111 protein-coding genes, 6 tRNA genes and 1 rRNA gene (1 of these 118 running past the window's edge) are annotated in these 115,343 nt (G+C 40.0%); 57 read left to right on the top strand and 61 right to left on the bottom strand.

Going from position 1 to position 115,343, the window contains the following annotated elements; genetic code table 11:
* The 4 genes in view from cyoE to PMAN_RS14965 are tightly spaced (at most 22 nt apart) and all read right to left on the bottom strand, a layout consistent with a single transcriptional unit that may run on beyond the window.
* A protein-coding gene (cyoE, locus tag PMAN_RS14980) for a heme o synthase (RefSeq protein WP_006793782.1) crosses the window boundary here: on the bottom strand, positions 1-490 show its 5' portion. Its footprint begins 440 nt before the window's first position; the window shows 490 of its 930 coding nt (coding positions 1-490); the start codon lies at positions 488-490; its stop codon lies off the left edge, out of view.
* Between the two features lie 12 nt (positions 491-502).
* Positions 503-1,492, bottom strand: coding sequence for a COX15/CtaA family protein (locus PMAN_RS14975; RefSeq protein ID WP_010557761.1), 990 nt, complete (start codon positions 1,490-1,492; stop codon positions 503-505).
* A gap of 22 nt (positions 1,493-1,514) precedes the next feature.
* Entirely contained in the window at positions 1,515-2,009 is a 495-nt protein-coding gene (locus PMAN_RS14970) for a hypothetical protein (protein WP_010557762.1), read from the bottom strand.
* The gene (locus PMAN_RS14965; protein WP_010557763.1) at positions 1,999-2,739 is read right to left on the bottom strand and encodes an SURF1 family protein; all 741 of its coding nucleotides are present in this window, start codon (positions 2,737-2,739) and stop codon (positions 1,999-2,001) included. The genes PMAN_RS14970 and PMAN_RS14965 overlap by 11 nt, the downstream gene beginning before the upstream one ends.
* 14 nt (positions 2,740-2,753) lie before the next feature.
* On the opposite strand from PMAN_RS14965, the gene PMAN_RS19235 reads away from it, so the two are divergent.
* The gene (locus PMAN_RS19235) at positions 2,754-3,065 is read left to right on the top strand and encodes a DUF2909 domain-containing protein (protein WP_074210162.1); all 312 of its coding nucleotides are present in this window, start codon (positions 2,754-2,756) and stop codon (positions 3,063-3,065) included.
* Here the strand turns inward: PMAN_RS19235 and PMAN_RS14955 are convergent.
* From PMAN_RS14955 to lexA, 5 genes are all read right to left on the bottom strand, one after another.
* Positions 2,965-3,840 carry a cytochrome c oxidase subunit 3 gene (locus PMAN_RS14955; RefSeq protein ID WP_010557764.1) on the bottom strand — a complete coding sequence of 292 codons (876 nt, stop codon included), beginning with the start codon at positions 3,838-3,840 and terminating at the stop codon, positions 2,965-2,967. The genes PMAN_RS19235 and PMAN_RS14955 overlap by 101 nt on opposite strands.
* Positions 3,841-3,875: 35 nt before the next feature.
* Positions 3,876-4,406 (bottom strand): cytochrome c oxidase assembly protein, encoded by a 531-nt coding sequence (locus PMAN_RS14950; RefSeq protein ID WP_010557765.1) that lies wholly within the window; start codon positions 4,404-4,406, stop codon positions 3,876-3,878.
* Positions 4,406-5,998 carry a cytochrome c oxidase subunit I gene (gene ctaD / locus PMAN_RS14945; RefSeq protein WP_006793775.1) on the bottom strand — a complete coding sequence of 531 codons (1,593 nt, stop codon included), beginning with the start codon at positions 5,996-5,998 and terminating at the stop codon, positions 4,406-4,408. The genes PMAN_RS14950 and ctaD overlap by 1 nt, the downstream gene beginning before the upstream one ends.
* Positions 5,998-7,140 (bottom strand): cytochrome c oxidase subunit II, encoded by a 1,143-nt coding sequence (gene coxB / locus PMAN_RS14940; protein WP_010557766.1) that lies wholly within the window; start codon positions 7,138-7,140, stop codon positions 5,998-6,000. Before coxB ends, ctaD begins: the two co-directional genes overlap by 1 nt.
* 416 nt (positions 7,141-7,556) lie before the next feature.
* Positions 7,557-8,174, bottom strand: a complete 618-nt coding sequence (gene lexA, locus PMAN_RS14935) for a transcriptional repressor LexA (RefSeq protein ID WP_006793773.1) — start codon at positions 8,172-8,174, stop codon at positions 7,557-7,559.
* 176 nt (positions 8,175-8,350) lie between these two features.
* Between lexA and PMAN_RS14930 the strand changes: the two genes are divergently transcribed.
* Positions 8,351-8,794 carry a PaaI family thioesterase gene (locus PMAN_RS14930; protein WP_010557767.1) on the top strand — a complete coding sequence of 148 codons (444 nt, stop codon included), beginning with the start codon at positions 8,351-8,353 and terminating at the stop codon, positions 8,792-8,794.
* A 1-nt stretch (position 8,795) separates the two neighbouring features.
* Here PMAN_RS14930 and PMAN_RS14925 read toward each other — a convergent pair whose 3' ends face one another.
* Entirely contained in the window at positions 8,796-9,176 is a 381-nt protein-coding gene (locus PMAN_RS14925) for a hypothetical protein (RefSeq protein WP_006793771.1), read from the bottom strand.
* 246 nt (positions 9,177-9,422) lie between these two features.
* Between PMAN_RS14925 and PMAN_RS14920 the strand changes: the two genes are divergently transcribed.
* From PMAN_RS14920 to PMAN_RS14905, 4 genes are all read left to right on the top strand, one after another.
* Complete coding sequence (locus PMAN_RS14920; protein WP_010557768.1) at positions 9,423-10,121, top strand: membrane protein; 699 nt, start codon at positions 9,423-9,425, stop codon at positions 10,119-10,121.
* A gap of 62 nt (positions 10,122-10,183) precedes the next feature.
* Positions 10,184-10,837, top strand: coding sequence for an endonuclease (locus PMAN_RS14915; RefSeq protein ID WP_033019623.1), 654 nt, complete (start codon positions 10,184-10,186; stop codon positions 10,835-10,837).
* Positions 10,838-10,983: 146 nt separating this feature from the next.
* The gene (locus PMAN_RS14910) at positions 10,984-12,600 is read left to right on the top strand and encodes a S41 family peptidase (RefSeq protein WP_010557769.1); all 1,617 of its coding nucleotides are present in this window, start codon (positions 10,984-10,986) and stop codon (positions 12,598-12,600) included.
* A complete protein-coding gene (locus PMAN_RS14905; RefSeq protein ID WP_010557770.1) occupies positions 12,600-12,971 on the top strand; it encodes a hypothetical protein in 372 nt (123 codons plus the stop codon). The genes PMAN_RS14910 and PMAN_RS14905 overlap by 1 nt, the downstream gene beginning before the upstream one ends.
* Positions 12,972-13,079: 108 nt before the next feature.
* Here PMAN_RS14905 and PMAN_RS14900 read toward each other — a convergent pair whose 3' ends face one another.
* The gene (locus PMAN_RS14900; protein ID WP_006793766.1) at positions 13,080-13,973 is read right to left on the bottom strand and encodes a LysR family transcriptional regulator; all 894 of its coding nucleotides are present in this window, start codon (positions 13,971-13,973) and stop codon (positions 13,080-13,082) included.
* 119 nt (positions 13,974-14,092) lie between these two features.
* Between PMAN_RS14900 and PMAN_RS14895 the strand changes: the two genes are divergently transcribed.
* Positions 14,093-14,659, top strand: coding sequence for an NADPH-dependent FMN reductase (locus PMAN_RS14895; protein ID WP_010557771.1), 567 nt, complete (start codon positions 14,093-14,095; stop codon positions 14,657-14,659).
* A gap of 11 nt (positions 14,660-14,670) precedes the next feature.
* Here PMAN_RS14895 and PMAN_RS14890 read toward each other — a convergent pair whose 3' ends face one another.
* Positions 14,671-15,117: a tellurite resistance TerB family protein gene (locus PMAN_RS14890; protein ID WP_008129052.1), complete on the bottom strand. Its 447-nt coding sequence runs from the start codon at positions 15,115-15,117 to the stop codon at positions 14,671-14,673.
* A 96-nt stretch (positions 15,118-15,213) separates the two neighbouring features.
* On the opposite strand from PMAN_RS14890, the gene PMAN_RS14885 reads away from it, so the two are divergent.
* Positions 15,214-15,576: a hypothetical protein gene (locus tag PMAN_RS14885; protein ID WP_010557772.1), complete on the top strand. Its 363-nt coding sequence runs from the start codon at positions 15,214-15,216 to the stop codon at positions 15,574-15,576.
* Positions 15,577-15,581: 5 nt separating this feature from the next.
* Here the strand turns inward: PMAN_RS14885 and PMAN_RS14880 are convergent, their stop codons facing one another.
* Both PMAN_RS14880 and PMAN_RS14875 read right to left on the bottom strand, forming a co-directional pair.
* Positions 15,582-16,175, bottom strand: a complete 594-nt coding sequence (locus tag PMAN_RS14880; protein WP_010557773.1) for a hypothetical protein — start codon at positions 16,173-16,175, stop codon at positions 15,582-15,584.
* 43 nt (positions 16,176-16,218) lie between these two features.
* A complete protein-coding gene (locus PMAN_RS14875; RefSeq protein WP_010557774.1) occupies positions 16,219-17,205 on the bottom strand; it encodes an SRPBCC family protein in 987 nt (328 codons plus the stop codon).
* A gap of 416 nt (positions 17,206-17,621) precedes the next feature.
* Here PMAN_RS14875 and PMAN_RS14870 point away from each other — a divergent pair, with 416 nt between their 5' ends.
* Entirely contained in the window at positions 17,622-19,130 is a 1,509-nt protein-coding gene (locus tag PMAN_RS14870) for a DUF3360 family protein (protein ID WP_033035400.1), read from the top strand.
* An 82-nt stretch (positions 19,131-19,212) separates the two neighbouring features.
* Here the strand turns inward: PMAN_RS14870 and leuD are convergent, their stop codons facing one another.
* The 11 genes from leuD to fabR all read right to left on the bottom strand — a co-directional run bounded on the left by leuD (position 19,213) and on the right by fabR (position 31,096).
* Positions 19,213-19,812: a 3-isopropylmalate dehydratase small subunit gene (gene leuD / locus PMAN_RS14865; protein WP_004589386.1), complete on the bottom strand. Its 600-nt coding sequence runs from the start codon at positions 19,810-19,812 to the stop codon at positions 19,213-19,215.
* Entirely contained in the window at positions 19,812-21,212 is a 1,401-nt protein-coding gene (gene leuC / locus PMAN_RS14860; protein ID WP_010557776.1) for a 3-isopropylmalate dehydratase large subunit, read from the bottom strand. Before leuC ends, leuD begins: the two co-directional genes overlap by 1 nt.
* 54 nt (positions 21,213-21,266) lie before the next feature.
* Positions 21,267-22,343, bottom strand: coding sequence for a 3-isopropylmalate dehydrogenase (gene leuB / locus PMAN_RS14855; protein WP_006793757.1), 1,077 nt, complete (start codon positions 22,341-22,343; stop codon positions 21,267-21,269).
* Complete coding sequence (leuA, locus tag PMAN_RS14850) at positions 22,340-23,893, bottom strand: 2-isopropylmalate synthase (RefSeq protein ID WP_010557777.1); 1,554 nt, start codon at positions 23,891-23,893, stop codon at positions 22,340-22,342. Before leuA ends, leuB begins: the two co-directional genes overlap by 4 nt.
* A gap of 591 nt (positions 23,894-24,484) precedes the next feature.
* Entirely contained in the window at positions 24,485-25,558 is a 1,074-nt protein-coding gene (locus tag PMAN_RS14845) for a WD40 repeat domain-containing protein (RefSeq protein ID WP_010557778.1), read from the bottom strand.
* A 98-nt stretch (positions 25,559-25,656) separates the two neighbouring features.
* Positions 25,657-26,178, bottom strand: a complete 522-nt coding sequence (locus tag PMAN_RS14840; protein ID WP_010557779.1) for a DUF2931 family protein — start codon at positions 26,176-26,178, stop codon at positions 25,657-25,659.
* A gap of 102 nt (positions 26,179-26,280) precedes the next feature.
* Positions 26,281-26,799, bottom strand: a complete 519-nt coding sequence (locus tag PMAN_RS14835; protein ID WP_010557780.1) for a DUF2931 family protein — start codon at positions 26,797-26,799, stop codon at positions 26,281-26,283.
* Entirely contained in the window at positions 26,784-28,490 is a 1,707-nt protein-coding gene (locus PMAN_RS14830; RefSeq protein WP_010557781.1) for a T6SS phospholipase effector Tle1-like catalytic domain-containing protein, read from the bottom strand. The genes PMAN_RS14835 and PMAN_RS14830 overlap by 16 nt, the downstream gene beginning before the upstream one ends.
* A gap of 3 nt (positions 28,491-28,493) precedes the next feature.
* On the bottom strand, positions 28,494-29,150 hold the full coding sequence (locus PMAN_RS14825; protein WP_010557782.1) for a PGRP and LysM peptidoglycan-binding domain-containing protein: 657 nt from the start codon (positions 29,148-29,150) through the stop codon (positions 28,494-28,496).
* Positions 29,151-29,159: 9 nt separating this feature from the next.
* Entirely contained in the window at positions 29,160-30,353 is a 1,194-nt protein-coding gene (locus tag PMAN_RS14820) for a hypothetical protein (protein ID WP_010557783.1), read from the bottom strand.
* 125 nt (positions 30,354-30,478) lie between these two features.
* Positions 30,479-31,096 (bottom strand): HTH-type transcriptional repressor FabR, encoded by a 618-nt coding sequence (gene fabR / locus PMAN_RS14815; protein ID WP_010557784.1) that lies wholly within the window; start codon positions 31,094-31,096, stop codon positions 30,479-30,481.
* Positions 31,097-31,222: 126 nt separating this feature from the next.
* Here fabR and PMAN_RS14810 point away from each other — a divergent pair, with 126 nt between their 5' ends.
* Positions 31,223-32,356: an acyl-CoA desaturase gene (locus tag PMAN_RS14810; protein ID WP_006793749.1), complete on the top strand. Its 1,134-nt coding sequence runs from the start codon at positions 31,223-31,225 to the stop codon at positions 32,354-32,356.
* A 13-nt stretch (positions 32,357-32,369) separates the two neighbouring features.
* Positions 32,370-33,800: a Si-specific NAD(P)(+) transhydrogenase gene (gene sthA / locus PMAN_RS14805; protein WP_010557785.1), complete on the top strand. Its 1,431-nt coding sequence runs from the start codon at positions 32,370-32,372 to the stop codon at positions 33,798-33,800.
* A gap of 73 nt (positions 33,801-33,873) precedes the next feature.
* On the opposite strand, the gene hemE is transcribed toward sthA, so the two are convergent.
* A complete protein-coding gene (gene hemE / locus PMAN_RS14800) occupies positions 33,874-34,938 on the bottom strand; it encodes a uroporphyrinogen decarboxylase (protein ID WP_008126752.1) in 1,065 nt (354 codons plus the stop codon).
* Positions 34,939-35,461: 523 nt separating this feature from the next.
* On the opposite strand from hemE, the gene PMAN_RS14795 reads away from it, so the two are divergent.
* Positions 35,462-35,932: an Rsd/AlgQ family anti-sigma factor gene (locus tag PMAN_RS14795; protein ID WP_008126754.1), complete on the top strand. Its 471-nt coding sequence runs from the start codon at positions 35,462-35,464 to the stop codon at positions 35,930-35,932.
* Between the two features lie 71 nt (positions 35,933-36,003).
* Here the strand turns inward: PMAN_RS14795 and fkpA are convergent, their stop codons facing one another.
* Entirely contained in the window at positions 36,004-36,750 is a 747-nt protein-coding gene (gene fkpA / locus PMAN_RS14790) for an FKBP-type peptidyl-prolyl cis-trans isomerase (protein WP_008126756.1), read from the bottom strand.
* 216 nt (positions 36,751-36,966) lie between these two features.
* Between fkpA and PMAN_RS14785 the strand changes: the two genes are divergently transcribed.
* Positions 36,967-37,965, top strand: a complete 999-nt coding sequence (locus tag PMAN_RS14785) for a WD40 repeat domain-containing protein (protein WP_008126758.1) — start codon at positions 36,967-36,969, stop codon at positions 37,963-37,965.
* Positions 37,952-38,167, top strand: a complete 216-nt coding sequence (locus tag PMAN_RS14780) for a SlyX family protein (protein WP_006793743.1) — start codon at positions 37,952-37,954, stop codon at positions 38,165-38,167. Before PMAN_RS14785 ends, PMAN_RS14780 begins: the two co-directional genes overlap by 14 nt.
* 30 nt (positions 38,168-38,197) lie before the next feature.
* On the opposite strand, the gene PMAN_RS14775 is transcribed toward PMAN_RS14780, so the two are convergent.
* Entirely contained in the window at positions 38,198-38,401 is a 204-nt protein-coding gene (locus tag PMAN_RS14775) for a YheV family putative zinc ribbon protein (RefSeq protein WP_010557786.1), read from the bottom strand.
* Positions 38,402-38,533: 132 nt separating this feature from the next.
* On the opposite strand from PMAN_RS14775, the gene PMAN_RS14770 reads away from it, so the two are divergent.
* The 5 genes from PMAN_RS14770 to PMAN_RS14750 all read left to right on the top strand — a co-directional run bounded on the left by PMAN_RS14770 (position 38,534) and on the right by PMAN_RS14750 (position 44,076).
* Entirely contained in the window at positions 38,534-40,456 is a 1,923-nt protein-coding gene (locus tag PMAN_RS14770) for an ATP-binding cassette domain-containing protein (protein WP_010557787.1), read from the top strand.
* Positions 40,440-40,862 carry a TIGR02444 family protein gene (locus tag PMAN_RS14765; protein WP_010557788.1) on the top strand — a complete coding sequence of 141 codons (423 nt, stop codon included), beginning with the start codon at positions 40,440-40,442 and terminating at the stop codon, positions 40,860-40,862. The genes PMAN_RS14770 and PMAN_RS14765 overlap by 17 nt, the downstream gene beginning before the upstream one ends.
* Positions 40,863-41,571: 709 nt before the next feature.
* On the top strand, positions 41,572-42,561 hold the full coding sequence (locus PMAN_RS14760) for a hydrolase (protein ID WP_010557789.1): 990 nt from the start codon (positions 41,572-41,574) through the stop codon (positions 42,559-42,561).
* Positions 42,561-42,815 (top strand): YheU family protein, encoded by a 255-nt coding sequence (locus tag PMAN_RS14755; protein WP_010557790.1) that lies wholly within the window; start codon positions 42,561-42,563, stop codon positions 42,813-42,815. Before PMAN_RS14760 ends, PMAN_RS14755 begins: the two co-directional genes overlap by 1 nt.
* Before the next feature lie 64 nt (positions 42,816-42,879).
* The gene (locus PMAN_RS14750; protein ID WP_010557791.1) at positions 42,880-44,076 is read left to right on the top strand and encodes a dipeptidase; all 1,197 of its coding nucleotides are present in this window, start codon (positions 42,880-42,882) and stop codon (positions 44,074-44,076) included.
* Positions 44,077-44,401: 325 nt separating this feature from the next.
* Here the strand turns inward: PMAN_RS14750 and tuf are convergent, their stop codons facing one another.
* From tuf to murB, 8 genes are all read right to left on the bottom strand, one after another.
* Positions 44,402-45,586 (bottom strand): elongation factor Tu, encoded by a 1,185-nt coding sequence (tuf, locus tag PMAN_RS14745; protein ID WP_006791257.1) that lies wholly within the window; start codon positions 45,584-45,586, stop codon positions 44,402-44,404.
* Positions 45,587-45,714: 128 nt separating this feature from the next.
* Positions 45,715-45,790 (bottom strand) — tRNA-Thr (locus PMAN_RS14740).
* Positions 45,791-45,801: 11 nt separating this feature from the next.
* Positions 45,802-45,876, bottom strand: a tRNA-Gly gene (locus PMAN_RS14735).
* Between the two features lie 45 nt (positions 45,877-45,921).
* Positions 45,922-46,010, bottom strand: a tRNA-Tyr gene (locus PMAN_RS14730).
* A 40-nt stretch (positions 46,011-46,050) separates the two neighbouring features.
* Positions 46,051-46,126: transfer RNA gene (locus tag PMAN_RS14725), tRNA-Thr, on the bottom strand.
* Between the two features lie 126 nt (positions 46,127-46,252).
* Positions 46,253-46,963, bottom strand: a complete 711-nt coding sequence (locus tag PMAN_RS14720; RefSeq protein ID WP_010558062.1) for a type III pantothenate kinase — start codon at positions 46,961-46,963, stop codon at positions 46,253-46,255.
* Positions 46,960-47,964, bottom strand: coding sequence for a bifunctional biotin--[acetyl-CoA-carboxylase] ligase/biotin operon repressor BirA (birA, locus tag PMAN_RS14715; protein ID WP_010558063.1), 1,005 nt, complete (start codon positions 47,962-47,964; stop codon positions 46,960-46,962). The genes PMAN_RS14720 and birA overlap by 4 nt, the downstream gene beginning before the upstream one ends.
* Positions 47,961-48,971 carry a UDP-N-acetylmuramate dehydrogenase gene (murB, locus tag PMAN_RS14710; RefSeq protein ID WP_010558064.1) on the bottom strand — a complete coding sequence of 337 codons (1,011 nt, stop codon included), beginning with the start codon at positions 48,969-48,971 and terminating at the stop codon, positions 47,961-47,963. The genes birA and murB overlap by 4 nt, the downstream gene beginning before the upstream one ends.
* 142 nt (positions 48,972-49,113) lie before the next feature.
* Here murB and PMAN_RS14705 point away from each other — a divergent pair, with 142 nt between their 5' ends.
* A complete protein-coding gene (locus PMAN_RS14705) occupies positions 49,114-50,955 on the top strand; it encodes a M1 family metallopeptidase (protein ID WP_010558065.1) in 1,842 nt (613 codons plus the stop codon).
* 67 nt (positions 50,956-51,022) lie between these two features.
* On the opposite strand, the gene PMAN_RS14700 is transcribed toward PMAN_RS14705, so the two are convergent.
* Positions 51,023-51,625, bottom strand: coding sequence for a DUF2057 domain-containing protein (locus tag PMAN_RS14700; RefSeq protein WP_006793874.1), 603 nt, complete (start codon positions 51,623-51,625; stop codon positions 51,023-51,025).
* 92 nt (positions 51,626-51,717) lie between these two features.
* On the opposite strand from PMAN_RS14700, the gene PMAN_RS14695 reads away from it, so the two are divergent.
* The 3 genes from PMAN_RS14695 (at position 51,718) to PMAN_RS14685 (ending at position 55,221) form a co-directional block, all read left to right on the top strand.
* Entirely contained in the window at positions 51,718-52,089 is a 372-nt protein-coding gene (locus tag PMAN_RS14695) for a histidine triad nucleotide-binding protein (RefSeq protein WP_006793873.1), read from the top strand.
* A gap of 196 nt (positions 52,090-52,285) precedes the next feature.
* On the top strand, positions 52,286-52,942 hold the full coding sequence (locus PMAN_RS14690) for a helix-turn-helix transcriptional regulator (protein ID WP_008132268.1): 657 nt from the start codon (positions 52,286-52,288) through the stop codon (positions 52,940-52,942).
* A 122-nt stretch (positions 52,943-53,064) separates the two neighbouring features.
* Positions 53,065-55,221 (top strand): ATP-binding protein, encoded by a 2,157-nt coding sequence (locus PMAN_RS14685; protein WP_010558066.1) that lies wholly within the window; start codon positions 53,065-53,067, stop codon positions 55,219-55,221.
* A gap of 28 nt (positions 55,222-55,249) precedes the next feature.
* Here PMAN_RS14685 and PMAN_RS14680 read toward each other — a convergent pair whose 3' ends face one another.
* From PMAN_RS14680 to PMAN_RS14660, 5 genes are all read right to left on the bottom strand, one after another.
* Entirely contained in the window at positions 55,250-56,665 is a 1,416-nt protein-coding gene (locus tag PMAN_RS14680) for a mannose-1-phosphate guanylyltransferase/mannose-6-phosphate isomerase (protein ID WP_010558067.1), read from the bottom strand.
* A 76-nt stretch (positions 56,666-56,741) separates the two neighbouring features.
* Positions 56,742-57,515, bottom strand: a complete 774-nt coding sequence (locus PMAN_RS14675) for an amidohydrolase (RefSeq protein WP_010558068.1) — start codon at positions 57,513-57,515, stop codon at positions 56,742-56,744.
* Entirely contained in the window at positions 57,503-58,645 is a 1,143-nt protein-coding gene (locus tag PMAN_RS14670; protein ID WP_010558069.1) for a methionine aminotransferase, read from the bottom strand. The genes PMAN_RS14675 and PMAN_RS14670 overlap by 13 nt, the downstream gene beginning before the upstream one ends.
* 70 nt (positions 58,646-58,715) lie before the next feature.
* Positions 58,716-60,197 (bottom strand): FMN-binding glutamate synthase family protein, encoded by a 1,482-nt coding sequence (locus tag PMAN_RS14665; protein WP_033035688.1) that lies wholly within the window; start codon positions 60,195-60,197, stop codon positions 58,716-58,718.
* 87 nt (positions 60,198-60,284) lie between these two features.
* Positions 60,285-62,066: a DUF885 domain-containing protein gene (locus PMAN_RS14660; protein ID WP_033035678.1), complete on the bottom strand. Its 1,782-nt coding sequence runs from the start codon at positions 62,064-62,066 to the stop codon at positions 60,285-60,287.
* Positions 62,067-62,597: 531 nt separating this feature from the next.
* Here PMAN_RS14660 and PMAN_RS14655 point away from each other — a divergent pair.
* The 14 genes from PMAN_RS14655 to mdoH all read left to right on the top strand — a co-directional run bounded on the left by PMAN_RS14655 (position 62,598) and on the right by mdoH (position 78,993).
* On the top strand, positions 62,598-63,584 hold the full coding sequence (locus PMAN_RS14655) for a GGDEF domain-containing protein (RefSeq protein ID WP_006793865.1): 987 nt from the start codon (positions 62,598-62,600) through the stop codon (positions 63,582-63,584).
* An 83-nt stretch (positions 63,585-63,667) separates the two neighbouring features.
* Positions 63,668-64,423, top strand: a complete 756-nt coding sequence (gene ubiE / locus PMAN_RS14650) for a bifunctional demethylmenaquinone methyltransferase/2-methoxy-6-polyprenyl-1,4-benzoquinol methylase UbiE (protein WP_006793864.1) — start codon at positions 63,668-63,670, stop codon at positions 64,421-64,423.
* Positions 64,424-64,434: 11 nt separating this feature from the next.
* On the top strand, positions 64,435-65,109 hold the full coding sequence (locus PMAN_RS14645) for a ubiquinone biosynthesis accessory factor UbiJ (RefSeq protein ID WP_010558072.1): 675 nt from the start codon (positions 64,435-64,437) through the stop codon (positions 65,107-65,109).
* A 9-nt stretch (positions 65,110-65,118) separates the two neighbouring features.
* Positions 65,119-66,720: a ubiquinone biosynthesis regulatory protein kinase UbiB gene (gene ubiB / locus PMAN_RS14640; RefSeq protein WP_010558073.1), complete on the top strand. Its 1,602-nt coding sequence runs from the start codon at positions 65,119-65,121 to the stop codon at positions 66,718-66,720.
* Between the two features lie 80 nt (positions 66,721-66,800).
* A complete protein-coding gene (gene tatA / locus PMAN_RS14635) occupies positions 66,801-67,040 on the top strand; it encodes a Sec-independent protein translocase subunit TatA (protein ID WP_033035675.1) in 240 nt (79 codons plus the stop codon).
* A 5-nt stretch (positions 67,041-67,045) separates the two neighbouring features.
* Entirely contained in the window at positions 67,046-67,378 is a 333-nt protein-coding gene (gene tatB / locus PMAN_RS14630; RefSeq protein WP_010558075.1) for a Sec-independent protein translocase protein TatB, read from the top strand.
* Positions 67,379-67,426: 48 nt separating this feature from the next.
* Positions 67,427-68,167 carry a twin-arginine translocase subunit TatC gene (gene tatC, locus PMAN_RS14625; RefSeq protein ID WP_010558076.1) on the top strand — a complete coding sequence of 247 codons (741 nt, stop codon included), beginning with the start codon at positions 67,427-67,429 and terminating at the stop codon, positions 68,165-68,167.
* 1 nt (position 68,168) lies between these two features.
* Positions 68,169-68,669, top strand: coding sequence for a hypothetical protein (locus PMAN_RS14620; protein ID WP_006793858.1), 501 nt, complete (start codon positions 68,169-68,171; stop codon positions 68,667-68,669).
* Positions 68,669-69,454 carry a TatD family hydrolase gene (locus PMAN_RS14615; protein WP_010558077.1) on the top strand — a complete coding sequence of 262 codons (786 nt, stop codon included), beginning with the start codon at positions 68,669-68,671 and terminating at the stop codon, positions 69,452-69,454. Before PMAN_RS14620 ends, PMAN_RS14615 begins: the two co-directional genes overlap by 1 nt.
* Positions 69,454-71,307, top strand: coding sequence for a sensor domain-containing diguanylate cyclase (locus tag PMAN_RS14610; RefSeq protein WP_010558078.1), 1,854 nt, complete (start codon positions 69,454-69,456; stop codon positions 71,305-71,307). Before PMAN_RS14615 ends, PMAN_RS14610 begins: the two co-directional genes overlap by 1 nt.
* A gap of 12 nt (positions 71,308-71,319) precedes the next feature.
* Positions 71,320-72,330, top strand: a complete 1,011-nt coding sequence (hemB, locus tag PMAN_RS14605) for a porphobilinogen synthase (RefSeq protein WP_010558079.1) — start codon at positions 71,320-71,322, stop codon at positions 72,328-72,330.
* A 130-nt stretch (positions 72,331-72,460) separates the two neighbouring features.
* Positions 72,461-75,187: an ExeM/NucH family extracellular endonuclease gene (locus tag PMAN_RS14600; protein WP_010558080.1), complete on the top strand. Its 2,727-nt coding sequence runs from the start codon at positions 72,461-72,463 to the stop codon at positions 75,185-75,187.
* 253 nt (positions 75,188-75,440) lie between these two features.
* Positions 75,441-77,060 carry an OpgD/OpgG family glucan biosynthesis protein gene (locus PMAN_RS14595; RefSeq protein ID WP_010558081.1) on the top strand — a complete coding sequence of 540 codons (1,620 nt, stop codon included), beginning with the start codon at positions 75,441-75,443 and terminating at the stop codon, positions 77,058-77,060.
* Positions 77,032-78,993, top strand: coding sequence for a glucans biosynthesis glucosyltransferase MdoH (gene mdoH, locus PMAN_RS14590; RefSeq protein WP_010558082.1), 1,962 nt, complete (start codon positions 77,032-77,034; stop codon positions 78,991-78,993). The genes PMAN_RS14595 and mdoH overlap by 29 nt, the downstream gene beginning before the upstream one ends.
* Before the next feature lie 147 nt (positions 78,994-79,140).
* Here the strand turns inward: mdoH and fusA are convergent, their stop codons facing one another.
* The gene (gene fusA / locus PMAN_RS14585) at positions 79,141-81,225 is read right to left on the bottom strand and encodes an elongation factor G (protein WP_010558083.1); all 2,085 of its coding nucleotides are present in this window, start codon (positions 81,223-81,225) and stop codon (positions 79,141-79,143) included.
* A gap of 503 nt (positions 81,226-81,728) precedes the next feature.
* On the opposite strand from fusA, the gene PMAN_RS14580 reads away from it, so the two are divergent.
* Positions 81,729-84,707, top strand: coding sequence for a DUF3857 domain-containing transglutaminase family protein (locus PMAN_RS14580; RefSeq protein ID WP_010558084.1), 2,979 nt, complete (start codon positions 81,729-81,731; stop codon positions 84,705-84,707).
* Between the two features lie 375 nt (positions 84,708-85,082).
* Here PMAN_RS14580 and ylqF read toward each other — a convergent pair whose 3' ends face one another.
* Positions 85,083-86,027 carry a ribosome biogenesis GTPase YlqF gene (ylqF, locus tag PMAN_RS14575; RefSeq protein ID WP_010558085.1) on the bottom strand — a complete coding sequence of 315 codons (945 nt, stop codon included), beginning with the start codon at positions 86,025-86,027 and terminating at the stop codon, positions 85,083-85,085.
* 91 nt (positions 86,028-86,118) lie between these two features.
* Here ylqF and PMAN_RS14570 point away from each other — a divergent pair, with 91 nt between their 5' ends.
* Entirely contained in the window at positions 86,119-86,655 is a 537-nt protein-coding gene (locus PMAN_RS14570; protein ID WP_033025232.1) for a YaeQ family protein, read from the top strand.
* 22 nt (positions 86,656-86,677) lie between these two features.
* The gene (locus PMAN_RS14565; protein WP_010558086.1) at positions 86,678-87,283 is read left to right on the top strand and encodes a PGAP1-like alpha/beta domain-containing protein; all 606 of its coding nucleotides are present in this window, start codon (positions 86,678-86,680) and stop codon (positions 87,281-87,283) included.
* On the opposite strand, the gene PMAN_RS14560 is transcribed toward PMAN_RS14565, so the two are convergent.
* Positions 87,280-87,489: a hypothetical protein gene (locus PMAN_RS14560; RefSeq protein WP_010558087.1), complete on the bottom strand. Its 210-nt coding sequence runs from the start codon at positions 87,487-87,489 to the stop codon at positions 87,280-87,282. The genes PMAN_RS14565 and PMAN_RS14560 overlap by 4 nt on opposite strands.
* A 322-nt stretch (positions 87,490-87,811) precedes the next feature.
* Between PMAN_RS14560 and PMAN_RS14555 the strand changes: the two genes are divergently transcribed.
* Positions 87,812-88,285, top strand: coding sequence for a Dps family protein (locus tag PMAN_RS14555; RefSeq protein ID WP_010558088.1), 474 nt, complete (start codon positions 87,812-87,814; stop codon positions 88,283-88,285).
* Between the two features lie 70 nt (positions 88,286-88,355).
* On the opposite strand, the gene PMAN_RS14550 is transcribed toward PMAN_RS14555, so the two are convergent.
* The 3 genes from PMAN_RS14550 to PMAN_RS14540 all read right to left on the bottom strand — a co-directional run bounded on the left by PMAN_RS14550 (position 88,356) and on the right by PMAN_RS14540 (position 91,988).
* Positions 88,356-90,431 carry a S9 family peptidase gene (locus PMAN_RS14550; RefSeq protein WP_010558089.1) on the bottom strand — a complete coding sequence of 692 codons (2,076 nt, stop codon included), beginning with the start codon at positions 90,429-90,431 and terminating at the stop codon, positions 88,356-88,358.
* Between the two features lie 144 nt (positions 90,432-90,575).
* The gene (locus PMAN_RS14545) at positions 90,576-91,139 is read right to left on the bottom strand and encodes a hypothetical protein (protein WP_010558090.1); all 564 of its coding nucleotides are present in this window, start codon (positions 91,137-91,139) and stop codon (positions 90,576-90,578) included.
* 192 nt (positions 91,140-91,331) lie between these two features.
* On the bottom strand, positions 91,332-91,988 hold the full coding sequence (locus PMAN_RS14540; protein ID WP_033035686.1) for a cytochrome b/b6 domain-containing protein: 657 nt from the start codon (positions 91,986-91,988) through the stop codon (positions 91,332-91,334).
* A 98-nt stretch (positions 91,989-92,086) separates the two neighbouring features.
* Here PMAN_RS14540 and PMAN_RS14535 point away from each other — a divergent pair, with 98 nt between their 5' ends.
* The 3 genes from PMAN_RS14535 (at position 92,087) to PMAN_RS14525 (ending at position 93,803) form a co-directional block, all read left to right on the top strand.
* On the top strand, positions 92,087-92,791 hold the full coding sequence (locus PMAN_RS14535; protein WP_010558092.1) for an AzlC family ABC transporter permease: 705 nt from the start codon (positions 92,087-92,089) through the stop codon (positions 92,789-92,791).
* Positions 92,788-93,087, top strand: a complete 300-nt coding sequence (locus PMAN_RS14530; RefSeq protein ID WP_010558093.1) for an AzlD domain-containing protein — start codon at positions 92,788-92,790, stop codon at positions 93,085-93,087. The genes PMAN_RS14535 and PMAN_RS14530 overlap by 4 nt, the downstream gene beginning before the upstream one ends.
* 218 nt (positions 93,088-93,305) lie before the next feature.
* On the top strand, positions 93,306-93,803 hold the full coding sequence (locus tag PMAN_RS14525) for a glutathione peroxidase (protein ID WP_010558094.1): 498 nt from the start codon (positions 93,306-93,308) through the stop codon (positions 93,801-93,803).
* Positions 93,804-93,917: 114 nt separating this feature from the next.
* Here PMAN_RS14525 and PMAN_RS14520 read toward each other — a convergent pair whose 3' ends face one another.
* Positions 93,918-94,103 carry a PA3496 family putative envelope integrity protein gene (locus PMAN_RS14520; protein WP_010558095.1) on the bottom strand — a complete coding sequence of 62 codons (186 nt, stop codon included), beginning with the start codon at positions 94,101-94,103 and terminating at the stop codon, positions 93,918-93,920.
* 381 nt (positions 94,104-94,484) lie between these two features.
* Between PMAN_RS14520 and PMAN_RS14515 the strand changes: the two genes are divergently transcribed.
* From PMAN_RS14515 to PMAN_RS14495, 5 genes are all read left to right on the top strand, one after another.
* Positions 94,485-95,282: a YggN family protein gene (locus PMAN_RS14515; protein WP_006793837.1), complete on the top strand. Its 798-nt coding sequence runs from the start codon at positions 94,485-94,487 to the stop codon at positions 95,280-95,282.
* 866 nt (positions 95,283-96,148) lie between these two features.
* Complete coding sequence (locus tag PMAN_RS14510; protein ID WP_008128321.1) at positions 96,149-96,289, top strand: hypothetical protein; 141 nt, start codon at positions 96,149-96,151, stop codon at positions 96,287-96,289.
* Positions 96,290-96,506: 217 nt separating this feature from the next.
* A tRNA-Ser gene (locus PMAN_RS14505) sits at positions 96,507-96,597 on the top strand.
* Between the two features lie 49 nt (positions 96,598-96,646).
* Positions 96,647-96,739: transfer RNA gene (locus PMAN_RS14500), tRNA-Ser, on the top strand.
* Positions 96,740-96,863: 124 nt separating this feature from the next.
* Positions 96,864-97,352: an RNA-binding protein gene (locus tag PMAN_RS14495; RefSeq protein ID WP_010558096.1), complete on the top strand. Its 489-nt coding sequence runs from the start codon at positions 96,864-96,866 to the stop codon at positions 97,350-97,352.
* On the opposite strand, the gene PMAN_RS14490 is transcribed toward PMAN_RS14495, so the two are convergent.
* On the bottom strand, positions 97,336-98,460 hold the full coding sequence (locus tag PMAN_RS14490) for an aminotransferase class V-fold PLP-dependent enzyme (RefSeq protein ID WP_010558097.1): 1,125 nt from the start codon (positions 98,458-98,460) through the stop codon (positions 97,336-97,338). The two genes, PMAN_RS14495 and PMAN_RS14490, sit on opposite strands and share 17 nt — an antisense overlap.
* Position 98,461: 1 nt before the next feature.
* Positions 98,462-99,631: a PrnB family protein gene (locus tag PMAN_RS14485; protein ID WP_010558098.1), complete on the bottom strand. Its 1,170-nt coding sequence runs from the start codon at positions 99,629-99,631 to the stop codon at positions 98,462-98,464.
* Between the two features lie 127 nt (positions 99,632-99,758).
* On the opposite strand from PMAN_RS14485, the gene PMAN_RS14480 reads away from it, so the two are divergent.
* The 3 genes from PMAN_RS14480 to PMAN_RS14470 all read left to right on the top strand — a co-directional run bounded on the left by PMAN_RS14480 (position 99,759) and on the right by PMAN_RS14470 (position 104,359).
* Positions 99,759-100,214, top strand: a complete 456-nt coding sequence (locus PMAN_RS14480) for an Lrp/AsnC family transcriptional regulator (RefSeq protein WP_008128312.1) — start codon at positions 99,759-99,761, stop codon at positions 100,212-100,214.
* A gap of 72 nt (positions 100,215-100,286) precedes the next feature.
* Positions 100,287-102,998, top strand: coding sequence for an ATP-binding protein (locus PMAN_RS14475; RefSeq protein WP_010558099.1), 2,712 nt, complete (start codon positions 100,287-100,289; stop codon positions 102,996-102,998).
* 221 nt (positions 102,999-103,219) lie between these two features.
* Complete coding sequence (locus PMAN_RS14470; RefSeq protein ID WP_010558100.1) at positions 103,220-104,359, top strand: GNAT family N-acetyltransferase; 1,140 nt, start codon at positions 103,220-103,222, stop codon at positions 104,357-104,359.
* Here PMAN_RS14470 and PMAN_RS14465 read toward each other — a convergent pair.
* A complete protein-coding gene (locus PMAN_RS14465; protein ID WP_010558101.1) occupies positions 104,336-104,926 on the bottom strand; it encodes a DUF938 domain-containing protein in 591 nt (196 codons plus the stop codon). The genes PMAN_RS14470 and PMAN_RS14465 overlap by 24 nt on opposite strands.
* A 196-nt stretch (positions 104,927-105,122) precedes the next feature.
* Between PMAN_RS14465 and PMAN_RS14460 the strand changes: the two genes are divergently transcribed.
* The 5 genes from PMAN_RS14460 to PMAN_RS14440 all read left to right on the top strand — a co-directional run bounded on the left by PMAN_RS14460 (position 105,123) and on the right by PMAN_RS14440 (position 108,188).
* Positions 105,123-105,308 carry a hypothetical protein gene (locus PMAN_RS14460; protein ID WP_010558102.1) on the top strand — a complete coding sequence of 62 codons (186 nt, stop codon included), beginning with the start codon at positions 105,123-105,125 and terminating at the stop codon, positions 105,306-105,308.
* Positions 105,309-105,402: 94 nt separating this feature from the next.
* Positions 105,403-105,768: a hypothetical protein gene (locus PMAN_RS14455; RefSeq protein WP_242032469.1), complete on the top strand. Its 366-nt coding sequence runs from the start codon at positions 105,403-105,405 to the stop codon at positions 105,766-105,768.
* Between the two features lie 11 nt (positions 105,769-105,779).
* Positions 105,780-107,153: a class II fumarate hydratase gene (locus tag PMAN_RS14450; RefSeq protein WP_010558103.1), complete on the top strand. Its 1,374-nt coding sequence runs from the start codon at positions 105,780-105,782 to the stop codon at positions 107,151-107,153.
* Between the two features lie 113 nt (positions 107,154-107,266).
* Entirely contained in the window at positions 107,267-107,773 is a 507-nt protein-coding gene (locus tag PMAN_RS14445) for a hypothetical protein (protein ID WP_010558104.1), read from the top strand.
* Between the two features lie 10 nt (positions 107,774-107,783).
* Positions 107,784-108,188, top strand: a complete 405-nt coding sequence (locus PMAN_RS14440; RefSeq protein WP_006793824.1) for a hypothetical protein — start codon at positions 107,784-107,786, stop codon at positions 108,186-108,188.
* Positions 108,189-108,217: 29 nt separating this feature from the next.
* Here PMAN_RS14440 and PMAN_RS14435 read toward each other — a convergent pair whose 3' ends face one another.
* From PMAN_RS14435 to rrf, 9 genes are all read right to left on the bottom strand, one after another.
* The gene (locus tag PMAN_RS14435; RefSeq protein WP_006793823.1) at positions 108,218-108,406 is read right to left on the bottom strand and encodes a hypothetical protein; all 189 of its coding nucleotides are present in this window, start codon (positions 108,404-108,406) and stop codon (positions 108,218-108,220) included.
* Positions 108,407-108,595: 189 nt separating this feature from the next.
* The gene (locus tag PMAN_RS14430) at positions 108,596-108,916 is read right to left on the bottom strand and encodes a hypothetical protein (RefSeq protein WP_006793821.1); all 321 of its coding nucleotides are present in this window, start codon (positions 108,914-108,916) and stop codon (positions 108,596-108,598) included.
* Positions 108,913-109,551: a DUF4178 domain-containing protein gene (locus PMAN_RS14425; RefSeq protein WP_006793820.1), complete on the bottom strand. Its 639-nt coding sequence runs from the start codon at positions 109,549-109,551 to the stop codon at positions 108,913-108,915. The genes PMAN_RS14430 and PMAN_RS14425 overlap by 4 nt, the downstream gene beginning before the upstream one ends.
* Positions 109,552-109,624: 73 nt before the next feature.
* On the bottom strand, positions 109,625-110,317 hold the full coding sequence (locus PMAN_RS14420) for a PspA/IM30 family protein (RefSeq protein ID WP_006793819.1): 693 nt from the start codon (positions 110,315-110,317) through the stop codon (positions 109,625-109,627).
* Between the two features lie 24 nt (positions 110,318-110,341).
* On the bottom strand, positions 110,342-110,755 hold the full coding sequence (locus tag PMAN_RS14415) for a YjfI family protein (protein ID WP_006793818.1): 414 nt from the start codon (positions 110,753-110,755) through the stop codon (positions 110,342-110,344).
* A gap of 80 nt (positions 110,756-110,835) precedes the next feature.
* Positions 110,836-112,557 (bottom strand): polyamine aminopropyltransferase, encoded by a 1,722-nt coding sequence (locus PMAN_RS14410; RefSeq protein ID WP_010558105.1) that lies wholly within the window; start codon positions 112,555-112,557, stop codon positions 110,836-110,838.
* 3 nt (positions 112,558-112,560) lie between these two features.
* On the bottom strand, positions 112,561-113,460 hold the full coding sequence (locus tag PMAN_RS14405) for a DUF350 domain-containing protein (RefSeq protein WP_008128289.1): 900 nt from the start codon (positions 113,458-113,460) through the stop codon (positions 112,561-112,563).
* A 25-nt stretch (positions 113,461-113,485) separates the two neighbouring features.
* On the bottom strand, positions 113,486-114,418 hold the full coding sequence (locus PMAN_RS14400; protein ID WP_006793815.1) for a CHAD domain-containing protein: 933 nt from the start codon (positions 114,416-114,418) through the stop codon (positions 113,486-113,488).
* Positions 114,419-115,037: 619 nt separating this feature from the next.
* Positions 115,038-115,152: ribosomal RNA gene (gene rrf, locus PMAN_RS14395) — 5S ribosomal RNA — on the bottom strand.
* Between the last annotated feature and the right edge of the window lie 191 nt (positions 115,153-115,343).

Genomic DNA, 115,343 nt, shown 5'->3' with positions numbered 1-115,343 from the left:
GTCCGCCTATTACTATATTTTGAGGTGTCGCGCGTTTTAAAAATGACGTATAAATAAAGGCATAACCCACTAATGCAAATAACGTTAATATTGCTGTAAGCGTATTAGCCCACACCATAAGCATGATAAAACCAGCGATACCAATGCTTGCCGCAAACGTTAATGCATGAGTTTTACTTAAACGCCCTTTAGCAACAGGGCGATGGCGCGTTCTTGCCATTTTAGAGTCTATTTCGCTATCTACTACATGGTTAATAACGGCAGCGGCAGCAGACAACAGACCTATTCCTAATAGACTAATCATCTGAACGCCTATTCCACGTCCTACATCCGGGGCTAATGCTAATCCAACCCAGGCTGTTAAAACCAACATCGCCACCACTTTAAATTTACTGATGGCTAAGTAATCTTGTAATAGATCGTAAGCACGCAAGCTAAGTGATTGAGTATGTGCAGGCTGTATTGTTTTTTTGTTTATTGTTAGTGCCATTATATTTCTCCTTTATGTGCGTGATTTTAGGTAATAACACAACCTAACCATACTTAATAACAGTATGGCAGCCATTAGGTTATGCGCCAGTGCAACACCCAACGGAAAGTGCCAATGTACCAAAATGAGTCCTAAGCTAATTTGGCAAAATAAAGTAACCAATACTGCTATTACACAGCTTTTAATTTTTTGAGAGTAAGCGTGACTGTAAATTTTCCACATAATAAGCGCCAAAACTATGCAGGTTACTAATGCCCAAATACGGTGTAATAAGTGAATAGACATTCTTGCTTGTTGTGAAAGCACACCAAACTCGTAGTTGCTGTGCTCAAGCGGTAACTGAAAAACACTCCTCAGTGAAAAAGGCTGAGCGTAATCACACAAAGGTAAACCATTACAGTGTGGTGCTGCGTAATTAGCCGCAAGCCAGCCGCCAAGCGCTATTTGTAAAATCAGCACAAAAAGAGCAATCAAACTTATTCCATAATACCGCTTAGCCCCCGCATCTCCGCCCATAATGGGTTTTGCTGTTAACCTTAAATACAGCAATGTAATTAGCGATAAAATACTAAAACCACCCAATAAATGCCCCATCACAATAAGTGGTTGCAGATTCATAGTGACAGTCCACATACCTAAGGCAGCTTGAAACACAACAAGTAATAGTAATAAAGATGTGAGCTTTAATGGTGTAGTTGGAAATTGACGCTTTAAAAAAGCAACAATAAACAGCGCTAAAATCATCAATCCTAAGGTGCCCGCAAAATACCTATGAATCATTTCTTTCCAGGCTTTTGCTTTTTCAAACACCATATCAGGGTAGCTTTGTGTTGCTAAAGCAATATCAGCTTCATGTTTAGGAACCGTTAAAAAGCCATAACATCCGGGCCAATCTGGGCAACCTAGCCCTGCATCACTCAAACGAGTGTATGCACCTAGTGCAACAACAACTAAAGCAAAAAGTCCGGTCAATAAAACCCAATTCTTATAATTTTTGTACATCTTTTACCTCACACTAAACGGATTAGCTTGAACGAGAATAATTAAGTAGTTTTTTTAAATCCTTCAATAGCCCTTTTTGAACTAAGCGGTTTTCTTGAGGCTTTGCTTTGTATGGGTACTCAAGTACCACAAGCCCCATATGATCAATTAAATACAAACTTGCGGGGGTCAAGCTTGCTTGCTGAGCCATTTTTTTCCATGGTAAGTCTGCTTGTGAAGGACTCCCCATAACAGCCATATCTACCTTTCCTTGATTTTTACCAAGCGCTATATACAAATTATTAAGCGCCTCAAGTTGCTCGTTACATGACGCACTGCACTCACTCGAATAATTAAGCGCTATAGTCCATAGTTTAGGATTATTTTGTTGCCAGTTTTCTAGTTTTATCTCTTCATTTAGAAATTCACCGTGATTTGTAACCGCACTAGGTAACCAATCGAATTTGAGCGCGCTATAGGCTAAAAACAAAGGGATAGCACAACAGGTTACAAACAATAAAAGGGGTTTATTTTTCATTTTTATTCCTTTTTTTACTCGCAAAAATGGCTACAACAACACATGCAAAGGCGATTAAAAACCACTGCACCGCATAGGCGTTATGTTTTTGTGGGCTCATTACAACCGCTGCGTAATGCGGTATCGCAATTTCATCACCCTCACCTTGGCGGTAAGCCATAAAGTTAACCAATGGGAAATTAGTGTGTGATTGTATAAAGCTTAAGTCGATTGATTGAATGCGTTTGGGCAAATCACCACTCGAGGTCTTATCTTCTAGGGTAAAACTACTGAGGTTATTCTCTTTAATTTGTGCTTTGACCGTAAACTCACCTTGGGGCATAACTACCGCAGGTAAAATATCCCGTGATAGCGGAGCTCTCACCCAACCTAAATTAACCAATACTGCACGCATATCATTATTTGGTTTTAACAGGACGAGTAGGTCGTAACCCACTTGTCCGTTATATACTTGATTATCTAACAACCAGTAATGTTCGCTTAAAAGTGTCCCTTTAAGCTCGACTAGTACACCGGTTTTATTCCACTGCTTTGGTAAATTTAGCAACTGCGACCAACTCATAACACCATGAGTTTGTATTTGAGCAATAGCAGTGAGCTGTTGCTGTTTTTTTTCACCTCGTTCTAATTGCCAAAAACCTAGGCGCACACATACCAGTACGACAACCACAACCATACAAATTGTGATTATTGAACTAAGCTTTTGTTTGTGCCTTAAAACTACTTGCATAAAGGGTCAACTCAGTGATTATTAAAATTATTATTGTACTGTTACTAATGTTTATACTTTTTAACTTATTTAGAGCGCTATTTATTATGGTGTCTGGGAAAACAAACGGGCGACCTATGTCTCACTTTTTAGGGCGCCGAGTGTTGTTTTCGGTTGTTGTATTAGTGGTTGCAATCGCAGCAGTTAAGCTCGGTTATATAAAGGCAAATAGCTCGCCCATAAACGTTACAGCACATATACAAACACAAATAAACACAGCCATACCACATCAACAAAATGCCAATACCAAGCAGCAGCTTGAAACGCAAAGTGCTTTTCTTTGGTAAAATGACCTTTTAATATTCGTATTAAAATGACAAATAAAAGTATGGCTCCGAGTGTGACATGCATGCCATGAAAGCCTGTAAGCAAAAAGAATGTATTACCGTACACACCGGCATCTAATGTTAAATTTAAGTCATTGTATGCATGAACGTATTCCTCTACTTGCAATGCTAAAAAGCACACGCCTAATAACACCGTAAGTCCTAAAAACACTTTCAGTGGTTTACGTTTGTTGTTTTCCATTGCAACATGAGCAAAATGTAACGTGACCGATGAAGCGATTAAAATTAACGTATTGATCAATGGTAGGCCTTGCCACCCCATAGCTTGGGTTGTGTCACCGGAAGGTGTAACAACCAAAGGCCACATAGCTTCAAAGGTAGGCCACAACACTTCATTAGTCATAGCATTGTTACCCGCGCCCCCCAACCAGGGCACCGAAATCATACGTGCATAAAATAACGCACCAAAAAAGGCCATAAAAAACATAACCTCAGAAAAAATGAACCAGCTCATGCCTTGTCGAAAAGAACGATCCATTTGTGCTGAGTACAACCCTTGGCCTGACTCGTGAATAACATTTTTAAACCAGCCAAATAACATATATAAAAGAACGGCTATACCGGCATAAAGTAAATAAACACCGTTCCCCCCTTCCTTGCCAACTTCCATAACTGTTAAGCCTGCGCCTACGGCGATAAAAAACAACGCAACCGCTCCTACAATGGGCCACGGGCTTTGCTCTGGTACGTAATAATGCTCATGTTCTTGATTCATTTTACTTGCTCCTAGTTTCGCACTAGTGTTTGTTGCTAGTTATTACTGGCAACTAGTTGCTCACTAATATCAAATACGGTGTAAGACAAAGTTAGCTCTTCAACATCACTTGGAAGCGCTGTATCAACATAAAAAAGCAATTTAAATTCGAGCTCTTCCCCCGCTTTTAGGGGTTGTTGATCAAAGCAAAAGCAGGCCATTTTATGTAAATATTTTGCCGCTTTGCCTGGTGAAACAGACGGTACTGCCTGCATAACTTTATCGAGTTCACTACTATTTTTTGCGCTAAAAACGACTTCTCGCATTTCTCCGGGTTTCACAACCACACTGTACTCTTTTGATTTCACCTCAAAAGGTGCACCGCTTTGTGCATGAGTTGTAAAACTCACGCTAACGTCCCTTGTTTGCTCAATCACGCTACTTTGCTGCGCTTGCTCTAACGATGGCTTACCATTTAGCCCGGTTAAGTCACAAAACACGTCGTATAACGGCACTAAGGCAAACGCAAACGCAAACATACCTATGCTGATAATAATCAAGCGTTTAAGGAGCGGTGCGTGGGTCATTATTTAATTTCCGGTGGTGTTGAAAAGGTATGGTAAGGCGCAGGGGATTCAACTTCCCACTCTAACCCTTCAGCGCCATCCCACACTTTTGCAGGGACTTTTTCGCCGCCTCTTGCACATTTAAAAACAACCACTACAAACAACAGCTGAGATAAACCAAATGCAAAACCACCAATACTTATAATTGCGTTGAAGTCTGCAAATTGCAGTGCATAATCAGGAATACGACGAGGCATACCAGCCAAACCCACAAAATGCATTGGAAAAAACAGCACATTTACACTGACTAACGACAACCAAAAATGCCACTTAGCCAGCGTGATATTAAACATATTGCCAGTCCATTTTGGCAGCCAGTAATAAGCACCGGCCATGATTGAAAATACCGCCCCTGTCACTAACACATAATGAAAATGAGCCACTACAAAATAAGTGTCGTGGTATTGAAAATCAGCGGGAGTAATAGCAAGCATCAACCCTGAAAAACCACCTAATGTGAACAGTACTATAAAAGCAATACTGAACATCATAGGGACTTCAAAGCTAATAGAACCGCGCCACATGGTGGCTACCCAATTAAATACTTTCACGCCAGTAGGTACCGATATCAGCATTGTGGAGTACATAAAAAATAGCTCTGCAGCTACCGGCATACCGGTGGTAAACATGTGATGCGCCCACACAATAAAGCTTAACAATGCTATAGATGACGTTGCATAAACCATAGATGCATAGCCAAATAGCTTTTTGCGCGAAAAAGTAGGCACTATGGTTGAAATGATACCAAACGCTGGCAAAATCATGATGTAAACTTCGGGGTGACCAAAAAACCAAAATATATGCTGGAACATCACCGGATCGCCACCGCCGGCTGCATCAAAAAAGCTAGTCGCAAAATATTTATCGGTTAAAACCATGGTCACCGCCCCTGCCAAAACGGGCATAACAGCAATGAGTAAAAATGCCGTTATTAGCCATGTCCATACAAACAGGGGGAGTTTCATCCACGTCATGCCAGGTGCACGCAAATTAACTATAGTCACAACCACATTAATAGCACCCATAATTGAGCTAATACCCATAATGTGCACCGCAAATACAAACAAGGCAGTATTGTCGTTACTGTATGTGGTTGAAAGCGGAGCATAGAAGGTCCAGCCAAAAGCAGGACCTCCTCCAGGCATAAATAAAGAAGCAAGCAAAATTAAGAATGCGAAAGGTAAAATCCAAAAGCTCCAGTTATTCATTCTAGGTAATGCCATATCTGGCGCACCTATCATTAACGGTATCATCCAATTGGCTAATCCCGTAAAGGCAGGCATAACGGCGCCAAACACCATTATTAAACCGTGAACTGTAGTCATTTGATTAAAAAAGTGGGGATCGACCAACTGCAACCCTGGCTGAAATAATTCGGCCCTGATCACCATAGCCATGGCGCCACCAATTAAAAACATGGTCAACGAAAATATTAAATATAAACTGCCAATATCTTTATGATTTGTTGTATAAAGCCAGCGCTTGAAGCCTTTAGCTGGATGATGAGCATGATGCGCTTCATTGGCGTTTGGTTGTTCTGCTATGCTACTCATTAGTTAGCCTCCACGTCGGCATCAAGTGCTGCTTGAATCTCACTAGGCTGAATAACATCACCGGTATCGTTACCCCATGCATTTCGCTTGTAAGTAATAACCGCAGCCAATTGTTTTATAGATAACTGCTTGGCAAATGATTGCATTGCCGTACCTGGGCTCCCATGAATAAGTATGTCTATATGACCTTTGATATCGCCAAGTACAATTGGGCTGCCTTTTAGAGCCGGAAATACGCCCGGTAGCCCTAACCCCGTAGGTTGATGACATGCTGCACAACTTGCCATGTATACTTGAGCACCCAGCTCCATTAGCTCTTCTTTAGGTAATGTTTGATCAAGTAAAGCGGCATCAGCTAAAGCTGCTTGTTGCTTAGCTTTTTTAGCATCGGCCAACCATACTTTAAAGTCAGCCTCAGATTTGGCCTCTACCACAACGGGCATAAACCCGTGATCTTTACCGCACAGCTCAGCACACTGACCTCGGTAAATACCTTCTTCGTTTATGTTGGTCCATGTTTCGTTAATAAAGCCTGGATTGGCGTCTTTTTTAACGGCAAAGTCTGGTACCCACCAAGAGTGGATAACATCATCTGAGGTCATTAAAAAACGAATTTTTTGATTAATTGGCAGTACGAGGGGTTTGTCTACCTCAAGTAGATAATTTGGGTTTTTATCAGCTAAATTAGTTATTTCATCCTGAGGAGTTGCAAGCATTGAGTAAAACTCTACATCTTCTCCCATGTATTCATAATGCCATTTCCACTGTGAACCTGTAACTTTAATTGTTAAGTCGGCTTTACTGGCATCTTCCATCGCTATTAACGTTTTTGTAGCTGGCACTGCCATAGCAATTAAAATAACAAATGGAATGGCGGTCCAAAGAATTTCTACTTTGGTGCTTTCGTGGAATTGAGCGGGAACCGCTCCTTTAGATTTGCGATGATGAATGAGTGCCCAAAGCATAATGGCAAACACTATTATCCCAATCACACAACATATAAAAAATATGGTCATGTGTAATTCGTAAACATTTTCACTTATATCTGTAACGCCTTTACGCATATTAAATTGGCTATTTGCCAAGGCTAACTGCGGAAAAACACACAATATAAGCCACAAGGTACAACTAAGTTTACCCATGTGACGACTCCTTTGATGCTGTTGCTAGTGCAAAGCGAAGAGGCATACGGCTTAAACGCCAATTCGTTATTTTTATTTTTTTATTAATGCCGTTTTATTTATAAAAATTGGCATTCACTGCGCTAGCAAAAGTTAATTGTGTGTGCTCAAAACTTAAAAGCGATGAGTATTGCCAGCGTCAGCTTATTAACAATTAGTTAATATTTAACCACCATGCAAGTTTTTTGTATTAAAAACAAACAATAAATATATAAAAAGTAGAGAGTTGGCTTAGTTGAACGTAGAAGAAAATGGCTCAAATCGAGAGGTGGTAAGGGCTAAGGATGAAATGAAAGAGTGTGAATAAAAAACAAACAAAATTTTAAAAATAAAAAAAGCGCACCAAAAAAGTGCGCTTTTTATAAAATAAGAAAGAACTACATCCAGTCCGCGTTACGAATTACACCCACTGCCAAGCCTTCAATGTTGAACGACTCAGTTTCAAGATCGACCTTAATTGGTGCAAACTCGTCATTTTCGGCATGAAGCAACACCTGACGACCCGCTTTTTCAATGCGTTTTACGGTTACATCGTCATCAACACGGGCAACCACAACTTGACCATTTTCAGCCACTTGTGTTTTATGCACAGCAAGTAAATCGCCATCCATAATGCCTATATCTTTCATACTCATACCGTTTACGCGCAGTAAAAAGTCGGCAGCTGGTTTAAACATTAATGGGTCAATTTTACAGTGGCTTTCAACATGTTCTTGCGCCAAAATAGGGGAACCTGCCGCAACTCGGCCAATAAGCGGTAAACCTAATTGTTCTGGCTCCTCTTCTTCAACAAGTTGAATTCCACGGCTTGCGCCAGGTTTCATTTTAATCACCCCTTTTTTGGCAAGGGCTTTTAAATGTTCCTCAGCGGCATTTGCACTTTTAAACCCTAACGTTTGTGCTATTTCGGCACGTGTAGGCGGCATACCAGTGTCTTTAATAAACACTTTAATTAATTCGAGTATTTGAGCTTGGCGTTTAGTTAATGGGCGCATACAACTGGTTTTCCATACAGTACATTTAACTGTGAGTATATACAGTTAAATAAAAATCGCAAATTTAAATTATCCGTTCAAATAGCTAAATTACTTCCTTACGTGTACATTTTAGAGGCTTTCTAAAATAGCCTATAAAAATAGTAACTTGCTACAATAAATTTAAGGAAATCTATATGAGTATTTGGTATCAACCCATTACATTAGCATTGTGTAAACAATTGGACGAAGGCATTAATGGCCAAGGGACGCTAATGAAAACCATGGGAATCGAAATAACAGAGATAGGCGACGATTACTTAGTAGCAACTATGCCTGCAATCCCTGCACACCATAACCCTATTGGCATGGTTCATGGCGGCGCAAACGTTGTACTCGCCGAAACCGTAGCGAGCTATGCTGCTAATTTTGTGGTTGATTTCACAAAGTTTTACTGTGTTGGGCAAGAAATAAGTGCAAGCCATTTAAAGGCTTCTCGCAATGGTACATTAACGGCAACAGCACGCGCATTTCATATTGGAAAACGAAGCTCTGTTTGGGAAATAAAAATCACAAACAGCCGCAACGAGCTGTGCTGCGTATCAAAAATGACCGCAGCCGTTGTTGAGCGAAAGGCGTAAGTTATTTTTCGAGAGGGTAAATTGTTATTTCCATACCCGCGCCAATAGCAGATATACGCAGTAGTGTATCTGCATGTAAAGCTTGATTAAAACACTTTGGCGACGTGCCTGACTCAAACCCTATATCAAACGTTCTACGTGAGCAGCTCAACCATTGCTTTAATGCATTGCGTGAACATGACTCAATAAGCTCACATATATGGTTTATTGCTTTGTCTGGTGATTTTACATCGCCAGCTACCTCAATACGTGCTAATTGACGGTATTCGTCTTTGTCATAATGTAAAATCGTTGCGACTTTTTTTAGGTCGGCCACCAGCACACTAATATCTTGTTTTGACTCAAGCTCTAGATCTACATTTAAAAATTGAATTTCCGACATTGTCTCGTATTTATCCTCTAATGGTTACCATGCAAACTTTAACGCAGTTTTACCTTTATACCAAATCAACACCCTATAAATAGACGTTTTATATGGTAATACTCTTATTTTAGAGTGCGATTGCTACTTACAATTGGCGCTATTGTGCTGAAACGCTATTTTAATGCACTAGTGCGACATTTTGTCGCACTCACCTTGCTCAACCATCGCGTAAAATGTCTTGTAAAAATAATAAGATAAACACACATGAAAAAAATTTTTAAACCAGCACGTAAACTTCATAAATGGTTGGGCTATTTATTAGGAATACAAATACTAGCTTGGTTGCTTGGCGGTTTGGTTATGAGCGCTATTCCGCTTGAAAAAGTACATGGTAAACACTTAGCAACACGCACCCTGGCTAACCCCTTTAAAAGCAGCGATTACGTCGCATCAATTGATAATATTGTTTCACAAGTAACTAATCCGACTAAGATAACCTTTGCGCATTTTTTATCTACCCCACTTATAACTGTAACCAGTGAAGGCAACCCTCAAAGTTTTAATGGCATTACTGGGCAACCATTTAAAGCCCCCAATAAACAGCAAATAATTGCTAATGCACACGCGCATTTACTTATTGATGCTCAACCAGTAAGTACCACTTTATTAGGTTTAGGGCCAAGAGAAAGCGGTTATAAAAAAGATGTATGGAAAGTACAATTTAACGATACATTTAGTACCACACTCTATTTGTCATCAGATACGGGCAAAGTGATTACTGTGCGCAGCACACTGTGGCGAATTTTCGATTTTTTTTGGATGCTGCATATTATGGATTACGATGAACGTGAAAACTTTAACAATCCTCTATTAATTAGCTTTGCTGCAACCAGTGTGCTTTTTTGTTTAACTGGCTTTTTACTGCTATTGCAAAACATAAGGATTAAACGCAGATTTAAATAAGTTTATGTTTGCCTGTTGAGCCAGTAAACTAGGGGCTCCTGTAGTTCACGTATGTGATGGATATGACCCGATTGATTTTGGCCTTACTGGCTTGCTGTGTCTGTTTTTCGGTATCAAGTAAAGACTTTACTCGCTTCTCTACTGCTAAAAAGCACTTAATAAAAACGCTACCGCACAATGCAAAAAGCCTGTATTGCGGTTGTGATATTAAAAAACAAGGTAAAAAACTAGTGCCAGATCCAACGGGTTGTGGCTATGTACCTCGTAATACATTTACCCGCTCAGGCAAAGTAAACCAGCGCGCTTTACGTATTGAATGGGAGCATATTGTATCGGCATGGGAGTTTGGGCATCAACTACAATGTTGGCAAAATGGTGGGCGGAAAAACTGCCGTAAAGTCAGCGAAAAATTTCGAAAAATGGAAGCTGATATAAATAACTTAGCCCCCGCAATTGGCGAAATAAATGCTGACCGCTCTAATTATCGTTTTGGCATGCTAGGTGGAGCCGCGACTCAATACGGCCAATGCGATGTAAAAGTAAACTTTAAGCAACGTGTTGTTGAGCCACCATTTTATGCCCGTAAAAAAATTGCCGACGCCTATGCTTACATGCAAAAAACCTATGGTTTAAAAATTTCAAAGCAACAACAAAAACTTTTTAATGCGTGGCAAAAGCAAGACCTAGCACTAAAAAGCACTATACAAAAAATGTAATGATATTCCCGCTAATAAGCGAACTTAAAATACTGCTTTACCAATAAAAAATGACACAATTATTTACATAAAGAAAAAGCAAAACGTTGAATAAATAATCAGGTGTTGTAGTATTTTAAACAACTTATTTACAGGAAGTACCGAATATGTTTAAAAACAACACTCTATCGCTTGCAATTATTAGCGCGCTCTCAGTTTTTGCTTTAACAGGTTGTGGTGGAGGCGGAGGTAGCAACACTACACCAGCGCCTGTCACGCCACCTACAAGTAGCACACCGACATGGACTGCCGGTGTATTTGAACCTTCAGACGAACTCAAAAACTTTTGCGAAAACCCACGTACAGGTAACGACCCGTTTAATAATAATGAGCCTTACCCTGACCAAGCTGGCTCAGCCTTATACGAAAAACTATGGCTTCGCTCATGGAGCGACGAAACATACCTGTGGTATGACGAAATAGCCGATAACGACCCTGAATCGTTCGATACCGTGGCTGACTATTTTGCTCAACTAAAAACCGAAGAGCTAACCGATTCAGGCGCTAAAAAAGATAACTTTCATTTTTCAGAACCCTCTGAAGATTACTTCCAAGAAGCACAATCGGGCGTTACCTCTGGTTATGGTATTAACTGGGCATTTATTGGTGATTCAGCCGATAGAATTTTACGTGTTGCTTACCTTGAAGATGACTCACCAGCTAGCCAAATTGGCTTTCAACGAGGCGATACCGTACTTGAAGTTGATGGCGTAAGCATTAATACCAATACCCAAGCAGGGATTGATACTTTAAACGAAGGCTTATTTAGCCCAACCAACGGTGATTCACATACAATTGTTGTTCGCAGTAACGACGGCACGGAAAAAACATTTAACGTCACAGCGGGTAACATTGAGCAAACGCCTGTTCAAAATGTAAAAACGATTGTAACAAGCAATAACACGCGCGTTGGTTATATGCAGTTTAATAGTCATATAGGTATTGCCCAAGAAGGCCTAATTGATGCAGTAAATAAATTTAGAACCGATAACGTAGACGAACTCGTTATTGATTTTAGATACAACGGCGGCGGTTTATTAGCGCTGTCTGCGCAGCTAGCGTATATGGTGGCAGGAAGTGCCAATGTACAAAACCGCTTTTACTATCAAACGCAACAAAATGATAAACAGCCTGTCGATTCTCCATTTCCGTTTATTGACGAAGAAATAGATTACTCAACGTTTTTTAGTACTGGCGATAAATTACCTGATTTAAACTTATCTAAAGTGTATGTACTAAGTACATCAGGTACCTGTTCAGCCTCTGAAGCATTTATTAATGGCTTAAAGGGAATAGATGCAGAGGTGGTACTTATTGGCGACACAACCTGTGGTAAACCATACGGATTTACGCCTACACACAACTGTGGAACAACCTACTACACCATTCAATTTAGTGGCGTTAACAGTAAAGGCTTTGGCGAATATGCCGCAGGCTTTACCCCAACACCAACACCACAATTTAATGCCGATGTACAAGGGTGTGTTGTTAGTGATGACTTTGATAATCAACTTGGTGATAGCAACGAAAGGTTACTATCTACAGCACTTTTTCATATAGATAATAACGGCGCATGCCCAATTACAACAACAGTCGCTAATAGTAAAGTAGATGTACCAAGCTTTGCTGCTACGAGCGAAAAACTGCAGCCTTTAAACGCACCAAACGATCTTACCCGCGGTAACATGGATCTAACATGGCCTACGTTGTCTGAGGAGCAATAATGGTAAAGTTACTGACGGTACTCACTGTATTAATAAGTGTAGGGGGATGTAATAGTATGAGTAATGCCGTTGCAAAGCCTGCGCTATTAACAGAGGTTAACCCAGGCGTTATAACTGTGCTGCAACAGGCAATTATAAAAGCTAAAGGCGGTAAGCTTGTTACACTGGCCGACACCGTTTTTACCAAACGCAGTGAGTTATTACTAAGCCATGGAAATAGTAAAGATCCCAATGGCATGCCCATTATGGGCGCGCATAATATCAAGTCAGAAAAGTTTGTTTTGCAAATTATTGGCGAGCAATGCGTGCTGTATTACCCTAAAAAAGATCTCACTATTGAGCTTAAAAACGTAAGTTGTAAAGCACAGTAATTTAATAACGAAAAAGGCTTACAACTTATTGTTGTGCGCCTTTTTATTGTAAAACTATAAAAAATGCTGATTGCCAAAAAATAACTCGATCGGGAACCCTTCAGTTTTTTATTTAGCAAGTTTATTAAAATGCGCCTTTAATAAGCCTGCAAAAGCTTGTACTTTCGCGGTGCGATGCACTAAATGATGGGTCACTAACCACACATCGGTGGGCCAATTTAATTCACTATGTAGCACAGGAACCAAATCGCTATATTGCGCTGCTACATCATGTTGTAAACCACCAATCCCTAAGCCTTTAATAATCGCGCGTGTAGCCTCGGCAGTTTCTGATACACGTAATTTGATTTGCGATGCAGGAATGTTTTCGTCTGCCCAAGCAAAATAAGGTACGCGCGCATTATATCCCGCCACTCCTGATACAAAATTATGCTGCAATAAATCACCTAATGATTTAGGCATACCATGCTTTGTAATGTAACGTTTGTTAGCATACAAACCCGATGTAAGCTTTGCTAAGTGCTGAGCAATGTAATCCCCTTCATCAGGTTTAGGGCCTGCACGAAGCGCAATATGTGCTTGCCCGTGATCGAGCCGCAAGCGTTTTTGCTCCAAAATAACTTCAAGCTGCACTTGTGGGTGTAATGCCTGAAATTGCTCACATACATCACCCATAACATCAATAAACCCACTCACCGTAGTAAGTAATAAACTTCCGCGTAAAGTACTGTCGGCAGCGGCAATATCGTTATGTAGCTGTTCGAGCGAGGTATCTATAGTTTGCGCTGTCGCAAATAATTTAGCGCCAATTTCAGTTACCTTGTAACCACGAGCATGGCGATGAAACAAGCGGGTATCTAGGTTTTTTTCAAGGCTGTTAATTCGTCTTAACACAGTGCTGTGGTGCACATTAAGTGCCTCTGCTGCAGCTGTAAGTGTGCCAAGCCGCGCCACTTCAAAGGCCACTTTTACGTCTTGCCAGTCATCAAATTTAATTGCCATGCGCTCTGCCTTTAACTTGTGTGCATATATGCACATAAGTGTTGCGTTTATTTGGGTTTTCTACAAGTAAAAGTTTGCTACATTAGGTATGTAACTTAAAACATAAAAAGGCCAAACTCATGTCAGCACCAAAAATTATCGCGCTTGCGGGCAGCTTACGTAAAGAAAGCTTTAATCAAAAACTTATTAATGAAGCAGCACGTTTTGCTCTGCAAACAGGTGCTGAAGTAGAAGTTATTCAGTTAAACGAGTTAGATATTCCACTATTTAACGAAGATATTGAAGCACAAGGCACACCCGCTGATGCACAACGTTTAAAAGACAAACTTCGCTCTGCAGATGGTATTTTACTGGCAAGCCCAGAGTATAACGGCTCGATCACTGCGCCGTTAAAAAACGCTATAGACTGGGCTTCACGCACTGAGCAAGGTGCAGTACCGGCGTTTCGTAATAAAGTTGTGGCCTTATTTGCTACTTCACCGGGTGGATTAGGAGGTTTACGCGGTTTAAACCACGTACGTGATATTTTAAGCGGCATTGGTTCGTTAGTGCTTGCCGACCAACTTGCTGTACCGTCTGCGTTTTCTGTTTTTGATGACAATGGCCAAATTAGCGACCCAGAAATAGCTGATAAAGTATCTTCGCTTGCTCATCAATTAGTCAGTGTTGCAAGCAAATTAAAGTAACCTTATACGCTTTACTTTTGCTTTGTCGCCGCTATTTTTGCGGCGATAAAATCAACATGCGTTACATATAATAGACCCGCTATTTTACGTATTACGTACTCTTCTTGTGGGTCTATTTCACCGTCTGCGTAGGCTAAACGCCACAGCAATTCTATTATCTCTATTCGCTCTGCCGCACTGCAATGCTCATTAATCTGTTTTGAAAACTGAAAGTAATCAATTGCGCCATCTAAACTACTTGCTGCATTGGTAGTGAGTTCTTCAACCTCAGAATCTGTTAAATTAAAATACTTTTTTAAGGTTACAGTCAGGGTGTGTTGTTCATCATGGTCGAGCTTGGTATCTGCACGCATCACTTCAATTAGCAACGCTGCTACCGCCGTTTTTAAATCGTGTGGCTCTATACTTGGCGCTGGATCATCGAATGCTGTAAAAAGCTGTTTTATTTGTTTGAACATCACATTATCTCTTTTGGTGTTAGACTTAACGTACATAAACCGAACTTGTATGAGTATTTAATGGGTATTAAGTTCGCAAATTAAAGGATACATTTTATGAAAGGGTTATATTCACCGCGCTTTATCATTAGTTGCGTACTGGTGGGCCTTTCGAATACAGGCACTGCACTGGCCGACACCGTCGAAAAAGAAAAATCATACGACTTTGATAACAAAGTTCATTATTATCAAACCAAAATTGACAACAGCAATTATAAAATAGAAATACAATCAGACGATTACAAACACTTTGCTAATCAAAGTATGTTTTTACTGCGCCATGCAGACAGGTTATGCCGTGGTAACACCTTTATGTTAAAAGTGCTTGAAGGCGTGCAAGAGTACGAACGTTTTCCTACTAAACCACGCGCTTATCAACCACCTTTAACCGTTTTATTGCAATGCGAAAAGCCTGAATAATAAATTTACTCTTCGTATCCCCATGGTGCAGCGGGTGGCGTAATAGGTTTAGTTAAATCAAAGTCCACCTTAAACTCGCGCCCTTGGCGAATTAACCGATACGTAAATACCTCAGGATAAATATACATTTGCCATGTATTACCTGCCGACTGTTCAATGCCTTGTGCTACAAATAATTCTTTAGAGTATTGATCGGCCGGGAAAGACTGCATTTGTGCAAAACCCGCATCAAGTGTATGACCGCCATACATAGTAGAAGCGTCGTCTGTGCCATCTTTATGGCGATGATCATGCTTTAAGCTCAAACCACTGCCCGTTTTAGTAATGATCCACGTACGCGATGCATCATCACCCACATGAAATGGCACTTGTAGCTCGCTATCAGTACATTTACGTACATGCATAACTAACTTTTTATTATCAAATGAGCTTGGGCCTTTTGCGTTATCTACGCTTACTTTACCCTCAAACGCTTTCCCACAATACGCTGCTATATTATTAAAAAATGCATCGTGTGTTGGTATAGATACTAAAGGCGCAGGGCGCGCAATAGCAGCTGATGAAGCAAGTAATAACGTTGCTGCCGTTAATAATTTCATAAAGTACTCTTATAATAGTTTTTTAATACCATAGCGGTTTAAGTTAATAATGGGAAATAGCTGCGACAAGTGGCTTTTCTGCTCTGTTTTTCATTAATGTTAAAAGTGAATAATGGAAGTCTTTAAAAATAACCTCTCCCCATATACGCGAATAAACACCAAAATTTGTATTATCTTGCACGGTCGTTTTTAAAGTTAAAATGGTATTGCCGCTTTTATCTTCACTTAACGCATACCCACCGTAAAGAGGTGAAAAGTATTCGCCGCCTAGTTTTACATGTTTATCGAGTGCATCATCGGGAATAGCATCAGGGTCTATGTCAAACCTATAAAGCATCTGTTTATTTGGCTGCCAATCAGTAATCACTTCTTTAAATGCAACTCCTTTTTGCCATTTACTGGTTCTAATTGCACCAACACCCGTAGCATTCATATTTGCCTCTAAAGGTTTAGGTACACCGATTAAATGGGTAAGCGAAAATGGCAATTCTTGTGGCTCTATGGTGCTTACATTTGCAAGCTGCTGCCACACATGGTTTATAGGCGCTTCAATAATTATAGAGTTGGTGACTTCGTACGTTTTTGATAAGTGTAAATAATTTACCTCAATAGGTGAGAGCAACACAGGAAGTAAAGCGATTGAAAGTAAAGGCCTATTAGCGTTTTTTATTTGACGATTTTTAATAAAGCCTGCCAATAAACCACCTATACTTGCAAAGATCATAAAGGCAGGCAAAGCCATTGCCACACAAATACTGCCTTCAAGCAGTGTAATAACGCTTACAAGTAAAAAAACAAAAATTGGCTGCCAAGCAATAGTCACCATTTGCCTTTTAGTTAATGTATTTGAGCTTTTAAATTCAAAATGAATACGAATATAACCAATTGCAACGGGCACTAAAAACATAAATGAAATGGATACAAGGCTACTTAAATTATAAGTATCAAGCAGCTCTACAAACAGCCGCATAAATATGCCGTAAAGCGTACCGAGTAAAATACCAATTGATTTAGGGGAGTTGAATTGCATCTCTATTCTTTATTGTTGTTATTAACAATCAGAAAGTAACAGATGTATTATTCCACCACAAATAAAACAAAATTAACGGCTCCCGCAAACAAATAGCTTGAAATAAAACAACTTTAACAACCACTAAGACTAAAGGATAATAACCTGCCGTTAACACGATACTATTTCTGCAAATAGCTCTGAGCATCTTTAATGACATATTCAAGAGCATGATCTATATAAACTTTTAATCATTTTCTGTAATTTATGACTTTTAGTGTAAAGCTGTTTTTTAAATTAACTGTATTAAAAACAACCATACACGACCTTTTGCCTATACATTCCTGAGTAAAAGCTGATCTACCCTGCCCCTTCACTATTCATTTGCTTTAACAAAAGCCGTATTAATAAATAAGCAACGAGTAACAGGAGGGACTATGTCAGTAACCCCAAAGGGTCACAACTCAGATCACAAAAGTACATTGCACGACAATACCAACAGCTATCAAAACAACCATAAACCCAGTTCAGAGTTTAATACCCGTGACGAATACCTAGAGCACGAGCTACAAATTATGCAGCCCAAGCGCTGGCGGCCTAATTTACCCTTTAGAGACTACCGCTTTGAATTTGAAGATACTATTCCAGCCATGGCGGGCACTATTGGTAAAGTGGTTATGGTAGGTGCTATTGCCGCTACATTTGCAGCGCCACTAGGTTTAAGCGATGCGTTTGTGTTAGAGAACGTACGCTATGAATTACTGATTGTTTCTATTTTTATTATTTTGTTTTCGGGCTTTATTTTACCTACCGCTAACTTAGCGGGTACTCATGGCCCACTTATTCCACTTATTCCTATTGTGGTTGCCGCTGGCGGCCATCCTATGGCGTTTGGCTTACTGATTGGTGCCTTTGGCTTTATTTTAGCCATAACCAAAGGAGGGAGCTTGCTGGCACGCTTAACAAGTAAAGGCGTGTGCGGGGGCTTACTTATATATTTAGGCTTTATTGGCACAATTTCGCAGGTTAAAAAACTGTTTGCATGGGCTGAGGCCATTGATATGGCGCACATTGCATTTATTGTTATTTTGGCGACCATTTTATTGTATGCGTTACTTGAGCACTTTAAAAAGCGCTGGTTAGCTGTGCCGCTTAGCTGCCTTATTGGCGGTGTGGTTGCATTTGCACTCGGTGCGCCGTTTGAATTTAATACCGCGCCGGGCTTACCAAATATGAACCCAGCTTATTGGTGGGGCGAAAACACAGGTTGGATGCTTGGCTTACCTACGCTTGAAAGCTTTGTGGTTGTGCTGCCGTTTGCGGTATTGGCTGTGGCTATGTGGTCACCGGATTTTTTAGGGCATCAAGTATTTCAAAAAATTAGTTACCCGCAACGTACTGAAAAAGTTCAAATGAACATAGACGACACCATGCTAAGCGCATCGGTTAGACAAACCTTTGGCTCGCTAGCCGGTGGTGCTAACTTTACCTCATCGTGGGGAACTTACATTGTCCCTGCCGCTATTGCTAAACGCCCTATTCCGGCAGGCGCCATTTTAACAGCCGTATTTTGTATTGTTGCGGGTTTATGGGGCTACCCAATGGATTTAGCCATTTGGCAACCCGTGCTTTGCGTTGCGCTTATTGTAGGTGTGTTTATTCCGCTGCTTGAGGCCGGTATGGAAATGACACGCGAAGGTAAAACAACGCAATCGGCCGCTATTGTGGTGTTTGCCTCAAGCTTGGTTAACCCTGCTTTTGGTTGGTCACTGACTATGCTGCTTGATAACTTAGGCTTAATTGGCTGTAAAGAACGCAGTGCTAACTTAACCAAAATGAGCCGCTGGATTATCCCGCTCATTATGTTTGTAGTTTTAACTACGGTAATGGCTATTGTTGGTATGCTGCCAGGCATACCCGCGCTAATGGCAGATTTTAGACATTAATAATTAGAAAACTTAAACATAAAAAAGCGCGGCTTATATACTCAGCCGCGCTTTGTTTTCATATGTAATTAATTGCTTTTTGTTACTGCCAAGGGCGCTCAGCAGCAAGTTGTTTTTCAAACGCATCAATTTGTGGATTTAGCGTTTCGGTCACACCTATAAAATCTAAGCCACTTAATAAACGCTCTTTTACGTCTTTACGAATATCAAAACTAATTGGCGCAAACTTATCGCTTGTTAATGTTTGGTTTTCAAGATCGATTTGAATGTTTATATCGTCGTGCTGCTCACTAAGTACAAACAATTGCTCAAGCGTGTCGGCTGGTAGCGCAATGGCTAGCATTTGGTTGTTGCCACAGTTATTAAAGAAAATATCAGCAAAGCTTTCCGCTAAAATTACTTCAAAACCATATTGCTTAAGCGCCCACGGTGCATGCTCACGTGATGAGCCACAACCAAAGTTATCGCGCGTTAATAATATTTGCGCACCTTGGTAGCACGGGCGGTTTAAAATAAAATCAGGGTTTGGTTCGCCGTTTTCTAGGTAACGCCAATCGTAAAACAGTGCTGCATCAAAACCATCACGGCTGGTTGATGTTAAAAACTGCTTAGGAATAATTTGGTCTGTATCTACATTGTTTTTATCAAGTGGGGCCATTAAGCCACTAAAAAATACGCTCATTAGGCTTCTCCTCTTATATCAACAAAGTGGCCATGTATTGCAGCAGCAGCTGCCATTGCTGGGCTTACTAAGTGCGTACGCCCGCCACGGCCTTGGCGGCCTTCAAAGTTACGGTTAGACGTAGATGCACAGCGTTTGCCCGCTTCTAAGCGGTCGTCGTTCATTGCTAAACACATTGAACAGCCCGGCTCGCGCCACTCAAAACCTGCCGCTTTAAAAATATCGGCTAAGCCTTCGTCTTCGGCTTGCTTTTTAACAAGGCCAGAGCCCGGTACAATTAATGCCTCTATGCCAGCTACTACTTGCTTGCCTTCAACAATTTTTGCCGCTGCACGTAAATCTTCAATACGGCTATTAGTACAAGAGCCAATAAAGACTGTATCTACTTTCGCGCTTGATAATTTATCGCCCGCTTTTAAGTCCATGTATTTAAGTGCGCTGCGAATAGCGTCGGCTTTAATTAAATCGGGCTCTTGGTCTGGATCTGGTATGCATTCATCAACACCAATTACTTGCTCTGGGCTTGTACCCCAGGTAATTTGTGGCTGAATGTCGTCAGCATTTAGCTCAACAACTAAATCAAAGTGTGCACCTTCATCTGTTTTTAATGTTTCCCAATATTCAACTGCTGCGTCAAAGCCAGCGCCTTTTGGTGCAAACGGACGACCTTTTAAGTAATCATACGTAATTTGGTCAGATGCTATTAAACCCGCTTTAGCACCCATTTCTATGCTCATGTTACATAGTGTCATACGGGCTTCCATTGAAAGTGCTTCAATGCCTTCACCGCAAAATTCAGCAACATAACCAGTGCCACCAGCGGTACCTAACTTGCCTATAACCGCCATAATTAAATCTTTAGAAGTTACCGTTGGGCGAAGCACACCGTTAATTTGAATTTTTAACGATTTTGCCTTTTTTTGCTGTAGCGTTTGCGTTGCTAATACATGCTCAACCTCAGAGGTACCAATACCATGTGCTAATGCGCCAAACGCACCATGCGTAGAAGTATGGCTATCACCACATACAATGGTAGTGCCAGGCAGTGTAATACCTTGCTCTGGGCCCATTACATGCACAATACCTTGGTTAATTGAGTTTAAATCGTAAAGTACAATGCCAAACTCTTTACAGTTCGCATCTAGCGCCATTAACTGGTTTTTAGAGACTTCGCTTGCGGCATCAAGTGATCGGCTTTTAGTCGATACATTATGATCCATCGTTGCAAAGGTTTTTTCTGGGCAACGTACCGTACGGTTTTTTTCACGTAGGCCAGCAAAAGCCTGTGGTGATGTCACCTCATGTACTAAATGACGGTCAATATAAAGTAAATCAGTTTGCTCGTTTATGCTGGCAACGGTGTGTGCTTGCCAAATTTTGTCGTATAACGTTTGGGCCACTTGCTAATTCCCTACTTTGTTAAGTCGCAGCATAACGGTGCTGCGATTTATATATTAAATACGTGAAACGATGGCAGCTGCCACATCGCTTGTGCTGTATCCACCTTGTGGGTAGATATCTGGCGTGCCAACGCCTGCTTCTACAGCTTCGGCTACGGCTTTTTCAATCGTGCGTGCTGCTTCGTCTTGCCCTAATGAGTAACGTAGCATCAGTGCAGCACTTAAAATTTGTGCTATTGGGTTTGCAACGCCTTTACCTGCAATATCTGGCGCGGAGCCACCGGCAGGTTCGTACAAACCAAAGCCCGATTGATTTAAGCTAGCCGATGGTAATAAGCCCATTGAGCCTGTGATCATCGCACACTCATCTGACAAAATATCACCAAATAAGTTATCGCAAAGTAGCACGTCAAACTGGCTAGGCTGTTTAACTAACTGCATCGCTGCGTTATCTACATAAATGTAATCTAGGCTGACCTCTGGATAGTCTTTACTTACTTCGGTGACTACTTCACGCCATAATACGCTTGATGCAAGTACGTTGGCTTTATCAACAGAGGTAACATGGTTACTACGTAATTTTGCTGCTTCAAAAGCAAAGCGGGCAATGCGTTCAATTTCTTTACGCGAGTAGTTTTGCGTATCAAATGCAAACTCTTCTTCGCCTTCGCCACCTCGCCCTTTTTCACCAAAGTAAATGCCGCCGGTAAGCTCGCGTACACATAAAATATCAAAGCCTTTTTCGCTAATATCAGCGCGAAGTGGCGACGCTGCACTTAATGCTGGTAATAACTGTGCTGGGCGTAAATTACAAAACAAACCAAAGTGCTTACGAAGCGGTAAAAGCGATGCACGCTCAGGTTGCTCGTTTGGTGGAAGGTTTTCCCACTTAGGGCCACCTACTGAGCCAAATAAAATGGCATCGGCGTTTTCACACGCGCTTAGTGTTTTTGGTGGTAATGCTTCACCAAATTCATCAATGGCTGCACCACCAATAGCATGATGCTCGCGGTTTAGAGTAAAACCAAACTTATTGCTTACAGCATCAAGTACTTGCTCTGCTGCTGCCATTACTTCTGGGCCAATACCGTCGCCTGCTAATACGGCAACGCTGTAGTTTGTTTTACTCATCCTGCTTTCCTTTGTTGTTTTAAATCAGACACTTTTTGTGCACGATAAATTAAGTTGTAAACACGGATCATGGCGCGTACCGACGCTTCTACCACATCCGCAGCAATACCCGCACCGTGATAAGGGCGACCATCGTATTTAGCAATAATGTTTACTTGGCCTAGCGAGCTTGCGCCTTGGCCTGTAGCTTCTAAGTTGTATTCAATCATTTCAACGCTCATACCGGTTAAGCGCTCAATAGCTGCAAACGACGCCTCTACTGGGCCATTACCTGTTGCGGCTTCTTGTTTAACTTCGCCATCAATCACCATACCAATAGTAGAGCTGGCTACCGATTGCGAGTTAGACGCTGAGTTAACAAACTCTAACTGGTATTTTTCGTCTTTGTCGTTAATTTGATTTAAGTAAATCATGGCTTCAAGGTCGTAGTCGTACACCGTGCCTTTTTGATCAGCTAGCGCTAAAAAGCTTTCGTATAGGCTGTCCATATCGTAGTCCGCTTTTTGGTAACCTAACTCTTCTAAGCGGTGCTCAATAACATGACGGCCCGAACGCGAAGTCATATTTAATTGGTTGTTTGGTACGCCTACGCTTTCTGGCGACATAATTTCGTACGTATTTTGTGCTTTTAATACGCCATCTTGATGAATGCCCGAGCTATGTGCAAAGGCGTTTTCGCCCACAATGGCTTTATTTGGCTGTACTGGCATATTACAAATTTTTGCCACTTGGCGAGATGCACGATAAATTTCTTCGCTTTTAATATCGGTGTGTACTTTTAAGTGGTCTTTGCGCATTTTCATGATCATTGCCACTTCTTCAAGCGAGCAGTTACCCGCACGCTCACCAATACCATTTATTGTACATTCAATCTGGCGAGCACCCGCTTGTACCGCGGCTACCGAGTTAGCTACAGCTAAACCTAAATCATTATGACAATGCACGCTTAAACGCGCTTTATCTATATTTGGCACGTTATTCATTAAATGGCGGATCATCGCGGCGTATTCATCTGGCGTTACAAAGCCAACAGTGTCGGGTAAGTTAATAGTAGAGGCACCCGCGTTAATGGCCTGCTCAACAATTTTACATAAATCCCAGTGCGGCGTGCGCCCTGCATCTTCACACGAAAACTCCACATCGTCTGTGTAGTTGCGCGCTAATTTAATTGATTTAACCGCCATGGCCGTTGCATCATCTAGGCTCATACGTAATTTATGTTCAAGGTGCAAAGGGCTTGTGGCAATAAAAGTATGAATACGGCTTTGCTGTGCTGTGCGAAGTGCCTCACCACAGGCTTCAATATCTTTTGCTACTGAACGCGCTAAACCACAAATAATTGGGCCTTTTACTTCAGTTGCAATTCGTTGCACCGAGCGAAAGTCAGCAGGGCTGGATACCGGAAAACCCACTTCCATCACATCAACATTCAAACGGCTAATAGTATGCGCTAACTGAATTTTATCATCTTCAGTAAGGCTTGCCTTAAGTGCCTGCTCGCCATCACGTAAAGTGGTATCAAAAATCCATACTTTATCTTTGTCTTGCATAACTGCCCCTCATTCCTATGTTACCCAAATTTCAATTTATCCCAGCCGCGAGATAAAAAAAACCCCGCAATTGCGGGGTTTTTAATGTTCAACTCAATGCAAACACACTAATCCCCGCTTACTTGCCATAGCAGTAAGAGGTTAAGTTTTAGTGTAATTAAACGAATATTTTGCATCTTGTTTCTTGTGTGTGTGTTCAGTGAGACCTATTTTTAACATTACAGAGAGATCGAAGCAAGCATAAAAATTCCACAAAACACCTTTAAAACACAACCATAAAGAAAATATAAACTAATATAGCTTAAATAATAAGATTAAAAATGCCAAGTACGCTTCTTGTCACCATAATTAAATCGGCTTTAAAGTGATCCCCGATTAGATAAGTTTTGTCACTTTTATTTAAGTTTATAAAGTAATCACATGTTTAATGATTAAAAAGTGCCATGACTCACTTTATCGACAAAATAGTCAAAGTGATTTGAGCTATATTGAGCCTACTTGCATATCAATAGAATCGATTCATTCTGTTCAAAGTATTCTGTTAATAAGTAAACTATTGGGCTTGCAGATCCTTTGCTTAGTTCATGCATATTAACTTCCTTGCATTGCCGAATTAGTAATTGCTATAGGGTATATTGAGCCCATACCCCAAATATTATTCTCTTTTTCTAATGCTTCTGATTGCTCGCCTGTCACTATGTTTATTGTTCTTATAATACGCTCGGAAAGGAACCACCCTTTCTCATTACGCTCAGGCAAATTGCGATTGGTATATTCAAGCTGATAATCTTCTTTATTAGAGAAAATAACGCCATTACCTTCCCCTATTTCTGAATGTTTTATTTCAGGGTTGGCAATATTTACCCAATGAAAATGTGCTTTTGGCCTTAAATGAGTCATAAACGCTAAATACTTGCCATCGGGCGAAATTCGATGGTTTTTCATTCTCCACTTACGTGGAAAACCAAAATTAACTTTGCGAACCACTTCACCATTAAACTTATGTATCCAAAAGCCATCGTGCTTTACAGCTAAAAACTCTTTATCTCCCGGAAGTAAAAAAGCAGCGCCACTGTGGTGAATTTGCGGCCGAGAGGTTAGCTCCCCTGTTGGTACATTGTAATTAAAGTTTTTACCATCTGAGTAAAAAATGACGTTTTCACTGTCTGAGGTCCAATTAAACCAAGGGTAGCCTCCTCCACCTGACATGCTAATCAGCTTTTTATCTTTGGTGTCGTATAACTGGCGAGTCGCTCGGTCATTTATATAGCCCGAAATAGCGATATAACGGCTATCTGGTGAGCGAGCTACCTTATGCAGCCCAACAGGTCTGAACTCTATAAATACCTCTTCTGAAATAATACGGCGCCGGTCTGAGCCATCTAACCTTGATGACCAAAGCGTATAAACCTCGCTGTATTTATATTTATTCCAGAACATTAACCGTGGGGTTGAAAATGTATCTGCATCGCCATACACCTCTTCGCGTATTTCGAGTGGCCACTCAGGGTGGTTTTTATGCTCTTTAGCCCATGGGTATTTAGCAACATCAACGGCTGTTGTGTTTGTTATACTTTGCGATGAAGGCTCTGAGCAACCGCTTAGTAATAAGCTAAAACAAACGCTGAGGGCGCAAAGCATGCTGTGATTTTTTAAAAATGTCACTAAAACTATTCTTTTACTAAATGCATTTATTTACGAGGTAATATAAGTAGCAACTTGGCTTGTAGTACCATTATCCAAAGCTACTGACGGCAATCGATTTAAGAGTTATTCTCACGCCATTGTGCTTGCCCTGAGGCTAGCTCGTGTAATACACGCTCTACTCTATTTCTACCTGATGGCGCATTTGATAACCATACTTTTATTTCACCGGTTTCGCTCATACCAATTATTAGGTAAGGGATGATCTCTTTTGCTTTACGACCTGTGCTTACAACAGTATATCTAGGTAAGTCTTTAGCTAACCTATAACCATTTTTATCTATTGCCACTTCACCAAAGTAAAATCTATTTTCAGACTTATCTAACCACTCAACCGCAACTTTTTCTGGGAACTTTTGATCGTAAACACTTACAGTACCACCAGCTTGTGCGTAACAGCATTCTATTGCACCGGAAGGGATCCCCCACTCATCATCAAATACTATTGAGCGGCCCCAAATTGCATTGCCATTTTCGGTGCCGACACCTGCGACCATGTAATCAATTTTACCTGTTGACGAGCACCCTACGGCGAATAATGTTAAAGTGAGTGTGATGAGTAATTTTATGAGCTTGTCCATAATCTATATCCGTTAATTAATTGTGACTGCCATTGCTTATTTGCTTCAGCTTGCACAGGCCGGTTATAATTTCCTGCTGAGGAGGGAAGGGTAATGGCTTAGTTACTTATTCTCACGCCATTGTGCTTGCCCAGAGCCAAGCTCGTGTAATACGCGACCTGTTCTATTCATTCCTGAGCTTGTATTTGATAGCCACACTTTTATTTCGCCAGTTTCGCCCATGCCAACAATTAAATAAGGCCTGATATTTTCTTCTACTTCTCCTGTACTTACCCATGTATAAGCAGGTAAATTTTTAGCTAATTTATAGCCATTTTTATCTATTGCCACTTCACCGTAGTAAATTCTGTTCTCTGACTTATCTAACCATTCAACCGCGACTTTTTCTGGGAATTTTTGATTGTAAACACTCACAGTACCACCAGCTTGTGCGTAACAACATTCTATTGCACCGGAAGGAATACCCCACTCATCATCAAATACCACAGAGCGCCCCCAAATTGCATTGCCATTTTCCGTGCCAACACCTGCAACCATGTAATCAATTTTACCTGTTGAAGAACATCCTACAGCGAATAATATTAAAGCGAGTGTGATAAGTAATTTTATGAGCTTGTCCATAATCTATATCCATTTATTAGTTGTGATTGCCATTGCTCACTCTTTTCAGCCTGTTCTGGCTGATTGTAAAAAAGCTCACGTTGTTGGTTTTTAGTGGTGAATTCAGCGTCTTCTTCAGGGCCATGAGCAATCGCATCAATCGTTGCTGAATATTTAACACTGTGGTGGATGTAATCTTTATATAAAGCCTGCCAGGCATCACTTTGTGGGCCAAAGCTACGGGCGCTATCAACCAGTGCTTTAAGCTCGTTAGGTAAAATATAAGGTATAGCTTGGCCGTCAGCTTGTTTACGGTTAGCAAGTTCCGTTAAGCTTTGTAGTGGCACCCCTTGGTTAACCGCCGCTTCATACATTAGCGCTAGGCTATAATGGGGTAAGGTATTATTTAAATTGCGCCGCCAATACGGTTTATAGCCGGTATAAACCGTATACTCTGATTCATTACGAATTCGCTTTGGCTTTCTGTTCATCCTTGGCCTACTTGCTTTAAATTCAATATTAATTGTTGGCCAATAATATTTTTGCTCAAGTGACTTTTTAAGCTGCGCTAATTCTTTATCGTGCTCTGGCTCTCCGGCTTGCCCCGCAATATATTGCCACGGGTATAATATGGTTGTTTCTACGGGGCCATAACCGCCGCCAATATCTGAGTGCACACCCGGTAATTCAATCTCTTGCTGGTTTTTAAGGAGCTGCTTATTACGAGTGCGTAATGAACTGAGTGGAAATTTATCTCGCTTTTCATCAAACGCCGCTAAGTGCATTACAAACCCCGCACTACTACTTGCTAGGTTTAAATTAACAGAGTAATCAAGCTCATCATTAGCATAAAACTCACTGTGGTTGTTATCACCATCACCACCAATAGATGCAACGCTGTCGAATAAGCCAACAAAGCGAATAACCGGCTTAATACCGCCCCAATAGTGTGGATTATTTTTATAAATCGCATTCACTTGATTAACAAATGCCCGTGCTTGCGCTGCACCACGGCTAAAACCAAATACGTCAATAACCCCAGTTTTTACGTACGCAAATTTTTTGAAAAACTCAATAGTTCTGAATAGCGTTTGCTCTATGCGTTCATCAAAACTAAACGCTAAGCCCATATCTAAGGTTGAATCGCTTTCATTTGCTTTAGTACCAATACCTTCTTCATAATGCCTATCTTGAAAAGCCTTTACTGGATATAACTCAAACAACTTAACCACATTAGTTGGTTCATTCGCGTCGGTTGAATCTTGTATGTCGTTAAGGCGGTTATTCCCTGTGCCATCAAAAAATACACCAAAGCTAGGGGGCTCTGCGAGCAAGGTTATTTCAATATGGCCTTTTGGTAATATTTTATGTTCGAGTAATTGCGGCCCGCCTTTTTCACCAATATTGAATGACTGAACTTTTAACAGGTCAAAATAATCTGCAAAGCTTTGTTCGTTAATAAGGGTTAATTCTGCTTCGCCCGCTATAGTTACTTTTAAGGTATAAAGCGCTTGTTGTGACAGGTTTTTAAAGTGGTACTGTTGATTGCCCTGTTGCTCTAAGTTAACCGTACTACCTTGGCTAAACAACTGCGCTTTTATAGCTACATCACCAATCACTTTAACTATGATATGTTTTTGTAACGCACCTACATTTGTTTTTATAACTAGTGTGTTAACTTTATTGACTGCCATGGGCATTGCTTGGCTCATAACTTAGGCTCCATAAACATAAACAAGACGGCTTTTAGTAACCGGCCCTGCAATGCCGTCTACCTGTAGTTGTTGCGCTTGTTGAAATTCCCTCACACCGGCTTTGGTTTTTGCACCGTTAACACCATCAACCGTACCACAATCAAAACCCAACATATTGCACCTGCCTTGCACACCTGAAAGCGTATCGATTGGATCTAGGTTGCCTATTTGCACGTTAAAGCTTTTAGTTGGTGTGGTTTCACCTTCATTTAGATATAAATCAATGGTGCCGGTTAGGGCGTCGTTATTATTAAGCTCTACTTCAATAAGCCCATCACTTTGCAGTACGGTATCTATTGTTTGGCTACCAATACTAAGTACTACGCGTTTACCGGTAACATCATCGCCGTCGTCGTACGATACTTGCAATCGAAAATACTCTTTTTCGTTTTGTACCACAAAGCTATTAATGCTGTTGGTGCGCAGCGGTATGAACTTTTCTTTTTTTGGCGGAATCGTAATTTTATCGCCCGGGTAAATTAAGTTTGGGTCTGGGCGTAGGGCTTTAAACTCTGCATTGCTTGGGTGGTTGTAAAGCGCTTTAGATGTTTGGTAGCCGTATTGCTTTGCTATGCGCAATAGCGTTTCACCTTGGGCTACGGTGTGTTGTTGGGTCATTGTATATCCTTAAACTTTACCTACAGACCAATCTTCGCTGTCGAGTTCAAAAAAGCTGACTTTAGCGTTTTCAAAGTCGGGGCCTGATACGTTGGCATAGCCGTTTTGGTCAAGCTGCCCGGTAATAATGTGGCCGTTGCGTAGGCGTATTTTGTAGCCCATGTTAGCTTGTGGCTCGCCAGCTTCGTCGAGTAGTTCTATTTCGTAGGCTAAAGTGGGTTGTTCAACAGTAAATGTGGTGGTGTCGGTTGCGCCACTGGCCGTTACCGTAACATTATAAATACCCGGTTTTACTTCAGCGTAGTGCTGCCAAAACGAGACTTCGTCGGGGCGTTTTTTTTCTAGTTGTAGCGTTATTTGCCCACTAGTTGGCCCTTGCCACTGAATAACTACACTGCGGCTGTTACTGCATGAGCCTTCAATATTAAGTTTCCAACCATTGGGGACTGTTAAGCTTGTGCCTGCTTTTGCAGGTTTGCGTTCGCTATAGCCTAAGTTGTAATCGTAAATTAAGTTGGCATTTTTATAGCCGGTATATTGCTGTGCGAGTTGCTCTACGGTTTCGGCGGCGCTAAGTACGTGAGTTGTAAAATTTTGCCTAACTGTGTGCGATGCTTTTAATAGCATTGTGCTGTTTAGCTCTGGCTTATAAATACGTATAGCGGGGGTATACTGCTGCGCAGGGCGAGGTTTTTTTGTTGTTTTAGCCTTATAGCTTTGCTGGTTTATATACTGTGGTGTATTTTGCGCCGCTGCTAGGCTATTAATAAATGCAGGTGTATTAGGGGCTATAACCCCTTTATTGGTAAAGTTATTACTTTGTAGCGCTGCTTGCGATGATGCTATTGAGCCATTATTAATTGCGCCTGAGTATTTTGTGGGTGCTTGAGTTTGTTTTGGATAAATAGCTACACGCGTACTGGCGAGCTTGTAAGCCGAATACGACACTTTTTGCCACTCTTTATTTTTTACCCAGTATTGGCTGCGTGTATCGTCCCGCAGGCAAGCAGCTTGATACTTGTCTACCACACCAAATAAATTACTTTGTAATTTGCTCTGTAGTACTTTTGGCAGTTGGCAAAATTGAGCACGGCTTAAATGAGAGAATATAACCACGGGCTGAGAGTTTTCAAGCTCGTGATGTGGTTGTTCAAACAATGGGGGGTAATTTAAGTTCACCGGATCCTTGGTGAGCATTTGCATCCTCGCTTTCTCTTTGTAAGAGAGTTGTTTATTTTTTACTGTCTAGGTAACGCGCTGCTGTTACAACGCGTAATATAATGAAATTAGAACAATAAATCTACAATGTTTTATGTAAATAATTTAAATTAGTCAGCCTTTTCTCTTACATAATGGGTTGCACCACGCGTTATGTAACGCAGCTGCCAAATAACACGCTCAACAAGTTCGTCAAGTTGTTGGCCTTCTATATCTAATGCTTCAGCGCCGGCGTTAAATACCAGTGTTACCATGGCTTCTGATTGGATGTAGGCGTGTATGGCGTCGCACTTGGTTTCGCTTTCTAAATAGTGGGCAAGCTCTAAAATAAAGTGTTTGATTTCGCGTGCGACTGCGGCTCTAAAGGCCTTAGATGTGCCAGAGCGCTCACGCAGTAATAACCTAAATTGGTTACTTGAGCTGTCTATAAATTCCATAAACGTAACAACCGAGGTGTTGATTACACTGCCACCGTCGTTTGCTATGCGTCTGCGGGCTTGGCGCATTAGCTGGCGAAGGGTTAAACCGGCTTCGTCTACCATGGTTAAACCTAGCTCGTTCATGTCTTTAAAATGGCGATAAAACGAGGTGGGCGCAATGCCAGCTTCGCGGGCTACTTCGCGTAAACTTAAATTCGAAAAGCTGTGATCTGCACTTAGCTGATTAAATGCCGCCTGAATTAAGGCTTGTCGTGTTTTTTGTTTCTGTTGCGCTCTAACACCCGACATCAACAACTCCCTGAATAATTTTATATTAATATTTAGTGATAATAGCTCAATTCCCCAGTCTAATACTTGACGGCGAGAGTTTGAAATACTATTTTAGCTTACAGTTGTACGCTGAGATTGAGAATGATGAATAAACCACCGATTATCTGGACAAACGTCCTATTTTTTAGCCTTACCTTTTTAGCGGCTATCACACTTGTTCCTTGGTATGGCATTAGCTACGGATTTACCAGCGCACATTGGATTGCTTTTGTAGCCTGTATGTTTTTTGCGGGCCTATCTATCACAGCCGGTTACCACCGTTTATGGGCACATAAAACGTATAATGCTCATCCTGCTGTTGAATTTATTTTTGCCCTTGGCGGTGCGTTTGCGTTGCAAAACAGCGCTCTGCACTGGAGTAGCGATCACCGTATACACCATGGCCAAGTTGACGACCCAATAAAAGACCCTTACGCCGCAACCAATGGCTTTTGGTACAGCCACATTGGCTGGATGTTACGTGACTACCAAGGCGATAGCTACGGTGATTACAGTAATTGTCGTGATTTACAGCGAAATAAAATCGTTATGTGGCAACACAAGCACTACCTAAAACTAGTTATTGCGATGAATGTTGGCCTACCATTAGTACTTGGTTTATTAGTGGGCGACGTGTGGGGTATGCTTATTTTAGCGGGTTTACTGCGTTTAGTATTAAGCCAACACTTTACCTTTTTTATTAACTCGGTGGCCCACATATGGGGTTCGCGCCCATACACTGAAAAAAATACCGCGCGCGATAATGGCTTTTTAGCGTTATTTACTTATGGTGAGGGTTACCATAACTTTCATCATATTTTTGCAAGTGATTACCGTAATGGGATTAAGTGGTTTCATTATGACCCCACTAAATGGATGATTCGCTCTTTAGCTGCTGTTGGTTTAGCCAGTAAATTAAAGCGTACCCCTGTTGAGCGCATAGAAAAAGCTAAAGCCGATACGCTTATGAGCAAAACGCAAACACGCCTTGCAAAATTGCCTTTAGCGCAAGATAGGCTTACATTATTACAACAAGAATACGATTTATTGCTGAAAAAACTGCAGACTTATTGTTCACTTCAAAAACAAGTTTTAGAAGTTAAAAAAAATAATATGGCAAAGCAGTGTGAACGTTCAGCTTTAATGGCACAATATCACGAGCTGGAAGCCGCCTGGGAAAATCAAAAGCAGGCATGGCTAGCACTTAATGCGAGGTTATTAAAAGCCTCTTTTAATTAATTTAGGAGTGGCTGTGGCCAAACAACCAGAACAGAAAAAAGCACCCGTAAGTTTCCAATATGACGCAATAATTATTGGTACGGGCCCTGGCGGTGAAGGCACCGCCATGAACCTTTCGAAAAACAATAAAAAAGTAGCGGTTATAGAGCGCCAAGAAACAGTCGGCGGCGGTTGTGTACATTGGGGAACAATCCCTTCTAAAGCATTGCGTCACTCGGTTAGCCGCTACATTGAATACAAAGCCAACCCGTTGTTTAATATTGGTGAACGCCCGAGTCGTTTAACGTTTCCTGATATTTTACGTCACGCAAGTTCGGTTATTTCTAAGCAGTCTAATTTACGTAGTAGCTTTTACGATCGTAATCGTATTCATATGTTTCAAGGTGATGCGAGCTTTGTTGATAAACACACTGTTGAAGTAAAACGTCTTGACGGTTCAACCGAGCGTATTACTGCAAAAACAATTGTTATTGCTACGGGCTCTCGCCCTTACCGCCCACCTGAAGTTGATTTTAGCCATTCTCGTATTTACGAGAGCGATACTATTTTAGGCCTTGAGCACGACCCTCAGCGCGTACTTATATACGGCGCAGGGGTTATTGGCTGTGAGTATGCTTCTATTTTTAAAGGTTTAGGCGCTAAAGTTGATTTAGTGAATACTCGCGACCGTTTACTTGCCTTTATGGATGCTGAAATATCAGATGCACTTAGCTACCACTTTTGGAATAGCGGCATTGTTATTCGTCATAACGAAGAGTTTGATCGTGTAGAAACGCGCGACGATTGCGTTGTTATGCATTTAAAATCGGGCAAGCGTGTAAAGGCTGACTGTATTTTATTTGCGAATGGCCGCACAGGTAACACTGACACACTTAACCTTGAAGCCATTGGCTTAAAAGCCGACGGCCGTGGGCAAATAAAAGTAAACGAAACCTACCAAACTGAGGTTGAAAACGTTTATGCGGTAGGCGATGTAATTGGCTACCCAAGCCTAGCTAGTGCTGCGTTTGACCAAGGCCGTATTGCAGCTGATGCAATAGCCTGTGGTAACTGTGATGATAAGTTAATTATTGATATTCCGGCGGGTATTTATACCATTCCTGAAATGAGTTCCGTGGGCAAAACAGAGCAAGAACTAACCGCTGCTAAAGTACCTTACGAAGTAGGCCGCGCTCAGTTTAAACATCTTGCACGCGCGCAGATTGCAGGTACTGAAGTAGGTAGTTTAAAAATATTATTCCACACCGAAACCAAAGAAGTACTTGGGGTACATTGCTTTGGCGAACGTGCCTCTGAAATTGTTCACATTGGCCAGGCCATTATGGAGCAAAAAAATGGTGGCAATAATATCGACTACTTCGTAAATACCACATTTAACTACCCAACCATGGCAGAAGCCTATCGAGTTGCAGCATTGAATGGTTTAAATCGCTTGTTTAAGTAAGCACTTTAAAGCGTATAAACAAAAAGCCCGCTGTTAAGCGGGCTTTTTAGTATTAATGCATAAAACACATTAATTATTTGTGATACTGGCCGCTAAGCTCGTGCACGGCATTAATAAATACACCGGCATTTTCTGGGTCAACATCTGGCGTAATACCGTGACCTAAGTTAAACACATGGCCATTGCCTGTACCAAAGTCTTCTAAAATAGTGCCTACTTCTTGGCGTATACGATCTGGCGTACCATGTAGCATTGACGGGTCCATGTTACCTTGCAAGGCCACTTTATCGCCTACGCGGCGTTTAGCATCGCCAATATTAATGGTCCAATCTAGGCCTACTGCATCACAACCTGTGGCTGCAATGGCTTCTATCCACTGGCCGCCATTTTTAGTAAATAATGTTACTGGCACTTTGCGACCATCGTACTCACGTATCAGGCCATCAACAATTTTGTGCATGTATTGCAGTGAAAACTCGTTGTAGTCGCGCGGGCTTAATACACCGCCCCACGAATCAAATACCATTAACGACTGTGCGCCGGCTTTTACTTGTGCGTTTAAGTAGTCGATTACTGAATCAGCAAGTTTGTCTAATAGTAAATGCAGTGTCTGCGGCTCTGCAAACGCCATTTTTTTAATTTTACCAAATACTTTGCTGCTACCGCCTTCAACCATGTAGGTAGCAAGTGTCCATGGTGAGCCAGAAAAACCAATAAGTGGTACTTCGCCTTTAAGTTCACGACGGATAGTGCTTACCGCGTTCATTACATAGCCAAGCTCGTCAGTTGGATCGAGCTTAGGTATTTTTTTAACATCTGCAAGCGATGAAATAGGACGTTCAAATTTAGGGCCTTCACCTGTTTCGAAGTACAAACCTAAACCCATTGCATCAGGAATCGTTAAAATGTCGCTGAACAAAATAGCCGCGTCTAATGGGTAACGACGCAGTGGCTGAAGTGTTACCTCACAGGCAAGCTCAGCATTACGGCACAGGCTCATAAAATCGCCCGCTTGCGCACGTGTAGCACGGTACTCTGGTAAATAACGTCCAGCTTGACGCATCATCCATACAGGCGTTACATCAACGGGTTGCTTTGCAAGTGCACGTAAATAACGGTCGTTTTTTAATTCGCTCATGGCGTAAATGATCCTAATGCTTATAGAAATTGTGCAAGATTGTACCACCATATTCATCGCCTCTCTATTTCTTAAAGACGAAAACGCCCTTACATAGAAGCAGATCAATAATATTGACGGTTTTAATCCGTTTTGATTATAAATTAGGCAAAAAACACTAACATTTAAAACTTTTTGTTAATATGTTTGCAACATAACAAAAACCTTGGTATTGTCTTTCCCGCGTTAACAAAAACAATAATAAATTATTAAAACAATAAAAATAAAAAGTTTTAAATAATAACAATAAAAATCATTTAATAAAAATAAGAAAGCTTGTTATAACAAGCCACTTGAAGAAATTAGACCACCTTAACCGGTGGTTTTTTCTTGCCTGCAATAAAATATTTAGCCTTTCAATAAATAATTCTTCTGCACTTTTACAACATCTGCATTACTTGTTGATATACACGCAAATTAAATATATCTTGATGTACATAAAAACGAATGTAACTAAAAACCAACCCAGCTTAGGAGAACAGTTATGCTGACGCGTGTAGAAAAAGCTCAACAGAAATGGGGTGGTAGCCATACAGTAATCGATAACTGGCTTAATGAACGCCAAGAACTTATTGTACTGTATTGCAAGATTGCAGGGTTTGCGCCTTATGATAAAAAAGATCACGCGCTACCAGAGCCTGAACAAATACAGTCTTTTTGCCAACTCCTTATGGATTACCTCTCTGCAGGGCATTTTGAAGTGTACGATGATATTGCTAAAGCCTGTGAAAAAAAGGGCTTAGAGAGCCAAAAGCTTGCAAACTCAATTTATCCGCGTATTTCAAGCACCACCGATGTCGCACTTGATTTTAATGACAAGTACGCTGAAGTAAATAAAGAAGACTTATTAGAAGGGTTTGATAACGACCTTTCAGTTATTGGTGAGTCATTAGAGCTTCGTTTTGAGCTTGAAGATGAACTGATTGATAACCTGTTTTCTAATCATACTGATTAAATCAAGATTTAATTAAGTTACACGAATTAAAAAAGGGACCCTAAGGTCCCTTTTTACGTTTTAAGCTTGGCTTATTCTGCAGGTGCTTCTGCATTTTGAATTTCTAGTAATTCAACTTCAAAAACAAGTGTTGAATTAGCTGGAATTTTACCAAGGTCACGATCGCCGTAAGCAAGCTCTGAAGGAATAGTAAACTTATACTTAGACCCTACAGGCATAAGTTGTAAACCTTCCGTCCAACCAGCAATTACGCGATTAAGTGGGAATGTAGTTGGTTCGTTACGTGCGTATGAGCTATCAAACTCAGTGCCGTCTAATAAAGTACCTTTGTAATGTACTTTAACAACGTCTGTTGCTGCTGGCTTTTCGCCTTCGCCTTCGCTTAATACTTCGTATTGTAAGCCAGACTCAGTTACTGTTACGCCTTCTTTTTTAGCGTTATCAGCTAGGTATTGAACACCTGCCGCTTTGCTTTTTTCAGACTCAACTTTCGCTTTTTCTTCTTGCTTAGTGCGTACTGAGGTATCTAAAGCTGTTAACACTTCACGAATTTTCTCTTCGTCAATTTTTGCATTGCCAGCAAGTGCATCTTCAAAACCACGAATTAATAGCGCTTGGTCTAGCTCAATGCCAATTTCAGATTTGTCTGCTAGGTCTTTATTTAAAAAGTTACCTACAGAAGCACCAATACCGTATGCTTGTTGTTGCTCTACAGTGTCTAATGTTACTTCAGCTTGCTCTTTTTTTGCTTCTTGATTACAAGCTGTAAGCGCTAAAACCGACGCTGCAATCAATGACAATCTAATCGTCTTTTTCATTTTAAATCTCCGACATACTTTGCAGTTGTCATTTATTGTAATATTACTAGTTAAAGATTAACGCCCTACATGGTAGGCTGTTTGTTTAATAACTAAAGTCTGTATTGTTAGCTAAACTTAGAAATATATATCCAGTGATTAGACAAACAACCTAGGCATTTAACGCACCTAGTCTAACCTCTCAGTCACTAAGAGTTAAGAGGAAATACCTGTAAGATGTCGATATTTCGTACTTTTTTAATCGTTTTTAGCTGTTTTTTAGCCATTGCCTGTACCGATAAAAAAAATCAATCGGTAGAAAGCTTTGAGCATACCGCACAAGGTGCATTTTCGTCAGCTCTCTCTCACGATGGAAAGTACAGTTTAATCTCTTCTATCAACCATGGGGTCGCGCTGTGGGATAATCAACAGCACGTTTTAAAATACCAATGGTTTCAGCAGCAATCTCAAGACAACTTAGTTTACAGCCTTGCTATTGCCTTTGATAACAGCGTGGCGGTTACCGCAGAAAAAACTACTTTCGCGGTGTGGGATATCAGCACTGGCGAAAACAAAGGCTATTACAAAATACAAAAAGCCACGATTCGAGATATTGCCATTAGTAACCAAGGTCGCAGTGTATTATATGGCCGTAGCGATGGTGTGGTTGTATTTTTAAACCTTGAAACCGGACGTCGCATTGAGTTTTTAGGCCATCAAGATAAAGTTAACACCGTTGATTTGGCGCCTAATGGGCGCTACGCATTAAGCGGCTCTAACGACTACGTGGCCTATTTTTGGGATACCAATACAGGCCAAGTTATTCATCGCTTTAGCCACCCAACTCGTGTTACTCAAGTAACCCTTGATCCACAAGGTCGCTTTGCATTTACCGCCGACAGTATGGCACAAGCACATGTATGGAAACTGACTACAGGTGATCTTGTGAGTAAACTGGCGTATATTGCGCGTCAGAAAATTTTTACCGCCGTGCGCTTTAACGAGCAAGGCACATTGCTGGCAACGGGTTCGCCTAATAAGCGAGTTGATTTATGGCAAATATCAAGCGGTGAAAAAATTCAAACGTGGCAAGTTACGCCGCGAGAAGGCAGTAAACCAAAATCGGCCGTTGTGCTTGATGTGGCATTTATAGATAACGATAAGTCGTTGTTAACCGAAAGCTCCAGCGGTATCGCAGAGCGATTTATTATACGAGACACTAATGAACACAATTGAACACCGCGTAATGGAACTTGAAGCCAAAGTAGCTTTTCAAGATGAAACGATTGAAATCTTAAACGATGAGATCAAAGTGCACCAGCAAATGCTAGCTAAAATGAAACGCCAAACAGAGCTGCTGGCAGAAAAAATTAAAGAAGCGCAAACCTCGCCTTCTATGATGTCTAATATGCCAGAGCCGCCGCCTCCGCATTACTAAAAGGTGTGTACTTAGGCAATAAAAACCGGGTTAGTCGCCCGGTTTAAACACACCAATGACTTGCTCAAATTGGCGAGTAGATGCCTGAACAGCGTTCTCTGGTTGTGACATTTTATGCCCACACTCAACACACTCTACTTTTTCAACATCATGTTCTCTGTAAAGCATCATTGTATCCATGGCTTTGCAGTCAGGGCACGATGCACCAGCAATAAATCGCTTCTTTTGTCTCACAACATTTTTCCTGTGGTTTGAACTACAACTATTTTATCGTATAACATCACTTGTTGATACGCTTGATAAGCGCATTAAGTTCTATGGTATGATAGCGCCAACTTAACAAGGGTACAGTAAAGTAACGCATTCATGATCCAAATATCAGAAATAGAACTCCTTCGTGGCGGAACAGCCTTATTAAAAAATGCATCAGCTACGTTATTTCCAGAGCACAAAGTAGGCCTTGTGGGCGCCAATGGCTGTGGAAAATCAACCTTATTTGGTTTACTAAAATCTGAATTGCAACTTGATGCTGGTAATTGCAGTATTCCTAAAGATTGGTCTATTGCCTCGGTTAAACAAGAAACCCCAGCCCTCGAAATAAGCGCGATTGATTATGTATTACAAGGACACCCTGAATACTACGCGCTGCGTATTGCGCTGAGAGAAGCAGAACAAAATAACGATGGCGATACCCAAGCCAAAGTGCATATTCAGCTAGAAAACATGAAAGGCTACAGCATTGAATCGCAAGCTGGCGAGCTATTGCATGGGTTAGGATTTGCTAATAACCAAATAGAAAACTCTGTTAGTGCGTTTTCGGGGGGGTGGCGCATGCGTTTAAACCTTGCCCAAGCACTTATTCGAAACGCTGATTTACTATTACTCGATGAGCCGACAAACCACCTTGATTTAGATGCCGTATATTGGCTTGAACGCTTTTTACGTGCCTACACAGGCACACTGGTACTTATATCGCACGACCGTGAGTTTTTAGATGCAGTGGTTGATCAAATTTGGCACATAGATAAACAACTTATCAATGTATACAAAGGTAACTACTCGCAGTTTGAACGCCAAAAAGCAGAGCGTTTATTACAACAGCAAGCCATGTTCGAAAAACAGCAAGAGCAAATTGCTCATCTAGAACAGTTTATTACTCGCTTTAAAGCAAAAGCCAGTAAAGCTAAACAGGCGCAAAGCCGTGTTAAAGCACTTGAGCGTATGGAAAAGCTTGCCCCTGCACATGCCGACTCACCATTTAATTTTGAGTTTGCAGAGCCATTAGCGCTACCAAACCCACTCATGACGCTCGACAAAGCTCAAGCCGGGTATGGCGACGTAACTATTTTAAATAGTATTAAGCTAAACCTGGTACCTGGCAGCCGTATTGCACTGCTTGGTAGAAATGGCGCAGGTAAATCCACATTAATTAAATTACTTGCCGGCGACTTAAAACCACAAGCTGGGGATGTATTTCAGCACCAAGGCCTTAATATTGGCTATTTTGCACAGCACCAGCTTGAATCCCTTGACTTAAAAGCCAGCGCAATTACGCATTTACAACGTTTAAACCCAAAAGCTACTGAACAATCACTACGCGACTTTTTAGGCGGCTTTGCCTTTATTGGCGATAAAGCGCTTGAGCCTGTAGCACCGTTTTCAGGTGGTGAAAAAGCCCGTTTAGTGCTGGCTATGTTGGTATATCAAAAACCAAATTTACTGCTACTCGATGAGCCTACCAACCACCTTGACTTAGAAATGCGCCATGCACTTGTTATGGCCCTGCAAGGCTTTGAAGGCGCTATGGTTACCGTATCGCATGACCGCCACATGCTGAAAAACACCGCCGATGAGTTTTACCTTGTAGACAGCGGTGAAGTAACCCAATTTGGCTACGAACTTGACGATTATTACCAATGGCTTCTCAATGCGAATAAAGCGGCTACTAAATCGGAGCAGGCTGATGAGCCAAAAGCAAACTCAGGGGTTAATAGAAAAGAGCAAAAGCGCTTAGAGGCTGAATTTAGAAAAGCCATTCAACCGCTTAAAAAGCAAATTGAGAAACTTGAAAAGCAGCTCGACAAACACGCCGCAGAGCTCAGCGAAGTAGAAGTTGCACTTGGCGATAACGAACTCTATAACGATGACAACAAAGCCCAGTTAAAAGAGTTAATTGCTAAGCAAGCCACGCTTACGCCTAAACTTAACGATATTGAAGAAGAGTTACTTATGGCGCTTGAAGAAATGGAAGAAAAAGAACAGGCCTTTGCCGATGAACTTGCTCAATAAAGACGACTTTTGGCAGTTTGCGTGCACCTTGTACGCAAAACCTGGGCAACAAAATACCTTGCTGGCATTACAGAACCAACAGGGTATAAATGTAAATTTATGCTTATTACTTTATTATTTAGATTCGTTAAATTTGAGCATTAATACTGCGCAACTAAGCCACTTACAAAAAGTGGTTAGTGAGTTTGATACTCTCGCATTAAAACCTCTGCGCGCCACACGCAGCTATTTAAAAGCTAACCAGAATACAATAAGTGATTACGCCACAATACGCGCAGAGTTACTAAGCACTGAGCTGAAACTTGAAAAACAACAGCAACATACGTTGATTGAAGCAGTAAATGAGTTTGAATTAGTTAAACATACAGAGCCAAACAATATTGAGCTATATGTGAAAGCCACCTAAGCTATGAGTTTTTATACCCTATTCCACTGCTCATTTTCTTCTCTTTGTGCAAAAGGTCTTTAAGTGATTTATTTACAAAGAGATTGGGAGACGCTTCGCTTTTGAGGAAAACAAACTAAATTACTTAAATATAATTATTGAGCGGTTGTTTGGCTCAGTAGTTTATTACACTGCCCTCATTTACTTCTCTTTTTCTCTTTGTTCAAAAGATATTTAAGCCAATTAATCACAAAGAGGTCTAGAGGCGCTTTGCTTTTAGAGAAAAATAGCCCCTGCTTAAGATTTCACTATCTAATACCTTTAACCTGACCCTTTATCTCTTCAAACTCCGCTCAAAATATGATCCAAATCAACTTCTAGTTTGCTGCTAGGTAACTATAGGAAATAGCTTGATCTGGATCATATATGTCAATACAACCCCGGACTATGATTAACCCATAAACATCAGGAGGCAATTATGGACGTATTCTTTAGAGATTTTTTTAGCGACCCAGTGTTATTTCTATCATTTGGCTTTTTAGGCGTCGTTATTAGTTTATGCCTATTTTTTGTGTATTTTTTCATGAAAAAAGTACACGACGCTGATCTGAAAGAACAACATTAAAAAATTAAGCACGACGCACAAAGCGCCTAATTAGTTATTAATTAGGCGCTTTTTATTCTTTTTGATACACTAACGCTTCGTTTTTGCAAAGTGTGTAGTATAAACATGACTCATAAGTTTAAACCCGCATGGTGGATGACCAATCGTCACGTTCAAACCATAATGCCGCGTTTTTTCCGCCCTTTTCATAATACTCGCTACGAATTAGAACAGCTTGATACACCCGACGGTGATTTTATTGAGCTTGCATGGTCACTTCCGCATAACGAAAACGCTCCACTTGCCATTGTATTGCATGGCCTTGAAGGCAATATTAATAGCTTCTATGCCAAAGGCATGATGAAAGCGCTAAAAAAGCAAGGGTATGCCGTTGTACTCATGCACTTTAGAAACTGCTCAACAGAGGTAAACCGTCTTCCCCGTGCGTACCACAGTGGTGACACAGACGACTTAGGCTTTTTTATTAATCACTTAAAACTACAATTTCCAAACAGGCCTTTATTTGCGGTTGGTTTTTCGTTAGGTGGTAATGTATTAGCAAAATATTTAGGTGAGCAAGCTCAGCGATGCCCATTAAATGCAGCAGCCGTTATATCAGCACCGTATGATTTATCATCATCAAGTGATGTAATACGCAAAAGCTTAGGTAAAATTTATCAAAAGTATTTGCTCGATCGTATGAAAAAATCGATGCAGCGCAAGTTGCCTCAAATTAAGCAGCAAATACCCATTACAACTGATGAATTAATGGACATTAATGATTTATTAGAATTTGATAACCATATAACAGCCCCTTTGCATGGCTTTGAGAATGCACATGATTATTATCGTCAAGCCAGTGCTATGCCCTACTTAAAATATATTACTGTACCTACCTTGATCATTCATGCGAAAGACGACCCAATGCTGTCGATTAAAGCGGTGCCTAGCAAGCAAGATGTGAGTGAAGATGTTACCCTGTGCGTCTCTGAAAAAGGTGGGCACGTTGGATTTATTAGCGGTAGTAATCCGTTTAAGCCCATTTTTTGGTTAGAAAAAGCCGTACCCAGCTATTTTGGCCAACACATAATAAACAAAACGAGTAACAAGCAGTAATGATTATCCCTTTTGAACAACTTGATAAAGACACACTATACAACTTAATAGAAAGCTATGTACTGCGTGAAGGCACTGATTATGGCGAGCAAGAGTTCAGTATTGAAAGTAAAGTAGCGCAAGTCAATCAGCAGCTAAAAAATGGTGAAGCCATGGTATTTTTCTCTGAGCTGCACGAATCGGTCACTATCATCTCAAAGAGTGAATTTAAAGCACTGCAAAGTGAAGAGCACCAACAAGCGTCGTATGATTAGAGTGTAATACTTGTAACTTTTTAGCTGAGCGTACACAATGGCTTTTTACCCAAAGAGCCAAAACATGATAAAACTCAGCACTCTAGTGGTAGCCGTATCACTAGCTTTAACAAACCAAGCCTTTGCAGAGCAACCTGTTAGCGCGTCAGACAAAGCGGTTAAACTTGCCAAAGACACTATTTTAATCGACACTCACATTGATGTACCTTACCGTATTCACGATACGTGGGCTGATGTAACTAAAGCCACTAATGATGGCGACTTTGATTATCCTCGCGCAGTAAAAGGTGGCTTAAACGCGCCATTTATGTCGATATATATTCCTGCCCATTTAGAGTTTGAAGGTAAAGGCAAAAGCTATCAGTTAGCTAATCAGTTAATTGATGGGATGGAAGCGATTGCACAACGCGCACCCGCTAAATTTGCAATGGCAAGCTCGACAAACGACATAGAGCAACAATTTAAAGATGGCAAATTGTCTATTGCTATGGGGATGGAAAACGGCTCCCCTATTGAAGGTGACTTAAAAAACCTTCAGCACTTTTTTGACCGTGGCGTACGTTACATCACTCTTGCACACTCACAAAGTAATCATATTTCTGACTCATCTTACGATATTCGCCGCAAATGGAAAGGACTTAGCCCTTTTGGTAAAGAGCTAGTCACTGCAATGAATAATATGGGTATGCTGATTGATGTGTCGCATATCTCAGATGATGCGTTTTATCAGGTAATGGAATTGTCTAAAACTCCTGTTATTGCCTCACATTCATCATTGCGTAAGTACACCCCTGGTTTTGAGCGCAATATGAATGACGATATGCTATTGGCCCTTAAAAAGAACGGTGGTGTGATTCAAATTAACTTTGGCTCAAGCTTTGTTACAGCAAAAGCAGGTGCATGGGGTAAGCAACTAAAAAGTACAAAAGAGTCTGCTAAAAAACAAGGCACTAAATTAAGTAATGATTTTGATGCGGCTTATCGCGCTAAAAATCCGTATCCTTTTGCCAGTCTTAAACAAGTGCTTGATCATATTGATCACGTCGTAGAGTTGATTGGCATTGATTATGTTGGCATTGGCTCTGATTACGACGGTGTTGGCGATTCGTTACCGATTGGTTTGAAGGATGTGTCTAGTTATCCAAACTTAGTACAAGGCCTTATGGATAGAGGTTACAGCGGTGGCGACATAAAAAAAATACTAAGTGGCAATACACTAAGAGTATGGAAGCAAGCTGAAGCATATGCCAAAAAACACTAAGCTGTGAAATTTGTCAGTTATCAAAAAGTTTAATTAATAGCACGGCTTAAAGTCGTGCTTTTTTATGTGTTAAGTATAATTTAACACCAAGCTACTAATAACTGAAAACGAAACACTTTTCTTTAGGCATTAAAAAACCCGAGACTAAGCTCGGGTTTTTTAGTATTAATTAACTTAAACGTTAACTATCACTCATTGAACGTTGCTACAAAGCATCTACGCCTGAGGTAAGAGCGCCACCTTCACGTGAGGCAAATTGCAGGCATTAAAAAACCCGAGACTAAGCTCGGGTTTTTTTAGTATTAATTAACTTAAACGTTAATTATTACTCTACGATAGTTGCTACAACACCAGCACCTACAGTACGGCCACCTTCACGGATAGCAAAACGAAGACCTTCATCCATCGCGATTGGTGCGATTAGAGTTACTGTCATCTTGATGTTATCACCAGGCATTACCATTTCTACGCCTTCTGGTAACTGTACGTCACCAGTTACGTCAGTTGTACGGAAGTAGAACTGTGGACGGTAACCTTTGAAGAATGGAGTATGACGACCACCTTCATCTTTAGAAAGTACGTATACTTCTGAAGTGAATGTAGTGTGTGGGTTGATTGAACCAGGCTTAGCTAGTACTTGACCACGTTCAACGTCTTCACGCTTAGTACCACGTAATAGTGCACCAATGTTCTCACCAGCACGACCTTCGTCAAGAAGCTTACGGAACATTTCAACACCAGTACAAGTAGACTTAGTAGTCTCTTTGATACCAACGATTTCAACTTCGTCATTCACGTTGATGATACCGGCTTCAACACGACCTGTTACAACAGTACCACGACCTTGGATTGAGAAAACGTCTTCGATAGGCATGATGAATGGCTTATCGATGTCACGCTCTGGCTCTGGGATGTAAGAATCTAGTGCTTCTGCAAGCTCTACAATCTTGTCTTCCCATTGCTTCTCGCCTTCAAGTGCTTTAAGTGCAGAACCTTGAATTAGTGGTAAGTCGTCACCTGGGAAATCGTACTCAGAAAGAAGTTCACGAACTTCCATTTCTACTAGCTCAAGTAGCTCTTCGTCATCAACCATGTCACATTTGTTCATGAATACGATGATGTAAGGTACGCCAACCTGACGAGAAAGAAGGATGTGCTCACGCGTTTGTGGCATTGGGCCATCAGTCGCAGCTACTACTAAGATAGCGCCGTCCATTTGTGCAGCACCAGTGATCATGTTTTTAACATAATCGGCGTGACCTGGACAATCTACGTGTGCGTAGTGACGAGTTGGTGTGTCGTACTCAACGTGTGAAGTTGAGATTGTGATACCACGCTCGCGCTCTTCTGGAGCGTTATCGATTGATGCGAAATCTTTAGCAACACCGCCGTATACTTTTGCAAGTACGTTAGTGATTGCTGCAGTTAGTGTAGTTTTACCGTGGTCAACGTGGCCGATTGTACCAACGTTTACGTGCGGTTTTACGCGTTCAAACTTTTCTTTTGCCATGACGGAACCTATCAGTTTTGTGTATCTAGATTACATATGAAAATAATCCACCGAAGGTAGATTAAGTTAATTTTTTCAAATAGTATTTTCTGACAGATAAAGGAAGTAATCAAGAAGATTCTTAAGACTGGTGCTGATAGGCAGAGTCGAACTGCCGACCTCACCCTTACCAAGGGTGCGCTCTACCAACTGAGCTATATCAGCAACACAAGAACTGGAGCGGGCAGCGGGAATCGAACCCGCATCATCAGCTTGGAAGGCTGAGGTAATAGCCATTATACGATGCCCGCGTTAGGAATCTGTTCTTAATCTACCTCTAACCGTCAAGAATAAAGTGGTGGAGGGAGCTGGATTCGTTCGAACCAGCGAAGGCTGAGCCGTCAGATTTACAGTCTGATCCCTTTGGCCGCTCGGGAACCCCTCCACGATAATTCTCTACTAATTCACTTTCGGTAAAAGGAAAGTGGTGCCGACTAACCGAGTCGAACGGTTGACCTACTGATTACAAGTCAGTTGCTCTACCAGCTGAGCTAAGTCGGCACTGCTTTAGTACGGGGCGAGATATTAGAGTAAGGTTTATTGGGATGCAACAATAAAATTAAAAAAAATGCGATTTTATTGGTTAAATGTTCAATATTCATGCAAAAGTCGCTGATTTTTCTATTTTTAGCTTGTTTTGCTTAAATCTCGCCAAAAATTTAAACCTTTCATTACTAATAAAGAATCAAAAATACTACCTTCAAATTGTTGCTTTAACAGTGCGCCATAACCACCAGCAAAAACAATTTGTACTGTTTTTGTGCTATTTTGCACGCCTAAGTGTAATTTAGCTTGTTCCACCGCCCCGATGGTCGCAACCAACGCACCATTTTTTAAACCGTTAGGTGTATTTTTCCCTAATTGATTCTCAAAGGGGGTTTTTTCGTCGTCAAATACTCGTTGGGTGTTTTGTGTCAGTGATGATGTCATTAAATCGAGCCCAGGTAAAATCCATCCACCTAAATGGTGGCCTTCACTGGTTAACACATCAATCGTTGTGGCGGTACCAGCATCAACCACGATACATGCTTGGTTAGGGTGCAATGTAAAACCAGCAATAAGCGCAAGCCATCTGTCTATGCCTAGGTTGTTTACTTGCTCGTATGCGCAGCTTAATCCTTGAAGTGTTTTAGTCACCGTTGCTTCATAACATGCTATATGATGCTTAGCAGCTTGGGCTAATAATTTATTAAGTAAGTCACTTCGCCCTACACAAGCGTATACAACTTCTGTTATTTGCGGCCAGGGTAAATTATTTAAATCTGCTGGTTGTGCCTGCTGATTGTGCCAAAGCACTGCTTTTAAAGATGTGTTACCTACATCAATGAGTAATCTCATAGCTGTGCCTTTCTCAGTGATATTTCACCGCCATAATAGCTTTTTACCTCGCCGTCTTGGCGGATACGAATCCCACCTTGAGGGTCAATTCCTTCGCATATTCCCCGCCAACTTCTATGGCCTGTATTTAGCTCTACGCACTCACCGGCAAATGCATTTAGCGAATTCCATTGCTCGTGCATTGTTTGTAACCCACTTTTACGATACTGATCTAATCGATTCTCTAAGTGGTAGGTGAGTGATGCCACCAGCTCGTTTTTATCTAGCTGCTGGGTATGCTGGCTTAGATCTGTCCATGCTTGATCTATGTGTTGACTAAAGCTCTGTGGCATTTGCAAATTAATACCAATTCCTAACACTAACTGACACGGCCCTTGAGGCTGCCCATCTAGCTCAACAAGTACACCAGCAAGTTTTTGTTTATTTAGGTAAATATCATTTGGCCACTTAAGCTCTAACTCTATGTCGTAAAGCGCTTTAATTGTATCGTATACCGCTAATCCGACCGCAATCGACACCCCCATAGCTGCTTGAAGGCCATCATCTAAACGCCAAAAATAGCTGTAATAAAGGTTTGCACCAAACGGTGACTGCCACACACGGCCTCGTCGTCCTCGGCCAGCCTGCTGCATTTCAGCCACAATCACGGTACCCGACTCAAGCGCTGTTTTAGCTTGTACACGCCTCATAAGTTCGGAATTGGTTGAGTCAATTATAGGATGTACTTCTACGTTCACTGGCTGTGACTTTAACTGGCTAGTTAATTGATTAAAATGCTGCTTTATTTTGGTTTGATTTAAAAGCCCAGCGTGGTTATTTAGGCTATAGCCTTTACCCGTTACTTTAAAAATATCTAAACCCATAACTTGTAAGCTATTTATGTGTTTACTCACTGCCGCGCGACTAATACCGAGTTGCTCACCTAGCGCTTGACCAGATACAAAACCGGGTTGATTTAACGCATTCAATATAGCGAGTTTATTGCCATCGGGTGCTTTCACTGTGTAACGTCTCCTTGTATGTAGCATTCATCGGTTGTGTTTATTAACCGTACTTCATGCTCAAGCAGTATGTTGTAACGCGAATACACAACATGCTGAATATGCGTGATCATAGCAATCAAGTCTTCGCCTTCGCTGTTACCATGATTAACCAATACCAGTGCTTGTTGTCTATGAACCTCAATACCCGCTACGCGATAACCTTTAAGGTTTGCGTTATCGATTAGCCAACCCGCAGCTACCTTATGCTCACTTTGCCCATAGGCGTAATAAGGCGCATCAGGAAACTGCTTTAACAACGTTGCTAACTGTTGATTGGTAATTATCGGGTTTTTAAAAAAACTGCCCGCATTTGGTAACGTGTATGGATCTGGCAGTTTACTATTACGAGTTTGAATAACGTGTTCAAATACGGCGCGTGGTGTCAAGTTTGTTAGCTGTTTTAATGGCCCATAACTCAAAACAGGTTGCCATTGCTTTGGCAATGCTAGCAATACACGTGTGATAACGGCTTTATTTTTTAGTCCATGTTTAAATACAGAGTCGCGGTAGCCAAACTCACATTGCGCGTTAGTTAAACAAACAAGTTTCTTGCTGTGTATGTCAAAGTACTCAACCGACTCTACAAACTTAGAAAGCTCAACACCGTAGGCTCCAATATTTTGTACAGGTGACGCCCCAACTGTACCAGGTATAAGTGCTAAGTTTTCAAGCCCTGGTAAGTTTTTATCAAGCAAGTAACTTACTAATGCGTGCCAATTTTCACCAGCGGCAACGCTTATTAAAGTATCGGTTTCACGGGGTGTAATAGTAATCCCTTTGGTGGCCATTTTGATAACCGTACCGTGGTAATCGTTTAAAAAAATGGTATTACTCCCCTCCCCCAACAAACAAAATGGTGACGAAAAGCTTTGAGTATAAAGTTGCTCAAGATGAGTAATTTCAACTAAATTTTGGCATTGATTATGTAATGCAAAGGTGTGTAAAGGGTGTAATGCGTACGCCACAAAGCTCTCAAGATAAACCGTTAACTAATCGTAATAGTTTACCTCATCGTCGCAAAATGCGCATCAGATTGTAAAAATTGCTCAACCCACCCAGCCAATCGTGATATAAAACCTGCACTTTTTATTTGTGTTCAAGGTAATTATGAAAATTAAACCTCTCTTTTTAAGCCTCGCTATGGCAGGTATGTGTTCGCAAGCAATGGCGAATGCGGTTGATCAAAACTCATACGCCAATCTTGACGATGTTGTTACAACTCACCTTAGCCTTGATTTAGATGTCGATTTTGACGACAAGCAATTAGAAGGCTTTGTTGAGCATACGCTTAAATGGAATAACAGCAAAAGCAAAACACTAGTGCTTGATACCCGCGACTTAGACATTGATAAAGTAATGTATCAAACACAAACAGGTAGCTGGCACAAAGCTAAATTCACTTTAGCGAATCGTGATGATGTCAAAGGCTCAAAGCTTACTATTAAATTTAAAAGCCAAGCTAAAGTAGTGCGTATTTATTATAACAGTCGCCCAGAAGCATCTGGTCTACAATGGTTAACACCTACGCAAACTGCCAGTAAAACGCACCCGTTTATGTATAGCCAATCGCAAGCAATTCACGCTCGTAGCTGGTTACCAGTGCAAGACACTCCAGCAATGCGTGTAACCTACTCTGCACGAATTACCACGCCTAAAGATATTCGTGCGGTTATGAGCGCAGACAACAAAGACGCGCTTTATAAAGATGGCGACTACCATTTTGAAATGCCGCAAGCTATTTCGCCATACCTAATTGCCATTGGTGCAGGTAACCTAGAATTTAAAGCAATGTCTCATCAGACGGGTATATTTGCAGAGCCTGAAATTTTAGAAGCCTCTGTTGCCGAATTTAACGACACGCAAGCCATGATCGATAAAACCAATGCCATGTATGGCGACTATGCTTGGGGCCGTTACGACTTACTCATGCTTCCGCCAAGTTTTCCGTTTGGTGGCATGGAAAATCCACGTTTATCGTTTATTACCCCTACCGTTGTTGCAGGCGATAAAAGCTTAGTTAACCTTATTGCGCATGAGCTTGCTCACTCTTGGTCTGGTAACTTAGTGACTAATGCAACGTGGGAAGATTTATGGTTAAACGAAGGTTTTACCTCATACGTTGAAAACCGCATTATGGAAGAAGTGTTTGGCCGCGACCGTGCCGTTATGGAACAAGCACTCGATGCAGCAGGTCTTCGCGCGCAGCTTAAAACCATTGACGCGCCAGACACACGCCTTAACTTAAAGCTTAATGGTCGTGACCCAGATGATGCATTTAGCTCGGTACCATACACTAAAGGTCAATTATTCTTAATTTACTTGGAAAACAAGTTTGGTCGTGACAAGTTTGACCCTTTCGTAAAAACTTATTTTGACGAGTTTGCTTTTAAATCGTTAACGACTGCACAATTTGTTACCTATATTGAAGCTAATTTAATTAACAAGTACCCAGGTATTGTTAGCATGGATAAAGTGAACGAGTGGATTTTTGAGCCAGGTTTACCAACAGATGCTCCTAACCCTACCTCTGATGCGTTCGATAAGGTTGATACTGCAACTACAGCCTGGTTGCAAGGCGCAAAAACTGCTGCTCAGTTACCTACAGCAAACTGGACAGTACACGAGTGGTTGCACTTTTTAAATAACCTACCACGCGATTTAAGCATTGAAAAAATGACTGAGTTAGATGACGAGTTTAACTTAACGCAGTCAACCAACGCAGAACGTGCATTTGCATGGTATATGCTAGCAGTAGACAACGGTTATCAGCCAATTTACCCTGCACTTGATGCGCATTTATCAGGTATTGGTCGTCGTAAGCTAATTGTGCCGCTGTACAAATCACTTATCACTAACGGTAAGAAAGACTGGGCGCAGAGTGTTTACTTAAAAGCACGTCCCGGATACCACCCACTAGCACAAGGCACTATTGACGCATTATTTGAATAATAAATAATGTAAAGTAACAACTAAAAGGGCCTAATTTGGCCCTTTTTTAATGCTTATTTTAAATAGCTTAGTTTGTTACTTTTTCTAAAAAAGCTTTGCGCTCAGCAACTGTTGCTTGCTGCCACCAAAAGTCGAGCATTTGCGCCGCACTTGGCATGCCTTTGCCTGTAATAGGCGCAATAGGTTTAATTGGCCTACTTGGCTTTTCTGGACCCGCTGGTGCTTCTCGCATAGTTCTAACAGGCGCTTCGCTAGCAAGTTGGTTATTAGAGACAACACTCAATGGTGCAGCTAACGCACTGCCTTTAGCTTTTAAACTTACCATGGGCGATTGAGCAAATACTTTAGCCGCTACTGCATTTTCAGCACGATTAAATACCAAGGTATAATCTGTACCCGCCTCAATTGTAATATCAACCCAAAAAGGCTCTGACTCGACCACCTCATGCATATCGTAATCTTCATCGTATAAGTCGGTATACTTGAGCTTTAGCCGATACGACCCCGGCGCTAACTCTAAATCTTCTACACGGCTAAACAAAGAGCTTTCTATTATTCGCTCACCGACTTGCAACGGCACAAACTCTTCAGGAAAGTGAATGTTTTCTGCCATACTCGATACACTAAATAGCAATGCAGCTACACTGCTCATTAACACTGATTTACGCATATTAACTCCTTTGGTTGATTTGAGTTTGACACTGCTTTGAAAATTTGTCATTAGTGAATCTAAATTTCATACCACTTGATAAGGAACACACAATGAGCCAAGAGACTATCTTTACAAAAATAATCAACCGCGAGATCCCAGCAAACATAATTTACGAGGACGAAAATACTCTCGCGTTTGAAGATATAAACCCTCAAGCTCCTTTTCATGTGTTAATTATCCCAAAAATTGCAATTCCTACCATAAATCATATAAATGATGATAACGCACATTTAGTAGGTAACTTGTATGTGGTGGCCGCTAAGCTTGCAAAAGAACATAACTTTAGTGATGACGGCTACCGTGTTGTTATGAACTGCAACGATCATGGCGGACAAACCGTCTATCATATCCATCTTCACATGCTTGCCGGTAAGCAAATGGGGTGGCCTCCTTATCAAGATAATAAAAAAGAAATCGCTTAATTAAGCTCAGTTACTACATGCTATATAAAAGCATGTGTTCCTATAAATTAAAAAACAATTACTTATTTGCAACATTTTATGTTTAAATAATCATAAAATTGTACTTGTTTTTAAGTACGATAGCGGTTTTCTAATACTAAAGGTGTGGGAACCGTGATAAACTTAATCAGTCAGCTTTATAAAAGAGTATAAAAACATGAGCAGTTCTGCCTTTTTGTTATTAGATAAAGATCCAATTAATACTATTGGTATTAACGTATTAGAGCCATTGCTAAAAACGCAAGGACTAGACGTTACAACAGGTACTAATATATTGGATACACCTGAAGGGACTCGCTTACTTTTTATTGAAACATCTAGCAATGACGCGTGGGGAAAATTAAAAGAACAACTAGTAAACCTTCGTGTTAAGTGCGATATCATATTATTTAACTTAGATGAAAACCCAGAGCTTGCTAATCGAGCACTACTCAGCGGTATTCGTGGTGTATTTTACACGACCGATAATGCAGATGTGCTAATGAAAGGTATTCGACTCTTATTAGAAGATCAGCTTTGGTATCGTCGCGACATCATGTGTAATGCATTAAATCGCATGTTGCAGTTTAATAAAGACGCACTTCACAAGCTTACAGAGGGCGATATTGAACCTGTCAAACTTACTAAGCGAGAAAAAGCGATTATTTCATTAATGAGTAACGGTTCTAAAAACAAAGAAATTGCTGAAGAACTTAGCATTAGCCCACACACTGTAAAAACTCATTTATACAGCGCATTTAGAAAGACCAAGTGTCGTAACCGTATTGAGCTTTTATCGTGGGCACAGCAAAATATACCAGACGAAATTCGCTAAACGCTGACTTCGACTGAAATACAAAAACAGACACTTAGGTGTCTGTTTTTGTATTTAATATAAGCGCTTGTTAAGTTTATAATTTTTAATTAATCTAATCAAAATCACCTGCTGGAAAACCCATGCTTGACTCATACACTTTATATTTTGCCAGCATAGCCGTTATTGTCGTAATGACTTTTTTGAATATTTTAACTTGGCGAACCAATAAGCAAACCCCAGGGACACTGATATACATTTTTTATCCAGTATTGATGCTATGTGCTGTCGTTGCATTTGCGCTTGTAAGTAGCTCACATAACTTACTTGTTATAAATGCAGCGTGTAGCTTAATGTTTGCAGCCTCTATTGTGCACTGTTTTGCTATTAGTCAATTTTTAGATTATCGCGGACCTGGATTTAAGCTTCTTTGTTCAGTGACCGCATTTAGTGCAATGGTATTTGGTTATTATAGTTTTTTTGATCCCTCTTTAGCTGGTCGTGTTATCGCATCCGACCTACAACATATTTCAGAAGCCTTGTTTTTACTGTTTATATTTATAAAGTACGCTCGTAAACCTTACCCCAACGGCAGTATTGTATACATTACAATTTTAACACTCGTGGTGTTAGCCTTTATTGCGCGTTCAATTTTTATGAATGAAATTGAGCAAAAAGATCTCGTCTCAAGCAGTTGGTTTAGCACTGTATTATTTTTAAATGGCATCATAGCACCTATGTTTTATGCCGCTGGTATGGCACTGTTATGTAATGAACGCCGAGAGCATCACCTCAATACGCTCGCCGATAAAGCGCAGAAAGATTTAGAAATACGAGGGCTATTTTTATCGACTATTAGTCACGAAATACGTACACCACTCAATGGTATTTTAGGTAGTGCACAATTGGTCATGAACCAAACAAGCGATACGCATAGTAAAGCCTATTGCGAAGCAATTATTAATTCTGCCGAATCACTAAACCTACTGGTCGATAAAGTACTTGAATATGCGAGTCTAGACCAAAGTGACGAAGCCCTTTATGAAGAAGATATTGAATTTAAAACATGGCTAAATAACTTATGCTTATTGCTCAGCCCATTAGCAGAACAAAAACAGCTTAAATTTGAGCTTATATGTAATATTCCTGAACAAGCATGCTACTACTGTGACCAGCAAAAGCTTCGACAAATAATTATTAACTTAGTTGGTAATGCTATTAAATTTACTGACCGTGGCGTAGTAAAAATTCAAGTTGATTTAGTTTTAGAAAAACAACTAGAACACACTATAAAAGTGAGTGTTAAAGATTCAGGCCCAGGTATCGAAAATGAAGAAATCGCCTACTTAACAGAGCCTTATGTACAAAGTAGTGCAGGCAAGGAAAAGGGCGGCACCGGTCTTGGACTTGCAATTACCAGTCGCTTATTAGAAAAACTCGGTAGCCGCCTTGAAATTTCTAGTCAACTGGGCACTGGTAGTGTATTTAGCTTTACGATTACTTTTGCGCTGGGTGAGTTAAGCCTTGTAGAGCAACGCCATCAAACAAAAGATTATTTAACAGGGCTCGATGTTCTTTTGGTGGAAGATTTAGACCTAAACCAAAAAATTGCTATTGAGTTTATGGCCGATGACGAACACAAAATTAAGCTCGCTAAAGATGGTAAAAGTGCCATTGAGTTAATGCAAGCTCATCATTTTGACGTCGTCTTACTTGATATGAATCTACCCGATTTAACAGGTCAAGAAGTTCTTAAACGCCTTAAACGCCTTGATCACAAAAACCAGCGTACACCTGTACTCGCCTTTACTGCGAGTTTAAGCCCTGATGAAGTTAAAGAGTACTTAGCGTTGGGTATAAAAGACATTGTTGGTAAGCCAATTAAACACCAAAAACTGCGCCAAGCATTAAGCGATTCTCAATCAAATCAAACCACTAATATTGCAGTAGAACTTATAGATACCCTGTACGATAAGACAGCTATTGAAACACTCGCCAGCTCGTTTAGTGAGGATGAGGTATCGTCTATTTATAATGAGTTTGTACTCTCTGCTCGTAATAAGCTGATACGCTGCCAAGACTTAATAGACCAGCATCCTGAACAGTGCATTAAACTTTTACACCGCCAAGCGAGTACTGCATTGCAATTAGGGTTTAATCGTTACGGTATGGAGCTTAAAAAAATTGAGCGCCGCCTACTCGACAATAAGCCTCATAACGGCATGCTTGATGAGGCACTTGATCTTTGGCAACGCAGCCTTGAGAAATACTTAAAATTTGTACGTAGTGAATTAGGTTAAAGCGGTTTACTTTAAAAAGTAGAGCAGCTTAATACCTTCCGTACATATCATTAAATCGCTCAATGTCATTTTCATCAAGTATGATACCCGTTTGTACCTCAATAACAATTAACGGCACTTGCTGGTTATTCGCTAAGCTATGCAGTTGTTTAGCGGCAATATAACAAGATTGATCTTGGGTGAGTGTTAATTCTTGGTCATCAATACGCACATCTGCCACCCCAGATACAACAACCCAATGCTCTGCACGATGCTGATGGCGCTGCGTCGAAAGTTTAGCATCGCTATTAACGGTTATTTTTTTAACTTTAAAACCACTACCTTCAACCAAAGTGCGGTAGTTACCCCATGGACGATACACAACCTGATGGTGGTTGAGTTTATCGCTTTGGCTCAGTGCTAATTGTTTAAGTAATAAAGGTAAGCCATCGAGCTTATTTTTATCGGCAACCAGTGTGGCGTCGTGGGTGTGAATAATGGCTAAATCACTTACGCCAAGCGTAGCGATACTATGGTCGTGTTCGCTAATAACAAAATTATTGGTACTGTTTTGTGCCGTATGGTTTTCGCTTTTGTTGTTGCCATAACTATCTTTAGTGCTCAGGCTAGCAAGCGCACTAAAGCTGCCCACATCATTCCATTTAAGTGCTACAGGCATAACAGCAACATTGTTACTACGCTCTAAAATAGCATAATCAATTGAATCACTTGGGCAAAACTCAAGCGGTTCACTATCGGGCCTAGTAAAACCTAAGTCATGTGAAAAATGAGAAGCCATCTTCACGCTGTGCGCAATTTTTGGTGTGAAGCGTTCCAGTTCATCCAAATAGGCTTGTGGTGTAAATAAAAACATCCCACTATTCCAACTATAACCGCCTTCAGCTAAGTATTTTTGCGCCGTAGCTAGGTTTGGCTTTTCTTTAAACTCGGCCACTTCAAAACAGTTTGAGCCTGAAATTTTACTGCCTTGCTTTATATACCCAAACCCAGTGTGGGCCATTGAAGGTGTAATTGAAAAAGTAACCAACTTTCCTTGCTCTGCAAGTGTTACAGCATCGTTTATTTGTGATGTTAGCGGAGAAAAATCCTTTATATGATGATCAGCAGGCATCACCAACATAGGACCTTTAAGCCCACTTTGAATTGCGTAATGGGCAGCAAGTGCAATAGCAGGAGCCGTATTTTTACCTGTAGGCTCTAGTATCAACCCAAACACATTAGCTGCACTACTTTGCTCTTTAGCAATAAACCGGTGCTGTTCATTACACACTAAAATTGGCTGTGAAAACTCAGCCCCAGAGACGCGATTTAATGTATTTTGCAATAATGAGTTTTCATTATTCAATAGTGGCAAAAATTGCTTAGGCATTGCTTGGCGCGACAAAGGCCACAACCTAGAGCCAATACCACCAGCTAAAATAACAGGAGTGATTAAAGTGTTCATATTGCTAATTAGCCGCCAATCAATGTAATAGCGTCTATTTTAACACTTAATATGTTTAGTGCTATGTGAAGATGATTTAAGTCAGAGTAAACGTATCAGCATCTAAATAAGCAGGGAAAGCCGCTTTAAAGGCCTCTAAATGTTTTTTTTCAAGTGTCACTGTCACTAACTGCTCTGTGTTATCGGCCGCCTTAGCTAATGCCTCCCCCTTAAAATTATAAACTGCGGTGCCACCAGTGTGGGCAACACCATTGCCATCGTCGCCTATACGGTTAACCCCTACCACATAACATAAATTTTCTATTGCACGAGCTGCCAATAATGTATCCCAAACGGGGCGTCGCACCGCTGGCCAATTTGCTACATTTACCATTATGTCGTAGTCATTTTTATTGCGCTGAAACACCGGAAAACGCAGGTCGTAGCACACCTGCGGTAATAGTTTAAAGCCATTAATTTCAAACACTTTTCGCTCACTTCCTGCTAGTACATAGTCTCCCTCATTTCCTAAGCGAAATAGATGGCGTTTATCATAATAGATTACTTCACCACATGCTTTTACCCAATAAAAGCGGTTGGCTTTTTTATTACCTTGCGCCACCAGCACCGACCCAGCAATCACTGCATTATGTTTTTTTGCTTGTTGTTTTAACCACGTAAGCACCAAGCCATTTTCTGGCTCCGCGCAGTCAAGGTTTATAGCAAAACCAGTGGCAAACGTTTCAGGTAATAAAATAAGGTCAGGCTTTTCTGTTAGCGCCTCTAGCTGCTTATCAAGCATCGCTAAATTAGCGCTTTTATCAAGCCAGTGAAGAGAGCTTTGCACCAATGTAAGCGTTAAAGTTGACATAAAATATGGGCTGCCTCTTTTAGGGTTTCATTATTTTTTGCAAAACATAAGCGGATAACTTTATCACCCGGTGGCGTTTGATAAAAAACACTTAAAGGTATTGCCGCAACACCTGCTTGCTCAACTAGCCAATGGCAAAATTCAACATCGTTTAAATCAGATACATCACTATAATCTAGCAATAAAAAGTAGGTTCCTTGGCTTGGTAAAACTGTAAATCGACTGCCGAGTAAATGACGTATAAGTAAATCGCGCTTTTGTTGATAAAAATCACTGAGCGAATCTACATGCTCGCTTTGTTGTTCTAACATGTCGGCCAATGCATGCTGAGCGGGTGTGAAGCTAGAAAAGGTCACATATTGATGAATTTTTCTAAACTCGCTCGCTAAATGTTCAGGGGCAATGCAATAACCCATTTTCCAACCTGTACAATGAAATGTTTTACCAAAGCTCGAAATAACAAAACTTTGAGCGAGCAATTCTTGATCTCGTAATACACTTAAATGTGGTTGCTCATCAAGTGTAATATGCTCATATACCTCATCGCTTACAATATATAATTTGTAAGTACAAACTAACCTCTTAAGCTCTGCAATGTCTTGTTGAGTTATCACTTTAGCGGTTGGGTTATGAGGTGTGTTTATGACAATAGCGCGGGTGTGCTTTGTAATTTTTTGCTCTACCTTACGCCAGTTAATCGTATAGTCGAGGGCCTTTAATGCAATATGTACGGACCTCCCGCCTGCAAGCTCAATCGCGGGTTTATAAGCGTCATAAGCTGGGTCAAATACGATGACTTCGTCGTTTGGGCGAACTATTGTTTGAATGGCAACAAAAAGGGCTTCGGTTGCCCCCGATGTGATGGTTATTTGCTTTGCAGCATTAAGCTCTGTAGCGTATTTTTTTTGTATCAAACTTGCAATTTGCTGCTGTAATTTAGGTACACCACTTGAAGGAGAATATTGATTAACACCATGTTGAACATAATGAGTAATCTGACTTTTTAAAAAGTTTGGTGTGTCGAACTCAGGAAACCCCTGCGAAAGGTTAATTGCAGAGAACTGATTCGCCAGCTCACTCATTTGGCTAAATATACTCACACCAACGTCAGGTAATTTACTATTGAACACACGCTTTCCTTACTTCATTTTTGGAACCACTCAAAATAAACACGCACCTATTACATCTGTTTATTTTAACCTACTTATAATTTTCGTAAATTTTATCTAATGGCTCCGAAAGGCCACTTTCTTGAACTATACGTACATGTTCGCGTTTAAGCTCTCGTGCACTTGTTACACCGCATGAGTGAGCAATAAGCCCCGCGCCATAATGAATATACTTATTGTAGTTAGCCACTCGCTGCGCTTTATCCGCAACGTTTAAACCGCGCTGCAAGCGTTCGTTATGAGTAGTAATACCGGTAGGGCAAGAATCTTTGTTACATTGCATTGCTTGAATACACCCTAATGCAAACATATGTCCGCGAGCCGACACAACAAAATCGGCCCCAAGCGCTAACGCCCAAGCAACCTTAGAAGGCACAATAAGCTTACCCGAAACAATAATTTTAACACGATCACGCAGTCCGTGTTTTTCAAGCATATTGACTACTAGCGGTAAACTTTCACGAAGTGGTAATCCCACAGAATCCATTAAGGGCTGAGGAGCAGCACCAGTTCCACCGTCAGCACTATCAATGGTAATAAAATCAGGAGCAGACTCAATACCACGGTGATTAATTTCTGCAAATAAGGTTTCTAACCAGCCATATGCACCAATAACGGCCTTAAAGCCAGTTGGTTTACCTGTGGTATTTCGTACCGTCGCAATCATATCGAGAATATCACTGGGGTTTTTAATTTCAGGGTGCCCATTGGGACTAATAGAATCTTCGCCCTCAGGAATACCGCGTATTTTTGCTATTTCAGCATTCACTTTGCGCCCAGGTAGCATGCCTCCCTTACCAGGTTTAGCACCTTGGCTCATTTTAAGCTCAAACATTTTAACCTGCTCGTGTGCTGCAATCTGTTTGAGTTTTTCGATACTGAGCTGGCCATTTTCATCGCGTACCCCGTATTTAGCAGTACCAATTTGAAAAACTAAATCTGCGCCACCTTCAAGATGATAAGGGCTCAAGCCCCCCTCCCCCGTGTTCATCCAACAACCCGCGAGCTTTGCCCCTTTAGAAAGAGCACGCACAGCGGGCTTAGATAGCGCACCAAAGCTCATTCCCGATACGTTAAATAAAGAATTGGTTGAATAAGGTGTTTGGCAATAGGGACCAAGCGTTATTTCACTTGGCGCAAGCGCTTCTTCATCAAGCGTAGGGAAGGCGCAGTTCATAAACATTACTGTACCTGTGACCTCTAAACTTTGTGTAGATCCAAATGCCGCGGTACGGTCTACATTTTTTGCAGCGCGATAAACCCAACTACGTTCGGCACGATTAAAAGGCATTTCTTCCCTGTCGAGGGCAAAAAAGTATTGTCTAAAAAACTCGCCTTGACGTTCAAAAAAATACCTAAAGCGTCCAATTACAGGGTAATTTCGCCTAATTGCATGCTTTGTTTGTGTAACATCGCGGATATAAAAAACGGCCACAATTAAAACTAATAAGCCTAAAAAAACAATAAATAGACTCGCAAATACGTCAATACTAAACATTATAAAGTTGTTCATTGGTGATCCGCTGCTGTAAAAATAAAAAAGTGCTATGTCCAACATGACATAACACTTTTATGCATTCAAGAATTAACCATTTGTAGGCTAACTCTTCTGTTTGGCTAACTCTTCATTAATATATAAACGTACTTGCGCCTCTAAAACAGATAAAGGGACAGAGCCATGGCGTAATACCTGATGGTGAAACTCCCTAATATCAAAACTTTGCCCAAGAGCTTGCTCAGCCTCTTTACGTAAACGTTTAATCGTAAGCTCACCAATTTTGTATGACAGTGCTTGGCCAGGCCAAGTTATATAGCGATCGGTTTCGGTTTTCACATTGTGTAACGACAACGCTGTATTTTCGCTCATAAACTGCATAGCGCGCTCTCTGCTCCAACCATACATGTGCATACCGGTGTCTACCACTAAACGAGCAGCTCGCCACATTTCGTAAGTTAAACGACCAAATCGGCTATAAGGACTTTGATAAAAGCCCGCTTCAATGCCTAAGTACTCAGAGTAAAGCCCCCAACCTTCACCGAATGCCGATAAATACGCATCTCGACGATAACGTGGCAAGGTTTCTAATTCTGCATTTAATGATATTTGTAAATGATGACCCGGTACCGCTTCGTGCAAAGTGAGCGCTTCTAATACATACAGTGGGCGTTTATCAAGTGCGTACGTATTCACCCAATAATAGCCCGCCTCATCATCTCTATTTGAACCTGAGTAGCGACCCGTTGTGTATTTGGGCGCTATGCTCGCGGGTACCGGCGCAACACCATACGGTTTACGAGGCAAGGTATGAAACAGCTTAGGCAGTTGTGCGTCCATTTTTTTTGCTATATATGCTGCCTCTTTAAGTAGCTCCTCCGGTGTGGTTGCATAAAATTGCGGATCGGTTCGTAAAAAGTGAATGAACTCTGCAAATGTTCCCTCAAACTCGACTTCTTTTATAATGGCTTCCATTTCGCCGCGAATGCGTGCAACTTCTTTTAACCCCAGCTCGTGTATCTCTTTAGGGGTCATCTCGGTAGTGGTGTAATATTTAGCTCTATTTTTATAAAACGATTCGCCGTTTGGCGTATTTGAAATACCTATCGAAGTGCGCGCACCAGGGCGATACTCCTGTGTAAAAAAAGCTAAATAATTTTTATATGATTCAATTACTTTATCTTTTATTACAGACTGCGCCTGCTGCTGAAGTGATTTAAACTCACTCTCTGGCAAGCCTGCGTTATTTTTTAAAAAAGGTTTATAAAATTCAGACGTTGTAACATCCTCAACTATATAGGCTGATATTGATTCTTCGTACCCTTCAAGCACCGCTTTAGGTTGCGTTAAACCTGTTTCAAGACCTTTTTTCATCCAATAAATATTTTGTTCAAAAAAGCGAGGGACCTGAGCCAAACGTGCTAAATAGGTTTGATAATTTTGCAGTGTTTTATATTGGCTGCTGTTTACAATATACGATAAGCCAGAATGAAAACCGTACTCAGAAGTTAGCGGCATGTAATGAGTATTAAATACATATTCGTCAACGCTGTTTTGTACTTGAGCACGAATAATACTGAAGTTTATTTGGTTTTCATCACTCAGGGACGCTGCATCTAAGGCGTCTAGCTCAGCCAAGAACTGAGTTTTTTTATTGTATTGCTGCTCTAAAAACTCAGGCGATAGATTCGCTAACAAATAACCATTAACACCCTCAATGTTGCCGTAAGGGCTGGAACTTTGTCGGTAATCAACAATGCTATCTGCAACCGCTGTAAACTGACTATCGGCGTTATAGTTTGTGGTTTGACAGGCACTTAAAGTACATAAAAGCGTCATGCTGATAAGTGTATTGCGGATTGGCTTAAGTAATAAATTATTCGTCATAATAAAATTTAGTCAGATAATGAATTTCACAAAGCTATCGCAGACTCAGTAAATAGCAAGTAAATGAGACAAGTATCGTTGATGTTAACGCCCTACCAGGCTTAAAGCTTATTCAATAAAAGGGCAAGCTATGATACAGCATATTGCTATTACACTGCGCTATCAGGCGCATTTGCAATAGCGTCTCTTTATAACGTGCCTTTACCTTATTACTAAAACCACCACTGTAAGATGAAGTTTTAAATAAAAATCGACTCTAAAAGTACAGTTTTAAAAAGTATTTATTAAACGATCAATCCTATTAAATGAGTTAAAAACAAGCCTAATTGATGAGAAAAGCAGCTATTAAGCGACTAAAGTAAAATTTAAGTTCCCTTGGCCCTATTTTTGCTTTTTAATATCAGTTATAACGAATACAGTAGTAAAAAATAATAAAAAAGCTTGGAAGCACAATCGACTCATGGAATGAAATTATAAATTAAGCATTGATGCGTACTTAGTTGGTATTAAATAATGATGTTCCATGATTCCATGGCTATTGCTCAAGAGAAAATGACTCAAGTGTGTATGTTCTTAGAACGCTATGCATTGCCGCCAACGCCCCTGAACTTTCAAGTTGTTTACACCTACGTTAGCCAAGCAAATTTAAAATTAAATAAAACATTAGATCGCGCTATTTCTACCGATGAAAACATTGATGGCGTATTAATAGAGCAACTTTACTTTGAATTTTTAAATGTCGGACACAATACGCAAGTGTCGATGATTCAAAACGTAGACGGCGTTATTACTTCATTGTCTAACAATGCGCAAAATACAGAAAAACAAATCAGTCGCTTTGCAGATCAAGTGAGTGAATGTGTTCATTCGCTTGACGAAAACAATATAGAACAAAGCCGCCAAGCACTTAACAAACTTGATAAGCAAACTGCTGAGTTACTCGCTCAACATAAAAAGTTTAAGCAAGAGCTAACGAGAGCAAAAAAACTACACGAAAGAACACAAAAACAACTTTCTCAACTTCGTAAGCAACACATTATAGATAGTCAAACCGGCTTATTTAAACGCCATTACTTAACCCAACAAACTGAACTATGGGCGACTCAAGACAAGTCTATTTGTGCCATTGCCATTCAAATCGATAATTTAGCGCATTTTGTTGATAACTTTGGCGATATTATTGGTGAAGTGATTTTAAATAAAGTGGCTAAACAAGTTCAAAAGTATGTAATGCAAAGTGGTTTACCGGGGCGTACCGCTAAAGATCAGTTCACTGTTTTATTAGCTGATATTGATCCAGAAACAGCAATTCTCATCGCTGAAAAAGTTCGTAAAGGTGTAGAAAAACTGCGTTTTGTAAGCTCAAAAAGTGGCGCAAAACTGCCCAGCATTAACTTATCGCTTGGAATCGCTCAGCATCAGCAAAAAGAAGACTTTAACCAACTGGCTAAAAAGGCATCACACGCGGCATTTAAAGCCCGCTCTCTTGGCCAAAGTAGTTTTACCGCCGGCCAATAAAACACCTGATAAATCATATTCAAATTGCACCTTCGGTGCACAATAAAGTACACTAGTGCTTATTGCCACGATAGAGATTAATCATGAACGAGACCCCAGAAAAGACCACGCACTTTGGCTACAAAACCGTTGCTGAAAACGAAAAAGCATCAATGGTTGCAGATGTATTTCACTCTGTTGCGGCTAAGTACGATGTAATGAATGATTTAATGTCTTTTGGTGTCCACCGTTTATGGAAACGTCAAACTATAGCCAGTTCAGGCGTGCGTAAAGGCCATCATGTTCTTGACTTAGCCGGTGGTACAGGCGATTTAACTGCAAAATTTAGTCAACTGGTCGGTGAAACTGGCCAAGTGGTTTTGGGCGATATTAACTCATCTATGCTCAAAGTAGGTCGTGAAAAGCTTCATAATTTAGGCCTTGTAGGCAATATTGACTACGTACAAATGAATGCTGAAATGCTGCCATTTCCAGATAACAGCTTTGATGTGATCACCATCGCCTTCGGTTTACGTAATGTAACCGACAAAGACAAGGCGCTGCGCTCAATGTATCGCATACTAAAGCCAGGTGGTCGTTTGTTAGTATTAGAGTTTTCTAAGCCAAAACACGAAGCACTTAGCAAAGCGTATGATTTTTACTCGTTCAATTTACTGCCAACAATGGGCAAGCTAGTTGCTAACGACAGTGAGTCTTATCAATATTTAGCAGAGTCAATTCGTATGCACCCAGACCAAGATACGCTTAAAGCTATGATGGATGAAGCTGGGTTTGAACAAACAACGTATCAAAACCTAACAGGCGGAATTGTTGCCCTTCACCGTGGTTTTAAATATTAAGGCTCTGAGTCATGGCGCTTGATCAAGCATCTGAAAAAAACAGTGATAATACAGATACATCGACCTTTTTGATGCTACCTAACTTTGTACTTTCGCTTGTTGAGCGCATTTTAAATCAAGCACTTAAACTCGACCCTAACGTAGTCCAAAAGCTAAACACGGTAAAACAACAGCGTTTACTTGTTGAAGTTAGAGACTGGCAACAAACCATACAGGTTGTTTTTGCTGACGAAAAACTACACCTTTATGCCGCTGACAACAGCGATTATAGCGATTGCATGATCAGCGCCGATATAGACACGCTTGTTGCTCTTAAAAACCCAGCCATGCTTACACAGCTAATTCGTCAAGATAAACTCGATTTACAAGGCGACTTGAATATAGCGCAAGCATATAGCGGTGCATTTTCAGGGTTAGACATAGATTGGCCCGAACAGTTATCAAGTTATATTGGCGACGCACCAGCTCAACAACTTTATTTGCATTTTATGTCGCTAAAGCGCCATGGTAGCAAAATTAACGCGCAACTAAGCACCACGTTAACAAGCTTATTTCAAGACGAGCTAGCTGTTACGATTCACCCTTTAGAACTTGCACAATTTAAACAACAAAACCGAGAACTAAAAGGCCAAGTTGCCGCCATAGAGCAGCGTATAAACACTTTATTAAGCGCCAAAACACGCTAAGGACTTTTTGTGTCTTCTTCACGATTGTATTACATCACTAAAACATTACTTAGCTATGGTTTAGACGAATTAGTGCCTAAAAGTAAAACCCCTTGGTTTGCAAAAATTGCCAGAGGGTGTTTATTTTGGCTACGAAATCAGCATAAAGAAAAACCTGCAGGACTGCGCCTACGTTTAGCATTACAAGAGCTAGGACCTGTATGGATTAAATTTGGCCAAATGCTGTCAACACGTCGCGATCTACTTCCTCACGATATCGCGCAAGAGCTTGCCTTTTTGCAAGACCAAGTTCAGCCTTTTGAAGGTGAATTGGCGCAACAAATTATAGAAAATGCACTCGATATTAATAACATTAGCGAGCTGTTTAGTGAATTTTCACAGACGCCATTGGCATCTGCATCAATAGCACAAGTGCATACTGCAACACTAGTTGACAACGATAATATTGAGCAAGATGTTGTTATTAAAGTAATTCGCCCAAACATCCATGAACAAATAAATGCAGACTTAGCATTAATGGAAAAGCTTGCTCAGGTGCTTGCTAATGTTCATAACGAATCAAAACGCTTGCGCCCTGTTGAAGTAGTAAAAGAGTATAAAAAAACACTGCTTGATGAATTAGACCTAATGCGTGAAGGTGCCAATGGCATTCAATTAAAACGTAATTTTGATGATTCAGATGCACTCTATATCCCTACTGTTTACAGTGATTACAGCCGAAGCAACGTGTTAGTGATGGAGCGTATTTACGGTATACCCGTGTCAGATACCGAGTCGTTAATAGCGCAAAATACAAATATGAAATTGCTTGCAGAACGTGGTGTAGAAGTGTTTTTTACACAAGTATTCAGAGATAGTTTTTTTCATGCAGACATGCATCCCGGTAATATTTTTGTATCTCGCGAGCATCCTGAAAACCCTAAATATATTGGTATTGATTGCGGTATTGTTGGTACCTTAAGTAAAGAAGATAAGCGCTATTTAGCAGAAAACTTTATTGCCTTTTTTAATCGCGACTATCGTCAAGTAGCCCAACTGCATGTTGACTCTGGCTGGGTTCCTGAAGATACCAGTATCGAAGAGTTTGAATTTGCTATTCGCACTGTTTGCGAACCTATTTTTAATAAGCCACTTGCTGAAATATCATTTGGGCATGTACTGGTAAATTTATTTAACACCGCGCGTCGATTTAATATGCAGGTGCAACCACAATTGGTGCTACTTCAAAAAACATTACTCTATGTTGAAGGGCTGGGAAGACAGCTTTATCCTCAACTAGATTTATGGAAAACGGCTAAACCCTTCTTAGAGCAGTGGGTTAAAGAACAAGTAGGGCCGTTATCTGTCTTAAAACAAATGTATGCAAACCTACCATTCTGGGCTGAAAAAATGCCTGAGTTACCTGACTTGATTTATCAAAACTTAAAGCGCCCAGTGCGCACCCACGCAGTTGTAAAGCCAGTTTCTCATAAAGCGTTAGTGCTTAGCTTGTTAGGGAGTGCTACTTTGGTAGTGTCTGCACTGTGTTATTTGCAACATGATTTAATTGCTGCAGGCGTTACAGCAACCTGTTCTGCCGCGTGTTTTATTGCTGCTTGGCGACACGCATAAACAAAGTGCTATTTACGGTTTAGAGCGTATAATTAGTATTTAAAATATACATTTAATCATTTTATTATTTGGAGAGAACCATGGGATTGGGCGGCATTAGTATTTGGCAATTATTGATTGTTTTAGCAATCATTGTACTTCTTTTTGGTACTAAAAAATTACGCGGCATGGGGGGTGACTTAGGCGGTGCTGTTAAGGGGTTTAAAAAAGCAATGTCGGATGAAAAACCAACTGAAACAGACTCCCCTGAACAAATTCAAACGTCACAAAAAACGACGACTACTGATACCGAAAAAACAAAAGACACCGATAAGGCTTAATTAACATGGGCATGTGGGAGTTAGTTGTTGTTTTTATTGTAGGGCTTGTTGTATTAGGGCCTGAACGCTTACCCGTTGCAATAAGAACGGTTAGTCGCTGGGTTAAAACTGTTAAATCTCTTGCTAATTCAGTTAAAGCTGAAGTGAGTGAAGAATTGCGCGTACACGAGCTCCACGAAAACCTAAAAAAAGCTGAGCAACAAAACCTACAAGATTTAAGCCCTGAATTACAAAGCTCATTAAGTGAGCTAAAACAGGCTGCAGAATCAGTAACTCACAGCTATAAAAAACAGCCACAAGAATCAGAACCTAACCAACAAATTGATGAAAAAAAGTGAATTTAATTTACCTTTCTATGGTCAACTTACTAAATGGTATAAATAAAAATGGTTGAGGAAGTAAAATCGGGGTTTGTAGCTCATTTAATAGAGCTGCGTGACAGGCTTATAAAATCACTGTTGAGTATTTTAGTTATTTTTATTGCAATAGTGTATTTTGCAAACGATATATACGCGTTTGTTGCGCAGCCGTTAGTCTCTCATTTACCAAGCAGTGCAACCATGATTGCAACCGATGTCACAGCCCCCTTCTTTGCCCCATTTAAGCTGACTTTATTTGTTGCATTATTTGCGTCTATACCTTGGATATTGCATCAAATTTGGGGGTTTATAGCGCCGGGATTATATCAGCATGAAAAGAAAATGCTGATGCCTATTCTTGCTTCCAGTATTTTACTATTTTATGGCGGTATCGCTTTTTGTTATTTTGTAGTGCTACCCATTATTTTAGGTTTTTTTACCAATACGGGTCCTGAAATGATGACCCTAGCGCCAGATATAAGTAGTTATTTAGGGTTTGTATTAAAGCTGTTTTTTGCGTTTGGCGTCGCATTTGAAATTCCAGTTGCTATTATGCTTTTGTGCTGGAGTGGTGCAACGACAACAACGAGCTTAAAAGAAAAGCGCCCTTATATTGTGGTGGGTGTTTTTGTTGTGGCGATGTTTTTAACGCCGCCCGATGTTTTATCGCAGACATTATTAGCATTTCCGATGTTGCTTTTGTTTGAATTAGGTTTAATTTTAGCGAAGTTTTACACTGCTAAACCACGAGAAGAAGTTGAGGAATAAAATGAAAAAACAAATACTCTCACTACTGGTTATATTGAGCGCACCTGCATTTTCTGCGCAATCAGACATTAATACTCAAGCGCTAAAAGCGTGTAGCTTTATCGAAAATGACTTTAACCGTCTGTTGTGTTACGATAATACAATGGCGGGTAAACCACTTACACAATCAACAGTAACCCAAAAAGTTAAAGCGCCAACAACAGCCACCAATGTTCCTGTTGTTGCAGTTGAAGCGCCAAAGGATGACTTTGGTTTAGAGCACAAAAAAGACCGAGCAGAAAAAGACAGTGAAATAAAAGCAGCGGTCACATCTGTTGACAAAGCCCCCTATGGCGAGCTGATCATCACTTTGGATAACAACCAAAAATGGCGCCAAGTTGGTTCTGATAGCATGCGTTTGAAAAAGTCTGATGCTGTAACCATTACCCGCGGTGCATTTAACTCATTTTTATTACGAAAAGATGGTCAAAACCGTTCTATTCGCGTCAAACGAACTAAGTAATGCCTTACACACTGGTTGATGCTGGCGTTAACTTAGCAAACCATCAGTTTGATGGTGAGCATTCAGATATCATCTCCCGCGCTCAAAGCGCGGGTGTCGAAAAAATGCTGCTTATTGGTTGCGACATCTCATCAAGTGAGCAATCTTTAGCACTTGCTAAAAGCTTTCACTTGTTTTCAACCGCCGGTATTCACCCACATGATGCCAAAACAGCAACTGATTCATTAGAAGACCAATTAACACTGCTTGCCACTCAACCTCAGGTTGTTGCTATTGGTGAATGCGGGCTTGATTATAACCGTGATTTTTCGCCTCGAAGTGTTCAACGTAGCGTATTGAGACGCCAACTTGCACTAGCCGAAAAGTTAAATTTACCGGTTTATTTGCATGAGCGTGATGCGAGTGATGACATGATCAATATTCTTACTGAGTTCAATGTTCGCGGTGTGCTTCACTGCTTTACAGGAGATGAAATCGCACTCAAAAGTTATTTAGCATTAGGCCTATACATTGGTATCACAGGGTGGGTTTGTGATGAAAGACGCGGACAAGCATTGCAAGCTTTAGCCCCAAGCATTCCCTTAGACCGCTTACTTATAGAAACTGATGCGCCTTTTTTAATTCCACGCACCGTTAAACCAAAGCCAAAGTCGCGAAGAAATGAGCCTGCACTATTAACGCATGTCTGCCAAACACTTGCTGAGCTGTATCAAATAGATGCAAAGAGTGTGGCGAAGCAAACAACAGATAACTTTTATACTGTTTTTGGTTTAGAAGCCCGTTAATGAACAGTTTAAAGGCTGCTATTTGCCTACTTATAGTGCTTTTCACTTTTAAAAGCTTTGCGTCTACCGTAGAAATAAATTCAGATTTTTCATCCCATATCGTTACAAATCTCACTTATTCTTTTGAGCCTTCATCGATAGAAACAGCTTTACAACTTGAGCCTAATAAATGGCATTCGGTTAACACCAAACTGTTAAATTTTGGCCTAGAAAGCCGCCCTGTTTGGGTTACGTTTGAAATAAATAACACGTTAAATAATCGCTTTAGTCCATTAATTTTAATAGACAATCCATTTTTAAATGAAGTTCAGCTGTTTCACTTGAGAAATGCACAAATACTGTCAGAAATGCGGCTAGGTGATTCATTCTCACTTGACGAACGTACTATAAAGAGTGAGTTTTTGTTAACTAAATTAACGCTTCCAGCAAGCTCCTCCACTCGGGTTATTCTCAAAGTTAGTAACCCATCAGGTTTACGTATCCCTATCAGTTTATGGCAACAAGATGTTTATTTAACTCAAAAAGAGGGGTTTAACCTAGTTTATGGGTTAATGGTCGGCTTTTTAGCAGCATTGGCATTAAGCTGTATATTTTTGTATGGATTTACTCGAAAGCGCTATTTTGCACTAGCGGGAGCGATCACTTTCACGCTAGGGCTTTTTTTAGCGTACCTTGGCGGCTTTGGATTTCGTTACTTGCACCCAAATACTCCCACAATCCAACAAGTAATAATGCCAATATTACTTATTTTAATCGCGCTGTTGTTTTTCCCTCTTCAACAACAAATGTGCAAGCCTCACGCTCAAAAAATTATACGTGTGCAAAAATTAATAACAAAATTGCTGGCTGCCTCTCTATTATTTATTTGGCTACTTCCTAACTGGTTGGTCACTGCATATTGCCTAATATTAACCCCTCTTGTTTTAAGTCTGTACTTTTTAACAACCTACTTATCTTCTCGCTCCCACCCTTCAAAATCTATAAATGCATTATTACTAGCTTTAGGCTTTTTTAATGCAGTAACGGTTTATTTTATTATAACCGTGATGGGATGGTACACCTTTGAAACGATGGGGTTGGTCATTATATCGGTGTTATTTTTTAGTTGTACATTTTGCTTGTGTTATGCAGTTATGAAGCAATTTATAACTGAACGAGATGAGCAGATAATCGAACAGCAAACTGTGATTGCAGAAAGTACGGCTCAAGACACACTGTTAAAAGAGCGGCTCGCACTTCAAGAAGAAGCTCAGTACGAACTTGAATCACAAGTAGATGAGCGCACGTTTGAACTACAAGTAACACTTAGAGAACTTGAAGAAAAAAACAGAGAGCTTGAACAGCTAAATACAGAAGATGCGCTAACAGGCGCTAAAAACCGCCGCTTTTTTGATAAGAAACTGGTAATGGAACTTCGTCGTTCACGAAGAGAACAAACACCGCTAAGTATTATTATGATTGATATCGATCACTTTAAAACAATTAACGATACCTACGGACACTTAAGCGGTGATAACGTTATAAAAGCAACTGCTGATATTATCAAACGCTTTTTGAAACGACCGCTGGATGAGGTCGCTCGCTATGGCGGTGAGGAGTTTGTAATTTTACTCCCTAACACTGCAAACCAAGGCGCTTTTGATATAGCAGAACAAATACGACTAGATATATACCAAAACCCAGTCATTGTTGCTGGTGCTGAGGTTAAATTTACGATTAGTGCCGGTGTCTATACATTTATTGCTGATGATATAAATACCCCTGAGTTATTCACGGAATGCGCAGATAAAGCACTTTATAGCGCTAAACAACAAGGTCGTAACCAAGTTGTTAATTTTGAAACTATACAATAGGAGCATAGTAATATGGCCCAATCTGGACTAGACCTTTTCCCATATACTCGTATGCGCAGAATGCGCCGCGATGACTTTTCTCGTCGTCTAATGGCCGAAAACCACCTTAGCGTAAATGACCTTATTTACCCTGTTTTTGTACTAGAAGGTAAAAATCGCCGAGAAGTCATCGAATCTATGCCTGGAATTGAACGTTTATCGATTGATTTTTTGCTTGAAGAAGCAAAAGAGCTTGTAGATTTAGGTGTACCTGCCGTGGCTATTTTTCCGGTAACTCCTGGTGACAAAAAATCCCTGATGGCTGAAGAAGCCTTTAATGAAGATGGCTTAGCACAACGTACTGTGCGCGCTTTAAAAGAAGCTTTTCCTGAGCTTGGGGTTATTACCGATGTAGCCCTTGACCCATTTACTACTCATGGTCAAGACGGCATTATTGATGATAAAGGTTATGTAATTAATGACATAACCACTGAAATTCTTGTTAAGCAGGCGCTTTCGCACGCCGAGGCAGGCGCAGATGTAGTTGCGCCATCTGACATGATGGATGGTCGTATTGGCGCTATTCGCGAAGCACTTGAAGCAGATGGCCATATTCATACACGTATTATGGCTTACTCAGCTAAATATGCGTCTAGCTACTACGGGCCTTTTAGAGATGCTGTAGGCTCTGCAGGTAACTTAAAAGGGGCCGATAAGAAAACCTATCAAATGGATCCTGCCAACTCAGATGAAGCAATTAGAGAAGTCGCGCTTGATTTACAAGAAGGTGCCGACATGGTGATGGTTAAACCCGGTATGCCCTACCTTGATATTGTCCGCCGCGTTAAAGACGAATTTGGTGTACCTACTTTCGCATATCAGGTTAGTGGAGAATACGCAATGCACAAAGCAGCGATTGATAACGGTTGGCTGAGCGAAGAAGCCACAATTATGGAGTCTTTACTCGCTTTTAAGCGCGCAGGGGCTGATGGCATATTAACCTATTTCGCTAAGCAAGCCGCGCAATACCTCACTAAAAAGTAAGTAATTGATAAAAAGGCGGTAAAACCGCCTTTTCGTTTACATTCATTAACATAATTGTATTATTTTTGTCATTTAGATTCTCTAAACTGGTGTCCCATTTTGGGATTTAAATACACGGGAATAATAAAAAATGTTAAAAACAAAAATAACGCCACTGGCGCTTGTACTAGCAGGTCTTAGTGCACCAGCGTCCGCTGATCTAATCATTTCTGAATATATTGAAGGTAGCAGTAATAATAAAGCCATTGAACTTTATAATAATGCTGATACCGAGATTTCTCTTGAAGGCTATGTTTTAGGACTTTATTCAAATGGTAGCAGTTCAGTTGGTAACTCGATTGATTTAACAGGTACATTAGCCGCTAATACTACCTACATAATTTCAAATCCGGGTGCAACAGCCGACATACTGGACATTGCAGATACAACTAGCACTGTGACTTACTACAACGGTGATGATGCCCTTGTTTTAACTAAAGACGGCGTGATTGTTGATAGCTTTGGCCAAGTGGGGGTTGATCCTGGGTCATTTTGGTCCGATGCTACGGCACAAACACAAAACAAAACGTTACGCCGTAAGCTAAGCATAACGTCAGGTCGCACCGATTCAACTGCTGAGTTTTTACCAAGTGAAGAGTGGGAACAGTTTGATATTGATACCTTTGACGGTCTCGGTTCTCATGCGGGTAATGGTGGCGGAACAGAACCTGAACCAGATCCAATTGATCCAATCGTATGTGCTGCAGACAAAACGCTAATTAGTGCTATTCAAGGCGAAGGAAACGAAAGCCCACTAGTTGACACACTAGTAGAACTAGAGGGTATTGTTACTGCCGACTTCCAAGGTGATGATGAACTTAAAGGTTTCTTTGTAACCTCTCTTGCCGCTGATGAAGATACAAACCCACTAACTTCTGAAGGTGTATTTGTTTACTTTGCAGATACAGATGTAAACGTTGGCGATCACGTACGTGTTCAAGGTACAGTTGATGAATACTTCGATTCAACGCAAATATCTGATGTTGTTCAAGTTGCGGTATGTGCAACGGGTCAATCAGTAAATGCCACTAAAATTTCTTTACCTTTAGCAAGCCAAGATGATTTAGAAGCCTTTGAAGGAATGCTGGTTACTTTAGACCAAGAGTTAGTTGTAACAAATAACTTTGGTTTAGGCCGTTACGGTGAAGTTGAGCTTGCAACAGAACGTTTATACCAAGGCACACAAGTTGCTATGCCTGGCGATGCAGCTAACGCAGTTGAAGTAGAAAACTTAACTAAAAAAATCTTAGTTGATGACGGTTCAACTGTTCAAAACTCAGATCCTACTGCTTACCCAACCCCAGGTTTATCAGCAGAAAACACATTACGTACAGGCGATAGTGTGAACAGCGTAACAGGCGCATTAGCGTATAGCTTCAGCACATACCGTATTCACCCAACAGTTGCACCGCAATTTATTGCAACTAACCCACGTGAAGACGCACCGGAACTAAATCCTGAAGCAGACCTGCGAGTTGCAAGCTTTAACGTTTTAAACTACTTCAACGGTGACGGCCAAGGTGCTGGTTTCCCAACTAGCCGCGGTGCTGACTCACTTGAAGAGTTGGTTCGCCAAGAAGCTAAGTTAGTAAGTGCAATTAGCGCAATGCAAGCTGACGTTGTTGGTTTAATGGAAATTGAAAACGATGGCTTTGGTGAGTTTAGTGCAATTGCAAGTTTAGTAAACGCACTAAATGATGCTGACAGTGCTAACGAATATGCTTTTGTAGACTTTAACGTTAACCAAGTTGGTACTGATGCAATTACGACAGCACTTATTTACCGCGCAAACAAAGTTGAAGAAGTAGGGTCTGCTGCTATTACTACCGCAGCACCATTTGATTTCAGCAACCGTACACCTATCGCACAAAGCTTTAAATCGTTAGAGTCGCAAGAAGTATTTACTGTTGCTGTAGCGCACTTAAAATCAAAAGGCGGTTGTGGTAGTGCAAGTGGCGCTAATGAAGATCAAAACGATGGTCAAGCATGTTGGAATGAAATCCGTACAGAAGGTGCAAGCGCATTTGCTGATTGGTTAGACAGCAAACCAACAGGTGTAGACGACGAAGATATTATCTTAGTGGGTGATATGAACGCCTACGCGATGGAAGATCCAATTCGCAAATTTGACGAAAAAGGCTACAAAAATGTTGTTGCTGAGCTTGATGGTAATACATTAGCTTACTCTTACAGCTTCTCAGGCCGCGCTGGTAGCCTTGACCATGCTGTGGCGACTGAGTCTTTACTTAGTAAAGTAGTGGCTGCTAAAGATTGGCACATTAATGCCGATGAGCCTATCGTACTTGATTACAATGTAGAGTTTAAGAGCGAAGGGCATCAGTCTACTCTTTACTCAGAAAGTGCATACCGCGCGTCTGATCATGACCCTGTGATTGTTGATATCAAATCTGAAGTTGTGCTTACACCAGAAGAACAGACTCCTGTGGTTGCCCCAGATCAAGTATTCTCTATTGATGAAAACAGCGCTGTAGGTACTGTTATTGGCATGCTTGATTACTCAGATCCTAACCCTGAAGATTCACCTGTTGTTAAATTTATCGTGTCTGAAAACGATAGTGTGTCAATTAATGATCAAGGTCAGCTAATTGTTGCTGGTGAAATTGATTATGAATTTGAAAACCGCATTACGTTTACTGTACAAGTTGAAGATAGCGTTGGTAATGTATCAAAAGCTGAAAAAGTTGCTGTGAAGGTAAATAACTTGCGTTCAGATGATGATAACGATGCTGGCTCATTGCTTTGGTTATCTCTTCTTTTAGCACCACTTTCTATAGTGCGTCGCTTTAAAAAGAAATAATTAGCTTAAAGTAAGAAATAAAAAGCCGCATTCGCGGCTTTTTTTATTCCTCTGTAAAAATAATTCAGACAAGCTTCAGCTATCCCCCCTTAATATCTTTTGCGTTAGGTAGTTCATTTTTTATTAAATGTAACTTTACAAACCTCGTAACTTCAGTACTTAACATCAAATTCATAGATTAATTTAGGCTTACCCATTAAGTAAAAAAATCACTTTTAAATGTGACCTAGCCGTTTTCATAAAGGAAGAAAAAATGAAGCAACTTATCAAATTAACAACAAGATGGCAGTCTCATACTAAATCGATTTTGGGTTTATTTATTGCACTTTCAACATTTGCAGTTAGTAACCAAGCATTAGCAAGTACCACCAAAGCCTCTATTTCACAAAGTAGTTTATTTGATGTTATCAGCGCACGTGCAAAAAAATTAGCCAGTGAAGACTATAAGGCGCCAAACAATATTGAACTTGATGCACTAAATAACATTAATTATCAGGATTACCGCTCCATTCGTTTTAAGCAAGATCAAGCTGTTTGGAAAGATGATGGTTTGTATGAATTACAGCTATTTCATCCTGGTTTTTTATACAAAACACCGGTGACAATAAATACTGTTGATAGCGACTCAAAACACAGCAGACTTCCCTTTAATACTGACTTTTATAATTACGATGGAACGGCTGCACCGCTAAAAGATGAGTTAACTAAAAGCACAACCAATACACAGCTTGGCCATGCAGGTTTTAGGCTTCACTACCCTTTAAATACTAATACTTATAAAGATGAGATTATGGTGTTTCAAGGTGCTTCTTATTTTCGTGTTGTAGGTCCAAACCAAGTTTATGGCCTTTCAGCTCGCGGATTAGCAATTGATACAGCGCTTGCATCTGGCGAAGAGTTCCCTATGTTTAAAGAGTTTTGGCTAGTAAAGCCAACAGCAGAACAAACTAGCATTGTACTGTTTGCATTACTTGATAGCCCATCAGTATCTGGCGCTTATAAATTTAATATTGACCCTACTACCAACACAACCGTTAAAATAGACATGCAAATATTTGCCCGTAAAGACGTGAAAAAGTTAGGCATCGCACCACTAACGAGCATGTTTTATCATGGTGAAAATAGCACAAAATTTTTTGATGATTATCGTCCCGAGGTGCATGACTCTGATGGTTTGTTAACTCAATCACAGGATGACAAGTGGGTATGGCGCCCACTGAATAATCCATCGCAACTGAGTGTTACGTCATTTGCGTACGAAAACCCGAAAGGTTTTGGGCTTGCGCAGCGCGACCGTGACTTTAATAACTATTTTGATATAGAAGCACATTACCATGATCGCCCAAGCCTATGGATTGAACCTCAGGGTGAATGGGGCAATGGCCGTGTTGAGCTAGTAGAAATTCCAACAGATACCGAAACAAACGACAACATTGTTAGCTACTGGGTACCAGAAAACCCCTTCAAAGCAGGTGATTCATTAAAACTTAGCTACAAAATGAGTACGTTTAATAGCAGTTTAAACAAACATGAAAAAGCACATGTAGTTCGTACTCGTATCGGCAGCGCGGCATTGCCCGGTGAAGATAACCCGCCACCACAAAGTCATCGTCAATTCACTGTTGATTTTTCAGGCCCTGCTCTAAATGCTCTCTCTGAACAACTTAAGTTAAATGCAGATATTCAGCTTACTACGGGTGAAGTAAGTGATGTATCCGTTCAAAAGCTGCCTGAAGGGTACGGCTGGCGTGTTGCTTTTAAAATTGCACCACAAGACGACAACCCCGTCGATATGCGCTTATCGTTAAAACTACGTGACAAAGACATTAGTGAGGTATGGAGCTATGTTTGGTATCCAAATGACATCAAGTAAGCAAGAAAAGGGAACGACAATGCCATTTAAAACAGCTCGTGTATGGCTTTTTGCAATTGCCGCTATATTCATATCAGGCTATGGCATATCAATCATGTTCGACATACTTAACTCAAACGGCATGACGTTGCTTGAGTATGCACTGCTTGTCTTATTTTCTATTACATTTGCATGGATAGTGACGGCATTTTGTAGTGGCACAATAGGGTTTGTATTACAGCTATTTCGTATCGATCCACTTACCTTAAAGCGCATAAAACCAATCGCGATTCACGCCCAAGCTATTGCTAAGCAAAAAACAGCGGTTGTAATGCCTATTTACAACGAAGACACCCACCGTGTAATTGCTGGTTTTGAAGTAAGTCTAGCGTCGCTTAAAGAGACCGGACAGCTCGAACACTTTGATTTTTACTTACTAAGCGATACACAAGACCCGCAGATAGCCGAGAATGAACTCAATGCATGGCACGCACTGTGTGAACGCTTAGGAGATACTGCCAAACATATTTTTTATCGCCGCCGTGAAGACAATAAACACCGCAAAGTAGGCAACCTAACGGATTTTTGTGAACGCTGGGGTAGTAAATACGATCATATGATTGTACTCGATGCAGACAGTATAATGACTGGCAAGTGTATGCTTGAGCTAACAACTAGCATGCTAAATAACCCACAAGCAGGTCTTATTCAGACAATCCCTATTCCGGTTCGCCAAGATACTTTTTTTGGTCGCTTTTTACAATTCGCATCGGTACTCTACAGCCCCATGCTAGCTACTGGCTCTGCTTTTTGGCAAACCGATCAAGCTAACTACTGGGGACATAACGCAATCATAAGGGTCGATGCCTTTATTAAATGTTGTGGTTTGCCAACATTAAAGGGGAATGCGCCCTTTGGTGGTGAAATTCTCAGCCACGACTTTGTTGAAGCTTCTTTACTTCACTCAGCAGATTGGGATGTATTGTTGTTATCTGAAATTGAAGGTAGCTATGAAGAAGTTCCAAGCAATATATTAGACTACGCAATTCGTGATAGGCGCTGGGTACAAGGCAATATTCAACACCTTGGTTTATTGTCATCAAATAAATTAAAGCTTATGAGTAAGTTTCATTTTTTACTGGGTGCCACAGCATATATATCGTCGCTTATTTGGCTATCAATGCTCGCATTAAGTACTATTGATGCAGTTACCCGCGCATTAAACAGTGATGTCTATTTTAATCGTGCTTATCAGTTATTCCCTACATGGCAAATAGCTAAAACAGATTTAATTGACTCATTACTTTATTTAACCATTATTATTTTATTAATGCCTAAGTTAATGGGGGTCATTGTTACCCTAGTTCACAGAAATAAGCGTTTTGGTGGATCAATTAAACTTATAGCTGGTTCAGTTATTGAAACTTTATTTGCCGTTATTGTGGCACCACTAATGATGGTTTTTCATGCTTACTTTGTAGTATGTGTATTTTTAGGTAAAAAAGTAACGTGGGATGCTCAACCGCGAGAAGGCCGTATGGTGTCGTGGAAAGAAGCCTTTGGCTATACACTATTTTCAACCGTAGTTGCAGTTGTTTGGGGCGGGGTTGCTTATTACTTTACCCCTGTATTTTTCTGGTGGTTATCACCTATTTTACTAGGGCTGATACTTGCAGCTCCCATTGTTCGTTACTCGAGTAGTATTAAGTTTGGTGTAGCGCTCAGAAAACTAGGTATATTTATATGCCCTAGTGAAGTCGATAACAACAAAACACTCGCTGCACTTAAAGTACATTTACAAACAGTATCAGTACCAAGCAAAGGGCAATACCCTGAAGCTTTGCCAGCACTACCTGCAGAGCAATTAACAACAATGCCAGTACAACGCTTTCATCGTGTTCGTAAGCTAAAAATCAAAACCCTCAAAGCAAAGTTAATTAGAAAGTTTAATTAACCGTACCATCACACTAAAAAGGAGCACTTAGTGCTCCTTTTTATGTTTAAAATATATGCTATCTATAGATTAAACAGAAGCTAGAAAATTTTTAACCAATAAAAAACCCGCAACATGTGCGGGTTTTTTTAGAGTTTAAAAGGCTAATTACTTAGCAGCTTTTTTCTCTTTCTCTGCAGCGATTACCGTTTCAGATACGTTAGCTGGACAAGGTGCGTAGTGTGAGAACTCCATAGAGAACTGACCACGACCTGATGTCATAGTACGTAGTGAACCGATGTAACCAAACATTTCTGATAACGGTACGTCAGCTTTAATGCGAACGCCAGTTAAACCAGCTTCTTGGTCGCTTAGCATACCACGACGACGGTTAAGGTCACCGATTACGTCACCAACGTGATCTTCTGGAGTGAACACGTCAACTTTCATGATTGGCTCAAGAAGTTGTGCGCCCGCTTTAGGGATCGATTGACGGAAAGCGCCTTTAGCAGCGATTTCGAATGCAATTGCAGATGAATCCACGGCGTGGAAGCCACCGTCGAAAAGTTCTACTTCAACGTCAAGTACAGGGAAACCAGCTAGCACACCCTCTTGCATCATTGATTTAAAGCCTTTCTCAACTGCAGGCCAGAATTCTTTAGGTACGTTACCACCAACAACTGATGATGTGAACGTGAAGCCTGAACCCACTTCGCCTGGCTTGATACGGTAATCAATTTTACCGAACTGACCAGAACCACCAGATTGTTTCTTATGCGTGTAGCTATCTTCGATTTCACGAGTGATAGTTTCACGGTAAGCAACCTGTGGTTGACCAACAATAAGGTCTACACCGTAAGTACGCTTAAGGATATCTACTTTGATATCTAAGTGAAGCTCACCCATACCTTTAAGGATAGTTTCGCCTGAATCTTCATCAGTCTCAACTTGGAAAGATGGATCTTCTGCAACCATTTTACCGATAGCAACACCCATTTTCTCATTACCGCCTTTATCTTTAGGCTGTACAGCAATCGAGATTACTGGAGTTGGGAATACCATTGGTTCAAGTGTTACTGGGTGCTTAGGATCACAAAGAGTGTGACCAGTTTGCACGTTCTTCATACCTACGATTGCAATGATGTCACCAGCTTGTGCGCTAGTTAACTCTTTACGCTCGTCAGCTTGCATTTCTACCATGCGGCCAACACGTTCTGTTTTACCAGTAAACGCATTAAGGATAGTGTCACCCTTGTTAAGCTTACCAGAGTAGATACGTACGAATGTTAATGCACCAAAGCGGTCATCCATGATTTTAAATGCAAGCGCTTTGAAAGGTTCGTCTGCAGAAACAATTGCAAACTCGCCGTTTTCATTACCTTCTTCGTCCATAAGAGGTTGAGGATCAACTTCTGTAGGAGCCGGTAAGTAATCAACAACAGCATCAAGTACTAGTTGAACACCTTTGTTTTTAAATGCAGAACCACAGAACGTTGGGAAGAACGCAAGGTCACGAGTACCTTTACGGATACAACGTTTGATATCTTCAACAGAAGGTACTTCACCTTCCATGTACGCTTCCATTAGGTCATCGTCTTGCTCTACAGCAGTTTCGATAAGCATTTCATGGTATTCTTCAGTTTTTTCTACCATGTCTGCAGGAACGTCTGTGATTTCGTAGTTTTCAGGAAGACCAGTGTCATCCCAAACGTATGCTTTTTTCTCTAATACGTCTACAACACCAACAAAATCATCTTCAATACCGATTGGTAAAGTCATGATTAATGGTACTGCACCAAGTACTTTACGTACTTGCTCAGTTACACGGTAAAAATCAGCACCCATACGGTCTAATTTATTTACGAAAATAATACGTGCAACTTCTGATTCGTTCGCGTAGCGCCAGTTAGTTTCTGATTGTGGCTCAACACCACCAGAACCACAGAATACACCAACACCGCCATCTAATACTTTAAGTGAACGGTAAACTTCAACTGTGAAGTCAACGTGTCCAGGAGTATCGATAACGTTGAAACGGTGATCTTTCCAGAAACAGCTTACTGCCGCAGACTGGATAGTAATACCGCGCTCAGCTTCTTGATCCATGAAATCGGTAGTAGATTCACCATCATGAACCTCACCTGTTTTGTGGATAGTACCTGTAAGCTTCAGGATACGCTCAGTAGTCGTGGTTTTACCCGCATCAACGTGCGCGAAAATACCAATGTTTCTGTACTTCGATAAATCTGCCATTATTTTACTCTTAATAAAGTCGATAAATTATTCGGCGGGAGTATAGCATTACTTAAAGCGAACATCACCATAGAAGTCGCTTAAAATGCAATCAATTCACTATATTTTTTTTGCAAAGAGAATATATTAACGGTACAACACGCTGTTTATTATATAAACCAATAAAAACGTTAGGCTTTATTTCATAAACACTGCATTTTAAATAATGCTTTTTAATTTTGTATCGGTAACTTAAAAGGCCTTATTGATATCGAGCATATTGTTATGTTTAATAATTTTTACTGCAGCTGCGCCCTTTAAGGTATAAATAAATAGTCGTAAATTCTTTCATAAACACATTGAAGAAAGGTTTATTTAATTGAAGTTAAAGCAGGCGAGTATTTAAAAATAACGCATTACTAAAGCTCTTCACGATTCAATCTGTATGATAATATCGATTAAAAATAGGCCACTATATAAACCTATAAGTGGTATGCATTAATAACAAATAATAAGAATTAAAAATGAAACGGACATTTCTTTACCCTATTTATTGGCTACTAACATGTGTTTTATTTCTATGTAATGCACCAGCTTATGCTACGCAATATAAAATAGATGCACCTGGTAATTGGGTCACCCTACATGACGTAAAACAGCCCCAAAAAAGTGATATGGCAAAAGTGCGCGATGGCACACTATACCTATTACTCGACAACCAAACTTATGTTCCTGAACGTCAAAAGCAACAACGATACACACGCCTAGTAATGCAAGCACTTAATCAAAGTGGCGTTGACTATATAAGCCAGTTAAGCCTCGATTTTGACCCAAGCTATCAGACCCTAACATTGCACACACTCTCCATAATTAGAGATGGTAAGCACATAGATAAGCTTTCAACTGCAAGGTTATCTGTTATCCAGAGCGAGCCTGAATTAGCTGATAAAATTTATAACGGAAGGCTTTCTTTAAATATCATTGTTGACGATATGCGAAGCGGAGATATGCTCGATTATAGCTACAGTGTTACCGGCAGTAATCCTATCTATGCCAATAAATTTAGTACTCGGCGCACACTAAGGTGGTCAGTGCCCGTAGTGCAACAGTATATGCGTGTTTTATGGGGTAAAAAAACACCTCTTAATATAAAAACCATAAATGGCACTGCCGAAACAAAACAGACTGAAAACCAATACGGTACGGACTACTCTATATCAGAGTTCGAAGCCCCTTTACTCACGCAAGACTCTGAAACACCCACCTGGTACAACCCATACATGCAAGTTTATCTCTCTGAATATAATAGTTGGGACGAAGTTGTTAATTGGGCATTACCACTTTATGAGTCAGCAATCGAAACACCCAGTAGTATTAACGCCATAGCGCAATCTATACAGGCACAACATACCAATACAGCCGATAGGATTGCCGCAGCATTACGCTTTAGCCAAGACGAAATACGCTATTTAGGTTTAGAAATGGGCACCAATTCTCATCAGCCAACACCTGCCTCAGAAACGCTATCTCTACGGTATGGTGACTGTAAAGATAAAACAACTCTACTCATTTCATTATTAAAAGCGATGAAAATAGAGGCATACCCTGCTCTTGTAGATACAGAAGAAACGAAGCGCTTAATAGAACTACCGGCCACAGCAAGCGTATTTAACCACGTAATTGTAACTCTTGAGTACAAAGGCAAACGCTATTGGCTGGATCCAACCATTAGTTATCAACGAGGTACACTTCCCTATTTAGCGCAGCCCGATTACGGATATGCACTTATTATAAAAAATGGCGAAAATACATTAACGCCTATGGCACAAACTCCTGTGCATAAAAAGGTAACAGTAAACGATCAATTTTATATTCCTAAAACAGTAAAAGAACCGGTCCTATTTACTACCGAATATTCTTATGCCGAGTTTCAGGCTATTAATCGCAGAAGTAATTTAGCGCGCAACGGGCTAGACAGCGTTGCAAAATCATACCTTGAATACTACCAAGGTTTTTTTGACGAGCTCAAAATCGATAAACCCATGGCGGTAAGTGAGGACCAACAAACAGGTCAGTTTATCACTAGCGAGTCGTACCTTATTAGCCAATTTTGGGAAAAAACCAGTGACGGATATGAAGCTGATTTTTACGCCTCTGAAATACAAAACAGTGTTTACGAGCCAAAGCAAACTAATCGCACAGACCCACTTTATTTTGAATACCCCAATATAATTGACACCAGCATAAAACTTCATTTTACTGAAAAAAACTGGGCGTTTGACAATAGCCAAGACGAGATTGATAACGACTACTTTTATTTAAAAACATCCGTTAGCTTTAATGATAATATTTTAACGCTGAGCTATCACTTTTACGCAAAGAAAGACCATATTCCCGCTGATAAAATCAGCGACTACCTAGCGCAACGAAACAAACTTATTTCAGCCACGCACTACTCAATTTTAAAGTACGCAAACACAACTGAGGCGCCTCAAACAACGGCCGACATACTCGATAACCTTGGAGGTAACTGGCTTAAATACGCACTTGCCGGTTACCTTTTATTATTTATTTTCTTTATTGCAGACTGGCGACTCGAGTCGGCAAAGCGCCCTACTTTTGAAAATACCCCATTTTACGCTGTATCGGTCAGCAAGTTTATTATTTACAGCATTTTAAGCTTAGGTATTTATATTAACTATTGGTGCTACCGTAACTTTAAAGCTATAAAGCAGCACAGCAATGCCAATATAATGCCTATTGCTCGCGGTATTTTCGCCATTTTATGGTATTACCCCCTTTATCAAGCACTGAAGCAACACAGTGAATTGCAATCAAGTAAAAGTAAAATAATCCCAAGCTGGGGGGCTGCTGTTTTATTTTTATTAGTACTTGCAACCACATTGGTTTACCGCATGGAAGAATACGCCACTATCGCATTGCTGGTTATGCCTTTTCTATGGCTTCCATTAGTGAGTTACATAGAGCACGCAAACACCAACCAAAAAGCTTTGCATTACAATTCTTACTGGCGAGTCAGACAGTGCTTTATGTCTCTGGCGCTTTCGCCAATATTACTCTTCGGTGTACTTCAAGAAGCTAATATTTTACCTGGTAGCGCTATAATAAAAGGCGAAAAGTTATGGGCTTATCAAACTCACTTTTTAAAACGTAACCGCCTAACACCAGAAAATGAAGACGTTCTCTATTTTTATAGTGATGCCATGTTTGACTATCGAGACGATGGAAACGGAATAACTGATAATTATATTTTTAGCTACTATAAAAACGATGCTGGAAAGCTTGACTCAGACCTTAGTCACTTTAATGACATTGATAAAATAGAAACCTCATACGGTAAAACTGAACTAGATAACACCACTATTAAAGTAATAAAAACAGATGGAAGTGATTTTTTACTTATTGTTAGCAGGTTTAATAAGCTCGATGAAGTGCTAGTTGATAAAATAAATTTACGCTTAAGTGAAAATAAAAAAGAGTAGTTATTTAACGCTAACATACCGATTTAAAAGAGAATAAAAAACGCGCACCAAGATAATGATAATTATTTGCATTTGAGTGTTGACAGATACTTAGATCTAATTGATAATCACTATCAACAAGGCAGAACATACAGCTTTGTAACGGAATGAATAACTTGTTTCTCGACCCTGAAACAACGTGTGGCGCACGTTAACAGCTATGGTTACTTGTTATTAACCGCAACGCCCCTTGATGTTGATGATAAGTAACCGCCCTACTATTTTACTTGCTACATTGCTCATATCGGTGACGGTAGATATGAAACTAAAAAAGCCCTTACGGGCTTTTTTTATGTCTGAAATTTAGTGAGCAACATACTCACATAAGCTCACAATTTAACGGCGGTTTTTTCGTGCACGTGCACGGCGCTGTTTTTTCTCTTCTTCTTTAGCTGCTTTTTTAGCTTCTGCAGCGGCGCGTAATCCGGCAACCATTATTTCTTCTTCTTCACGCATGGCTGGTGTTTCCATGGTAATGCGACCAATAATGCCATCTCGAAGTTCGTTAATGAGTATTTCAGACATTTTATACGTGTCTATTTGATTACCACCACGAATACAACCACGCTTTTTACCCGCCATTTCCACAAATTCCCAATCGCTTTCTGGCAATTCGTTTAACTTATAGCGCGCTTTTAGTAGTTCAGGATAAGCATGCAGTAGATATTCAGCGGTGTAACTAGCAACTTCTTCGTACTCAAGTGCAGTGTCGCGTATTGCACCCGTTGCACCTAAACGATAACCTGAATTCTCGTTCTCTACTTTTGGCCAAAGCATGCCTGGCGTATCGTATAGCATAATGCCGTCTTCAAGCTTAATGCGCTGCTGCGCCTTGGTAACCGCAGGTTCATTACCCGTTTTTGCCACTATACGACCAGCTAATACATTAATTAATGTAGATTTACCCACGTTTGGAATACCCATGATCATGGCTTTTATTTGCTTATCGGCACCCACTTTATGCGGCACTAACTTTTTACAAAGCTCATTAATACGGTGTACTTCAGCGGCCTTATCATGACCAAACGCAATGGCTTTAACACCACTTTCTTGCTCAAAGTAGTCTTTCCATACTTGAGTCATTTTAGGATCAGCTAAATCAGCCTTATTTAAAATTTTGATGACCGGTTTGCCTTCACGAAGGGTTGTCACCATTGGATTTTCGCTACTATAAGGAATGCGTGCGTCAAGCACTTCAATGATCACATCCATTTGTGGCATTATTTCTTTAATTTCATTTCGGGCTTTATTCATGTGCCCAGGGAACCACTGGATAGCCATTTTTAACTCCTAACGTATATTTAAGCGCTATTTTAACTGGCAATTCATTTAATTGCGCTATACTGGCGAAAATATTTTTAGATTAGTTGTTATGGCTCTTAAATCAACCATTATGAAGGCACAATTATCGCTTAGCGATATGGATCGCCATGTTTATCAAGATACAAGTTTAACTCTGGCTCAGCATCCATCGGAAACTGACCAGCGGTTAATGATTCGCCTGCTCGCGTTTGCACTTAACTATTGTGATGGTTTAGAGTTTACCAAAGGGCTAAGTGCTGATGACGAGCCAGAGCTGTGGCACGTAAATTACAGTGAAGAAATAGAGCTTTGGATTGAGCTAGGCTTACCTGACGAAAAGCGCCTTAAAAAAGCCTGCAATAAATCTAAAAAAGTTATCCTTTATACCTACGGTGAAAACAACCAGGCTATATGGTGGCAAAAACACCAACCAAAATTGTACGAATTTAAAAATTTAAGTATTTTTAGTTTAGACTATGCAGCAACACAGGCACTTGCAGACCTAGTTGACCGCAACATACAGCTTACTGTCACCATTCAAGATGGTGAGGTATGGGTTAACACTGATAATACAAATATTGAGATAAAACCACAGCAATTAATGTAATTGCAGTTGCTTTAGGGGTTATATGAAAGTTAAACACGTTATTGTTTTACATGGCTTGTATATGTCTGGCTTTGTTATGCGCCCCCTTTGCTCTAGGTTAGAGAGCTCAGGCGTTAACGTGTTAAACCTTACATACAATACTCTTGACCCAAATCGTGATGCTATTTTTACACAAATAGATGAGTTTATTGGTAACGAACCAACAGCTTTAGTATGCCACTCTATGGGTGGGTTAGTAGCTAGAGCTTACTTAGAAGCTAACTCAAGCGCGAGCCAATTCGTTACAAAAGTAGTGACGCTTGGTACTCCGCATCAAGGCAGTCACATTGCACAAAAAATGAAACAAAAAGGGTTTGAAGCTTTTTTAAAAAATAGCGTTGAGTTTTTACTCACACAAAATGGTAACTGGCCATTTAAAGCAAAGCTTTATAGTATTGCTGGCGACCTACCAATCGGCTTAATGCCTCTTATTGTAAAGGGTAGCAAGTCAGACGGCACGGTTCTTCTTGATGAAACTAAACTAAAAGGTATGGCAGAACACAAAGTGTTTCACTTAAGCCATACCAGTATGATTTACTCACGTGAAGTGGTCGATTATATTTTAAAGTGTTTAGGCGAAGGCAGTTAATCTTCTGCTGCCTCAGCTATTTTATAACTTAGTAAAACAATAACCCCGAGCACCAACGGAATTGGCGCAGCTATATAACCAAACACGTCTGAGTTAGCGATACTTGCACCCGCTAGATGAGCTACTAAACCGAGCACAAATGCCACCAGCGCAATACATACCACAATTAACTCTGCTTTATTTTGTTTGACTGTTTTTGCATACATGTTCACTCTCCTAATTAATTCAACGCCATTATTATGCGCTTTCAAAAAGAGTGATTTTTGACCTAAATCAAAAAATAAATTAACAAATTTAATAACACCTTCTAGGCTTGTTTGAGATCATATTTTACCCAACAAACCACTTAAAAAATGAGGTGAATTTTAATAATTAGACCCCATGTCTATATAGCGAACAAAACTTATGTACCAGTCATTTAATAGGTTTTAACTATTAATTATATAGATATAAACAATTTTACTAATCTAACTAAAAAAGTAATACTTTACTCAAGTTAACAAACAAACGGTTCTTAAGGAGCAAGTTATGTCACAAGTAAATGCAATTGGTTTAAACAGCGCAAAAAGCGACGACATTGTAAAATCACTTAATACTCTACTGAGTAGCTACCAAATACAGTATATGAATGCTCGTGGTTTTCACTGGAACATCAAAGGCCGTAACTTTTTTGAATTACACGTTAAGTTTGAAGAAATTTATAACCTGTTACTTTTGAAAGTAGACGAGATTGCAGAGCGTATTTTAACGCTCGATGGCGCGCCGTTACATGCATTTTCAGATTACCTTGAAGTAAGTGAAATAAAAGAAGCAAAAGGCATAAGTGATGGTGTTACTGCCGTAGAAAATATATTAGCGGGCTACAGTACATTAATTAAAAAGCAACGTGAGATTTTAAACCAAGCAGGTGATGCAGGCGATGAAGGTACAGCATCATTAATGGGAGACTACATCTCTGAACAAGAAAAACTAGTTTGGATGCTAAAAGCTTACTTGGATTAAGCTAAACGTTATTCTGATTTTGAAAGCCTCAGCTACCACTGAGGCTTTTTTGTTTATTTAACAAAATGTATCATTCAACCAACGCAATAAAAAATGCCATTTCAAGTGCTTTTTCTTCCAAGCTTTTAAAGCGTCCAGATGCGCCGCCATGACCTGCGTCCATATCGGTTTTAAATACCAATATATTATTATCTGTTTTGTATTCTCGCATTTTAGCAACCCACTTCATGGGCTCCCAGTACTGCACTTGCGAGTCATGTAGGCCGGTAGTGACTAATATATTAGGATAATTTTGTGCGCTTATATTGTCATAAGGCGAATACGATTCTATTACATTATAAAACTGTGGATCGTTCGGGTTTCCCCATTCATCATACTCGTTGGTGGTCAGTGGAATACTCTCGTCCAACATCGTGGTGAGTACATCTAAAAATGGCACATGACACCCTACGCCACAATATAACTGTGGAGCTTGATTCAGCACCGCCCCCATAAGCAAGCCACCCGCACTACCGCCTGATGCAAATACTTTGCTGCTATCACAGTATTTTTGTTCAACCAGCGCTTTTGTTACGTCGATAAAATCACTAAAACTATTTTGTTTATGTGTTTTTTTACCTTGCTCATACCAATTGCGGCCTAGCATTTCGGAACCACGCACATGTGCAATGACATAAACAAAACCACGGTCAAGTAAGCTGAGCGACGTGCTAGAGAAGCTCGGATCAATGGTGTAACCATAAGCCCCATACCCATATTGAAACAATGGGTTGGTGCCATCTTTTTTAAAACTATCTTTTCGGTATACAACAGAAGCAGGTATTTTGACGCCATCACGCGAAGTAATCATCAGCCGCTCAGACTTATAATCTGTGGCTTTAAAGTCACCTAATACCTTTTGCTGTTTAAGCAATGTTTTTTCACCCGTTATAAGGTCAACATCGTACAAAGAACCTGGAGTGGTTAAGCTTGAGTAATAAATGCGCGCCGTTTTAACATTGGGCTCTGGGTTCATTGCAACAGCAGCGTAATAGCAAGGATCGTCGAACTCAAGCGCCATACGCTTGCCTTCTTTATTTACTACAACAAAACGTGCTTGTCCTTGCTCTCGTTCGCTGAGGACTAAAAAATCATTAAAAAGCTCAACGCCTTCAAGTAATACATGTTCCCTGTGGGCTGTATGCTCTTGCCACTGAGTTTTATCTGCAATGGTCTGCTCGGTTGCAGTCATCAATCTAAAGTTTTTAGCTTGCCAGTTGGTGACAATATAAAATGTGTCACCTAACTTATCGACATCAAACTCATGGCCCTCTTCTCTTTGCATGAGTGCGCTAAATTGACCTTGCGGATTATTGGCATCAAGCACCCATGTGTCGTTGGACTCAGTAGATGCCAAATCAATTATAATTAGCGCTTCATCTCGGCTTTTACCCAGTCCCATAAAAAAGCTGCTGTCTTGCTCTTCATACACCAACACATCTTGGCTTTGCGCACTTCCCAGCTCATGCCTAAATACTTGGTACCCTAATAAAGTTTGCAGATCTTTTTTAACATAAAAAACGGTTTTATTGTCGTTTGCCCAAACAACTTGCCCTTCTGTATTTTCAAGCTCATCAGTGAGCATTTCACCTGTTGATATATTTTTAAAACGAACGTTATAAATACGGCGACCCCCAGTATCTTGTGAATATGCCATAAGCTGCTCATTAGGGCTTAATGCAACTTCCCCAAGGTCAAAAAATTCAAAATCTTGTGCAAGTTCGTTTACATCTAGCAAAAGGGCTTTATTTTCAGCTTTAATACTTGTGCTACGATAATGACGCGCATATTCATCGTCACCGCGCACTTCAGAGTGATACCAGTATTTTCCATCTTTGACGGGCACGGAATTGTCGTCTTTTACAATACGCGCTTTTAACTCTTCGAATAAGGTATTTTGCAAGGGTTTAATACATGCTAATTGCTCATCGCAATAGTTATTTTCGGCTTGTAAATGTGCGAGTACTTTTTCATTTTTGCGCTCATCATCACGCATCCAATAGTAATGGTCGGTTCTTTTTTTATTATGTGTAGTTAATGTATGGGGCTGTTTTTCAGCAACAGGGAAATGAGGCAGCAAGCTTAAAGAGTAGTCTGGACTAGGCACAAATAAACCAAATTAAAGAAGTAATAATGCTCGCAGTTTATCATAAAAATAAAAAAGCCCACTCAATAGTTGAGTGGGCTTAAAGGCAACCGATTTATTCCTAAACCTGTAATACCTATGGGAAGAAACATGTAATTAACTAATTTATAATTGCAGCCAAGCCATAGCCCAACTTTTACCTATCCCTGGTTCAAATATTGAATGTGTATCCTTTGCTTTTCGACAAAACTCGTTAAAAGGCCAAGGCCTACATTGATATATGCAACCATCTTTAGGCTGTAACACCTTAGTACCTGCGTTATAGCGTTCACTATGCTCAGGGTAAACATACTCATACAAACGTTGAGTACTCATGTCACGATCGTCGCATTTTGCAATACAATGAAAATCAATATGCGCTTTGCATATACCGCTACTTTGCAATGCAAAGATTTTATTATTCCGATAAGCGACTACTAAACCGTGTTCAGTCATTTTTCCTGCACTAACCAAAGGAATGTGAACATTAATGTATTCTGCTATCAAACGCGGCCAAGCGTGGGGCTCCCCTTGTTCAAATGAAGTAATTTTAAAATCAAACGATAAGCTAATTAGCTCTCCTTGCATGTCATAAAAAGTTACTTTCACCACATCACCAATAAATAATTGAGTGTGATGATTTAAGCAACCAATTGTTGACCATTCCCCGCAGGCCAACGACGTATGCATAAACACGGCTACACCTTAAGAGTGACATAGTTTATTCACTATGAATAAACAACAAGCACCAATAACAAGTAATACTGCAAACCACTAACTTGCCAAGGAAGGATTAATTATAAATACCCACACCCTAACAATCAAACAAAAGAATGTAACCGAGATTTATAACCAGTAATTAAGGACCACTTTAAAGCGAATTTATCCAAATAAGTACTGTAAAGGCTCTTGCCCCCAAGTAAATGCGAGTATAAGCAGTAAGCCTGCAAATATAGCCCACGCGAGCCAAGGCGACTTAGTTACGGAGCTTTTTACACCGTTTGATTTTGATGCTTTTTCTCCAGTAATCATTGCCTTTACTAAAGGCTTACCTTTAATTTTGTACACAACAATTGCCGCTATATGCAAGCCTATTGCATACAGTAATATGTCAAAATTGAGGTGATGCAGCCAATTAGCAAAATCGACCGTATCACTCGATACATATTCAACAAGCGGGCCGTCAGTTAAAATACCGTCGCTACTCATCAACCCAGTAATTAATTGCGTTAATATAAGCGTAAAAAAAGCAATAACCATATAGCTACCAGGAGCAGAGTGCCCAATGGTGTCAATCGGTTTTTTAAGCCCCTGTAACACAGCCTTAGGTGAGTGAATCAAGCCACTTAATTTTGCTGTTCGGCTACCAACAATCCCCCATACTATTCGCGTAACAATGAGCGCTAAAGTAAAGAACCCAGCAACAAAATGCAGCTCAATCATGCCTTCTTCTACACTAAAATATAAAACGGCAATACTAATGACTAATAGCCAATGAAAACACCGTATAAACCCATCCCATACTTTTATCGTCGTCATTGTGTTTACCCTCAAAAAAACAGTATTATTAAAATGCTCATCAACCTCATAATAAGGTGTCATTATCTGCCATTCTACAAGCCAGCAAGGTAAATGCTATGCAACCAGTTAAAAAAGCGATAATAAAAGGCTTTTTAGATATGCTTCCGCTTTGCTTAGCCGTTATTCCATGGGGAATACTCTGCGGCTCTTTAGCTATTCAAAATGGATTTACAGCTCTTGAAACTCAAGCCATGTCGTTACTGGTTTTTGCAGGTTCAGCTCAACTTGTCGCTATTGAACTTATGGCAGGGAACACCCCCTTGCTTACCATATTATTCACCACGTTTATAATTAGCTCTCGGCATTTTTTATACGGACTTGCTGTTAGGCATAAGGTCATAGATCAACCAATGCGATGGCGCCTACCTGTTAGCTTTGTATTAACCGATGAATTATTTGCGTTTTCTCATCACCGCAAAGCTTATCGCACAAAAGTGCGTTTAGTTTATGCGCTTAGTGCAGGCTTTAGTTTTTACATCGCATGGAATATATGGACATTAATAGGCATTGTTGCAGGATCTATGCTTCCTGATTTAACTAACTTAGGGCTCGACTTTGCAATTGCAGCTACTTTTATCGCCTTGGTTATTCCAGGTATTAAAAATACCGCCTCTTTAGTGACTGTTACTGTGGCAGGTGTTACTGCTACGTGGTTAAAAAGCACAGGATTTGAATTATGGCTAGTGTGCTCCGCATTATTAGCAATGAGTGCAGGTTATACAACGGCAAGGCTAACAGCGAAAAAGGACACTAAAACATGATGACCACTATTTTACTCATGGCCTGCATTACGTTTTTTACGCGTTATTTATTTTTACACCGTGCATTGCCTTTTAAAGTGGGCCCTAAAATGCAGCAATTTTTAAGCTTTAGTGCACCGGCCGTGCTTACCGCTATTTGGGTTCCTATTGTATTTTTGGGTGAAGAAGGCATAAACCTACATTGGCAAAACCCTTACTTAAGTGCCGCTATTGTAGCCATTATTGTAGCTTATAAAACACATAACATTTATTACACAACACTTGCCGGTATGGGTTTGTTTCTAATTTTAAATTAGGGCTTATTACCCTCTAAAGTTAAGTTTTAGCAGCCTGAGGATTGTTTATTATTTCCACCTACAAGGATGTGGAATTAGGTATAAGCAATACGCAAAATTTAGCTCAAACTATACCAAGGCCGTTAGGTCACATATCTCGCTCCACGAATAAACTTTATACTTTATGTGAAACCTTTACCGCGTTAAAGTATACCTAACAACAATAATAAGAAGCCACCATGCAAAAGTTTCATCAATTAAGCGCAACAAGTCTACAAGGCCAACCTATTAACTTTGATGACTTTGAGGGAAAAGTTGTACTCATTGTTAATACTGCAAGTAAATGCGGATTTACCTACCAGTACGCATCTTTACAAGCGCTTCATGAAAAGTACGCCAGTCAAGGACTTGTGATTATAGGCTTTCCGTGCAATCAATTTGGCCAACAAGAGCCTGGAGATGCGTCGCAAATAGAGCAAGGGTGCTTAATAAATTACGGAGTCAGCTTTTTAATAACAGACAAAGTTGATGTGAATGGTAAAAATGCACACCCTGTATTTCGATTTTTAAAATCAGCATTACCGGGGTTTTTAACTCGAAAAATAAAATGGAATTTCACTAAGTTTTTAATTGCAGCCGATGGCACACCAATTAAGCGCTATGCCCCTTTTACTAAGCCAGAAAAGATAGAGCTCACTATACAAAAAGCATTAAGTAAGGCTAAAAGCACGCAGTAAAAAGTAATAAAGAGGCTATTAGCCTCTTTATTGCCAATGTAACAACTGCTTAAGCGTACTTTTTGTGCACCTAGCCGCCGTTATTAATTGGTATTGTAATTATACTAGTGCGATTTAATCGATGTAATCGCTTAAGTCGTCTTCGCCTAGATTTTTGCGCAAGCGTTTTTGCTCAAGGTAGTCTTCCAACTTTTTCTTAACCTTTTGCTTATTTTTATCGTGTTGATTTCGACCGACCATTTCGTATTCGTCTTCAACAAAATCATCATCTAGCGCATCGTAACTAAATGTCTTACCCACAACCCACTCCATAAAGTGTTTGAGACCAATTACGCTTTTATTAATGTAATTGGTAAATTAAAAAATTTAACACCAATATGCTGTGCAAATTAGCATCAAAGTAAAGCCACAAAGCCATAGTAAATAGCCTTCATGTCATTAATGTGAATAAATAGCGCTAAATTGCAATTGTGGAAAGTGAGAGTTTTTTATCGTATCGATAAATTTTTTTTATAAATTTATATTCATTGGTTAATTTCACTAAAATATAGTCTAATAATAAAAATTAAACAGACATTTAAACCTCGCATGAAATGCAAGCCATTGCTTTTGTTGATAAAAAAATAGTGGCACCAAACTTGTTATTAATTATTTGTTATCAACAAAAAATAGAGTCATCACATGAAAAAATTACTATTAGTTAGCGCATTAATCTGTACACCTGTTGCTATGGCACACAACGATAATGATTCAACAATTTCATTTAGCAACGATCAATGCGACGTAGAGTTTAAAAATGATGTTCGCATCAAGCCAAACGAACTAGAAATTTTTACAGCAAAAAACCAAGCTATGCAATTCAACAGCAATGGCGACTTAATGGTAAATGGTGAGTTTGTAGCGCTTAATAACTCACAACGCCAAGCACTTACTCAATACTCTGATAGCTTACGTATACAGCTACCCGAAGTCGCTAATATTGCATTAGACGGCGTAAAAATCGCCGGTGTTGCTTTGGAAGAAGTCGGTAATGCTTTTAACATTAATGGCTTAGACGATATGTCATCGTTAATGGACGATATACGCGTAGAAGTAGAAAACACGTTTTATCAAGAAGGCACCTTTGTTATGGGCCAGCAAAGTTTTAACCAATTTGGTGAAAACTTTGAGCATCAGTTTGAAAAACAAATAGAAACAGCCGTTGAATCAGCAGTCATGCAATCTATGGGTAGTATCCTGGTCGCGCTTGGATCGGAGTTATTAGGTTCTGGCGGCGATATGGATGCATTCGAAGAACGCATGGAAAATATGGGCGCACAAATTGAAGAGAAAGTAGAGTTACACGCGAACAACTTAGAGCAACGAGCTAATTCGTTATGCGGTAATTTTGCTGAAATTGCAAAACAAGAAGAGCAGCTAGTAACGTTAGTTCCTGAGCTAGAAGGTTATCAATTATTTACCTTTAAACACGTTAAATAACCCGCAATTAACTCACTATATTTAACATCCCTTCAGCAGCATTTTATTTTATTGAATGCTGCTTTTTTTGTATCTGTTCTGTCTCTTTTTTCTCGTTTATGTTGTTCGGCTCAAAATAAGGGTTATTGGTCTAGTTAGTACTTGCCTAAGTAAACAACTCTATGGCTTTATACAAACATAGACTGCGTTCGTTATTTATCGTTATAAACAATAAAGACAAAAGCAGCGTTTTTATGAGCATAAATTTAACTCATATGCCCCCCTGTTTTTGATAACACTAAAGATTTAATCATCCAATTTTTAGTGGCTCAGCAAGACTAAAATATTCAGCAAGCAATTTGCTCCAAAATTTATGCCCTAGCAAAAAGCTGAGAGGCTCCATCCCCAGTTAGACACGTTTAAACGTAACTAACACTAAAGCGCCTGCCTCATAGCAGGCGCTTTTTATTTATTAGAGAAACACTCTATTAAAAAACCGTATTTTTAAGTCAATTACTATTTTAAATATCAAATTAACGACGATTTTTAATGCGCTAAACATAACTACTAGCTGCAATAAAAAACACTACAAACACAATGATTAAAAACCCAAATAAAATAATCTGAATAATTACCCATTTAAAACAATCGAATATGCATAAATAAAAAACAAAACTAGTAAAAACATATTTAAAACAACAAACTAAAAAACAACAGAGTGAAATAAAAATTAAAAAACAGAAAAAACACAATTAAACATTTGATTAACAATCACCACTTCAGATAAAAATAACTAATGCCTCACAGGTAATTTTTATCGTTTTATCTTTGTACACTTTGCATGCAAAATGCGCATGTTTTCAACAGACCTAAACCGGAGCCAAGTGATGAACCCTATAAATACATTAAACCAAACAGCAAACACACAAATTGCAGTTAAACCAACCAACCGAAAAGCAAAAATGCTAGCTAGGCTTAATACCCTTGGTAAAAAATTAGCACTTGGCGGCGCAGCGCAATATAAATAATCACCCAACCATGGTTATTTATTCGGTGCAGCAAACACCCAACCACTAAAAAGTCTCTTTTTTAGCTCCCACAGTTTGCTGCAACCTCTTTATTTTATTAATAATTGCCTTAATTTCCCCTAATTTGTAAAAAAACACGTATTTACGTCTATTTTTTAGGCAAACAGACATTTTGCTATTTACACACCCCCATCACCTAAGTATTATTCTGCGTCACGGAGAGATGGCAGAGTGGTCGAATGCACCGGTCTTGAAAACCGGCATAGGTTTGTAGCCTATCTAGGGTTCAAATCCCTATCTCTCCACCATATTTTAGTTGGTGGTTTTTTATATCATCAATAGAACCGGTTATGCGTTGGAGAGGTGTCCGAGTGGCCGAAGGAGCTCCCCTGCTAAGGGAGTATAGAGTTTGTAGCTCTATCGAGGGTTCGAATCCCTCCCTCTCCACCATATACTATATATAAACCACTTAATTGTGGTTTTTTTGTGCCTAAAATTTATAAAAATTAAACAAATTGTAACCCGCTATGACTTAGTGCATTATTACTAAAACGATAGCCACTTTAGGTTTGCTATGAACAGGTTCATATTGTTAATTACATGCACAGCGCTACCTTTTTTTTCTTTTTCACAAAATACAACGGTATACAAGTGTGTAATTAAAGGTGTTCCTACCTTTAGCCAAACACCTTGCTCAAAAGATGCCGAACAGATCACACTAAAAGAAATCAATATAATTGAAGCCTATAAAAGCCCCACTCAAACAAATAATGTTACCGATAGTTCAGTAGACAATTTTTTAGAAGTTCAGCAAATAGAACGTGAAATAAGCAAGCTACAATTAACACTTAAACAAACAGAAAAGACCTACCAAGAGCAAGTAAAGCAAGCCAGCTATGTTACACAAGATCAGGCTAACCGGTTAGGCGCCTCTTCTATTGCTGACGCCATTGCTAAAAAAACAGCGCCAATTACCAGCGCATATGAATCAAAGGTTACGCGAACACAACAACAAATAGATGCTTTACGTCAACGAAAGCAGTTGCTTAGTCAAATTCCTTAAGCGCTTGCTTTATGGTATTGATAAGCGCGTTTACATCTTCTTCCGTTGTATAAATATGCGGTGAGACTCGTATTCCGTATTTGCGCTCGTCAACACTCATGTTTGCTTTACCCAGCGCTGCTAATATTTGCTGCTGTTTATTCTTAAAAAACATAATAACGGTACCACTACATTGATTGCTTTGTATTGGTGACACAACAAATTCACTTAAATGCTGATGAATATTCGAAATCATCGCGAGATTATGCTCTCTTACCTTTCTAACTGTCAGATCTGCAAAGTAATTTATACTATTTACAGCAATCACGTACGGGGCTATAGAAGGGGTGCCTCCCCAAAATCTCAGCGCGCTGTGATGATAACTAAAATGGTTAATATTAAACTCAAAGGGATCTTCATGAGAAAACCACCCCACATCTTTTGGCTTACACTGCTCCAGCTGGTTTTGATTAACCCATAAGTAGGCTGCACCTGGCCCGCCGCACAACCATTTAACACTTGAGCCAATCATGAAATCGGCATCAAGCGTTGTTAAATCAATAGGCAACACTCCAGCAGATTGCGCCACATCAATTATTGAAAGGCTATTAGTCATCTTACTGCGTAGTACAATATCGCTTATCGGTGCTTGAACCCCCGTATTTGAATAAACATGGCTTACAAACACCATATCTATATCGGATGTTAAATAACGCTCCCATACAGCTATATCGCTTAGATTTTCCTCTTCAGGAATAAACAGTATTTCTGCACAACGCGGTAACGCCTTTTGCATTACAAACCCCATACTTGGAAAGTCGCTTTGTGCCATAAGCACTTTGCAGCGTGCTTGTTGTAATTGAGGGTGCGACATAACTAACTTAGTTAAACCGCTTGATAAGTTAACTTGCGGGCAAAATTGTGAACTTGGCGAATTAAATAACTTACCTAGTGCAGAAGTAAACGCATCTATTTGAGGTAACCATTGTTGCCATGGCTCTTTATTTGAATCTTGCCATGGTGATAGATAATGCTCTGTAAAGTACTGTTGAGAACTTTTTAGTGGCCTGCCGACGGAGTGGCTTAAAAAGTAGCAACCTTCAGATATACAAAAATCATTTTTAAGCATATTACTTCACCCACTCTTTTAATGAATTGAGATCGTCAAACCGCGTTTTTATATCGTCCCTTTTTGCCGCTGAGCGTCTATCCCTCAACTTTTCTAACGAATCGAGTAATACATGAAGTGGCGGTCCACTTGCCGTTACTTTACTTAAATGTTGCTCGTGCATTTGCTTTGACGGTTGCGCAATAAATTTTTCTACTAATTGGTTATGATGTCCGATTGCTGTGTCACCATGTAACTTACATACTTGTATAAATAGCTTTCCATGTGATTTAAACCAGTTGCTATTTTTATATTGCTGCGCCTGTAAAAAATCATCCATAAAGCTTTGTATTCGCATTGACTCTCTTAATATTTGCTGATCTTCTGGCATCATATATAAAAACTTATCCACCAGCATTTGTGAGTAGCTTGGCTCATTTGCACTACAAAGACCAAGCAACATATCAATTACGTTAATTCCGGCAAAATCGCCTGCGTTTGCACCTCGATAAATCTCTTTACCAACACGGTATGGTTTGTAGTAAGGGCGAACACAGTTAAAAAAACGATCTGTATCTAATTGTGTGTAAAGTGCATTGTTAGATTCAATTACATTAATGAGCGCGTACTTTGCAGCCTTTAGTAATTCACCACACAAAGGGTGCGAAATACCCAGTGGTACTATCTTTAATAAGGCATCACTTGCTCGCTTGTAGGCTAAAATACCTTGAGTGTTATAATCTAAAAAAAGTTTTTCATCAGGTAAATTAGTAAAGCGCTTATAGGTGCCATTAACAGCTTTATTGTGGGTGGTTAAATGCGCGGTAGCAAACCGCGGTGTTACACCAATCGACGCACCAATATGCATTGCCAATGCCGATGCCTCTACCAAAGGTGAAGTAGTTTCTCTACTGGGCTCAGTTATTTCATGGCGGCGACATGCAGCCATGAATAATCCAACATTGCCTAATAAATCAAATGCACGATCAAACCCTTGATCGGTATTTCCTTCTGCTAACAAGTGTGAAATTAATACATTGCCTTGCCTTTTTAATTGTTGCTTTAATTTCTCACCAACACCTTCAACATTTGCTTTATCGAATTGCTGCCAATAAAGCAGCTCTAATTCAGTATTTATCTCTACAAACTCAGTGCGTATCCAATCATCAAATGTGGCCGTATGTGTATTCATTATTTTGCTCTATTATTTTTATATTTAAATGCTAACAGAGTAACGTGAGCGTAAATCATCAAAAAACAAAGTGAAAGTATCTATAATTAGTGATAATCACTAAAAATTTAAAAATAGGTAACAAAAAATGTTAGATAAAAAAGATCAGCAAATACTCACAGCACTACAAGAAAATGCCAGAATATCGGTTTCAGATTTAGCAAATACGATTAGCTTGTCTGATACGCCTTGCTTAAGGCGAATCAAAAAACTTGAAAAAGAGCATGTTATTACGGGCTACCACGCGTCAATTAATCCTAAAAAACTTGAACTGAACGTATTGGTATATGCTTTTATTAGGCTAAATCAAAATTCTGTTAGCGCGGCAGACTTATTTGAACAGTCGGTAGAAAAGCTACCTCATGTATTAGAGTGCAGTGTAATATCAGGTAGTTATGATTATTTACTAAAAATTATTGCTAACGATCTTGAAAGCTATGAACAATTTGTTAAACATCGGTTAGGTAGTTTGAGCTGCATAGCGAATATAGAGTCAACGGTGGTACTTAAGCAGTCGTTCACTAAAAAGCAGCTTCCGCTATAAAAGTACGGCAAATACAAAGTTGTTAGCTATACTGATATTTCTTAAACAGAAGCATAGATATATGGATATTATGTGAAAATATTCGCCTCAACCTCTCAATCAATTATTTTCTACATATTATTCGCCCTCGCTTATTACTTACTGGGCGTTGGACTTACTGCGTTTGCATTTAACTCGCAAATAGTCCCTATCTGGCTACCGGCAGGTATTGCTTTAGTTGGTTGTTATATATGGTGGTGGCGTTTTATACCGCCTTTATTTGCAGCAGCAATTGCATTTAACTTAAATATATTCGATAACTCAGCTCATGAAATAATGCTGGTCGGCAATACGTTTACTCAGGCCATTTACATTGCCCTTGGCGTTATTATCCAAGCTATGGTCGGTGCCGCAATATTAAGGTATTGGTTGGGAAATCCGCTTTATTTTCGTAAACGAAAATACATTGCTTATTTTATTGCTGTAGTTGCTGTTTTAGTAAGCTTACTATCATCAAATATTGGTGTATTTGCGTTAAGTAACTTTAACCCACTTTATAGTATTGAGGACCATTGGCTACATGTTATTTATTGGTGGTTAGGAGATATATTAGGGGTACTTATTGCCTCACCTTTTTTATTGTCGCTACTGCCCAAAGCACCTGGACAACGCAAAGTCTTAGCCTTTGAAACCATTGCAGTTTGCTCTATTTTATTTATATCTGTGGCGCTTACAGCACAAATTTACGAACGCGAAAACAGCAAAAATACAATTAAAATTGCAGAGCGAGAAGTTGAAGTTATTGAAAACAGTTTATACAGGTATATAAATCAAAGTATTATCGCCGTGCAAAGCTTAGCAAGCCAAGTACAATCATCACCTGAGTTTAATGAGCAAGACTTTTACGCTTCAGCAAATAAACTACTTGAAAAGCATTCATTTATTAAAGCATTGTCTTGGAATGTACAAATAACACAAGCGCAGCGCCAAACACTCAGTAATACAATGTCAACAATTTATCGGCAAAATATAAACATTGTTGGTGATCCTCTCGAAGATGATGACCCTCTAGTGGTTGTTAAATATATAGCTCCTTTAGAAAGCAACCAAAAGGCGGTTGGCTTTAATGTATATTCAAACCCAGATCGAAAAGCATCTTTGCAAAATCCAGCTATCAAATATTTACCTATCAGCACTAAAATCATTCAATTAGTCCAAACAAAAACACCAACACCCGCCTATCTACTATTTGCGCCTGTTTATGGTCAAAATGAAAATATAAAGGGTTATGCCACCGGTGTATTTTTGGCCCATAAAATTATTGAACAAGCTATTACACAGCAGCAATCTGAAATGTTTTCTATTGATGTGTTTGAATTTGACAACGAACCCGCCTTTTACAGTAACGACTCTCAAAACTTTGAGCAAGCAACCCAAAGCCAGTTAATGTCATTCAATATTAACTTTGGAGGTCAGCAATGGGTAATAAAATTAGCACTTAAAGAAAACTACATTTCACAACAAAACATTGAAATGTCTTTATTTTTACTTATGCTACAAACCGCTGTGTGTTTACTTATTATTGTAGTGTTAATGCTATTTAACCAGCAGCAACTAGCGCTTAGCCGCCAAGTTGCAGAACGAACAAGCTCATTGGTAAAAGCCAAAAAACAGTCTGACTTAGCCAATAGCGCTAAAAGCCAATTTTTAGCCAATATGAGTCACGAAATACGCACCCCATTAAATGCCATTATTGGCCTATCGTCACTTGCGAAAAAAGGTGATGATGCTCAAAAGCTGTTCAGCTACATTAAAAAAATTTACTCCTCTTCAAACAGTCTATTAAACCTAATTAACGACGTTCTTGATATTTCAAAAATAGAGTCACAACATTTAATACTAGAGTCCATTGCGTTTGATCCAAAAGCACTTGTAACGCGCATTGACACAATGTTTGAGCAAAGTGCGAAAAATAAAAACATTGAATGGATTCTCAAATGTAACTTACCTGTAGATACCTGGTTTTTAGGCGATGCAATGCGCATAGAACAAATACTACTTAATTTATGTAGTAATGCGATTAAATTTACTAACGAAGGAAGCGTTACGCTCGATATAGATACAGAGTTTGTGTCTGCCAATAAGGTAAAACTAAGCATTTCAGTATCAGATACTGGCATAGGTATTGAAAAAAACCAACACAACACCTTATTTAACGCGTTTACCCAAGCTGACAGTTCAACCTCTCGAAAATTTGGTGGCACTGGCCTTGGTTTAACAATAGCTAAAGAACTATGTTTGCTAATGGGAGCAACACTTAATTTAAAAAGCGAGCTGGGTGAAGGGTCAACCTTTACGTTCGCCGTTAACTTAACAACATCAGAGCCAGATATAGAGCCAGAAGCCATATCAAAAGATATTGATATTACGTCTTTAAATATTTTGGTCGCAGAAGACAATCCTGTGAATCAAATGGTAATAAAAGCGATGTTGGGATCTTTAGGTATCATTCCTCACTTGGTTGAAAATGGTGAAGAAGCTGTAAATATAATCAAAGAACAACATTTTGATTTGGTATTAATGGATTGCCAAATGCCTGTTATGGATGGCTATAAAGCAACAGAATTAATTCGAGCGTTTAAATCGCAACACACATTACCCATCATTGCTCTAACAGCTGATGCCATGCCAGAGGATAAAATTAAAGCTAAAAAAGCAGGCTTTAACGAACATTTAGCAAAACCCATAGAACTTGCAAAACTGACCGAGTGCTTGAGTCAGTTTGTAAAAACAGTTACTAAATAGCGCCCAAAAAATTGTTACCATCACGCTACGTGACTGAGTTATTATGTTCTCGCGTGGCGTTTAATCACACAATTAGCCTAATCGCATCGTAAAACACCGCTTTAATACGTGACTATTAAAAGCTCTGAAAAAATAAACTGAAGCTTAAAAGTAAAATAAGTGCCAATAAAATTACAAATTAGAGCCACAATTAAGCACGCAATATTTACAAGGTCGGCATCATGAAAAGCTTTTCTCATCGATGGTTTAAAAATATTAATGAAATAGACCAAGCGCAATGGCATGCTTTTTTTGGTGATGAACCTTTTACTCAACATACCTTTTTATACGCCTTAGAGCAAAGCCAATGTGTAACACAGCAAAGTGGCTGGCAGCCCTATCATTTAGCTGTATATGAAGGGAGTAACTTAATAGCGCTTGCACCTGGTTATGTAAAAAGCCATTCTTATGGTGAGTATGTATTTGACTGGGCATGGGCTGAAGCATACGAAAAAAATGGTTTGCATTACTATCCCAAATGGCTATCAGGCGTGCCATTTAGCCCAATTGAAGGTAAACGTATTGCCATTCATCACACAAACCACAACGACGTATACAACTATATTACAGAGCAGCTCTGCACACACAGCATTGAGCAAGGATGGTCTGGCTGGCATATAAACTTTTGCGACCAAACACAAGCAACATTACTCACTGAGCAGCACGCGATGCTCAGAGAGGGCGTTCAATTTCAATGGTTTAATAAAGGGTTTGATACTTTTGACGACTTTTTATCAACGCTAAACTCGCGTAAACGTAGATCGCTAAAAAAAGAACGCGCTAAAATAACACATCAAAATATTATTATTGAATGGCTAAAGGGTTCAGATATTACACCTGAAATAATGCAGCTGTTTTGCGAATTTTATCAGCGCACCTATTTAAAACGCTCAGGACATTTAGGCTATCTAAACAGTGAATTTTTTACCCTTTTGCATGCACTTATGGCATCGCAGCTGGTTATTATGCTTGCCAAAAAAGACGGTCAAGTCATCGCTGCTACACTCAGTTTAATTGGTGAAAACACACTTTACGGCAGGTACTGGGGGGCAAGCGAAAATATTGACGCACTTCACTTTGAGCTATGTTATTACCAAGGTATAGAATTTGCTATTAAACATAAACTCGACTGCTTTCATTCAGGTGCACAAGGGGAGCATAAAATAGCGAGGGGGTTTGAACCCGTTACTACTTTTTCAGCCCACCATATTGTTAACAATGACTTTAGCAGTGCAATTGAAGATTACCTGTCTCGAGAACGCCAGCATATTGCACTTTACAAAGCACAGTGCACATCGTTATTGCCGTTTAAAAACGAGTAACTGGTTATTAGCTGGCATGGCATGATCGCTCATAAGCGAAAGCCCTGCTTGCTTAGCCAATAATAAAACAGCTTCAAAATCTCTTATACCACTTAAAGGATCTCGCTCAGTTAAAAAGGCGCAAAACTCTTGATTACTTTGGCTAGTGTATTCGCCTTTGTACTTAAAAGGACCATAAATACACACAATCCCCTCATCATTTAAGTGACGTTTAACCCCGTCAAAAAAACGTTCAACTAATAACCAACTTACAATATGAAATGTATTCGCAGTATATATAGCATCCACTTTTTCGATAGGCCATGGCTGGTTTAAATCAAGCTCAATAGGGGCATGTAAATTAGCTAAATTCACTTCACTATGCCATAGGCTAATACCTTCATGATTAATGACACGATCACTTGTATGCCATTGTAGATAAGGTAATTTTTCAGCAAAAAACACACTGTGCTGACCTGTTCCAGAACCAACTTCTAATACTGTTTTAACGTTTTTTAACGCGCAGTTTAAATGCTCTAAAATTGGCCCTTTATTGTTTTCACATGCTTGTGAAAATGGCTTTGTCATTGCGTGCACCAAAATTGTGGATGTTTGCACAATAGTAAAGCAAATTTGCAATATGTTGTCGTGACTAATTATGATTTATTTATTAAGTTAAATATAATCATGTAGTTAGATATAGCTGGCTTGATTGGTATGTATTATGCAGCAACATAATTGACCCATTTAAGGGTTAATTAACTAATCACAAAAGGATAAAATTATGCATATGCCTCCCTATACCGCTGTTGATGCAGCAGTAGCTATAACCGAAAAAAGTACCGATGATCACAGTGAAACCCTTGATATGAGAGCAACAGTAATTGATTTACTTTCTCATCCAAAACATAATCAAAAGGCGATCACTAAACATGAAACAGACCAGATATTTATTCTCGGCTATAATTAAAATACACGCCGTAAATAATTTTTATAATAACTATTTACACTGAAACCGATTAAATGTAATGATAACTATTATCATTAGTTGAGTCGGTTTTTTTATGTCTTCAAATCACGCCTTAAATAACTATCAACATACTCTTGCATTTAATTGCAAAAGGCCAGGTCTGCATGCCCCAATGCTTGTCGCTCATTATATAGACGCAGCCCTCAACGTAGCTAAAAACTTTGAACAACTTGATAACCCGCTACTTCAGGAGTATTACCTTAGACGCACACATCATGAAATTATAAATAAAATGTGCGATCCTCTTACTCATAATGCAATTCGCAAACAATGCCTACACCAGCTACACAAACCATTACTTGCATTAAAGCGTTTCTACATAAGCCACAATAGTCGTGCTAAATTTTTATTACTTGAGCGTGAAGCTCGTATTCTTAGTCACGAATTCAACCCTTTTTAAGGAGCACATTAATGAGTAACTTTAGAACAGAATCAGACAGTATGGGCGAATTAAAAGTACCTGTTAACGCTTTATATCAAGCACAAACACAGCGCGCTGTTAATAACTTTGCTATTAGCGCCCTCACTATGCCAGCACAATTTATAAAGGCACTGGCATATATAAAACAAGCTGCAGCACAAAGTAACTGTGAGCTAGGGCTTATAAATAAAACCAAGGCAACTGCAATAGAGCGTGCTTGCCAAGCGATTATTGATGGTAAGCATCATGATCAGTTTCCTGTTGATGTGTTTCAAACCGGTTCAGGAACTAGTTCTAATATGAACGCCAATGAAGTAATAGCAACACTTGCCAGTACTCAACAGGAGCTTGTACATCCTAATGATGATGTAAACATGGGCCAAAGCTCAAACGATGTAGTCCCTACGGCTATTGCACTAAGTAGTGCATTAGCCGTTAAACAAGCATTACTGCCAGCTCTTGAAAACCTTTCGCAACATTTAGAAAATAAAAAGAGCGAGGTAGGCGCTATTGTTAAAACAGGTCGCACCCACTTAATGGACGCGATGCCTGTTACATTCGAGCAAACCCTTAATGCATGGCAATCGCAAGTAAACAACGCAGCCTCAGGCATTCGCCATAGCTTAGAGCCAGTGTGTGAGCTTGCTCAAGGTGGTACAGCTGTTGGTACCGGTATTAATGCCGACCCAAAGTTTGCAGATTTATTTTGCACTAACCTAACTAAAAACGTGGGGATCCGGTTTTCGCCAAGCAAAAACTTTTTTTACAATATTGGTTCACAAGATGCCATTGTTGCACTGTCTGGGCAATTAAAAGTACTCGCTGTAGCACAAATGAAAATAGCGAACGACTTACGCTGGATGAACTCAGGCCCTCTTGCAGGTTTAGGCGAAATAGAACTTGAAGCCCTACAACCTGGCTCATCTATTATGCCGGGTAAAGTAAACCCAGTCATACCAGAAGCCGCTGCGATGGTTAGTGCGCAAGTGATTGGTAACGACGCTACAATTACCGTTGCTGGTCAATCTGGTAACTTTGAACTAAATGTTATGCTGCCCGTTATTGCATATAATATTTTGCAAAGCATTGAGCTACTAACAAACAGCGCCAAAGCTTTGGCAGAAAAAGCCATAGCCACATTTATCGTAAATCAAGCTAACATTGACCGCGCTCTTGCCAAAAACCCTATTTTAGTGACTGCACTTAATCCGGTGATCGGTTACGAAAAAGCAGCCCAAATAGCCAAGCAAGCCTATAAAGAAGCCCGTCCTATTATTGATGTTGCCGAACAAGAAACTGACTTACCACGTGAAGAGCTCGAAAAACTGCTCAACCCGACTAAGCTCACACAAGGTGGCTTGTAGTTTTTAAAAAGCCTTAAATACGGCTTTAATTACTTGATTATATAGTTTTTATTGCCGTAAAAAATGCACCGTGTATGATAGTGATGAATTATTCATCACTATCAAGGTATCTTATGCGCCCTGTATTATTAGCTCTTGTTTTACCCCTTTGTTTAAGTGCGTGTTTAGATAAAACACCAGCAGAAAAAGAATCAGTAACCACTGCTGAAGTAATAAAACCACAACAACAAACACTAAAAGAAACCACTCAAACAAAAAGTGATGTTGAGGAACTTTCAAACTCAAGTGTTAAAGCGGTATCGGTTGAAGATATTACGACAGCTAAAACCCAATTAAACACGCTTATTGCTGACACCAGCTGCGATACAAGTATGCAATGTAAAGTTATTGCAGTAGGTAGTCGCGCCTGTGGTGGCCCTAGTAGCTTTGAAGTTTATTCAACTAAAACAGCAAAAGACGAGCAAGTAAAAACACTGAGCAAAACAATCACCGAGCTTGAAAGTAATTTTAATGCGCAAAAAGGAATGATGAGTATTTGCCAGCATTTAACAACACCAAGCACTCAGTGTGTTGAAAATAAATGTGTTAAACTTGAAGGCTCAGCGGTAAGTGTATTTTAAGGATAACAATATGAGTGGTTTGACATTGACAGTTAAATTATCAATTTTTAGTGTTGCTGCTAGCATTTTTTTACTCAGTGGTTGCTCAACAACAGCTTCTGTAAATAGCGATCAAGGGCAGAGCTTGTCGGCTTTAAATAGCCAACTTGCCAATATTGTTGATAACAATGGCTGTACAGCAAGCTTTCAGTGTAAAGTACTTGAAGTAGGGGCGCGAGCATGTGGCGGGCCGAGCAAATATGCTGTTTATTCAACGCTAAATACCCCTCAAGAGCAAGCAGAAAGCATTGCAAAGCAGATCACCGAACAAGAAAAAAATCAAAATGAGCAACAATCACTAACCGATTGCTTACCGGTTATTGAAGTACAATCGCTGTGCATTAACCAGCAATGCCAATCAATAGATATTAAGTAATAAATAAAGTATTGAGTGCTATTTCAGCGTTATTGACTTAAGTACGGAATAAGCGCTGAAATAACCACGACTAACAGCACACATATCCCTGCTTTTAGTATGTATTTCATTGGCATAGTTTTTAGTACCCAGTATGCATATATAAAACGCACAAAATAACTTGCTGCAGTACCAAATAAAGCAAAAATAATTAGGTAAGTAATCAGTATAATATTCAAAGCAGTACTTCTTTATAATTGTTACCTTTAGTGTAAGGGCTTAATACAAAGAACGCAAAAGCACTGCTTTTCAATTCATTAGCTTTTGATAAAAAATTTAAAAGTACATTGAAGTACCGATCCATTTAATCTTATTATTTAGCTAAAATAACTACTTAACATACTTTTATAAGCCAGGATTTATGTCAACTACTTAGCTTTTTTAGTATGCGCAATTAAAAGCTCTGCTACTTGTTGCTTTACCGCGCGCTTATCTTCGCTTGGTACATCAAAGCGGCTCGCTAGTTGCGCTATCTCATCATCATTCAAATTGAACGATAAGCGCTGTCGAGTCTTTTTAGACTTAACATCTAAGCCAAGTATTTTGCGGATCATATCGGATGGCGTGAGCTCTTGGTCAATTGCTTGCTTTTTTATTTGCTTTTGAACATCGCTACTCAAATCAAATGCCATTTGTGTTGCACGTACAGCTTGCTCTTGGCGCAACCACTTATCTTTAGCATCACTCACTTCGCGTCTCCAGGAAATAAATCCACTATATCGGTAATTGGACGCGTAAGTGTTAATGACACTTCGGTTTCGCCGCCATCCCAAATTTCAATATTTAGACTATGCCCTTCATCAGGCGATTCTAAACATATCATTTCACAAGGCTCGCCACCGTCTTGCTCATAGCGAGGTAGGCTTTGACCACGAAAGTCTTTATTATGAAAATAACAAACAAACGGCGATTCAGTTTGTTGGTAACTTTTAGCCAAAAACTGCATAAAACGCTCAGGAGTATTTTTAACTGCAATATGCGTTAACGACTCTTCATCAAAAATACGAGCAAATTCATCTAATGTGAAAATATCGTCTACTTCATCTCGTTGAACTTTTATCGAAAAATTAGCCCACTGCTCGCCGTCTTCTTGTGCTATTTGTAAAAACACAACTTGACCACTGTTTGTCTCAAGCACAAACTCAGTATCACTACTGTGCTGATATTGATAAGTTTGCACATCAATAACACGCAATGTTTGCCCTTTTAACCACGACGGATAAGCAAACGAATCTATAACGGTAAACATGTCACCCTTTTTAAGCTCACTTGCATGGTTAAGCTGACGTTCTGGCTCTTTTTTAGATTTGAAAAAATTAAACATAATAAAGCATCCCTTAAGCAAAAAAGGTAACTAAGCGACGCTTAATTACCTTTTATTATAAATGTACGAACTATTAGCCGTTTTGCTTGGCTTTAATGCGCGCTAAAATATCGGCACTTTTTGGACTTGTGTCACCAATGCCTGCTTCAGCCATTTTCGCTTTTAAATCGTCGCCATTAACTTCTGACTCAAGCTCTTTTGCAGCACCTAACTGATCGCTACGGTCTTGTTGACGCTGTTTAATACGCTCTAGTGATTGTCGAGCTGAGGTCATCGAAGAGCTATTCGTATTAAGCGTGCTGTTAACAGCCATTGTTGCTTGCTGTACGCTTTCTGTGGTTTTAACCATAGTAAGCTGACGTTGATTTTCTTTAATCGACTTTTCAGCGTCTTTAACTTGCTGCTTAAGCGTTACAATGTGGTTGCTAAAACCTGCTAATACTTGCTCGTTTTCAGCTTTTTCAGCTTCAAAGTCACCAATTTTTTCTGCAATTTCTAATGCTAAGGCTTCGTTACCTTTTTCAAGTGCTTGGCCTGCATACGCTTCGTGTTCAGCAATTGATGCATCTACAGCGCTAATTTTTCGCTTAGTTTGCATTTCTTTAGCCATTACTTCGGTCAGGCTTTTTTTAGCACGGTGAAGTGCATTTTGTGCATCAGCGATTTCTTGTTCAAAAATACGGATACCATTTGCATCTACAATTGCTTCGCCCGCTTCACGAGCGCCACCACGTACTGCTGTAAATAATTTTTTTAAAATACTCATAATCTTAGCTCCACTAACTAGTTACTAATCGTTTAAATACAAGGTCACGGCTTCTAGTGCATCAATCGCGTTGTCAGCTAATGTCACTAGTTCGTGGGTAACATCATCTAATGATGAGTTTACCGACAGTGCACCAAAAATCGCGTATTTATTATCGATTTTAGCAAATGCACTTAGTGGAATTGGCACGTTTAAACGTAACAATGTTTCGTTTAACTCGTTGCGTAATTCACTTTTCACTTCGTCTTCGCCAAACAAGTAGCTAATACATAACAACTGCTCTTGAGTTTGCGTAACAAAAATTGGAAGTTCATCATTTCCATCAACAATGACTTGTAAAACATCTTGCTCACCTGGATTGGCAATCAAGAAAGACTCAAAGTTAGCGCCTTCAGTTTCAAAAGAGGCTAATTTTATTGAAAGTTCGTTTAATTCCATGTCTCTGCCTTTGTGTTGTTTGACATATTATGTCTGAGTTAAGATTCGCACGGCAGACATATTATGTCAACCATGTTTTGTTAGTTCTTATACAATTCACTCTCTATTTGCCATGCTGAACGGTAATAATCATAAAGCTGACCAGAACCTAACCTATTGACCTCAATATCATTTATTTGTTCAAAATACTGATTAGGGAATACAAAACTTGCTAGTAAATATTTTTTACTTATCCATCGTGACGATACCGGCATTTCGCCTATATTATTTATTCGTGCACTGGCTGGTTGACCCATTTTGGTAGCAATTGTCCACCCCCACTGACCAAACGATGGAATATTTTGTTGGTATTGCTCCACGTAATCAAACCCGGCAGCCTTAACAGTTTTAGCTATACTCAGAAACGCCTTTTTTGCATGATATGGCGACGTTGATTGCACAGCCATAGCCCCATCAGGAGCAAGTAATTGACGTACATGATTATAAAAATAATCGCTGTATAACTTATTTAGATCAGGATGATTCGGATCAGGTAAATCAATAATAACAGTGTCAAACTGTTTGTTTTGATCGAGTAATTTCTCAACCTCTAAAAAAGCATCACCCACAATTATGTTAGCTTTGGGGTCTTTCATTGAGTCGCTATTGAGGTTTATTAATCGCTGCGTGATGGCTTTGGGCGGGGTAAACTTATCGTCTTGGTGGCCAAATAGGTTAAGTAACTGTCCGTCTAAATCAATTAAAGTGACTTCGTTTACCGACCACTTTAGTACATCCCTTAATGCTAAACCGTCACCCCCGCCAATAATTAGCACCTTATCATGGCGGTTAGAGGCAAGCATAGCCGGATAAACTAGCATTGAATGATATATTTGTTCATCAACACTTGAGAACTGTAGGCGGCCATTTAAGTATAGGTCGGTAATAGGTTGCGGTTGATTTTTGCTAAGTCGTTCTGTTAATACAACATGCTGATATTTAGTCGCCTGAGAATAAATAACTTTATCTTTATATAAGACGTTGCTTAGGCTGTTCATCCAACTGCTGCCGAGCACTAAAATAAAGCCAAACAGCACAAGTAGTAAAATATGGCAAACCAACAAAGCTTTAGCAAAGCGAACATGGGCATGGTAGCGCCATAAAAAAGCAAGCCCTGCAATAATATTAAATAAAGCGGTCCATGCAGCAGCTTGCATGATAGGCATAGCCAACATTATGCTTACCCAAATTGCTGCGCCAATACCTGCCCCAATGTAGTCTGCACCATAAATAGTTCCTGCATTGTTTTCTAAAAACCGCCCGTACACATGTTGGCGAATACGCGCTATAAGCGGTATTTCCATACCAATAAACAGTCCTAATACTAAGCCAAATACATAAGGTAAAAAGCGTGACCATTCTTGTAACTTTTGAAATACATAGCCATTAAGTACAACGTCAGGTGGCAGGTTAAAAATGCTCGAGAACAAATGAGGAAGCGAATAACTAACTGCAATCACACTTGCTATGGCCAAAATACAGCCCATGCCAATCAAAGCTATAATGCTTTCTAGCCAAGCAAATGCGGTGAACGCATCTTTAAACCAACGCGCTAAAAAAGCCCCTAGCCCCATAGCTACTATCATGGTGCCAATCATGGCGTAAATAGCACTTTCAACAGAGCCTAGTACTCGGCCGGCATAGTGAGAGAGTAGGTACTCATAAATAAGGCCGCACCCAGCGAGCACAGCCATAACAGTGATAAGTAATATATCGTGCCCAAGTAAGCGAGACTTACTTGGGCTTTGAGTTGTTGATGACACGAATTATGCGCCTAATAAGGTTGCCATTGTGATGCCTACGGCAAACGATACAGCGGCAGAAATAGCTGCTACACCCACATTTTTTTGACGATTAACTTCATCAGAAATATCACAACCCGATAAAATTATTTTAATGGTCACTAAGTGTAAAATAATAAACGCAACTAGGCTCACTACTGCACTAACAGCCCAATATAATAGGCTAGCATTAATATTATCTGCAGCATACGGTGCAACACCTGTTGCCGCTGTGATTGCTAATGCACTACCCACTAAATAACCAGCGTAACGAATACCAACAGCTAAGTTATCATCAATAATAGCTTGTTGAAGACAGTCGCCATTTTTATTTGTGCGTTTAAATAACATAACTCGGTACTGGCTCACAAATAACAGCACGATGCTACCAATAACAAAGGCAGCAATGACAATCGGTAAACCATGCCATCCCTCTGTAGCTACCCATAACAGTGCTGAACGAATGACAATTGCCACACTCACTACATGGCCAAAATCAATGATAGAAGCAGTCACATTACCTTTAACAATTTCATCATGTAGGCTCACTTTACGCAGTGCAACTTTGTCTTGAAAAAAGTGACCAAGCTTAATTAACACAATGGCAAGCGCACCATAGCCAAGCATTTGCAGTGCTTCTTGCTGAAGAGTTGCAGCAAATGCACCACTGCTTACACCGGTTAATACGATAGCCAGCGCAACCAAACCAGCGGCAAAACTAATACCAAAGGCAAAATTATCACGCTCTGTTATTTCGTCATTGGCATGTAAATTTGAAACCCAGCCTTTTATATATTTAAGGCTAACAAATAGCAGCACAATTATTGCAAAGTCTATCGCTAAAGCTTGCAGCGACCACGTAGTTATTCCATTAAATTCATACATATTATTCTAACTCCAACTTTATTCTTTACTTACCACGGCTCACGCCACGAGAGGTTCTGCTTCCACTGTCACGAACTGAACCAGAGCTATTGCTATAGCTACTTGAACGTGAGTAACTGCTGCGACTCTTAGGCGGTGTATAGCTACTTCGACTTAACCCTGATGCACCAGTCTTTTTACTCGCATACGGGCTTGTGAACTGCTTACCTTGGCGTTGATATGTTTGACGTGTACGTGTCTCTAGCGCGCTTTGTGTTTTAATTTGTTTAGGGCTTGAGTAGCGATAACGACCATAATCATTGTAATAGCTGTACTTACGGCGTTTACTCCAGCTTCCGTATTCAACCCTGTCAAATACATCCCCTAAAATACGGTACATGCCGTACCATTGCCAAAAACTGATGCCACTGCTATTTGTTTGCCAGTTACCGTAGTTGGGATTACCCACCATCTGGTTACCTACCCCTTCACCCTCGGCTTGTTGGCTAATAGCACCAACGCGAGCTAGGGATCCTTTTGACATATCAGCAAGCATATTGATTGGATCAGTTAAAGCGTCAGAGAACAGTGAAGGTTTTGCAGCTTCACGTAAAAGATCGATGCTGTGCAACGTATCTTCGTAAGGGGGGATTAAGTAAGTACTTTTAGTCTCTTTAAGTCGCTGTAATAAACCACTATAAAGTGCACCTTGGCGCGAAGCATCTAAAGTAATTACATCAACAACATTTGAAAGCTCTGGCTGTTGTTTTTTTAAAAGCGCACCATACTCTTTAAGTAACACAGCATTGCGTATACTGCCATTATCTAGCGCACTACCTAGCTGTGATAGCTCAGCATCCGCTTTTTTTATAGACTCTTGAATTGTTTGTTGTAGCTGCTCTTCTTTAGATTGACAACCCATAAGCACCGTAAACAAACAAAACAGGCTTATAAGTTTCCAAACTTTACTATTCGACATTCATGTCACCTGATTTACTAAATTAACACAGCTAGTCTTACACAGGTCACTTAGTAAGCCAAGAATGAAATTGCAACAAAATGAGAAGAGATGTAAAGAATAAAGTAGATTACAAAACTCAGTAGTCAAAGGTAAAAAGTTTATGATCTAGACACGAGATAGAATTGACTTAACCTTATGTTGGTTGGCATTTTTGATGGAGATGATATTAGTTTGGTTCTTTATTTTATCCAAGAAAGTAAAAAACCGTCACACTGCTGTAACAGGTCTCTATTATTTGAGCCAGTTAATGTCATGGTGCCCAAAGCGGTAGAGAGTCACATAGCACATGGGATACTATCATTGGTTGGGGCTCGCCTTCGCGCTGTTTTGTGTCGCTACTGAGTTCGGCATGGCCTCTTGGCTATTTACTAAACCCCAGACAGAAAAAAATCCGTTACATTGATTTAACGAGTTTTTCTTATTTGAAGTCGGTGTTCTACTAATAACCAAAACACTGTTCACAAAGAGGCGCTTTGCTTAGGAGACGCTACGCTTTAGAGAAGAAAATGTTGAAGATTACTTTTCTGCAGACGTAAAAAAGCCGCTTCATTTCTGAAGCGGCTTTCTACAATTTGAAGCCTGGTAATGTCCTACTTTCACATAGCAAATGCTACACTATCATCGGCGCTGTTTCGTTTCACTACTGAGTTCGGCATGGAGTCAGGTGGGTCCAAAACGCTATTGTCACCAAGCAAATTTGGGCGTTAATCCGTATTCCTACGCACTAACTGAATTTGGAAAATATCTGATAATATTTTTTAAGTCTTTCTGTCAGTAATATCTACTTTAGTCATTAACTTCTGTCTTAACTGTCACATAAAACGCGTTTGGCGTTGTATGGTTAAGCCTCACGGGTAATTAGTACAAGTTAGCTTAATGGCTC

The organism is Pseudoalteromonas marina (genome assembly GCF_000238335.3).
GTDB lineage: Bacteria > Pseudomonadota > Gammaproteobacteria > Enterobacterales > Alteromonadaceae > Pseudoalteromonas > Pseudoalteromonas marina.
The sequence above is the reverse complement of the archived record's forward strand: the minus strand, read 5'-3'. Positions and strand labels throughout refer to the sequence as shown.

What these genes read in the sequence shown, in the direction of transcription:
- PMAN_RS14975 (WP_010557761.1), bottom strand. Translation starts at nt 1,492, where the DNA reads ATGTACAAAAATTATAAGAATTGGGTTTTATTGACCGGACTTTTTGCT.
- PMAN_RS14970 (WP_010557762.1), bottom strand. Translation starts at nt 2,009, where the DNA reads ATGAAAAATAAACCCCTTTTATTGTTTGTAACCTGTTGTGCTATCCCT.
- PMAN_RS14965 (WP_010557763.1), bottom strand. Translation starts at nt 2,739, where the DNA reads ATGCAAGTAGTTTTAAGGCACAAACAAAAGCTTAGTTCAATAATCACA.
- PMAN_RS14955 (WP_010557764.1), bottom strand. Translation starts at nt 3,840, where the DNA reads ATGAATCAAGAACATGAGCATTATTACGTACCAGAGCAAAGCCCGTGG.
- PMAN_RS14950 (WP_010557765.1), bottom strand. Translation starts at nt 4,406, where the DNA reads ATGACCCACGCACCGCTCCTTAAACGCTTGATTATTATCAGCATAGGT.
- ctaD (WP_006793775.1), bottom strand. Translation starts at nt 5,998, where the DNA reads ATGAGTAGCATAGCAGAACAACCAAACGCCAATGAAGCGCATCATGCT.
- coxB (WP_010557766.1), bottom strand. Translation starts at nt 7,140, where the DNA reads ATGGGTAAACTTAGTTGTACCTTGTGGCTTATATTGTGTGTTTTTCCG.
- lexA (WP_006793773.1), bottom strand. Translation starts at nt 8,174, where the DNA reads ATGCGCCCATTAACTAAACGCCAAGCTCAAATACTCGAATTAATTAAA.
- PMAN_RS14930 (WP_010557767.1), top strand. Translation starts at nt 8,351, where the DNA reads ATGAGTATTTGGTATCAACCCATTACATTAGCATTGTGTAAACAATTG.
- PMAN_RS14925 (WP_006793771.1), bottom strand. Translation starts at nt 9,176, where the DNA reads ATGTCGGAAATTCAATTTTTAAATGTAGATCTAGAGCTTGAGTCAAAA.
- PMAN_RS14920 (WP_010557768.1), top strand. Translation starts at nt 9,423, where the DNA reads ATGAAAAAAATTTTTAAACCAGCACGTAAACTTCATAAATGGTTGGGC.
- PMAN_RS14915 (WP_033019623.1), top strand. Translation starts at nt 10,184, where the DNA reads ATGACCCGATTGATTTTGGCCTTACTGGCTTGCTGTGTCTGTTTTTCG.
- PMAN_RS14910 (WP_010557769.1), top strand. Translation starts at nt 10,984, where the DNA reads ATGTTTAAAAACAACACTCTATCGCTTGCAATTATTAGCGCGCTCTCA.
- PMAN_RS14905 (WP_010557770.1), top strand. Translation starts at nt 12,600, where the DNA reads ATGGTAAAGTTACTGACGGTACTCACTGTATTAATAAGTGTAGGGGGA.
- PMAN_RS14900 (WP_006793766.1), bottom strand. Translation starts at nt 13,973, where the DNA reads ATGGCAATTAAATTTGATGACTGGCAAGACGTAAAAGTGGCCTTTGAA.
- PMAN_RS14895 (WP_010557771.1), top strand. Translation starts at nt 14,093, where the DNA reads ATGTCAGCACCAAAAATTATCGCGCTTGCGGGCAGCTTACGTAAAGAA.
- PMAN_RS14890 (WP_008129052.1), bottom strand. Translation starts at nt 15,117, where the DNA reads ATGTTCAAACAAATAAAACAGCTTTTTACAGCATTCGATGATCCAGCG.
- PMAN_RS14885 (WP_010557772.1), top strand. Translation starts at nt 15,214, where the DNA reads ATGAAAGGGTTATATTCACCGCGCTTTATCATTAGTTGCGTACTGGTG.
- PMAN_RS14880 (WP_010557773.1), bottom strand. Translation starts at nt 16,175, where the DNA reads ATGAAATTATTAACGGCAGCAACGTTATTACTTGCTTCATCAGCTGCT.
- PMAN_RS14875 (WP_010557774.1), bottom strand. Translation starts at nt 17,205, where the DNA reads ATGCAATTCAACTCCCCTAAATCAATTGGTATTTTACTCGGTACGCTT.
- PMAN_RS14870 (WP_033035400.1), top strand. Translation starts at nt 17,622, where the DNA reads ATGTCAGTAACCCCAAAGGGTCACAACTCAGATCACAAAAGTACATTG.
- leuD (WP_004589386.1), bottom strand. Translation starts at nt 19,812, where the DNA reads ATGAGCGTATTTTTTAGTGGCTTAATGGCCCCACTTGATAAAAACAAT.
- leuB (WP_006793757.1), bottom strand. Translation starts at nt 22,343, where the DNA reads ATGAGTAAAACAAACTACAGCGTTGCCGTATTAGCAGGCGACGGTATT.
- leuA (WP_010557777.1), bottom strand. Translation starts at nt 23,893, where the DNA reads ATGCAAGACAAAGATAAAGTATGGATTTTTGATACCACTTTACGTGAT.
- PMAN_RS14840 (WP_010557779.1), bottom strand. Translation starts at nt 26,178, where the DNA reads ATGGACAAGCTCATAAAATTACTCATCACACTCACTTTAACATTATTC.
- PMAN_RS14835 (WP_010557780.1), bottom strand. Translation starts at nt 26,799, where the DNA reads ATGGACAAGCTCATAAAATTACTTATCACACTCGCTTTAATATTATTC.
- PMAN_RS14830 (WP_010557781.1), bottom strand. Translation starts at nt 28,490, where the DNA reads ATGAGCCAAGCAATGCCCATGGCAGTCAATAAAGTTAACACACTAGTT.
- PMAN_RS14825 (WP_010557782.1), bottom strand. Translation starts at nt 29,150, where the DNA reads ATGACCCAACAACACACCGTAGCCCAAGGTGAAACGCTATTGCGCATA.
- PMAN_RS14820 (WP_010557783.1), bottom strand. Translation starts at nt 30,353, where the DNA reads ATGCAAATGCTCACCAAGGATCCGGTGAACTTAAATTACCCCCCATTG.
- fabR (WP_010557784.1), bottom strand. Translation starts at nt 31,096, where the DNA reads ATGTCGGGTGTTAGAGCGCAACAGAAACAAAAAACACGACAAGCCTTA.
- PMAN_RS14810 (WP_006793749.1), top strand. Translation starts at nt 31,223, where the DNA reads ATGAATAAACCACCGATTATCTGGACAAACGTCCTATTTTTTAGCCTT.
- hemE (WP_008126752.1), bottom strand. Translation starts at nt 34,938, where the DNA reads ATGAGCGAATTAAAAAACGACCGTTATTTACGTGCACTTGCAAAGCAA.
- PMAN_RS14795 (WP_008126754.1), top strand. Translation starts at nt 35,462, where the DNA reads ATGCTGACGCGTGTAGAAAAAGCTCAACAGAAATGGGGTGGTAGCCAT.
- fkpA (WP_008126756.1), bottom strand. Translation starts at nt 36,750, where the DNA reads ATGAAAAAGACGATTAGATTGTCATTGATTGCAGCGTCGGTTTTAGCG.
- PMAN_RS14785 (WP_008126758.1), top strand. Translation starts at nt 36,967, where the DNA reads ATGTCGATATTTCGTACTTTTTTAATCGTTTTTAGCTGTTTTTTAGCC.
- PMAN_RS14780 (WP_006793743.1), top strand. Translation starts at nt 37,952, where the DNA reads ATGAACACAATTGAACACCGCGTAATGGAACTTGAAGCCAAAGTAGCT.
- PMAN_RS14770 (WP_010557787.1), top strand. Translation starts at nt 38,534, where the DNA reads ATGATCCAAATATCAGAAATAGAACTCCTTCGTGGCGGAACAGCCTTA.
- PMAN_RS14765 (WP_010557788.1), top strand. Translation starts at nt 40,440, where the DNA reads ATGAACTTGCTCAATAAAGACGACTTTTGGCAGTTTGCGTGCACCTTG.
- PMAN_RS14760 (WP_010557789.1), top strand. Translation starts at nt 41,572, where the DNA reads ATGACTCATAAGTTTAAACCCGCATGGTGGATGACCAATCGTCACGTT.
- PMAN_RS14755 (WP_010557790.1), top strand. Translation starts at nt 42,561, where the DNA reads ATGATTATCCCTTTTGAACAACTTGATAAAGACACACTATACAACTTA.
- PMAN_RS14750 (WP_010557791.1), top strand. Translation starts at nt 42,880, where the DNA reads ATGATAAAACTCAGCACTCTAGTGGTAGCCGTATCACTAGCTTTAACA.
- tuf (WP_006791257.1), bottom strand. Translation starts at nt 45,586, where the DNA reads ATGGCAAAAGAAAAGTTTGAACGCGTAAAACCGCACGTAAACGTTGGT.
- PMAN_RS14720 (WP_010558062.1), bottom strand. Translation starts at nt 46,963, where the DNA reads ATGAGATTACTCATTGATGTAGGTAACACATCTTTAAAAGCAGTGCTT.
- PMAN_RS14705 (WP_010558065.1), top strand. Translation starts at nt 49,114, where the DNA reads ATGAAAATTAAACCTCTCTTTTTAAGCCTCGCTATGGCAGGTATGTGT.
- PMAN_RS14700 (WP_006793874.1), bottom strand. Translation starts at nt 51,625, where the DNA reads ATGCGTAAATCAGTGTTAATGAGCAGTGTAGCTGCATTGCTATTTAGT.
- PMAN_RS14695 (WP_006793873.1), top strand. Translation starts at nt 51,718, where the DNA reads ATGAGCCAAGAGACTATCTTTACAAAAATAATCAACCGCGAGATCCCA.
- PMAN_RS14690 (WP_008132268.1), top strand. Translation starts at nt 52,286, where the DNA reads ATGAGCAGTTCTGCCTTTTTGTTATTAGATAAAGATCCAATTAATACT.
- PMAN_RS14685 (WP_010558066.1), top strand. Translation starts at nt 53,065, where the DNA reads ATGCTTGACTCATACACTTTATATTTTGCCAGCATAGCCGTTATTGTC.
- PMAN_RS14680 (WP_010558067.1), bottom strand. Translation starts at nt 56,665, where the DNA reads ATGAACACTTTAATCACTCCTGTTATTTTAGCTGGTGGTATTGGCTCT.
- PMAN_RS14675 (WP_010558068.1), bottom strand. Translation starts at nt 57,515, where the DNA reads ATGTCAACTTTAACGCTTACATTGGTGCAAAGCTCTCTTCACTGGCTT.
- PMAN_RS14665 (WP_033035688.1), bottom strand. Translation starts at nt 60,197, where the DNA reads ATGAACAACTTTATAATGTTTAGTATTGACGTATTTGCGAGTCTATTT.
- PMAN_RS14660 (WP_033035678.1), bottom strand. Translation starts at nt 62,066, where the DNA reads ATGACGAATAATTTATTACTTAAGCCAATCCGCAATACACTTATCAGC.
- PMAN_RS14655 (WP_006793865.1), top strand. Translation starts at nt 62,598, where the DNA reads ATGGCTATTGCTCAAGAGAAAATGACTCAAGTGTGTATGTTCTTAGAA.
- ubiE (WP_006793864.1), top strand. Translation starts at nt 63,668, where the DNA reads ATGAACGAGACCCCAGAAAAGACCACGCACTTTGGCTACAAAACCGTT.
- PMAN_RS14645 (WP_010558072.1), top strand. Translation starts at nt 64,435, where the DNA reads ATGGCGCTTGATCAAGCATCTGAAAAAAACAGTGATAATACAGATACA.
- tatA (WP_033035675.1), top strand. Translation starts at nt 66,801, where the DNA reads ATGGGATTGGGCGGCATTAGTATTTGGCAATTATTGATTGTTTTAGCA.
- tatB (WP_010558075.1), top strand. Translation starts at nt 67,046, where the DNA reads ATGGGCATGTGGGAGTTAGTTGTTGTTTTTATTGTAGGGCTTGTTGTA.
- tatC (WP_010558076.1), top strand. Translation starts at nt 67,427, where the DNA reads ATGGTTGAGGAAGTAAAATCGGGGTTTGTAGCTCATTTAATAGAGCTG.
- PMAN_RS14620 (WP_006793858.1), top strand. Translation starts at nt 68,169, where the DNA reads ATGAAAAAACAAATACTCTCACTACTGGTTATATTGAGCGCACCTGCA.
- PMAN_RS14615 (WP_010558077.1), top strand. Translation starts at nt 68,669, where the DNA reads ATGCCTTACACACTGGTTGATGCTGGCGTTAACTTAGCAAACCATCAG.
- PMAN_RS14610 (WP_010558078.1), top strand. Translation starts at nt 69,454, where the DNA reads ATGAACAGTTTAAAGGCTGCTATTTGCCTACTTATAGTGCTTTTCACT.
- hemB (WP_010558079.1), top strand. Translation starts at nt 71,320, where the DNA reads ATGGCCCAATCTGGACTAGACCTTTTCCCATATACTCGTATGCGCAGA.
- PMAN_RS14600 (WP_010558080.1), top strand. Translation starts at nt 72,461, where the DNA reads ATGTTAAAAACAAAAATAACGCCACTGGCGCTTGTACTAGCAGGTCTT.
- PMAN_RS14595 (WP_010558081.1), top strand. Translation starts at nt 75,441, where the DNA reads ATGAAGCAACTTATCAAATTAACAACAAGATGGCAGTCTCATACTAAA.
- mdoH (WP_010558082.1), top strand. Translation starts at nt 77,032, where the DNA reads ATGTTTGGTATCCAAATGACATCAAGTAAGCAAGAAAAGGGAACGACA.
- fusA (WP_010558083.1), bottom strand. Translation starts at nt 81,225, where the DNA reads ATGGCAGATTTATCGAAGTACAGAAACATTGGTATTTTCGCGCACGTT.
- PMAN_RS14580 (WP_010558084.1), top strand. Translation starts at nt 81,729, where the DNA reads ATGAAACGGACATTTCTTTACCCTATTTATTGGCTACTAACATGTGTT.
- ylqF (WP_010558085.1), bottom strand. Translation starts at nt 86,027, where the DNA reads ATGGCTATCCAGTGGTTCCCTGGGCACATGAATAAAGCCCGAAATGAA.
- PMAN_RS14570 (WP_033025232.1), top strand. Translation starts at nt 86,119, where the DNA reads ATGGCTCTTAAATCAACCATTATGAAGGCACAATTATCGCTTAGCGAT.
- PMAN_RS14565 (WP_010558086.1), top strand. Translation starts at nt 86,678, where the DNA reads ATGAAAGTTAAACACGTTATTGTTTTACATGGCTTGTATATGTCTGGC.
- PMAN_RS14560 (WP_010558087.1), bottom strand. Translation starts at nt 87,489, where the DNA reads ATGTATGCAAAAACAGTCAAACAAAATAAAGCAGAGTTAATTGTGGTA.
- PMAN_RS14555 (WP_010558088.1), top strand. Translation starts at nt 87,812, where the DNA reads ATGTCACAAGTAAATGCAATTGGTTTAAACAGCGCAAAAAGCGACGAC.
- PMAN_RS14545 (WP_010558090.1), bottom strand. Translation starts at nt 91,139, where the DNA reads ATGCATACGTCGTTGGCCTGCGGGGAATGGTCAACAATTGGTTGCTTA.
- PMAN_RS14540 (WP_033035686.1), bottom strand. Translation starts at nt 91,988, where the DNA reads ATGACGACGATAAAAGTATGGGATGGGTTTATACGGTGTTTTCATTGG.
- PMAN_RS14535 (WP_010558092.1), top strand. Translation starts at nt 92,087, where the DNA reads ATGCAACCAGTTAAAAAAGCGATAATAAAAGGCTTTTTAGATATGCTT.
- PMAN_RS14530 (WP_010558093.1), top strand. Translation starts at nt 92,788, where the DNA reads ATGATGACCACTATTTTACTCATGGCCTGCATTACGTTTTTTACGCGT.
- PMAN_RS14525 (WP_010558094.1), top strand. Translation starts at nt 93,306, where the DNA reads ATGCAAAAGTTTCATCAATTAAGCGCAACAAGTCTACAAGGCCAACCT.
- PMAN_RS14515 (WP_006793837.1), top strand. Translation starts at nt 94,485, where the DNA reads ATGAAAAAATTACTATTAGTTAGCGCATTAATCTGTACACCTGTTGCT.
- PMAN_RS14510 (WP_008128321.1), top strand. Translation starts at nt 96,149, where the DNA reads ATGAACCCTATAAATACATTAAACCAAACAGCAAACACACAAATTGCA.
- PMAN_RS14495 (WP_010558096.1), top strand. Translation starts at nt 96,864, where the DNA reads ATGAACAGGTTCATATTGTTAATTACATGCACAGCGCTACCTTTTTTT.
- PMAN_RS14490 (WP_010558097.1), bottom strand. Translation starts at nt 98,460, where the DNA reads ATGCTTAAAAATGATTTTTGTATATCTGAAGGTTGCTACTTTTTAAGC.
- PMAN_RS14485 (WP_010558098.1), bottom strand. Translation starts at nt 99,631, where the DNA reads ATGAATACACATACGGCCACATTTGATGATTGGATACGCACTGAGTTT.
- PMAN_RS14480 (WP_008128312.1), top strand. Translation starts at nt 99,759, where the DNA reads ATGTTAGATAAAAAAGATCAGCAAATACTCACAGCACTACAAGAAAAT.
- PMAN_RS14470 (WP_010558100.1), top strand. Translation starts at nt 103,220, where the DNA reads ATGAAAAGCTTTTCTCATCGATGGTTTAAAAATATTAATGAAATAGAC.
- PMAN_RS14465 (WP_010558101.1), bottom strand. Translation starts at nt 104,926, where the DNA reads ATGACAAAGCCATTTTCACAAGCATGTGAAAACAATAAAGGGCCAATT.
- PMAN_RS14460 (WP_010558102.1), top strand. Translation starts at nt 105,123, where the DNA reads ATGCATATGCCTCCCTATACCGCTGTTGATGCAGCAGTAGCTATAACC.
- PMAN_RS14455 (WP_242032469.1), top strand. Translation starts at nt 105,403, where the DNA reads ATGTCTTCAAATCACGCCTTAAATAACTATCAACATACTCTTGCATTT.
- PMAN_RS14450 (WP_010558103.1), top strand. Translation starts at nt 105,780, where the DNA reads ATGAGTAACTTTAGAACAGAATCAGACAGTATGGGCGAATTAAAAGTA.
- PMAN_RS14445 (WP_010558104.1), top strand. Translation starts at nt 107,267, where the DNA reads ATGCGCCCTGTATTATTAGCTCTTGTTTTACCCCTTTGTTTAAGTGCG.
- PMAN_RS14440 (WP_006793824.1), top strand. Translation starts at nt 107,784, where the DNA reads ATGAGTGGTTTGACATTGACAGTTAAATTATCAATTTTTAGTGTTGCT.
- PMAN_RS14425 (WP_006793820.1), bottom strand. Translation starts at nt 109,551, where the DNA reads ATGTTTAATTTTTTCAAATCTAAAAAAGAGCCAGAACGTCAGCTTAAC.
- PMAN_RS14420 (WP_006793819.1), bottom strand. Translation starts at nt 110,317, where the DNA reads ATGAGTATTTTAAAAAAATTATTTACAGCAGTACGTGGTGGCGCTCGT.
- PMAN_RS14415 (WP_006793818.1), bottom strand. Translation starts at nt 110,755, where the DNA reads ATGGAATTAAACGAACTTTCAATAAAATTAGCCTCTTTTGAAACTGAA.
- PMAN_RS14405 (WP_008128289.1), bottom strand. Translation starts at nt 113,460, where the DNA reads ATGTATGAATTTAATGGAATAACTACGTGGTCGCTGCAAGCTTTAGCG.
- PMAN_RS14400 (WP_006793815.1), bottom strand. Translation starts at nt 114,418, where the DNA reads ATGTCGAATAGTAAAGTTTGGAAACTTATAAGCCTGTTTTGTTTGTTT.